This window comes from Paenibacillus sp. 453mf, from assembly GCF_900116105.1.
GTDB classification, from domain to species: domain Bacteria; phylum Bacillota; class Bacilli; order Paenibacillales; family Paenibacillaceae; genus Paenibacillus; species Paenibacillus provencensis.
Map to the genome: position 1 here is coordinate 1,962,895 of NZ_FPAC01000001.1, position 115,343 is coordinate 2,078,237.

Below are 115,343 nucleotides of genomic sequence, written 5' to 3' on the forward strand. Positions count from 1 at the left end.
GATTTCTCCTCGGCACCCTTTTGATATTTACGGAATTTTCGCAAGTGAACATCCACTCGCAAAGAGAGTTCAGTCAAGCTGAAGGGCTTCGTAATATAATCGTCTGCACCGAGGCCAAATGCCCGGACTTTGCTCTCATCTTCGCTCCTCGCACTCATAATCAGAAGAGGAACCTCGCTCTTGAGCCGAATATTTTTGCATAGGGTAAATCCGTCCATTTCAGGCAGCATCAGATCCACCAGGACCAGATCATATTCCCCGCTGCAAAAGTCCTCCCAGCATTCCAGACCTGTGGTTGCCCAGGATACTGCATAATTCTCCCGCCGCAAATGATCTCTCACAATCCTTCCAATCCCGGGATCATCCTCTACCAGCAGCAGATTGCCTTTAGTTTCAAGATATCCATCGTTGTTTGTCTTCTCCATGCTGTATCCTCCCCTTGACATTCATTCTAAGTTGTCTGCCTTCAGACTTTGAAAAGTTAATAAATTCTTTATAAATTGAATCAATTCGTGTAAAAAAGTAAAAGGAGAGATAGATGCTATCCCTCCTTTCTTTATTCATATATTTTGTTTACCTAATAGCATATCGGGTTTGCTTCAATTAAAAATGAATTCAACTCTTGTACCGTCCGGGTATTCTTCTAACTGGTTACCAACCCAACTGCCCGCTCCCCGATTGTCAGACGGATCTATGTATTCAATGCTGGCTCCATCCCCGCCTTCCACACACATGGCCATGGGCCACTCATCACGATCATAGCCACTCTTCGTCGGGATCCCTTTTAATGACTCTTGTCTGTTCTCATCTGCCCCGCTGCGATCGATTGTACATGTATTAGACAACCCTTCTTCTATTGCGGCTTGGATATGCTCTGCTGTCTCGGGATATTTGTTTACAGGAAAGACTAACTGAACAATATCTTCTTCATTGGAAGCTGAATGTGGTAATGAATCTTCTCCAAGGTACTGTAATGCGCCTGCTAAAATAACCAGCCCGATGATGACTGAAATCGCTGATTGAATAAACTTCTTCAAAGCTCTGCTTCCCCCTAAGTATAATCTGGATGCAATTGTCTTGTTGGATGAGGAGTGTCATAAGCAATTCACTCTTTTTCCATATCCATATGACTGTTTCATCATATATCAAAAAAGTAATTCTTTCCATCTCTCGATGCTAACTGTGTTATATGTCCCTTTAAAATGGCATGTATAAACAACCCTTCATTAAATTGATCACCACGGATGTAGCTGGTCATTAATTTTCCAAGGGCTTCCAAGTCTAATTTCATGATATGGTCTTGAATATCGTGTTCCACATTTCTATAGATCTCATGTTCACTAATCCACGTTCTTTGCTCGTTATTACGGCATCATAAGGCATTGATCATATTCAACTCGCTTTGTTGGGATGTAGTCCCACACATTACTTCAGTACAATGGTTTTACAATCCAAAACTATTACTTAACACTATTATTATAGCTCGATCAATTCATTTATTTTCGTTGAGAAGCTGCCCCAATCCCCAGAGTACCCTATATGCATACCCCATCCGACTGACCTAAGATTGTTTCTGAGTTCTACAAGTTCATTCATTTCACTGTTCGTTAATTCTGTATTCGGATATCCGGAATAAGTCGGAAACCGTGAAAAATAACGAGACAAGTTCCATAAATCTTCTTCTTGCTCTTTGGAGATCAAGGCCATTTCCTTTCCCGTGTCCATCAACGTATTAATTTCCTCATTTATATCCTCTATCTTTTCAATCACGGTGTCGGCTTCTGTCCAATCATTCTCTATTTGATAACCGATGGTACCCTCTAACTGAATCAATTCGTACTGAAGATTGAAAGACATGCCGGAATAGACATCCTCCAAATGATCAGCCCTTGAATAAACATAGGCAATTAAACCTAGATTTAGTAAAACAGAAATGACGATAACAAGGTTTTTGATTTTCATGTTTATCCTTTCTTTTTCCGTATTACTAAATTTCAAATGAGCTCTTTATGCAAATGTATCGTTATCAAATTCTCTTTTCCAGAATTCATCAATTTAATATCGAACGGTTCGAACCCTTGCTTGGTATAAAAGGCTAACCCTCTCGAGTTGGTGCTGTGATATGCTTTATCGTATCCTATTATATCCCTGATGAATAGCGATACCAGCCACCCTAAAGTTAAATTTGAAGTTGTTTTGTTCAAATGAGATCCTATGTAACCTCTTTTCTTTTATGTATATCTAACGATTTGTGACTAGACAATGGAAAGTGTATAATCATTTTTTAATCTGACTTAAAATCTCTCTCATCGTTTCTTCCGGTTCTCGATTTTCCGTATATACGATTTGCTTGGCTAGCTTGTAATTCGATTCATGGCATACAAAATGGCGGTTAAAATCCAAACCCGAACGTTCGTACAAAATTTGTGCAGACTTCTCTCGATCCTGCGAAGGAATTAACAATAATACATAAGGTTCTTTTAGCAATACTTTCTCGACTTTCTCAAATAACACGGGATCTTCATAAACGGAATGACCTGCCTCCTCTATTGACTAATACGAAATTCGTGCAGCTATACTGCAAAATTCATGACGACCAACCTTAGATATTTCTTATCTAAAGCTGGTGTCATGATCTTTATTTATTTTGACTTTAATATTTGATCATTAACAAAGGCCTTTAAGAAGAACAGCTCGTCACCCTGAGGGCTCCTATGATTATTTTGCTCAAAACACTCTATAGCTTTATCCAATGATGTGGATTTGACAGCTTTATTGCACAACATTAGTTCATTCCAAAAACTGTTCATCTCTTCAAGATCACAAATGGATTCATGACCAAGTAGAAAATGATTCGCGTCGTATTTTTGAATATCCTCCATCATGGGTAGCAAATGTGATGCTTTGTAATGAAATATGGAATCCGTAGTCGTCCCATATACACAATCACCGAGAAAAATTACTTTTTCATCTGGGATATAAACGATTGTGGAATCATCCGTGTGAGTACTCCTGATTCGTTCCAATACACAAACCTTATTTCCCAAATCAATATGGAGAGACTGTTCAAACACCAAATCTGGAGTGCCTAATTTAAATTGTTCTCTTTCCGGTATTTCTAATTGAATAATCTCCATACAATGCGATGTCATATTATTAGATTCTACATACTCTCGAAGAGAGCGATCATCGTATGAGTACCTTCGCCAAACCTCCATTTTTTGATGGGTTAAGCTATTCACAATAATCGACGCATTAAATTCATTCATGCCTAAGAAATGATCCCAGTGGGCATGAGTGATCACCAAGTATTTAATAGGTGGTACATTTAAACGTTCGATTTCCTTCAAAAATTCTCTAGCATGTAAAGCAGAATTCCCACCATCGATAACTAGGCTGTATTTTTCTCCACAAACTAACCTCAATGTTGGTCTTTCTTTATCATTTTGATTAGATAGGTAATAGATCGATTCGTTCAATTTATTTAGCATGTCAATTCTCCTCTTCGGATTGATTTCAGATTAAATAAGAGAAAATCTGCATGCTAAATACTCACATCTAGATTTTCTCATCTTATTTGTTTACCAATGGAAACACCTCACTTTTCATATTCAAATTCCGCTAATTTGTCGCTTGATTTTGTATTACAATCCCTTGGACTTCGCACCAATTCCGTAAGACCCATCAACCAAATATCTCTGGTGGCTACAAATATAGGTACGGCTCTGATCTCAGTACTCGACGGGGGCTTGATCTTTTGGTAGGAATGTATAAATAATGTCCAATTCTTGTTCTCGAAAGCATCCTTGTCTTTAAACATCACTTTATTCCAAAGATAAACCGAAACGTCATACGATCTGTATCCATATCCGCAGCAATCGAAGTCGAACTGTGTTAGCGTATTCTCATGAAAATGTACATTTCCTCCGTGGAGATCGCCATGACATATCCCCCATTCAATATCATTTGATATTTCTTCAATACGACTTCGAAGTTCTACTATTAACGCTTCCAAATAATTGAAGTCCTCAGGTCTATGCGATAGAAACGGACGAATATTCTGCAACGGTTCATTCAATAGATGATTCAGATCGATCTCAAATCTGGCATGTTCACTTCTAAAATGATCCATCACGAGATGCATTCGAGCAACCTCTTCACCGAATATTTCACTTTTATCCTCTTCTTCAGAATACTCACCGTCAGCGTATGTAAATAACACCATGTGACGTAAGCCTTCGGGCGCCTGCAGGTCATAAAGATAATCACTATCTTTTGTTGGTACCGGGGAAGAAACAGAAATCCCCTTAAATTTCAAATCATTCAGAAGCTCCAGCTCAAACAAAATATCTGCTTTGGTACGCCAATGCGCTTTATAAATCCGTAGAACATATTGTATTGAGGAAGTTTTCACGACATATGTATCATTTAATCCATTTACAAGAAAACGGCACTCCTTCACTTCTCCAATCGAATACAACTCACTCACCAGCTCTAAGTAACGAACTTGAGGATATAACTGAGTGGTTATAAGTTACTTTCATCATATCTCTTATGTTCCTCCGTCTCATCGATACATTATGTATTACTCTCTGATTCGAAAGAATCATATCATACATTTACTGGTAATGTTTGATTATAACCAAACTTTTGTTCCTAGCTAATCAATTTCATATCCCATAAAATCCAATTAATATTTTGATTTTCTTTTTATCCTTCCCCACAAACTTTATTCCTTCCTTTGAATCAATAACCAGAACGTTCTTCTATACCCAAATTCGAATATACACCGATTTTAGCTTGAATGGTCGTACAAAGCCTTTAATTTCACTTTCCGATGCATCCTCGTGTTCAAATTCTGTTCTAATGAATCATCGATTCCCGAACCCAATTTCCGTATATTTCTTCAAAGTAACAAGCCTCCAAATTCAAAAAATACGATTATCTCTTATAGTTTTATTACAGGTGCCTTATAGTACTTCTAAGAAGGGATATATTATATTAACTTTAGTATCTATACTAGTAAAAATTGTCTTTTATCAATTATTAATATATGATACGATCCTTTAGTTGTTAATGAAGGAGGATATTTATGAACGGGTCCGTGGAGATAAGGAGTTTAAACTGACATGAGTAAGAAAAAAAATTATACAATCATTATTGTTGTCCTCATAATTCTTGTTCTACTATCGATTATACTTTTGAACGGATATAATAAGGCTAAAAGTGAGGCTAACGCATACTATACTAGTTTTATATCAAGTCTCCAATCTCTAAATCAGTCCTTAGCTCTTATTGAGGATAGTAAAGAACTGGATGAAACTCCTGTACTGATGGTTGATGTTATTGCTTATATTAATTTGGTAAACGATCGATTAGATCTTTTTGTACAAAAAAACACGAATAACTCTCTTGAACTAGCTGAGCTAGATAATGAATTTCATATACTAAAACATGAATATATAGGTATGGTACGAAATCAAGTTTCAAAGCCAAACGAATCAAACGTCCAAACGAATATTGAGTTAAGAAAACAAGTCCGGTTATTGATGGATGAATTACCAGATGAGCTCAACAATACTAGAGATTTTGCTCAGGAATTTAATAGAGTGGCCAAAAAGTTCAGACCTTTCATTTATTAAGAGATAAATATGACTACCCTCCAATTGAAATTAGAATTCAAACGATTGGAGGGTATTTTATGAGAGTCCTTCTACTTAACCATTAATAATTACGAGATCATCGCTTCATTCCATGCCTCATAAAATTCCTTTAGAGAGCTATATCTGTCTTGTCTGTCCTTGCTAGTTGCTGTCCGCGCAACATTATACAGTGCTTCACTTGCATCCCATTTCTCCAGGGATCGATCGAGCTCTCCACCTAATAACACAAATGCCGTTGCTCCCATGGTATACACATTGGTTCGACTATCAATCTCTGCACCTAATTCAAATTCTTCAGGAGACATAAATCTAGATGATCCCCATAGCCTTCCCATCCGATTGTAGAATGGTTTTCTTTGATAATAATCAATATCACAAATTTTAATCTCATCGTTCGCGAAATTATATAGCAGACTTCCATCATAAAAATCAATGGCTGTATAGCCCTTTTCCTCTACAAGAACATGAAAGTCAAATATTCGATCTAAGGACAGCAGTCTTTTCTCGATGGATAAATGCTTAAACTTATAGAATGGAGAGCCAGGATCTATATATTTGGCTGGAGGAGGATATGACCAATGAGAGTGAAGACATTCACCATCAAACCAATTGAATATGGCAGCATAGCCTGAATCTACTTCAAAGTGATCAATAAGCTCCACCAGTACCGGATGGCTTAGCTCTTTATACAACGAAATGGCATCCGCCAATGCAGCGACTGCATCTTGAGGATCTCCATCATATTCCATTGTTCTGACTCCGGCAAACTTCACAAACTTCTTCTGTCCCGCCTGCTCGATGCCGAAGCTAATATTACCTGAATCCTGCTGATCAAACACCGCAAACACCGTTCCTAGCTGAGTCAACCAACTGAAATCAACTTGTTCCTTGAGGTAAAAGGAAACCTGATCTATTTGATAGGCAATAGGACTGTTCATTCTACTCCTCCTGCTCGTGATTACTATTTATCTTCAAGCTTGTTTCCAAATGGATCAATGACGCAGCATTTCTTCACTGTCCGAAGGAGTGCTTTCTAACCTTAACTAACAACTTCTTTCTATTAAGCTAAATTTGTCAAATCCCTAATTGGAGGATACATTTCTCTTCATCATACGCTTGATTTATCATTCTTATCAGCTTATTCAGGTCCGTGATCAAGTCCTCTTTTACAAACCTTAATCTGTCATATTCTCCATATTCATCATTGCTATCCAACGTATAGCTTCCTTTGAGCTCGATCATCTCAGGAGCAAATACAAACAAGTCAACCCAAGCCTGAATTATTCCTCTGAACGTTATTAGATCCTGTTTATCAATAATTGTTACTCCGATTCGTGCTTGGATTCCAGCAAGACACCCAATTCAGCGAATCATTCAGATATAAGATGAACTCATCATCAAAAGAAACATGATCATCATCAGACAACCCCTCCCTATGTAGGTTTCCTTAGGAATCCCAGCTAAAGTTTAAATAGAAAGGAATTAAAGCATCTATATTAATACTCTCTATAACGAACTCATGCTTTGGCACGTGTCTAATAGCACCTCTTCTCACACATACAATTCTTCTACTCTATTAATTTTAGGTGCGTATTAAGCACCGGAGATCTCTCTTCAAATCTTCAAATACAGGCCTTTGCACTGAGCTTATATCCTCTATCAAAATTTCATCTATGAACTTAAATTCAAGAGTTATCGATTCTTGGTGGACATCGTTATAAATAAGCGTATTATTGTCCTCGGCAATCCTGCCTTCCAAGTCCGCTTCCGCATTAAAAATAAACATCACAAAAACGACTTCATTTCCATCCGGATACCTATACTTCATGCGTGCGCCGCTATAAACGGAATAAAGCTCATGCTGTTTCACCAGAAGGCCAGTCTCTTCAAAAACCTCTCTGATCATCGTCTCTTCAATAGACTCACCAGCCTCCATTCCGCCGCCAGGGAGGCCCCAATTTCCATAATCCGATCTTTTCTGCATCAATATCCGGCCGAGCTTGTCTCTTATAATGGCTCCACCTGTTACGATAATTTCCATCTTCGCTAATCCCTCTCGCATTTCAATTTTGCCCTTATGCTAAACCATGATTTTATTATTCAGAATATAGTTATTATAATAATGTATCGGGCTTGAGACATCACCGGTTAGATTACTTGTAAACACGTGCAGCCAACTGCCTCTGCTGATTAACGAATATGTATTGCCCTCCCATGCCCATAGCATAGAATGTCCGATCCTCGTCATTTAAGGTATTCATGTCTTTTAATATCCACCAATGATAGCCATATGACGTTTCTTGTGCCTCCTGATTTCTTGTTGATTTATCAATCCATTCGGCAGGAATCAGCTGTTTCGATTTCCATTCCCCGTTATGTAAATATAGCAGCCCAAATTTCAGCATATCTTCCGTCTTCATTGTCATGCTGAATCCACCGATCGCAATCCCTTGCGCATCCTGATACCAATTAAAATCTTCAATACCTAAAGGTACAAACAAGTTCTTTTTCGCATAATCGACGGTATTCATTTGTGTGGCCTTCTGTAATATAGCGCTTAACAGATGTGAATTACCACAGCTATATTTCATGTGCTTTCCAGGCTCCGATTCGACAGGCTGTTCAAGTACAAATTCGACCCAATTCTTTGATGGGATCATCGCTTCATTACCTGGCCATTTCAAGCCAGAGGACATCGTTAGTAGGTGTTTAATGGTTATGTTCTTCTTAGAGTCATCTATGTCTTCAAAATAATGAGCAATTGAAACATCCTCGTTCTCAATATAGCCCTGCTCCATCGCAATACCACACAATGCGGACGTTATACTTTTGGTAACCGAATTTATCTTGAAGGGTTTCTCTTTTGCTTTCCGGTTTCTGTAATATTCAAATATAACAGACTCGCCTTCATATACAACACAGCTAACAATCTTATCTTTCTGAACTGCTCTTTCAAGTTCCACCAAATTTCTCAATAGAACAACTCCTTTTAGTTCAGTCTATCAACTTAGCAAATCACTAAATTATACCAATAAAACATAAATATTGTAAGTCAAGAACTGGGCAACATCATAAATCACACCTCTAGCAAGTAAAAAAGCACACCTAGGATAGACGTTGTAATCTATCTTTCGGCATGCTTTATGAATTTATCGTTTCTCAACCAACCACTCTTCTTTTTTATCCGATCTGCTCCATTCGAGCTGGAAGCTCCTGCCGTAATTGCAGCAGTTCTTCCCTTACCTTCACAACCTCTCCAATAACGATGAGAGCTGGATTCTCAATACGCTCTACCTTGGCAATCTCCTCAAGCTGCTCCAAGGTTGTTACCATTACGCGCTCCTGCGACGTGTTACCTCTCTCAATGATGGCAACCGGTGTATCTGTTTTTTTTCCACAAATAATCAGCTCCGAGCGAATAGCAGAGATATGACTCACTCCCATATATATAACAAGTGTGTCTACTTGCTTGGCTAGCTGACCTATTCTTTGCTGACCAAGATCCACTTCCTTCCGGCTTGCCGTTATGCAAGCGAACGAAGTCGCTAGCCCTCGGTGCGTCAGAGGAATCAATGCTGAGCTGCCGGCTCCGATCGCAGAAGTGACTCCAGGAATGACTTCATAAGCAATTCCACGTTTGGCCAGTGCGAGAGCTTCTTCCCCGCCACGTCCGAAGACAAAGGGGTCTCCACCTTTTAATCGAACAACATAGCTCCCTGCCGATGCATAATCAATAAGCTTCTGCTGTATCTTCTGCTGTGTCATCGCATGAACGCCCGGTGCCTTCCCGCAATAGATTCTTCTTGCCTCAGGCCTCGCATATCCAAGAATCTCTTCGTTAACTAGACGATCGTACATGATAATATCCGCCTTCTCAATGCACCGAAGCGCCTTTAACGTGAGCAGCTCGGGGTCACCAGGTCCTGCGCCAACAATGCTTACATGTCCGCTGCTCTTCTTCATAGCGTTACATAAACGGCGCCGCTCGCCGGATCGACCTCAAGTGCATAGGCATTGACCTTGCCCTCATCCGGTGCTTGAACCTCTCCACTGCAGAGATGTACCTTCCAGTCATGAAGCGGGCAGTGCACATTACTGCCGCATACCATACCTTCCGAGAGCTTCCCTCCCTTATGAGGGCATCGGTTTTCGAGCGCCTTGATGGTACCGTCACTCAGCTTGAATAGGGCAACCTCCGTATTCTCAATCATCACGACTCTTGTACCGAGGACATCAATATCGGATTCGTATGCTACCAAAAATTTCTGGCTCATGGCTAATGTCTCCCCCTATTACCCCTAATCGTGTGACAGCTGATAACGATTCAGCGGCTCAAAATTCTTCCGAAGCTCTTTGTTCTCTGCAATCTCTTTCCACGGATCGACCGTGTTGGCTAATGTTTCATTAATTCGGGATACGAGCTCGGCTCTAAACTGTGCATCAGCCAATGCTTCCTTGATTGAATCGAGGCCAACTTTTTCGACCCAATCCGAAGTCCTTACTCCCCAGCTTGCTTGTTCTCTATAATATTGAAGGAATGCGCCAGACCATTCCACGACCTCATCCTCTGTCTTCACTGTACATAACAGCTCCCCGGCTCTAACCTTAATCCCGCCGTTACCCCCGACGTAAATCTCCCATGCTCCATCCAACGCAACAACACCAACGTCTTTAATTACAGATTCAGCACAGTTACGGGGGCAACCCGATACCGCCATCTTCACTTTGTGTGGAGCATTTAATCGTTCAAATGTCTTTTCAAGCCGGATTCCCATTCCTATAGAGTCCTTGGTTCCAAATCGACAGAAGGTTGAACCCACGCAGGTCTTGACCGTCCGAAGTGTTTTACCATAAGCATGACCTGAGGGCATATCGAGATCCTCCCACATACTAGGCAGATCTTCCTTCTTCACACCAAGCAGATCCAGTCGCTGTCCGCCTGTGAATTTCACCATAGGCACATCATATTTCTCCGCAACCTCAGCAATTCGTTTCAGCTCTCCTGGAGAAGTAACACCGCCGTATATCCGTGGTACCACTGAGAACGTGCCATCCTTCTGAATATTCGCATGATAACGCTCGTTCGTGAAACGGGACTCCTTCTGATCTACATATTCGGATGGCCATAGCATGCCAAGATAATAGTTCAGTGCGGGTCTGCATTTCGTACAGCCTTCCGGTTCATTCCAGCCCATGACGTTCATGACTTCCTTCACATTTTTCAGGCCCATTTCCTTAATGCCTGCAATAATCTCCTCACGATCAAGTGTTGTACAGGAACAAATCCCTTCCTTCATTCCTGTCTTCGCTGCATCCCCGGCATAAGCGGTAATCAGTTGTTCGACTATCGGTTTACAGCCGCCGCAAGAAGCGGATGCTTTGGTACAGCCTTTGACTTCAGCAACACTATGACACCCCTGACTAACGGCATCTACAATTGTCTGCTTCGTTACGCCGTTACATCCGCAGACGATTTCGTCCATAGGCACATCGAGTATCCTGGCCCCTGAAGATGCGCTGTCCAGCTTCATACCCAGGAGCAGCTCTTTCTCACGTCCCGCAATCGACTCTCCGTTTCGGATCAGTGAGAACAAGGAAGCTCCTTCATTCGTATCCCCGAACAATACCGCTCCCACCAGCCGATCACCGCGCAGCACAATTTTTTTGTAGACACCATCAATATCGTCTTGATAACGCAAGGAGCGGGTGTCGTCTGCATCGAGATAATCACCTGCTGAGAATACATTTACACCGGATACCTTCAGCTTCGTTGAAGTCACTGAACCGTGATACCCTTGATGCTCCACATTTGCCAAATGCTTAGCCAGGACACTTCCTTGCTCATAGAGCGGCGCAACTAAACCGTACGTTATTCCATTGTGCTCCGCACATTCGCCCACAGCATAAACATTCGGGATACTCGTTTCCATACTATCGTTAACGATGATCCCGCGTTTTACAGCAAGTCCCGCACTTTTGGCAAGTGTCACATTAGGAAGAATGCCGACAGCCATGACAACCAGGTCAGCCGCAAGCTTCTCTCCATCCCGGAATTTAAGTCCACTTACGCGCCTCCGTCCGATTAGCTCTGCCGTTTGCTTATTCAGCAAGAACTTCATGCCTTGACCTTCTAGCTCCATGCGCAGCATCGTTGAAGCTGGAATATCGAGCTGTCGGTTCATTAGATACTCACTGTTATGAATCACCGTAACGTCCATACCCAGATTCAGGAGACCACGTGCAGCTTCAAGACCAAGCAGCCCTCCCCCAATGACTGCGGCCTTCTTATAATTAGCCGAAGCTTCAAACATCGTTTCGCAGTCCTTCACATCCCGGAAGCCGATAACTCCTTCCTTATCTGCCCCAGGCAGTGGAAGAATGAAGGCTTTAGATCCTGTAGCAAAAATAAGCTGATCATATGACGCCTCTGCTCCTGATGCGGAAGTTACTGTCTTTTTCATCGTATTCACTTCAATTACAGGATCGCCTGTATATAGGCGGATATGATGTTCCTCATACCAAGACCATTCATTAATAATAATGTCATCTACAGAGGTTCCACCTGCAAGTACTGAAGATAACATGATTCTATTGTAATTCGGATAAGGTTCCTCCCCGAAGACTGTAATCTCATATTTCTCCGGCGCAAGCTTGAGCAGATGCTCAATGGTTCGAATACCTGCCATCCCGTTTCCGATAAGTACTAATTTGCTGCGTTCAGACATATTGTACCTCTCCCTTCCGAAATCCCTCTCTTTATGAACAAAAAATGAATAAAAAAAGCCTGCCGCGCTGTATCAGTGAACACAGTTGTTCCCTGAATTTAAGCGAGGTCAGGCTTCGTTGCCATTCCTAGACGAATACGCCATTGTATTCGAAGACGTTTATAAATTTGATGTTATTACTATAATTTGTTTTTTATTTTATGTCAATATACTTTACGCAATGATCCATATTACATTAATATATACGAATATCAAACCGAATCGACGTAAGGTTATCTCACAATTTTCATGATACAGTGCGATTTTTCACAAAATAAGAATTGCTTTTTGGAAACAAACAAGAGAAAATAAACAAAATGATGAAACGGAACCAGTTCATGGTATTACGATTTTTCAACATATAAGGGGGTGCCTAGGCTTCCATGCGTTCTTTATTACTTGTAGAAACCCATGTCCAAGATGCCCGCCTGTCAGAAGAGCATACTCGTCCCGAATCCCTGCTGGAGTCAAGTGGCTATCTTGTTCTCGCTGCGGGTAATGAAGCCGACATCCATACTCATATATCCAGAGCAGAAGCAGCCGTATTGCACCTGCCTGTATACGAGATTGAGTCGTGGAGTGAGAAGCTCATTCAAATTAAACCACTGCCTCTCTTGTGGTGGTGTAGCTCCGATGCCGCTAGTGCTTCCATTACTTCCTGTGAAGTCGAGGCGCCGATCGATGGAATATTGACTCCTACCATGAAGGAGCATGAGCTCGATTGGACGCTGCATTTTAGCGAGAAGCGCTTTTTCGAAAGACAAGAATGGGCAAGTGAACGCAAACAACTGCTCGCTAGGATCGAAGATCGTAAATGGATTGACATGGCAAAAGGAATCCTCAGTGATATTAATCGGATAAGTGAATCTGAAGCTTATGACCTGCTCCGCAAAAAGGCGATGAATGAACGTAAACGGATCGTTGACGTCGCTATCTCCATCGTAAAAGCTCATCAAATGCTTAAAGCTTAAGCTTCGTAAGGAGGTAACCCTATGAATATGAACCATTTTCTTAAAGAAGTGGGTAGAGGTAAAAGAGGCTCTCGTGATCTAACTTATGAGGAAGCTGCGGAATGTGCAGAGTTAATCTTGTCACAAATAGCAACTCCGGTTCAGATCGGTGCATTTCTTGCATCTGCAAGACTCAAAATGGAAAGTACGGATGAAATAAAAGCATTCGTTGACATCTGTCGTAAATATGCAAACCGCTCCTACTCCCATGAAGGCATTGATTTTGCCGGACCTTATGATGGACGTAGCAATTCTTATTACGCTTCACTAGCCGCGGCGTTTGTCGTTGCAGCTGCCGGTGTAAAAGTAACGCTGCATGGCTCTGAGCCGCTTCCTCCCAAATGGGGAGTAACCTATCCGGTATTGTTCAGAGCTCTCGGTATCAACACGGAAGCTGCTGATGACGATAACTGCCACCTTGCAGCAGAAGCCAGCGGCGTACGCTTCATACAGGCAGAACGGTATAGCGGTAAGCTGAGTGGGCTCCGTCAGCTCCGTGAGGAGATGGGACTGCGCACGATATTCAATACCGCGGAGAAACTGATCGATTACAGCCACTCCCCTTATCTCGTGTTTGGCATCTTCCATAATACCGTCTTTGAGAAAACTGCCAAAGTGCTGACAGATCTGAACTACCGTCGTGCAATGATCATTCAGGGCTCGGAAGGCTCCGAAGACCTGCATATCCATAGACCCACAAGGACTTACCTGGTCGAAAATGGTCAGACCACATTGCAAGTACTGGATCCCGAAATGTACGATATTGATTCTTATGTTCCTGATATCCAATGGACGGCAGCCAAGCAGGCTGAAGTCACCCTTGAAGTTCTGCAGGGCAAAGGGATGATGCCGTTTATGAATCAAGTCATCTTCAATGCAGCTGTCCGGTTATATGTCGCAGAGCATGCACCTTCGATCGAGGAAGGTATATATATCAGTAAATCACTGCTCGAGAATGGGGCAGCCTGGAATACGTATCAATTGTTCCGTGAGCATATCATCCCGAACCCGGAGCCAGCGAGTGTCGTGACGGAGTTGAATTAACATCGGCGTGTTAACACTACTTATCTATGTTTAGAATAATCCTAACTCAATGATAGAGGATCAAGACGAACAAGGAACAAGCCCTCTCTCCAGACGCACTGGAGAAAGGGCTTGTTTTATTCCATGCAGGTTTCTATTTATCATCATAATGGACTCAGATTAATGCTTCTATAAAGTACATAACATTTAATGAGATCAATCGTTAAGAGCACTTACACTAAGCTTTGACCAAGGCAAGGCTTCTCCATGGCGATGAGCTATGGATACCACTTTGTGCTCACCAGGAAGCAGATCAAAGTAGTTGTCACTGAATTTGACATTCCCCAGAGGCAGATCTAGCTTTACGAATCGAGCCAAATGATCCACAGCAGTAATTGTTACCGTGCTAATAATCTCATCCACCTGAACGCGAAGCTGCGCCTCTTCCAAACGAAGATCCTTCGGATCTCTTAAATAGTAACGGTTAGCAGGAGCTTGTATCTCTCTGGATGACAGCTCTACCATTACCTCTTCCGGACCGAATCCCTGCAGGATTTCCGCTTCATCAAGCTCAGCATACATTGTCGACGAGATCGGATCGGCCTGCGCCTCATAAGTACCTGAGTATACAACCTCTCCATCAAAAGTATACACCTTCAGGTCGATAACACCATTCACCGAATGAGGTGTATCATTAACAAGCCATAAACGAAGCGGTTCACCGGGTTCATATTCTACAGACAATAGCAGAGGGTGAAAGAATCGTTTACCGTAGTAGTACGAGGCTTTCGGAAGCAGCTCATAATCAATCATCGCCCAGCTCGTACCCGGCCAGCTATCATTTAACTGCCAGACAAGCGCACCACTGTTGCGGTCGTTATTTCGTCTAAAGTGTTCGATCCCATATTTCAGCCCTTCGGCCTGTGTGAGCATAGAGAAATTCATATACTCTTCAATATTGGACGGAATGCCTGTATAGCCTTCCATCAGCAATATCCCCTTCTGATGATTGGTGTCCTTGTTCCGGTAAGCCATTTCCTGGCTCCCCCAATAGAACTGGCCTGCAGGTATATTTTTCTCAAGTGTATACCGATTGGCTGAGGCATGCATACCAAATTCACTGCTGAACAGCGCATCATCATGCTTATAATTTTTGAAGGTTACACCTTGAATGCTGTAATCCAGCACCGGCTCTTCCCCTTGCTTTCTTGGATAGACTGAGCCGTGCCATACCTGCCAGTTATGCCGATCTCCTGTGGCGGGATCATTCGCATCCTGCTCTTCCTCAGCACCATAAGGTGACGAAGGCCAATAGGGGCGTGCCGGGTCAAGCTCCTCAAGCACTTCAGGAATGAGCTCATGATAGATGCTCGCCCCGTAGAAAGGACTCCTGATATCACCACTTGACGTCTTCATGTCATACAGCCAATCAATCTCATTATTCCCACACCACAATGCTAGAGATGGATGATTACGCAGCCGCAGAACATTATCAACCACTTCACGTCTCACATTATCCATAATATCCCGGTTAAAATCAGGGAACAGTGCATTGGCAAAAGCGAAATCCTGCCATACCAGTATTCCCCTGCGGTCACACGCCTCATAGAAAACGTCCTTCTCGTAAATGCCGCCTGCCCATACACGCAGCATATTCATCTGCCCCTCTGCCGCGAGATCAATCAGATCACGGTACTTCTGATCCGGAATCGATCCGATCAGATGATCGGCTGGAATCCAGTTGCCCCCCTTGGCGTAGACTTTGACTCCATTTAATATAAATGCAAACGAATTTCTCCCCTTCGAGTCCTTCAGGGCAAGCTCAAGAGTTCGAATACCCAAGGATTCTTCGTAAGCATCAAGCAAGTCATCTCCCTCAAACAGCTTAACCTCAAGCCTGTACAAATACGGCTCTCCCAAATCATGAGTCCACCACAGCTTCGGTGAAGAAATATCGAGCTTGAAGTCTACACCCGCTTGTTCGACTGGCTGCTAAGCTGCAGCAGCAATTCTGCCATCATGCTCTACTATATTTATAGAAAGGCGATAATTCGCCGGTTTGACATATCTTTTAATTGCTGCTGTCACATGAACTACTGCCTTTGTTTCCGATAGAACTGCGGTCACAGACGCGATATGTTCAATTTTGGCGTGACGGTATTGCTTCACACGGACTTTACCCCATACACCGACAGTAACCATTCGGGGGCCCCAGTCCCAGCCAAAATTCATTGCTGCCTTCCGAATCCATGGACGTTCTTTGGTATAGGAAGACCAATCAAACAATTCCTTGTCCTTGTTATGCAGTGACAGCGGATCAAACTTAATAGCTATTGAATTCCAGCCTTTACGGGCAATTCGAGTAATGTCAAAATGATGCGACATCAGCATATTGTCCGTCTTGCCGATCTCATGTCCATTCACATAGATGGTCGCGAAAGTGTCTAACCCTTCAAAATGCAGCTCGGTCTTCTCTCCTGCCTCACTGACTTGATCCAATGTGAACGTTGTTCGGTACCACCATTCTTTTTGCTCAATCCACCGGCTCTTGATGTCATTATGACCGTAATACGGCGGATCGATGATTCCCCGTTCCACTAGAGCCGTATGAACATCTCCCGGTACGCTGGCTCCGATCCAGAATCGATCATCAAATCCCGGGGCAGCAAGCTCAAGCGGATTCTTCTCCCCTACGTCAAAATGCATCAGCTTCCATATACCTGACAGTTCCATCCCCAGTATGCCACTCCTTCTAACTCCTTGTATGTACGTGATCAGTCTGCTAAATCTGTTGTTTCATTCATCTCTATCTGTTAGTGTACAATGGCATCCTATATAATGGAAGCGTTATCAGTGAAAATGGTCGTGAACGACTACAACCATACACTCAAAAAAAAGCACCCCTTGATTCAAGTGCCCATGTCAATACCACACTAAAAATTATGAACATTATTAATTTTACTATTTATGAACTACGTTTTTGTCGAAACGATGGTTGGTTGTCCAAACACCGGCTTATACGATAGGATTGGATTCATGCTGCAGGCAGCGCCTTACAACCTGAATTTTGATTTCATAAGGAATCGGGCTTCTTTTGGACATAACAAACACTCCCATCATGGTAGAAGTAGAGTTTTGTTTTTTCTACTGTCTACTATGATGGGAGCATATCAGATCGAATACTGTTCTCTACTACAATATGCTCTAATTACATTATCCTCTTACTTCTTCGCCAAAAATGCATCAAGCTGCTTCTGCTTCTCAGCTATAATCTTATCAATACCCGCAGCCTTCAGCTTCTCCGCGTACTTTGGAATCATTTCATTCGGATCCACGGCACCGGAGGTTAAGGCAGGCTTAAACTGCTTGTTAACATTGTTGACAGCTGCAATCTCGTTCTTGACCGGCTGGCTGTTGAACGTGAATCCAAGCGCAGGAGATTTCACACCTCTGGCATTAAAATCTTTGAATTTATCCCATTTTTCTGGATCTTCATTATCCCATAAGTAGTTTAGAAACTGATTACCAAGCTGCCACTGGGCACCAGGATTATAGGTCCGGTTATTCGGATCGGTTCCGTCAGGAAGACTGATAATGTTATCACTGCCTTCTTTTTTCACATAATGTTTGCCTTCTATTCCGAAATTAAGCAGATTGTTTACAACCGGGTCCGAGTGGAGCAAATTAATGACCTGCATGGCTTTCTCCGGATTCTCAGAAGTGCGGGATATGGCAAGCATAGCTCCTGACGTGTCACCTGTCGTTATAGTCGGCTGTGTCATCTCAATCTGAGTCAGCGGAAATCCGACATAGCTTTCTTCTTCCTTGTCCTTGCCCGGCTTCATCCCGTCTGTCCACATAAACACTTTCCCTGCCTTGGCCTGATCCTTAGGGAAGACGGTTGAAGTCGCTGCATCACTATTAATGTAGCCGGCCTCATACCATTTGCGTGCAAGAGCTGCCGCTTCTTTGAATTCCGGTGTTTCTACTTCATTCAGCACCGATGTTTCGGAACCCATCTTGCGTACAACACCCGGTACGGAAGCATCGCCAAGATAGTCCCAATCCAGATTATCGAGCAGACCATTTCCTGTAGAGTTGGACATATAGAATGGGGTCACACCCGGCTCATTCTCTTTAATCGTCTTAAGCAGCGGCTCCAGATCTGCCCAGGTCTTCACATTACTTATGTCCAGTTTATATTTCTCCAGCAGGTCCTTTCTAACAAGAACACCACGGGTAGCTGCCAGCTCTTTGTTACTAGGAACACCGTAATTCTTCCCATCGACTTGAGAGCCTTCGAGAAAGGCAGGATCCAGATTTTTGACAATGTCCTGCCCATGAGATTCCAGAAGATCGTTCAGCGGCAGGAATGCACTCTTCGCCACGTTTACGGTGTAATTCTGCCATGCTGCCGTAAAGATAATATCCGATTTCTCACCTGACGAGATCATGAGGTTCAGCTTGTTATCCCACTGCCCCCAGTCGATTGCATTAATCTTCAATGTTGCGCCAATCTTCGGCTCCATATACTTATTGATCTCTGCTTCCACAAGTGCAACGTCCTTCTGAGGTGTTCCTGGGTAGAATAGAGAGACTTCATAAGGTTTCTCTGCTTTCCCTCCCGAATCTGTAGCTCCACTGGTTCCCGTGCTGCTGCTCGTAGGCTCGGCTTCTCCTCCTCCACAAGCACTGAGCACCATGACGAAGGTTAGGATTGCAGCAAGAAATAAAGGCTTTCTTCTAACGCGTGTCCCCCGAATCCTTCTCTGTTGATTCATTTGCATAGACCTCCCAAATAATGGAATATGAACATATGAAACTAGCCTTTCACAGCTCCTACGGTCAGCCCCTTGATGAAATAACGCTGGAAGAAGGGATAGGCGAGCACAATCGGCCCAATCCCCACGACCGCCATAGCCATCTGCAGCGTTTTGTTCGGCAGATCCAGCATCCCGCCTTGTGAAGAGATCTGCGAAGCGACGTTGGAGTTGCTCGTTAAATACTGAATATCGAGCAGGGTCCGGTACATCAAATATTGCAGACTGATCGTTTTGTTATCCGAAATAAAGATCATGCTCAAATACCAGTCATTCCAATAATTCAGTGTGCTGAACAGCGCTACCGTTGCAAGGACGGGTAATGATAATGGCAGTACAATTCTGATAAATGTCCTCAGCTCTCCGGCTCCATCTACTCTTGCTGATTCGAGAATGGAGACAGGGATGGAATTGGCGAAGAAGGTCCGCATAACAAGTACGAAGAAAGGTGACATCAGCATCGGCATGATCAGAACCCATAACGTATTTTTCAAATCAAGCAGATTGACATAGACGAGATACCAAGGGACAAGACCGCCATTAAACAGCATGGTGAAAAATATGAAGAAGGCGAAAAAACCTTTGTATGGCAAATCCCGTCTGGACAGCGGATACGCGTAAAATGCGGTCAGTGCCACACTGATTACGGTTCCAACAACGGTAACGAAGATGGATACGCCGTAAGAGCGAACAATTTGCTCCATATCCTTGAACAAGAAGTCATAGGCGCTGATACTAAACTGCTCGGGAATGAACTTATATCCGTTTGCGATGACCGTCGTTTCATCTGAGAGGGAAATGGACAGTACAAGCACAAGCGGCAGAATGCATATAGCGGCATAGAAGATAAAAAAAGCATGTATAACCATCTTTGATCTACCCGATATATGCAGCGCTTTACTGGAACTCATATCAGGAACTCTCCTCCTTGATTAAAATAGTGCGTTATCTTTATCGATCCTGCGGACGATGGAATTGGACACCAATACAAGCACAAATCCAACCACAGCCTGGTATAGCCCTGCAGCTGAGGACATGCCGATGTCTCCACCAATCAGGAACGTACGGTATACATACGTATCAAGCACGTTAGTTACCGGGAACAGCGCACCGGATTCAAGCGGGACCTGATAGAACAGCCCGAAATCTGCATAGAATATTCGTCCGATCTGAAGCAGTGTCATTACAATCATCAGCGGATAGAGGAAGGGGACAGTTATATACCACACTTGACTCCATTTACCCGCGCCATCCAGCACCGCAGCCTCATAATACTCTTCATCAATGCCAATTACCGCTGCCAGATAAATGACCACATAATAACCAATGTTCTTCCAGGTATTGACGAAGGGCAGAATGTACGGCCAGTATTCCGTCTCCGTATACCAATCAATCGGCTCCTTCCCGAATAGCGGCAGGAAGCTGGTGTTCATAAAGCCCGAATCTTTCCCCAAGAAGGCAAGCACTAGATAACTTACGACGATCATGGACAGGAAGTAGGGAAGCAGCATGACGGATTGATAAAATTTGGATGAGAATCTTCCCTTCACTTCACTGAGCAGTATTGCTAGACCTGCACCGAGCACCAGATTAAGAAGTATGAATACCACGTTGTAGGCCAGCGTATTACGTGTAATCTCCCATGCGTCCGAGGTTCCGAACAAATACTTGAAATTGTCCAGTCCCGCCCACGGACTCCCCAAAATTCCATCCGCGTAGTTGACGTTCTTGAATGCAATAATAACCCCAAACATCGGCAAGTAATTGTTGATGAGCAAAAATATGACACCCGGCAAAAACATAAGGTACAGCACCTTGTATTTCTTAAGGTTGTACAGTATGGTCCTTTTTTTCTTTACTGTGTTCGGCATAGCTTACGTTCGACTCCCCCTTCTCATATGCTTCACAGTCCCTCCTACTGCAGCGGTAGCTTTATTATAAGAAGGAGAGGGTTCTGCCGAATATCAGGTCTCGTAACCCTTGGTATGTGTTTTAATGACATCAGCGATTGATATAAAAAGACGACCGTTCGTAAACGACCGTCCTTCATCCTTATTGCAGTTCTGTACGCTAACTATTCTGTCTTCGATACTGCTGAGGAGTCACTCCTGTGTGCTTCTTGAACATTTTCGTAAAATGCTGATAATTGTAATACCCGACTTTACTTGCAATATCGGTTACTGTCGATACTGATGTACAGAGCAGCTCCTTCGCTTTTGCAATCCTCGCCTGAGCAATATAGTCTGAAATGGACATGCCCTTTTCTTTTTTAAACAATCGTGATAAATAAGCCGGATGCAGCTCCGCAAACTCAGCAAGCTCCTCTCTGCCCAGATCCTGCTCTAGCCTTCCATCAATATAGAGACAGACCTTCTCAATTGCAGAATAGGTATGCTCCCCTTCCGGGTGGAGAAGAGAAGCTGTGCGTGTAATTAACTGATGTGCCCAATCTCTGAGCGTTTGGATTGAGCGTGTTACTTCTCTCTCCAAGGGCTCATCTTCTGAGTATAAGCTGTGTAGAGCAATACCGTTCTTGTGCAGAAGCGGGATGATGGTGTGGAGAAGCGCGTGATAGAAAGACTCCAGCAGCTCAGCGGACAACGGACTTAGGTGCTGCATCCAATCCATGAGCTCATCTGCCTTCTGCAGTACTTCCTTGATTTTTCCTGTTGCCAGCAGCACCGCAATATCTTCAATCCAAGGCAGCGGCACCAGCTCCTTCAGGCCTGTTTGTCCAGTGCGATCTGAGTGGAGATAATAAACATCCTCACTCCCGGCGATATGGTGCCGATGTTCCTGCATCAGCATCTTGTAAGCCTCAGGCAGCTTCCATATGCTTGTATAATTGCCGATACAGCACGAGATCCGGGCTGAGAGATATGTACTGCATCTGGCTATATAGTCTTTGCAGTGATCCAGTATTCGATGGGCTGCGAGCGGCTCCTGGAGCAGGATAAGGACATATCCTCTCTGATCTAAAATTACATGTCCTGCTGCACCGCTCAGCACGATCTCCTCGGCCGCATTACAAAGCCCGAACTCAAGAATGTCCAGGTCTTTGGCCGGGAATGTCCTGAGCCATTCCTCGACCTTAAATAGAATCGGCAATATGCTCGCACTGCCATCGACATCTGCGTGATAGATCAGCTTCAGCTCATTAAACTGAGATTCCGTGAGGGGCGATCGGCCTGAGTACAAATCCCTCCAGAATTTAGTGATTCGCTTCGTACTCCAGAATCTGTCTTCATTTAAATAGTCCATATACTGTTCTTTTAATCGGGCAAACTCATCGTCAAGACTCTTTTTCTCTATGGCACGCTTTACGGTTTGAACAAGATCAGCAGATTGGATCGGCTTCAGCAGATAATCGAAGCTATGCATCTGGATGGCTTTTTGAGCGTAAGAAAACTCGGCATGTCCTGTTAGAAAGATGGTCTCCAGCTGCGGGACATGCTCCCTGACCCACCATTGCAAGGATAACCCATCCTCCTCCGGCATCTCGATGTCACAGATCATGATATCGATCTTCTCTTGTATGAGGACTTCTCTTGCTTCGTCAGCCGACATCGCTGTATAAAACCGGTCGAATCCGATATCACTCCAATTCACGGCATGCTTCATGGCTTCCAGCGCGTAATATTCATCATCCACGATGAGCAAGCTGTACATTCTTATTCACCTCCCTGAACCTGCTCTCCACATAGTTAATCGTCAAGTACACAAGGGCTCCGCCATCAGGGCTGTTCTCAAACTGTATCTGAGGCTCTATTCCCTTCACTTTCTCAAGCCGGTGCTTGACATTCCATATCCCGATACTGCGTCCCGTTGCTTCTTCGGGAGGCAGCTCCCCCTGCTGAAGTCTTATTAACACGTCCTCTGCGAAGCCTGTACCATTATCCTGGATTTGTATTCTAAGCTTCTGTTCATCGGGGACCAGATACAAGGTAATATTCAGTTGCAGTGTGCTCCTCCCTTTTCGGAAGCCGTGCACGATTGAATTCTCTACAAAAGGCTGTATCGTGAGCGGAGGGATCAGCATTTCTTCTATATCTGAATCCACCGTCAGCTCGTATTGCAGACGCTCAGGAAAACGCAGCTTTTGAATTTCGAGATAATTTTTAATATGCAGGAGTTCATCTTTAATCGTAATGAGGCTCCGATCCGCCTGCATGCTGAATCGAAAATAGCCTGCTAGATGCTCCGCCATCTTCTGAACGAGCTCATGCTTGTGAAGTGCTGCCAGACTATGAATAATATGAAGTGAATTGAGATAGAAATGCGGATTGATCTGCATTTGAAGCTGCTTGAGTTCTGCCTCCTGTACACGAAGCTGCTCCTCGTACATGCCTATCTTCAGCTGCTGGACTTCTGCAGTCATTTGGTTGAAGGTATTTGTAACAAAAGTAAATTCAGGAGAAGAGGAGGGACCAAGCTTTACATTCAAATCCCCCCTGCTGACCTTTCTCATTCCGGATATTAGAGTATTCATCGGTTTAAATAGAACCTGTCTCAAGAAGAAGAGAACCGAGACGAGCAGTATAACAGCTACGACCGGAATAAACCGGATAATCTGCTGAAATACAGGCAGGTTCCGAACAATGCTCGCTTCTGGCAGCATGACGACATAATGAATCGCTTCATCATGTGCGGGGATGTCAATTAGCAAATATCGTCCTTCGCGTGCTGAATCACCCACGATTTCGTAGAGTGAATCCCTTTCAGACTTCCCCAATTGATAGGCCGATGCAAGACTAACCACCTCCTCAGGCACTACAGTACCAGAGAGTGCCTCTCCTTCTCCTGACAAAATAACCGCTCCTCCGTTTTCGCCCCAATCTGCACTGTGTACACGTTCATTCAAGCTGTTGATCGGTACCCATGCCCCGGCAATGAATTGCTCGTTAATACGAACGGTTTTTACTAAATGATAGGTTCCCTTGGTCTGTACAATTTCCCATTTGTGTGTTGGGACATCTACGCTCAGCGAAGCAGCTGCGGGCATAATGGATGTGATCGCAGTAATTTTCTCGTCGTATCCCCGCTGTGTCGCAAGCAGCGTATCCTCATGAACGGTATCATACAAAAATAAGCCGTCCAAGAGATCATAGAATCCGAGATCAGTTCTGAATTTATTTACGATCCGCTGCTTGGCAATCGTGTAGTCACCACTGCCATATGGCAGAAAAAACAACGAGATAATATCCGGATCCTGTTCCCCTAAGCTATATAAATAGCGATTCGTTTCTTGAAGGATGCGCTCGTTCTCCTCGACATTTTTAAGGACATAATTACGATTCGTCAGTGATACCTGGTCGCGAACCACACTCATTGCATACACATTGTTAAAGTATAGAAACAGCACGAGCGGAGCCATGATCATACAGAAGCCGGTAATGAATTTAAAACGCAATGATGATCTTGAACGGAGTTTCATCTGCTGCATTCACCACTTCCTTAATTTCTTGAAAACGTTATCAGAAATGACATTTACTGTAATTCGCTGGAATCGTGGAGAATCCTTTTCCTTTCATTCCTGAATAGAGGATTATTTTTTAGTTCACTTCATTTGTCAATCATCCCAAGTAAATTGTCATGAAGGTTACATAACAAGTTATAGAATTGCAATTAAGGTGAAATGAATCACAATATATCCTCTTCTATTTTATTATGATAATGACATAAATTACGGATACGGCTAAGGAAAATGCAGATGCCGTTCATAGGCATGTATCAATAGACGCAGATGCATCCTGCAACAATTGATTTAGCGTGCGAAAAAAATGGCTCTGCGGATCTTCCACAGAGCCATTACTATTTTTACTTTTTCTGGGTAAGCGTCACCGCTCTGCTCCCCGTGCTCTCATTATGAAGCCGATCTGCAGCCGTAATTACATAGGTGTAAGTTCCCGGCGTTACGTCCTTATCCTCAAATATCTGCTTCTTCTGATCCGTGCGCTGTACCATTATTCGTATATTTCCTGCTTGTTCCAAGTCACCTTCTATACTTCCCTCGAAACGATAGATGACGTAATAGGCTTCATCACCGCCTCCCGAATTCCACTCCAGCTTTACTGCTTTATTGGTGGAATTGGCTTTTACTTTTACCGGAGCCATCGGTGCCTGATTATCAAGCCATGGCATCTCTGGGATCAGTGCCGGAGTACGATAGATGTCATTTTGGAGTCGGTCTGTAATTCCCAGTGCGTTATTCTCAAACCACTTTGCACTAAAGAAGGCTCCCCCCTTCACCTGCTCGTAGTTCCGGTTATATGCAATCTGATTCGGAATTTCCTCAGGATTCAGCCATCCATCTACGGTACCATTACGATATAGCGCCTGCCCGATATACAGGTGTACATTCTTATCTGTGACGATCCCTTGCCACCAATCAATCAGTTTGTCGTATGCTGCTGGACCGTAACCCATGTACCAGTAGATTTGCGGCATAATATAATCGATCCATTCTTCTTCGACCCATCGCTTGGAATCCGCATAGATCGCATCATAACTACTGAGTCCATTCGTATCTGAGCCAGAAGGATCTGTGGACTTATTTTTCCAAATACCAAAAGGACTAATGCCATACTTCAGTTTACCCTTCTCTTCCTTGATCGCTGCACCAACTTCCTGAACAAAACGGTTGACATTATCTCTGCGCCAATCTGCGATGTTCGTGAACTCGCCACCGTATTCCACATACGTATCACGATCCGGAAATTCCCCGCTTGCCGCTGGATATGGATAAAAGTAGTCGTCGAAATGGACACCATCAATATCGTAATTTCTTACAACCTCCATAATACTGTTGATGATGTAATCCTTCGCTTCGGGAACACCCGGATTGAAATACAGCTTGCCGCCGTAGGACTCCACCCATTCAGGATGCAGTCTGGCCGGATGATCCTCTGTCAGCTTCGTTACATCGTTGTGCATGCTCACTCGGTAAGGATTAAACCAGGCGTGAAATTCCATTCCCCGCTGATGTGCCTCCTCCAGCATAAATTCCAAAGGATCATATCCAGGGTCCTGACCTTGCACTCCTGTCAGCCATTCAGACCATGGTGCATATTCGGACGGATAGAATGCATCCGCTGTCGGCTTCACTTGGACAATCAATGTATTTATACCTGTGTCTTCAAGACGATTGAGAAGCTCACGGAACTGTTTCTGCTGCTCTACCGGATCGGTTGTCCCTTTGACCGGCCAATCAATATTCTCCACGGTTGCAATCCATGCCGCACGAACTTCCCGCTTTGGCGCCTCCTGCGGAAGATTTGCAACGATATAGGTTGAAGCACTCATTCCATTGTAAGTTACCATGATTCGAGAACCACCAACAGCATGAGCTGTTAATTCACCATCCTCGGACACCGAGACAATCTCCGGCCGGCTGCTGGTATAGCTAAGCCCTTCTGTAATTGGCACCGCCTCTGGAAGCATAGAATAAATCCCATTCACCTGGAATTCATCTGAATTACCGATGGTAAGAGCCGTGGGTCCGATAAGTTCCAAGCTTTGCAGCACAGGTACAGGTTCGGATACGGTAACGGCAAGCTCAGCACTTAATCCGCCATACTCGGCCCTAATCGTCGCAGTCCCAGCTGCATGGGCTTGTACCCTTCCTTGTTCGTCTACCGTGAGCACTTCCGGATGATCACTAATAAGGTCAGCCCCTTCTGCGATCAGATAGGGTGAAGCATAATTCGGATAGTCGGCATACAACCGAACGGCTTCGGAAGCGCCTATTTCCAGTTGAGAAGGTCCTGACATTTCAATAGATATAGGAAGAACTTCTCCTTCCGTTACTTCGACTTCAATCTCTTCTGACACGCCGCTATGTTCAGCCGTAATCAGTACTCTGCCTGGTGATATTGCGGTCATCGTTCCATAGGTATCACCAGTAACTTTAGCAATAGATGAGTCACTGCTTGTGTAAGTGACCCCCTCTTCGAGCAGAATCGGGTGAGTCCCTCCTTCGTAGGTAGCATACGAAGTCAGTTTAGCTGAATTTCCTGCTTTGATCGGCTGACCTCCGGTAATATCAAGCCCATAGATGTCGTCCTCTGTATAAAAAGCACTCAGTCGATCGAAATAAAGGGCGCCTCTGTTCTTATTGGTGTCTTTTGTTTCTGCCACATAAATATGATTAAGTTTGAGCGGGGGAGTAAGAGCAGCCGGGATCTGGAGGGTAATGTATTTCCAGCCTGTCCAGCTTAATCCTGAAGCTGAAGTGAAATCTGCAGCGGTCTTGATTCCGAGTGAGTCTTCTATTTGTGCTCTGAGCCAGTGATTTCCACCATCTCCATATACCCATACACCGAGTTTGGATGGCGTTCCTGGCAGAGGTCTTCCGATACCTCCCTGATCATTCTTAAACTGCAAATAAGCAGCAGAGGTTCCTGTTTTCCCTGTGAAATCATAGGTAAGATTAACGGCGTGATGTCCATAATATATCGTTTGAGGTCTGTCTACGAGGGATAAGGAGGCGGAATTGGCTCCAGCATAGAAGCTGGAAAGCAGGCTGAGTGACTCGAATTCTTCAATCGTTTGCATACGAGGCTCTGTATGAATTTCCTCAGCGTAAGCTGTCATCGTTGTTGCCCTTAGGCCGGAACTTCCCAGCATTAGAAATAAAGAGATAATGAGTATGCATGACAGCAGCTGCTTCAAGGAACCCTTGTTGTACATTGACACGATTACTGATCACTCCTTCGTAAAGGTTGATTATTGTACCTACGTCACGATCGGGGCTCTTGTAGAGGGTGAATCTTGTACGCTCCTCTCTTCAATACTATTCATATGTTCTTCAATCTATTAATATATTATATTCGATAAAGAGTATGTTCTCCCCTAGCCTAAGTACCATTTTTAATTTTAATAGCGAAGAACGGCATATGCTGCATCAGGATGTTGCATAATTCGGGCAAACTCCTCAGCACAAAAAAATCGGCCATACTCGGGCCGACTCGTCAACAATAATTAATATATATAATCCTAGTTCAGATGTCGCTCATACATAAACCAGGAACAGAATCGAATAGAGGGAACGAGTAAAAAGATTGCACCTACGTACCCATTTATACAAATAAATGAAACTAAGGAGAGCAAGATTGACACAGCAGTCAGCCAATTGGACGCTGTTCCGTTTATAGGTTCATCACTGATAACAAAGGATTGACATCCCTTAAGAGCACTGGCATAGCAAGCGTTATGATAGGCAAGTAATGACATGAATGATAAACTGACGACCAGATCATCTCTAGTCTCAATTTCGGCATGACAGTGTACGCAGTAGATGGTTTTGGACTTCATCTGTGCCATGGGGTTGTGCCTCCCTTATTGGGTACAATTCTAATTACTATACCACAATATGGTAAATGAAGACATTGCTGACTTACTTCACTCTTAGAACTTGCCCTACATAAATGGTGTAATTCGCATCGAGATCATTCCATGTCTTAATATCCGCTATAGTACTGCCATATCGACGGCTCAACGCATACACCGTATCTCCGCTCACGACAGTATGATAGATAACATTCGTTTTCTTGACCAAGCTAAAATTTTTGACAAGTCCATTGACGTGACCACGAGCAACCGCATCTAGGTGCGCACTTGATGCGAGCAGCGCTGCATCTGCAGCTGTATCTATGAAACCATTCTCCGTTAAGATCGCAGGCATATCAGATTCTCTCAAGACGTGGAAATTGGCTTGCTTCCGTCCTCGATCGATCATCGAGTTCATCTTCATAACCTCTGTATGAATGTTTGTCTGATAGGTTGTCGTCGGAGCTGCCGAGCCGGGATAGATGAAATCCTCGTAGCCTGTGCCCCCGCCAGCATTAATGTGAATAGACAAGAAGTAATCCGCTCCCCAAGCGTTCGCAGCATCTGTTCTTTGAGTCAATGTTACTGTCTCATCGCCTGTTCGGCTCATCAGCACAGAGACGTTCTGATATTCAGCCAGCAGAATAGAGCGGACCTTGGTTGCGATCGTAAGGGTCAGTGCTTTTTCTTGAAGTCCGTTTCCCACAGCTCCGCTATCTGTTCCTCCATGGCCTGGATCAATAAATATTTTGACCATATTGATCACCTCCACTCGCATTCTATGAATTTGTGCTCCGATATGCTTGGACATTTCGAATCGATTCATAGAGAAAAGTTACTTCTGTAATTGGACTGATTCGCATATGCTATTTATTGATTCATATGAAGCTATACAAGCTATATGCCTTGTCTGAGGTTAGGAGTGACTCATGTGAAAGAAGCCAAAAAGGAATCCTTCATCGCCAAGTATTTACAACAGCTGTTAAACGTCATGCTCTTACTGCTTGCTATCATCCTGTCTATGTTTCTTGTCCGTAAAACGATGGTCATCCTTGACAGCTTATTGATTCAAAGCGAGCCAACCTCCTACTACTATCTTACCGAAGGAATATTGGTTTATTTTCTATATTTCGAGTTTCTATCTCTTATTGTTAAATACTTTACGCATAATTATCACTTCCCGCTGCGTTACTTCATCTATATCGGAATCACCGCCATCATTCGGCTCATCATAATAAATCATGAAGATCCTATCGATACATTTACGTATTGTCTAGCCATTCTCGTTCTTGTGATTGCCCTCTTTATTACGAATACGAGGAATTTAGATGCGAATTAATAAATATGGAATCCATGCCGTAAGGGATCCTAATCTCTTGGCAGGAATTTATATAGTCAAAAAAGCTAGGATTCCATATTCTTCCTTAGAACTCCCAACCCGATACTTTACAGCAGTTTCGTCATGAAGACGCTATATGGATCTTCTATGTAATCCGCAAAAGGAGAACAATGCTCGAAGCCACATTTTTCATACAAGATCCTTGCCGGAATGAAATCGTCCGTCGATCCTGTTTCCAGGGACAGTCTGCGGTATCCACGGTTCCCAGCTTCTGTCATAATGTGATTCAGCATCAGCCTTGCCACACCTTTTCTCAGGTGACCACTCGCGGTACGCATCGACTTCACTTCACCATGCTCAGTATCCAGTTCCTTAAGAGCCCCGCACCCAAGCAGCTCCCCGTCTTCCCAGACACTCCAGAATGTGACCCCCGGCTGCTTCAACCCATTCACATCCAGTGCATGAACGCTTTCAGGAGGAGATTGATCCAGCATGCTTGCAATATGCTGTCTAATTAAATGTTGAATCTCCACACCGCTTAAATCATCAATTCTAATCTCCATCCGTAACCGTCACTCTCCCGTTTAGCTCGCATTTTTCTCATGATCTGTATACATCTTAACAGGATTTGACGGTGTAAAAAAGGTGAACTTTTGCTAGTACAAGATAGTTTTAGCTCTTATCCCGGATAGGATTCCAGCTGTCATTCCCCTTTAGAACCTCAGCCGGTGAATAGGTATGAAGCATCTCTGGCTCAATCTTCTTCGTCCACTGTACTCTCTCTCCCTCTGCACCTGGACCGTGGCTGCCATACTCAGCATATCCGACCGTCTGCTCTCGTTCCCGCTTCCCCCAATTATGCCAGCCCGCAGGGTGAATATGCTGCCCGAGATCACAATTGACAAATACGGTTTTGGCATATTCTCGCCAAGGTCTGCCCAAGTATACGCTCCCCGAATCCGCATTCCCCGTTAAGGAGCAGTCCCAGAATACATACCCGAAAGTCACCTCTTCGGCGGTAGATGCAGCAGTTATATACCCAGGGGAGGCTGTACGGTCTGTGCTTCCGTTTTCATTGACATGTCTGCGCTTGGAGAACAGCTCACAATCTACAAATACTGCCGTCGCCGAACCAAAAATAAAATCAACATCTCCCTCGATGTAACAGCATTCATAATATTGACGCACAGGTCGCCTAGGGAACATGTCACGCGGACCACCGAATCTCCCACGGTCGATCGGCGCCTCTGGAAGCGGCCCCGTGAACAAGGTATCCTGATGTCCGAGCAATCGACAATGGTAGAAGGATACCCGATCTCCGTCTACATAGGCCGCAATGGCTTGTCCGATCTCCTTTCCATAGCCTGCGCTGTTCTCTATCGTCAAATGACTGACCGATACGTCATCACTGGAAATAAGCACTGTATAGGTATTAAAAGTGTGATAAGGACTGCCGTCCGGAAATAACTTATGAGCATAGTCTCCATATGTAATGATCGTGTCTTCTGCGGTCTCGCCGATTAACCGGACACCCGGCTGGTTCAGATGAATTTTCTCTTGATATATGCCTGATTTGATGAAAATTGTGCAGGACTCAGAGCTTCCGGCTCTAAGACTCAGGATCTGATCAATCGCTTCTTGAATTGAATTAAAGTCAGCCGTCCCATCTTGAGCTACGGTAATTTCAATCACATTAATCCCCCTCCTATTAGCAAAAAGAACCCGATCAATCCTAAGACTGAAAGAGTTCTTCTAACAAACTGTTATTAACTGATTACGATTTGCGTTTACGCGAACGAACTAAATATAATACAATTCCTATCAATAGTGCTAACAGAGCTGATTGCCGATATGTATTATTCAGTAACAGCAGCCTTCACGTCATACATGGAAACTTTAGTCTCCAGCAGGTAATCAGGCTTCTCTTGATTCCGGCTGTTCCGATGTCCGGCAATATGAGCGGGGCTCTTCTCCCAAGCCTTCCAGGCATCTTCCGATTCCCAGCGGATCATGACGACAACCTCTTCTACTTCTTCATCCTTCTTGCGATTCTTCTTCACCATCACAGTACGATCAATAAATCCTGGAATTTCCGTCATAGGACCGCCAGGCTGACCGAAACGCTCAACAACAGCATCGCTGAAGCCTTCTTTAACTGTAATTACTCTCATTTGAATCAACATGTGAACATCCTCCATATCATAGACAAGTATAAAAATATACTAAACGATAATGATTATCAGTGTCAATAAAGGAGTGTTCTACACATTATTCAAGATATTCAAATCCAGTCGATCTCCTCGCCATTCCCATCTTCAGGGATGATTGAAGCGCTTATCTCGTCAGCAATATTTTGAATATCCTCCGAATAGATAAGTGTTATACCATATCCATCCTCTTGGTGCTTTTTAAGCGCTTTTTCTTTTATATAACGCGGACTTCCGGGGCCATTTTCTTCATCGTAGACTAGTAATATATGCTCTGTCTTGCGAAAGAGAAGCTCGTCTCTTGCCTGAAACTGCCACGGACCGGCATATGGCTGCTTGCTGACCACTCCGTAGTAATCCACATTCCGCATGATTTCTTCGAAATATTCCTTCTTATCGTCGGACCATTTCTCTTCCGGATTCATAAATGCAGAAATAATGGACAGCTTCAGCTCCGGATATTGCTGCTTCAATTCAATGACAACTTCACATGCCCACAGATCTACACCATATTGACCCGGGGTGATGACCCACTCTGCTCCCTCCTCTATGAGAGTCAACAGCTTGGATCGGATCGCTTGCTTAATATAAGGAATACCGGGGTGCTTCTGATTGAAGATGCCGAGCTCATTGGCCCGGTATCCAGTAACTAACAGGTTTTTCATCATCTATCTTTGTAATACCGCCCTTCTAGTTCATCTTTATATCGTAACATATATGAATCAATTTCATAATGCCTTTCGCGGCTTAAATCAAAGGTATATAATTTCGAATTCACCTTATTCATGATTTATGAAATTGATTCACATTTTTATATTTTGTTCACAATAAGCAGTTCTGTTCTTCGTGTCTCATAGGTATGAGATATACCTTCTTCTGACAGGATTCCGAGTTTAATCAAGCTGGCTATTTTCCCAGCATCCGCCTTAGACATGAGTTTCCACACCTCTGGATCTGGTAAAGCTTGATATAGCAGCTCATCATCATATTCTTTCCTGCTTTGAACTACAATTTTGGCTTCATATTCTCCATGCACCATGCTGTCCGCATTCTGTGCAATAAGATGCTCAATCATCTCTTGACGCAGACTTGACAGCTCGTCTTCTATTTCTTTCTTCAACTTCTTAAGCTCATAATAACGCTCCATTTGATCTATCATCTCATCCTCACGCTCCTCTCCATTTAAGTGTATGCAGTAAGGCCAGGTTCAAGGACAGATCAACAGCTCAGCTGGTAGAAAACAGTTATAGTCAACGCATGCCCATTGAATTATGTATAGAGCTATGCTAAGATAGCGTTAACTTTAGGAACGGAGGGATACCGCTATGATTAATTGGATTCGAGTTAGATTTTCTTTTGCCCTTAACTAAATAGGCAAAGACTCTGCTCTTATGTGTAAGGCAGAGAACTCGGATTCGATCTATCCATATGCTGGTATTTCACAGAAGATAGACGAAGAGGACAGGAGTGAGATCCCTGGCCTCTTTTCTTATACGCTTAAACGGGTGTGTCCTTAACCAGCCGCATTAATTATGTATTTAATCATGCCTATTGTGCAGTGTGAGTATAGGACCCTTACGGTATAAGATGCCTGTAGAATATGCAGCTGAGCACTGGTTATTTCAGTTGCACCCCTGCATGTTCACAGATCTAAGTCCCCTACCTGGCTGTACCCCGTAGTTACTCCGAGTTCTCTTGAACCTGTACACAGGCAGAAGGTTTAGCCTGTGTTTTTTTAATTTTCAGGTGTAAACAGAAGGAGGACGATGGTATGACACAACCATTTATAGATAAAGCAGTTATTGTAGGACTACAGCTGAACAACCAAGAGGATTTCGAACACTCTATGGAGGAGCTTGGCAATCTGGCCAATGCTTGCGACATCGAGGTTGCCGCAGTGCTGACGCAGAAGGCAGAACGTGTACATCCCGCGCACTATATAGGCACTGGTAAGATTGAGGAGCTCACCGATTTACTGAAGATGCTGGAGACCACCATTGTGATCTTCAATGATGAGCTCTCCCCTTCTCAGGTTCGTAATCTTGAGAAAAGACTGGATGCCGCTGTCCTGGACCGGACAACACTGATCCTGAATATATTTGCCGAGCGTGCGAGATCTAGAGAATCTCAGCTCCAAGTAGAGCTGGCAAGGCTTCAATATGTGCTCCCAAGATTGTCCGGGATCAGCTCTTCCTCGGGCAGACAGCGCGGCGGGGTCGGTACCAAGAACAGGGGCTCAGGAGAAACCAAGCTGGAATTAAGCCAAAGACGGATTGAAGAGAAAATTACAGAACTGAACCGAGAACTGGAGCTGCTCGTATCCCAGCGCCAAACGCAGCGCAGACGCCGCCAGAAGACAGAGATGCCGGTAGTGAGTCTCGTCGGCTATACGAATACAGGCAAATCCAGTCTCATGAATGCTATGCTTGATAAATACGATGCGGCAAGCGAGAAAGCTGTACTGGCCAAGGATATGCTCTTTGCCACCCTGCAGACCTCGGTAAGACAAATCTCACTCCCAGATCGTAAGAAATTTCTTCTAACCGACACTGTCGGATTTGTAAGCAAGCTTCCGCATCATCTAGTGAAGGCTTTTCGTTCTACGCTGGAAGAGGTGCTTGAATCCGATCTGCTTCTGCACGTTGTAGATGCAAGTAACCCTGATGCTGAGCAGCTCATTGAAGTGACGAATCAAACGTTAAAGGACCTGGGTGCCGATAAAATTCCAGTCATCTATGTTTATAACAAAATCGATCTGCGCAGTGCATTATTGAATGAGATGCAGGTTCGTAAACCGGCCATATTCGTATCAGCCAAGACGGGGCAAGGATTAGACTCGTTGGAAACTGCCATCAAGGCGCAGCTGTTCGGACATTATGAACGAGTTGCGCTTAACATTCCATATGATCAAGGACATCTTCTCTCCTATTTCCATGAGCATGCGAATGTTGAAACCATTCAATATGAAGAGGATGGAACCAAGCTGACTATTGAGGCCTCCCCGGTTGAAGTGAAGAAATGGAGCCATCTGCAAGCAGAATAGAGGATTAAATAATTAATAGAGGGTGTCCGCCCGTCATCGAAGATGATTGTGGACACCCTCTTTTGCTTGAGTCCGATTGTCTAAAAAAATCCGGGATACTTCACTACGGGCCACTTCTCTTTGCGCAGCGCACCCAGTAATTCAGGACCCACATTCAAGTTACTGTGAACAAGTTCTTTAGGCGTTAGTGCCATCCACTGATTTAGAGAAACATCTTCAAAGCGGTCACTTTTGAACATCTCTAAGAACCACAATGTGTCAGTACCCGTATTCTGAATATAATGTCCCGTCACGAAGGGGACATATCCAACATCGCCTGCTCTATAATCAAATGTACGAGCTGCACCGTCTCCAGTAAATACGGTCATTCTTCCCTGTCCGGTAAGGTAATACTGCCACTCATCGTTATTCGGATGCCAGTGAAGCTCTCTCATTGCACCCGGTTCAATCTCAACGAGTGCTGCTGCGATTGTTCTTGATATTGGAAAGTTAGAGGAATCTACAATTCGTACACTACCACCAGGGGTTTTAATGGGTTCTTGTTCCATCAGCCCGTGCTTGAAGGTTAAGGGAACTTCTCCGTAAGGGGACTGGACTTCTTGACTTGTGATAGAACCCGGTACTTCTCCCTGATAGATATACACCTGTTCAGCAGGTATCGAGTCGAAGGCACTCTCTGGCACTCCGAAATTAGCGGAGAGCACCTCTTTTGGAGTATGGGCAAACCAATCGGAGATCGACAAAGTGGATAGATCAGAGAAATTTCCGTCATCGAAGACGAGCAGAAATTCACAATGCTCCAACCCCTGAATCGAATGCGGGATACCTGGAGGAAAGTACCACAGATCACCTGGACCAACGTCAGCAATAAAATTCCTTCCTTGCTGATCAACAGCCGTTATACGTGCTCTTCCTAACAGCATATAAGACCACTCTGCTTGTTTATGCCAGTGAAGCTCACGTACTCCCCCAGCCGTTAAGCTCATATTTACTCCAGCAAGGGTGGTCGCGATCGGAAGCTCCCGCACAGTGATCTCGCGAGACCATCCCCCATGATTTAGCTTCATTGAAGTATCTGAGAAGGAGAATTTCAGATTAGGAACCAGTCCTGCATCTGTAATCGGTGGGACGAGCATATCGGGATTTTGAAGATCTCGCATTATATTTCGCGGTCCCTTGTCAATCGCTCCGGCCCCATCACTGCGGATGGGCTGTGGTATATTTTCTCCTTTATTAGTGCGTTTGTCCATCACTAAGCTCCTCTTATAAGGGATTTTAATAAGAAGATTATATGAATTACCAAATCGATTATATTCATCAGCTTATTTCAGACATCAAATGTCCATAATTAAAAATAGCCAACCCCTTGTTCATTAAGGGATTGGCTATTGATCTTTTTATCGATTAGGCATACGTATTCGTTATATTTTCAGCCCTATTTTAATGGGTAAGTCCAGAAATATTCAGTCTTCAGTCGATCTGCAAATTGCTTGTCCTTAAGAAGCGACTCGCCTGATAGAATGCGGAACTGTGAACTGTGCGCTGCAATGGACTGTACCTTGTTCAGCTTGTAATCCTGAATGTCGTAGAACACATCCGGTTCACCGATCGCTTTCTTATGACCATTGGAGAACGCAAGACATTGTACGACGGGTCTTCGATCCTGATCCATCGCTTCAACCACTCTGACAACCGCTTCGCCCGTTGCATCATGGTCTGGATGTACACTATAACCTGGATAAAATGTAAATACAATAGAAGGATTTAATTCTTCAATCAGTGCAGAGATCGCTCCGTCCAATAGATTACGGTCTTCGAACTCAATCGTTTTGTCATGAAAACCCAGCATACGTAAATCTTGAATCCCGATGACTCTACAGGACTGCTTCAGCTCTTCCTTACGGATCTCCGGCAGCGTGACCCGGTTAGCAATTGGAGGATTACCCATATTACGTGCCATTTCTCCCAGTGTGAGACAAGCATATGTAACATGTGCACCTTCATTTGCAAATTTGGCTAACGTTCCCGACAAACCAAATGATTCATCATCCGGATGCGGAAGTACAACTAATATATTTTGCGTCATAAGAACCCCACTTCCTTAAAACAACGTTCTGCTGAGTAACAAAGATACGATCAAGCGGCCTTCTTTGTCATGACCTGCCAGCAGTATGCGTCCTTCTTCATTTTCTTCCCAATGAGTCAAGCCTTCCGTATAAACCCAACCATCCTTCATCTTCAAGCCAACTCTATAGTAGGTATCGCCAACAATGGTTCCTTTGCTGTATCTTACCGGCACATTCTTGATAAAATTCGCGGCTGGATGCTTCGAGCTATCATTATGGGCTGCATAGGCACCCATCGTCATTTCCATATGAAGATACAAATCTTCATTCGCGTACCGGTCAAGCTGCTCCTGCACCATTGCTATATTTATTAGCTGCATAACAATTCCTCCGTTACTCCTGCCATCTATGAACATCTACAGATCACAAATATGACTTCTCCTAGCCTTCACGATACTTCAGGTTCGTAATTAGGCTCTTATAGCAGTATAGCTCAAAAAAAAGCGAAAATAAATTATTGATTATAAATTTATTCCATCTAAACGAAACTAGTCAGACTTATGCTGCGTATATGGAAGAGGAATGTATGAATTTATGAGGAGGCTGCTTATTCTATGTCGTTCTTTAATAAAATGCTGGCCAAAGTGGGAATTGGGGCTGCAGAAATTGATACGCTATTGGAAAAAACATCTTATGTGCCGGGTGAGACGGTCAAAGGTGTTGTTCGCATAAAAGGTGGCAGCGTAGAGCAGGAAATTGAGAAAATTTATATTCAGCTGATGACCCGCTACATTCGTGAGCAGGACGATCGCAAAGTGGATTATAACTATACACTCGCCAAATTCAACGTATCCAAGAATCTTCGAATTGATAGTAACGAGCAACTGGAAATTCCATTTTCCTTCCCGCTTCCACTCGAGACACCTGTTACTTACAATCGTCAGCCGGTATGGCTGAGCACTGGTCTTGATATTGAGATGGCCATTGATCCGAAAGACCACGATTCCATTCAAGTCGAGCCGCATCATTATATGTCTGCTATCTTCGAAGCAGTAGAATATCTCGGATTCCGTTACAAAACTTCCTCCTGTGAGCATGCTTCCAAACTCGGACGCGGTGTTCCTTTTGTACAAGAGTTTGAATACTATCCAAGCAGCTCCTTCTCCGGACGAGTGAAAGAGCTCGAGCTCATGATGAATCTCGATCAGGATGGTATATATGTACTAGTAGAGGTTGACCGCAGAGCACGTGGGCTTGGCGGATTTTTTGAACAGGCATTTGATATGGATGAGCGTCATGTGAGACTGTACTTTGACCGAGCAGACATTGCCCAAGGCACAGAGCATATTGCACGTCAGCTGGAACGCGTTATTCATGTTCAATCCAGATAATATAAACCAAGAACGCTGGTTTATTTTCACTTCGAGTGAGATAACCAGCGTTCTTTTCATCTCTATGATGATTGAAGTACTCTTGTTACAAGAATCACTTTATTTTGATAACGATGTTTCGGGAAATTATTCGATGGAGGATGATGAACAGAGCAGCAAGGACCACGGAGGTGAGCATCGCCGTTGTCGTCGTCAGCTCTACAGGATAGATTGGAAGCCAGTCAGACAGCAGCTCCTCAGCATCACCGCCGCCCCACACCATATCAAGCAGTATTAGACCACTGAGTCCTACGGGGATCGATAGCATCCCGCCGAAGAAGCCGAGGCGGTAAAAGCTCATGGAGACCATCCTTCCTACTGAATAGTAGACTAGTAACTGCATTGTAAACATAATAAACGGCATCAAGCTGAACATCTCATATCCAATAACAACAGATTCTTGATGTGGGATTCCAGCCCATCCCAATATCAAGTACTGAACACCTGAAAGTATCCACATGAGAATAGGGAGAACGATGGATAGAAGAATCACAGCCATTGTAGAGCCTACAAAATAATCCTTCCTTGTTACCCCTTGATGAATATAATGCTTCAAGAATACATAGGAAGAGATAATCCCGATTACCAGCATATAGGTCTTGGATGGGGTGAATCCAAAATTCATAAAATACATGGAAGCTGGGGATTCCGACTCAGATACGTTCAGCTTAATGAAATCTGGAAGCAGCAGCAGCATAAACTGGGCCAGAAACAAGAATGAAACAAACCACAGGGTCCAAACCAGCTGGACATAAAACATATCAAATGTGATCTTCTTGCTGTTCTCAAAAGGCTTCATTTTCATGATTGCTCCTCCTCCGTTAATTGAATGAATAGATCCTGAAGCGGCACATTACCAAGTTCAAGCCCCAATTGCTGAGCAGCCAACCGCTGCTCCCGAGACAACTCGCCATAGATGACTGCTGATTTCGTACCGCCTAATTGCTGTACATTCAGCACTTTCATCTCATTCGTAAATGCATCAACAGTGGAAGCTGCCCCTGTAACGGTAGCCCCTCTAGACAAAAGATCCTCTGAAGTCTCCTTGAGAACAAGCTGTCCTTTGTTGATGATAATAACTTCTTCAAACAAATAATCCATTTCAGATACAAGATGGGTAGACATAATAATGGTCCGGGGATGCTTCGCATGATCTTCCAACAGCTCTTTATAGAACAGCTCTCTAGTCGGTGCGTCCATTCCTAAATAGGCTTCATCAAACAGAGTAACTGGAGCTCTAGCCGCGAGTCCAATGGTTACGTTAACTGCGGACTGCATACCCTTGGACAGGCTGCTCATCGCCTTACCCAGTGGAAGCTTGAAACGTTCTGCCAAATACAAGGCATAGTCCATATCGAAGAATGGCCTATAGCGTTTAGCTGCTTCCAGCATTCCTTTTACCTTCTCCGTTTCAGAGGAGTAATCCATCTCATACACAAAAGCCACATGACGCATAATTTTGGCGTTCTCATAGGGGTTCTCTCCATGAATACGAAGAGTGCCTTGTGTCTGGCGTCTAAACGATGCGAGTATCGTTAATAAGGTTGTCTTACCCGCACCATTTCTTCCTAGCAGTCCATATATTTTGTCGCTGTCCAAACTCATGGTTAAGTTCTCAAGCGCCATATGCTTACGGTATTTCAAACCGAGCTGATTCATCTCAATATTCATGAGTTCATCCCCCTTCCTCTTCGCTGTTCAATTAGATTGATTAGTTCCTCATCCGACATCCCGAGCTTCTCTGCTTCCTGCAGCATCGGCAAAATGTATTGATCTGCAAAGGCACCCTTTCGTCCTTCAAGCAGCTTCGCTCTTGCTCCTTCCGCAACAAACATGCCTACACCTCTCTTTTTATAAATGATCCCATCGTCCACCATAAGATTGATCCCTTTTGATACCGTAAGATGGTTAATCTTATAGAACTGCACGAGTTGGTTGGTTGATGGAATTTGCTCGTGTTCTTTAATCTCGCCGTTAACGATCTGGTCCTCAATCTTTTCCTTGATTTGCTGAAAAATTGGTTTATTATCCGCTAAGCCTCTGCTCAATTTACTTTCACCACCTGTTAACCATCTCTCCTTCGATATATGGTTATATAGTCATGTATATAACCATATCACATTTTTATGTCAAGTCAAGCTGGAATGTACCATTCATCTGCCTGTATGTAAAAAAAGGCTGGAAAAGAGCCCATCACTCTTCATCCAGCCTACATATATTTTATTGTTTGTGAGGGGCTTCTCCGATCATCAGCTAATAAGAAAGCTTACCGCTACAATGGTTCCGATGATGCTGATCAGTAAGAACCATGCCATCGGTCTAGCATGATTGATCGTCCAGCCATACCCCATTCTTTTCTCCACGAAAATTGCAGGGTCCTTCGGGTCAAAATAAAACATACCCAGCTTCCAGCTCTCATCGTTTCCATAGGGCTCTACGGAGGAAGGCTCTGCTTGAAGTTTCACTCGGCTTCCGCCTTGGCCTGTTGTGAAGTAAAGAATCGCCACACCGAGAAGTACTAGGAATACGACCGCAATAACGACAGCCATCATGACGCCTGCATCTACAGGATATAACATTGTAAATTGCATGAAATTGAACAACAGCACGAGCAGCAACGAAGTAATTAAATTAAATACAGAGTTTCTCATCCGAAATATTCTATTCTTGCTTAACGAAATCTCTGGGTTATCTGTATCAACCTGCTGTTTGCTTCGATAGATCATAGAGTTTATAAAGATAAACAAGAGTGTCATCATCGCCTGCATAATGACAGGCATATAGACTGTTCCCAGGCTCTTATCCCGAATTGTCGTCGGATTGCCTTGCAGATCATATTGAAACGGAATTTGATCCGGGAAGCGATCGTAGCTTATGGCGGTGAATATCGCGGTACCGATAATAATAACGGCGTGAATCCAATACCATTTGTTTGATATAACCAGCTTCTGCTTGCGAAAGGATGTGTCGATGCTCATCTTGGACGGTTTGACTGTGGCAGGGAGCTGCTTAGCCTTGTATTTTTTCATTTTGTTGTGGAAATAGAACAAGGCTATAAAATGAACAATCACTACTGCAAAAATATAAATAATCATCCATGTTGCTTGCTTAGCCGAATCCTGTACGAGGCTCGTTCCCCACAGACATATAGCGAGAAGGCCTACCTGCACAATGATGATGATAGCTGCGAAATTTCTTCTCATTCTCTTCAGCGGTTCGCTGTAGAACACCTCTTCACTCACCGTTATTCCGAAGCTTTCTGTCCTCCGGGTAAAGTATGGCGTGAAAGCAATAAGTAGGGTAATGGGTAAAAACATAACTCCAAGCATTACGAAATGAATCCATTGCATGCTCTTCTCTCCTTCCATTCTTATAAATATTGACTATGACTTAATATCCTTATAGATATCGTTCACTATCGCTTCTAATTCATCCTTGGTCATCCCCCGAAGAATGGCCTCCGCAATGATGGGACGAAGCTGCTTTAATTGTCTTGCTGCAAATTCATCATCCATCTTCGGCATCCCCTCTGGATTGACGACAACGCCCTTCTGACGATGTACATGAATGTAATTATCCTGCTTCAACAAATTGTAGGCTTTATTGACCGTATGAAGATTGATCCCGATGTCCTGCGCCATACTGCGTACAGATGGCAACGCTTCACCCGGTTGCAGCTTACCGCTTGCAATACCCTCAATAATCTGATTCGTAAGCTGGGTGTATATGGGTACATCCGACTCCATATCAAGCTCAATGATCATGATTTCTGCACACCTCCGATATGTTTATTATAACTGTTATATTTGTAGTATAACAGTTATAATAAATAAATGTAAATAGGCACTTCATTTTGACGTTCTATCTTTGGCTGTCTCTCTCCAGTTACTACGCGAAAGTCATTCATCATCCAAAGATTCCACTAATAGAGGGAGAAAACGTTCAGTGTTCACCTTTGGACGAAATTTGTTTAAAAATCGCTTGAAATAAAAAATCAGCAGTATCTCGATATGATCGAGATACTGCTGATTTTTTAAGATTAATATGACATTTAGCAAATAGTAATTTCTCCTGATATTTATTATCTTCTGCTAAAGACCTTCATTAAAGCGTAAAGTCAGGTCCGGTAGGAGGCAAATATCTAACTTACTCCATTCCGGTCGTTAACTATAGCGAGCAGTCCGTTAAAGGGTGCTTCAGGCTTTGCAACTTTCATATCTGCAAATTTAAGAATTGCTCCCTCTACATGAAGATCCGCGTTAAGCATCCTTCTGCCAATTCGGCTGAAATCCATTTTGCATATGACGACAAAGTGCTGAGATGTATTGACCATGCGATTCCGTAGTGCGGGTTACAGTTTACATTGTGAAAGGTTTCATTTATCAAGCCGTGGACAGTTACATAAGAGGCGGCACCAGGATTCGTCCTGATGCCGCCTCTTTGTGTTATCTAGTTCATTCTAGGAGCGGGTGCTGTACATCTCTCCCATTCCGTCAGCGTGCTGAACGCTTCATCATTCGTTTCACCGCACATTGTCGGCTCAGCCTTTAGTCTGCTGCATACTTTGGGTCTCTCCGGAAGGCCAAACAGCTTGCATTTGTTTTCCTCCGTCAGCTGGACGCATCTCACTCCAGCGGGTTTACCTTCGGGCATCCCTGGAATTGGAGAAGAAATCGATGCTGCAATACAACACGCCCCACAACCGGTTCTGCATTCCATCTTCTACACCTCTCATTATAGCCAGTTCATTGAAAGCCAAGGCTTATTTGTACTAGCTTATGCGAAAGACATAGCGCTTTATAACTGTTTTTCTATAGAGATCAAAACCTCGATTCAGCCTATTTTTACACTGTAACGATGCAGCTGTCCAGGTGCTCCCTTGAACTGCAGCTTCTTGGTCTCAATCAGTGACCGTAATCTAAATTCCAAGAAATCCTTGCGCAAATAATAACGATGAAGCTTAAGGAGTACCTCAGCAACAACCTTGGATGCAGGAACGTAATGATCCTCGAATTGCAAACCCATCTCCGATACGACTTCATCAATGATATCATCCAGTGCGTTCTCATCACTGCATTTAAACTGGTTGTTCTCCCATAATCGGAGAGGTAAATTCTCCAAAGAGAGATTATGCCAATCCTTGGTAAGCTGCACTCTTTGTTCTCCACTTAATGAGGCCTTCTGTTCCAGCCTATTGAGCATCGGAATAAAATGCTCCTTCTTAAGCTGAGCGAGATTCACCGGTAACATAACGGGCGCCGAATTTCCTGATTCTTTTTCTATAACATCACGAAGAAAAAGGGCCTGATATTCCGCTGCCGCATTATTTAATACGATCTGCACGTCCTGATCTTGTAATAAATAGACGGCAAACCGAAGTCCAATCTGATCATGTGCATGATCGCCATGCCAGATGGTAATTCTGCTTCCTTCTGGAATCGCCTTGATCGCTTTGATGACTGTTCCAATCTGATGGTCAGGATTGTACATATACACTTTGTCAAAATTGGACAATCGCTGGGACATCCAGGATATCCGATTACTTTCTCCATCCTTGAGGTCAATGCCCGACAGTGGGCCATAAGCAAACCAGTCATTAAACGAGAGTACTTTGTGTGAATGACGAATTTCCGCTTTATGTAATGCAGCTTTCATGACTCCCTGCTCTGACATCCCGAACATTAAATGAACATGCTGCTCCGTCATGTATGCCACCTCTTTCTAAATTGGGATGTAATTCAGCCATTCCCGCTAAGATGAACGTTATACCTTAGCAGGCTTCACATAATACTGATAGGTTAAATTTGGAACCCCCAAAAAGTCAAGCTCCTTTGTCGCAATTAGCGATCGAAACCGGTAAGAGATCAGATTAACACTCATTAATTCAGGATAACGTTCGAGTATCGGAACAATCAATAGTCCTGCTGACACATATTCCTTATGAAGAATATACTTATCCTCTATCTTATGAATATTTATATAGTGTTTGTGAATGACTTCCATTATTAAATGATCATAGGCATCTTCCGCCAAAAAGTGCAGCTTCCCCTCGGTTAATACTCGCAGCATTTCACTATGGCTTGAGATATCCAGCCATTCGTCAGCATACTGGGCTCTCTCCTCTTCCGTGAGTGTATTACCACTTGATTGTACCAGGATTTGGGCTAGCTCTTCCGTTGTTAGCTGGTTCAAGGATACGATGTCAGTATTTCCTTCGTTAGTCCGTATTCTATCTGATGCAGGCAAACGTTCATACTCTTCTGCAGGATTTATGATCTGAACTTCCACTCTTACCCCGCGAAGCAAGTGCAGTACTAAACGTACAAATATATAGTCATGTGTATTGTTTCCTGCCCATATCGTTACGATCTTGTGATCCGGAATGCTCTCAAGAATCGGCTTCATTGATGATATCTGATGTAATCCGTTAACAAAATAATGATCGTATCCCATATGATTCGTCATCCACATATAACGCTCAATCTCATACTGCGACTGATCAATATGACGCAAGGGTCCAACCGCATAGAAATCTTCAAAGCTATATACAATCGCTTCTTGCCGGATACCTGCCTTTGACAAGGAGACTTTAAGAGTTCCCGCATTGGATAGACTTGATGTGATATGAATATTCTGGGGAGCGTCTTCTTGGGACATTTTGTGAATTCTTGACTCTTCCAAGCATTCACGCCAAGCTCCCTTAATCGTGCGACCTAGCTCTCCGCTCTCCAAACTTCGATCTTCAATCGTGGAATCGCTTTGTTGCAGCACCCAATCTACGAATTTTTTTAATCTATAGTGATCTATCTCGTTAATTTCATTATTGTAATTATTCCTAATTGTAAGTCCCCATTTCTATTGTCGTAAAATAGCCCAATGAGAATGTGCATGAATATGTAGTACATACAGTGTATATTCATTATTTTTGAGATAATTCACATTGTCGCCCTCAAAGCCCTTCATTGTATCTTCTGGATGCACAATGCTCTTTAATCCGTTTATAATTAGTTAGTTCCACCACCTCAATAGAGCTTTTCGAATCAGGTGAATGAATCATTTTGCCTTCCCCTATATATATACCTACGTGATGAATGCGTCCTTTTCCTTCTTCATATGCAAAAAAAAGCAGGTCACCCGGATGCAGCTGATTACTCGCTACTTCTGTTCCTGCCAGAGCCTGATCTGAAGCATCCCGTGGAATGATAATTCCTTGGGACGCATACATACTATATGCATAGCCTGAGCAATCGTAGCCATACGCGGATAACCCACCCCATAAATAGGCTAGGCCCTGAAACCTGCTCGCTTCTGCTGCAATACGCCTGCCTGTGTCTATTTCAGCTCCTGAATGATATTGATTACTTGCTAAGTCCGTATCTGGTGCTGCTTCGGATGCTGCCAACGCAGTGGATAGAGCGGATGGAGTCGATAGAGCCAATGATGTGGAATCAATCCGCGTACTGCCGGATAACACAATGACGTCTTCTTTATTAATCATGCCGATTCCATGAGGAGATCGAACATAGACTTTTGTGCCTATCACCTCTATTAATGGAAGCTTTGTTAAGTAACTGAGTTCCAAGTACGGTGCTTCTGTACCTTCTGACAACAGGAACATAGGGGTGAATTTAGCATTAACTTGCACCTCGTTGTTCCGCACATGAGCATTGACTTGTGCAAGTTCATTATCTTGAGCATGAGCATCATTCTGCACCTGCAACTGAGCATTTAATAACTCATCGCTGTCAAGTGCAATGTCACGCTTCCATTCCGAGAGCTGAGCATAAGGAATCCAGCCCGGATATCCAATCGGATCTTTCCTGGTTGCTTGACTAGGAATGCGGACGTCTGCCCACCCGTCTCTCACCTCAAGGACAACAACCTCCTCGGCGTATAGAACCTGCGTCTGCGTACGGTTAGACGTACACAAATCCAGCCGTTCATTTGCTGTCAGCTTGCTAGCCCAATTTCCAATTTCAGCGGGATTCTGCAGAATGTGCATATCTATATCTCGCGGGGATTCAGGTGTAGTCCATACCGTTGCAACCGGAACACCGATCACCATCCTTTTCAGCCCAGGGCTGAGTTCGGATTGCTTCATCCTGTTACCCCCATTCCCTCTCGAATGTGTACATCACGAATGCCGAGTCCAGCTGCATCCGTAAATCGCATGACTCTCCCGTCATAGATTACTCCGCCTAATACATTCTCCTGATTCATCATGAGAGGCGCATCAAAGTCAAAGCGGGTTATATTCTTTTTACTTGCTGCAAAATGAGCGGCAGCGGTTACCGCTACCTTTGATTCAATCATACTACCGACCATGCACTCTACACCATACTCTTCGGCGAGTTGGTTGATCATCTGGGCTTTGTAGATCCCCCCCGATTTCATCAGCTTAATGTTGATGAGATCGGCAGCACGCATCTGCAGCACCTCAAGCGCCTGACCCGGAGTAAATACGCTTTCGTCAGCCATAATGAGCGTATCCACGGAGTCCGTAACCGTCTTGAGCCCAGCCAGATCACTCGCTCTAACCGGCTGCTCTACCAGCTCAATGCTCAGGTCCAGCTCCTCCAGCTTGCGGATACAACGGATCGCTTCCTTCACCTGCCATCCTTGATTAGCATCCAGTCTGATTCCTACCTGATTACCGACCCGTGCACGGATTTCTTGAATTCTAGTGATGTCCTCTTCGATCGGATCTTTACCAACTTTAATCTTGAGAACATTAAAGCCTTCCGCTACACACCGCTCTGCATCATCCGCCATTTCTGCCACAGATCCCACACTCACTGTAAAGTCCGTCTCAATCCGGTCCCGATATCCCCCAAGAAACTGGTATAGAGGCATGCCGCTGTATTGTGCCAGCAAATCATAGATTGCCATATCCACCGCAGCTTTCGCACTGCTTGAACCCACCATAACGGTATGTATAGTCTGTAATAGCTGCTCGTAAGAGAGCAGACTTCTGCCTTTTAAAGCAGGACCCAGTGTGTGGAGTATGGCTGACTCAATACTATCCAGGCTGTCCCCGGTAATTACGACCGTAGCCGGTGCTTCACCCCAACCGATTCGGCCGTCGCTAGCTGTCATTCGAACGAGAATAGATTCACTGCGTGTTACTGTTCTTAAAGCGGTTTTAAACGGCTTGATTAGCGGTGTATATTTACGCATGACCTCGATATTCTGAATAATCACTTTGATGTACCTCCTTGTTATATAAGCGGGGATTCTAGTTCTCTGCACCGTTTATGCAAAATCGTGATATAAAAAAGCATCACCTACCAAATTGGAGAAGCTTGCGATTCGTATCCAGCAGTGCAGGAAGACCTAAAGGAATTGCAATATTCGGTGAACAGTGACCGATCCGAAAGCCGGACACGGCAGGTCTTCCCGCCTTCGTCATGTAATGCCGAATCACCTCATCCAGTGATAGCGATGAAGCACGCTTAACAGGATCACAATGATGAAAATCACCCACGATGATGCCTGCTGCCTCTGTCAGCTTGCCCGCTTGCAGGAGCTGGTTCAGCATGCGGTCTATCCGATATGGCTCTTCATCAATATCTTCAATCAAGAGCAGCTTGCCTGTCGTATCGATCTCATATGGAGTACCGAGCGTCGTCACCAGCAGTGAGAGGTTACCGCCCACAATTGGGCCTGCTCCCGTACCTGGTATGAGCACCTCAAGCGGAGAAATGGCTTCTGTATAGGATGGTACGTCCTTACCAAACAATAATTTAAATCCTTCGAGTGTAAGTGGATCAACGAGATCAGAGGCTAAACAAGTCAGCATCGGTCCATGGAAGGTGATCAATCCCGTACGCTGAAATATAGCATTGTGCAGGAATGTAATGTCACTGTAGCCCCAGAAAAACTTCGGATGACGTTGAATAAGCTCATAATCCAGAAGATCCGCCATTCTTGCAGTTCCATATCCTCCTCGGGCGCATACGATTGCTTTGATATCCGGATTGGCGAACATGGCATTCAGCTCATCAGCCCTGTCTTGATCCTCTCCAGCCAAATATCCATATTCGCTATAAACTGTCTCCCCGAATTGAACCTGTAACCCAAGACCGAGCAAATAATTGGCAGCCTTCGTTATACGAGCTGCATCCCCTGGGCTTGCTGGAGCAATAATACCCACAGTATCCCCTGCGCCTAATGGTTCTGGATAAATAGGTTTAAGATGAACCCTCTCGAACTCTATGCTCATCTCCTTCACTCAACTCCTCTCTTCACGTATAGAAAGGAACTCCCAGTGACCTGTCTGGATCACCGGGAGAACTCGCAGCAGAGCCATCAGCTGCCTGTTTATTTTAATTCAGCGAACTTGAAGTCAATATAGCCGTATGCATGTCGAAGCACCCCAGTTAAATTCTCCTTCTGCATAAACACCGAATTATAAAAATACATCGGCATAATCGGCATCTCTTCCATAAGTATGCTCTCTGCTTCATGCAAATACGTAAATCGTTTCTCCACATCCGGCTCGTTATAAGCATCTTCGATCAATTTGTCATACGCACTGTTGCTCCAGCCTGTACGGTTATTAGGACTGCCGGTCACGAATATGTCCAAGAAATTAATCGGATCTGCAAAATCAGGGAGCCAGGAGCTTCTTGACATTTGGAACTGCAGACTCTTCTGCTCGTCTGTCAGCACTTTGCTCTCCTTGCTTGCCAGCGTAATATCAATACCAAGATTGGATTTGATCATGGCCTGCATCGTTTCTGCAATCTTCTGATGGAGATCATTAGTGTTATAGGACAAGGTTACGGCCGGGAGGGTATCATACCCTTCTTCCTCCATCCCTTCTGTCAGGAGCTGTTTAGCTTCCTCAATATTGAAGCTTACAAGCTCTCCGCCTTTGTCACGGAAATCTGCTCCGTCTCCTTCAAGCAGTCCGTAGGATACAAGTCCCGTTGCCGGCTTATGCTTCTGCTTGATCACCAGATCTACAATCTGCTGTCTGTCTACAGCCATAGTGAATGCTTTACGAATCTTCGCATTGGTGAACGGCTCCATCGTTGTATTAAAACGATAGAAATACGTCCCGGCTGAATCTTCAATCGTTGCCTTACCTTCATCGATCAGAGATTGAATTACATCCGGCGGCAAGCTTCCAGTAATATGCAGTTCTCCACTCTCATACAGCTGATAGGCTGTCGTTGAATCGTCCACCATCTTCATCGTAATGCCGTCCAGCTTGACGTTTTCCGCATCCCAGTACTGGTCATTTTTCACCATTTGAATCTCGGCATCATGCTTCCATTCCGTCAATTTGAACGGTCCGTTGCTTAGAATGGAAGTAGCCTCCGCCGCCCACTGCGCATTTCCTTCAACGGTTGACTTATGTACTGGGAAAAATGCAGGGTTCGACATCATACCGAGAAACCAGGGAGCGGGCTTGTTCAGCGTGATTTGGAGTGTGTGCTCATCTACCGCTGTAACCTGTACGTCATCTGCGGTGCCTTCTCCCGAGTTATACGCTTCAGCTCCATCAATGACATAGGCAAGCGTTGCGGATGCAGCGCCAAGATTTGGATCCAGCATACGTTTGAATGCAAATTCAAAATCCGATGCTGTAACCGGATCACCGTTAGACCACTTGGCATCCTCCCGTAGAGTGAAGGTATATTGCTTCTCATCGTCTGCAATTGTCCACTCACTCGCTACGCCTGGACCTGGAGTATGATCCTCTTGCAGACGCGTCAGCCCTTCCATAAAATTGTTCAGCACATCATTCGATACCTGATCAAAACCAACGGGCGGATCAAGTGACGTCGGTTCCTTGCCGTTATTGACGAGCAGAATCTTACTGTTCGCATCAGCAGAGTCTCCTTCTGCTCCACTGCCCTCTCCTCCACAAGCCGCCAGCACAAGACACATGATCATAATACAGTTCAAGAACAACATGGACCGGTGTTTCTTCATTGATTACTCCCCCTTAAGTTTATAAATGTATATAGAATCAATTTCATAGCTAATTCGTATGAAATTGATTCGATTTCCGGCAATGTATGTGTCTATGGATCGCTCAACCAATAGAAGAACGTATCGCCGGCTCAAGCACTTTTGGTGTGGGTACTGATTTCTTCGGGAACACACCCTTGGAGCGTTCGTCGAGCAGCCAGCAGGCGGCTGAATGTTCAGGAGCTCCGTCCATGCCCACGTTTGGCGGATCATATGAAGTGCATACTTCCATTGCATAAGGACAACGTGGCGCATAAGCACAGCCTTTTGGCGGTGCGAACAAATCCGGCGGTGTTCCGGGGATGGATGTAAGCGGCTTGCTGCGATCACCGTCTACACGGGGCATGGATGCAAGCAGTCCTTGCGTGTATGGATGCTTTGGATCATAGTAAATCTGCCTTACCGTACCGGACTCCACAATCTTACCTGCATACATGACACAAACACGGTGAGCTAGATTGGCGACAACCCCCAAATCATGTGTAATCATAATGATGGATACACCCGTTTCTTCCTGCAGCAATCTGAACAAGTCCAATATTTGTGCTTGGATCGTTACATCGAGTGCTGTAGTCGGCTCATCCGCAATAAGAATGGAAGGATTACCTATGGCAGCGATCGCAATCATGACCCGCTGTCTCATCCCACCACTGAATTCATGCAAGTACTGCTTGAGCCGAGTGTCCGGATTCTTAATTCCGATAAGCTGCAAGATATCGATGGCACGCTTCTTTGCCTCAGTCCTGGAGAGCTTCTGATGATGCCTGATCCCTTCCATGAGCTGTTCGCCTATCGTCATCGTTGGATTAAGTGCCGTCATCGCATCCTGAAAGATCATCGTGAGCTCCCGGCCGCGAAGCCCCCTCATCTGCTTCTCCCCAAGGCTGACCAGCTCCATATTTTTATACTTGATGCTGCCTTCGTTAATCGCAGCGGTCTGCTTGGGCAGGAGGCGCATAATGCTTCTCGCGGTCACACTCTTACCGCTTCCAGACTCCCCGACGATCGCCAGCGTCTCTCCTGTATGGAGGGTAAAATTAACCCCCCGCACGGCCTGGACCCTGCCGCCATACGTTGCAAACGAAACATGCAGATTATTCACTTCGAGCAGCGGAGCTGCTCCCTCATTCCTCATTGTCATCATGTGTTACCTCCTCTGCTTCGGATCAAATATCTGATGAAGACCGTCACCCAGTAGATTAAATGCCAGCATCGTCAAAGAGATAAATAATGATGGGAAAAGCAGCCGCCACCAATAACCGGATAATATCGTAGACATTCCGTCATTTGCCATCGTGCCCCAGCTTGCAAGTGGAGCCTGAATGCCAAGGCCAAGAAAGCTTAAGAAAGCTTCCGAGAAAATAGCCGACGGAACCGAGAAAGTGACCTGCACGATGATGACGCCAAACGCATTAGGCAGCAAATGTCTTCGAATGATGTTCCACGAACCTGCCCCCAGTGCTCTGGCAGCGAGCGTATATTCAGAGGATTTCAGCTGTAGAACCTGTCCACGCACGATTCGCGCCATGCCGATCCATCCAGTCGCAGTTAGCGCCACGATGATTGTAAGGAGGCCGGGACCCATGGCAACCATGAGCAAGATAACAATAAGCAAATACGGAATACCGTACAAAATATCAACAATCCGCATCATGACATTGTCAACTCGGCCGCCGAAGTATCCGGCGATCCCGCCGTAAATGACCCCAATCGCAAAATCGATGACAGCAGCGATAAGTCCAACCCCAAGCGAAATCTGCGCTCCGTATATAATGCGGGCAAACACATCGCGTCCAAGATCATCCGTTCCAAACCAGTGGGCTGCGGACGGCTTCTGATTGGCATTCACCAGATCCTGATCCGCATAGCCGTGTTCAGCGATGAGAGGACCGAATACAGAGAATACACTGAGTAGAACGATGACGATGAGTCCTGCAAAGGCAAGCTTGTTCTTGTACAGCAGTATCCATGCCCTTTGCCAAGCGGGAATCTTTGGTCTTACAATCGCTTCCGCCTCTCCGGCTTGGCGTTTCATGGGTACAAATAGATGATCAGGTACATGGGGTGCTTGCATAACCTAAGCCCCTTTCTTATGAAGTTTAATTCGCGGATCAATCAGGCCGTACAAGATATCAACGATAAACATCATGATAATGAGCAGCGCGCTATAAAATACGGTCGTTCCCATAATGACGGAATAATCGCGGTTATTGATGCCATCGACAAAGTATTTTCCCATTCCCGGAATGGCAAAGATCTTCTCAATAACGAAGCTTCCCGTCAGGACGTTAGCCAGCAAAACGCCAAGCAGCGTAATCACCGGCAGGACCGCATTACGAAGAGCATGCTTCACGACAATAGTAAAAGGTGGAAGACCTTTGGATCTGGCGGTATCGATGTAGTCTTGAGTCAGCACCTCTATGAGATTTGCGCGAGTAAGTCTTGCGATCGTAGCGATCGGTCCAGCCGCTAGCGCCAGTGCAGGGAGTACCATGTGCCTCCACGTTCCCCACGTGGCTACCGGCAGCAGCTTGAGTTCAACCGCGATATATTTAATTAGCAGCGGTGCAAGCACGAAGCTTGGAACAGCAACCCCAATAACAGCCAGAATCATTGCCATATAGTCGATGATGCCGTTTTTTTGCAGGGCGGCGATCGTTCCCAGAAGAATACCGATGAGTATGGAAATACTTATGGCCACAATGCCCAGTTGAAATGAAACGGGAAATCCCCGTTCAATCATACTGTTAACACTGTCGGGGTAATGAGATATGGAAGGACCCAGATCCAAGGTTAGAAGAGATTTTAAATATTCGAAGTATTGAATGTAGAGAGGCTCGTCCAGATGATAGAAGGACATCATGTTCTGGATTACATTGGCGTTCGCTTCCTTTCCATCCCGGTCAAACGGCGACCCTGGAATCGAATGCATTAATAGAAAGGTAATCGTAATGATCAGCCATAACGTAACGACCATAGATATGAATTTACGAAGAATATATTGTGCCATGACATGACTCCTTTATCAGCAAAATGCAGTTCTCATTGCAAGCTCAGTCATTACAAGCATGGCTTGGTAGGCTTCAAGGATGTCGTCTGCCTGATAGGATACGACTGGGGAATAACGTTCCATCTTCGTTTTGGGCATAAGGTGAGCCCACTCTGCCTGACCGTAATTGGCAAACTCTAGCGTCAGAAGCGGATTCGCCGGTGGAAGCAGCGGCTTGACGCGTTCTTTGTTCGCTAATGCTTCAATCGTCTTCTCCCTCAGGAGCTCACCACTCTGGGCGGGGGTCAAGCACAGCGCTGACGTGCGTGAGATTTGTTTTTTTACAATAGCGGTTGTGACATAAGGAATCAGCTCCTCGGCTTCCGCTGCGGTCTCATCATCCCCTGCCACAAGCAGGACGGGAACTCCAAAATGTCCTGCAACATAGCTATTGAATCCAAGCTCCCCTACAGCCACTTCATTGATGTACATATTCCGAATGCCGAAGATCATCGAGTGACTTAGCACTCCCGGCCTTGCAGCTCTTGAATGGTAGCCGAGAAATGCAGCTCCCTCATAGGTGGAATCGAGACCCTGCATCATGGAGTAGGGTTTCACATCTCCTGATATTAACTGTGCCCTTGGGTACAGCTCCTCAATGATCAAATTATTCATTTTGGAATGACTGTCGTTAACGACAACTTCACCAATTCCTTCACCAAACGCCGCTTCGATCACATGATTGGCCTCAGCCGTCATAATCCGCTGACCCCGGTTATAGTTCCGCTTAGCAGAATCAACGAAAGTATCATCCACAAGACCAGTAACGCCTTCCATATCAATTGAAATATACAGTTTCATTCAGAACGGCCCCCTATAAAATCGTAATTTGAATGCAAAGCTCTACTAGAGAATAAAAAAAACAGCAAACCATAACTCGGGCAGCTGCTCCTTACATGAGAACATGTCTGACCCTAGTTATGATTTGCTGGATTTCATTTACGATATGTTGTACGCAAGGCCTGATATATGACATAGCCGGTACATGTGAATAAATAAAGCAGCACATCTTCTATATTCAATTATGGTTAATGATCGAGCGATACTTCTTCTGTGCATCCTTAAAGGCGACAATAATTGCCTTCTGTGAGGAGCCGTGATATCTCGAACGAACCTGCTCACTTATCGTGTCCAGATCATTCATCGTCTTCCCTATAAACAGAGTTCTGACAAAGGCGGAGGTCAGCGGAATGGTCGAAGAGCAGCCGGCATCCACAATCTTATCATTGGTTGTATCAATAACCAGACCGATAAAAAAAGCACTAAACTGCTGTGTAATCGGATTATTCACCGAGGTCTGTGCATCGCCTACGATATAAATCGTATCCGGATTATAGTCCAATGGCTTGTCCTCCTGGATCAGCTTCAGCTTAAGCGTCGATCAAGGATGCAAGCGACTCTTGTCCCGAGTTCCTGCGACTTGATTAGACATCTGAAGTTGAATTATGTAATTTATTCTAACAACAAACTAACTTATTTGTAAATATCATTTATGAAATTGTTTCAACTATGTAAAATGATGTTCATTACACCCCTTATCCTCTTCATCTGAGCTTGAATTATGTCAGTTATATGTTATATAAGGACAGGAATTCATCCATTCAAATCTACTTATTTTACATTTCTTTTGCATTGAGATGAATTGGAATTTACAAACTCCGCTTATGCTTGTTTACATGAGGATTTGTCAAAATCCGACTGATAAATAACAAGGAGTGTGTTCTTTTGAGCGAAAAAACGATTGATCGCAAAACATTTCTATCCTATCTTGGTACAGGCGCTGCTGCCCTCGCCGCTGCTTCTGCCGGACTTGGTACGCTTGACGGTAAAGCCTCTGCAGCATCCAGTGCGAACCACCTCTTTGGATTTAATACCAATAAAGTTACGGGATTTTTCGATCCAATTGATCCTTCTATGGAAGACGAGCTCGTCTTGCCAAAGAACTTTAAGTATGACGTTGTTGCTGCCTTCGACGATATTATTAATCCGGCAGGAGAAAAATTCGGACAAGGTGCCGACTACAACGCATTCTTCCCTATCGAAGGATCGAATACGAGAGGACTCCTTGTTACAAATCATGAATACACGAATATCTTCGCCCTCGGTCCAGTAGCGGACAGTGGTCCTACCAAGAAGCAAATCGAGCAAAGCCTCTATTACCAAGGCATGTCGGTCACAGAAGTATATCGAGATGAGCAAGGTGTGTGGAAGCTTGATCCGACTTCGAAATATGCACGCCGTATTACAGGCTTCACTTCTTTTGATATTACGGGTCCTGCTAAGGGCACAAAGGTATTGGGAAATGCAACCAAAGCACAAGGGACATTTGCTAACTGCTCCGGCGGAGTCACATTATGGAATACGGTATTGTCCTGTGAGGAGAATTTCGAAGATCTCGCCGGTCAAGCGAAGCTGCCTGAGACACATTATGGCTGGGTTGTAGAAGTGGATCCGTTTGAAGCCTCTTTCCGCAAAAAACATACCGCACTTGGGCGATTCAATCACGAGAATACGGCGATGGGCATCGCCAAAGACGGACGGGTAATTGTATATATGGGCGATGACAAGAAGGACGCCTGTGTGTACAAATTTATCAGTAAAGGGAAATACAACAAAGCGAGCGGACGTGCAAATTCTGCCTTGCTTGAAGAAGGCACACTGTATGTTGCCAATCTTAAAGTTGGCAAGTGGGCTCCTGTAACCATTGAAGCCGTAAAAGAGGTTCTCTCTTCCGACAACTTTAAGAATCCCTATGGTGTATCAGGTACGAAGGAAGAGCTGCAGAAAAAGTTCACTTCCCAAGCCGATGTCGTAACTTATTGCCACCAGGCTGCTCTGCTTGTCGGCGGTACTCCAACCGATCGCCCGGAGGATATCGAAATCTCGCCATTTGACAGCACGGTATTTATTTGCCACACAAACAACGATATTCATGGCAATATTCACGGTCATATTACCCGTATTTTTGAGAACAACGATGATCTCGGATCACTTGAATTCAATTTCGAAATCTTTGCTGCCGGCGGCAGACAATCCGGCTTCAGCTCCCCGGATAATCTGGCTTTTGATTCGAACGGCAACTTGTGGGTCGTGACCGACATTTCAACAAGCAGTCACAACAAGGGCGTATATAAATCGTTTATGAATAACGGTTTGTTCGTCATCCCTACAAGCGGCAACAACCAGGGTCAAGCACTGCAATTCGCTTCGGGTCCTAAGGATTCAGAGCTGACAGGTCCATACTTCACACCAGATGAGCAAACTCTGTTTATTTCTGTACAGCATCCCGGTGAAATGACGACAGACCTGAAGAATCCAACGAGCACATGGCCTCACCGTAAAGGAGATAAGAAGGCGCGTTGCGGAGTTGCAGCGATTAGCGGATTTAAGCTGGGACTATAAGTTAGCAGTTGGTTTCGTAATCTAAATTCTACAGGAGATGATATTATGCCTGGAATCGGCAATATCGGAATCGGCGGACTTGTTCTGATTCTTATTATCGCGCTCATCATATTTGGTCCATCCAAGCTGCCTGAGCTTGGACGTGCCTTTGGACGGACACTCAGTGAATTCAAGGGGGCCACTCGTGGACTGATGGGTGGAGATCAAGATGAGGAAGAGAAGAAAAAACAAACCGAAGCGGGCAACACTGCTTCTGTTAGCAGCTCCGGATCTAATTCACAATGAGTAACAATCCAAACGAATTAAACATGATAGGGCATCTGGATGAGCTGCGAAGCCGGCTCATTCAGACGCTCGTCACCTTCCTGCTCTGGATGGTCACCGCCTTTATCTTTGTAAAGGACATCTATGATATTCTTGTATCGGATATGGAGCGCAAGCTGATCATTCTCGGTCCATCAGATGTCATGTGGGTGTACTTCATGATCGCAGGTGTGGTTGCTATTACCTTGACGATCCCTGTGGCAGCATATCACATATGGAAGTTTGTTCAGCCTGCTGTGCCGACCGCTGCCCAGCGTTCTACATTAATTTTTATACCTGTTTTGACCCTCATGTTTATATTCGGTATCTCCTTTGGTTACTTTATTTTGTTTCCGATGGTGCTTCATTTTCTGAATGAGATGGCAGCAGGTTCGTTCGAGACAATGTATACTGCGCAGAAATACTTTACTTTTATGATCCACATGACGGTCCCTTTTGGCCTGTTATTTGAGATGCCTGTCGTCGTCATGTTCTTGACCAAGCTGGGCATATTAAATCCAGCCAAGCTCGCGAAGGCGCGCAAGGTTTCCTATTTTATTCTTGTCGTCGTTGCAGTCACGATCACACCGCCGGATATCATGTCCGACATTCTTGTCATTATCCCTTTATTTTTACTCTATGAAGCGAGTTTAACGATATCAAAAATGGTATACCGTAAGCAGCTTCAGTCTCAGTCAGAGTCGAGTCTGGCCGCGTAAACTAACTAAGTTCCAATCCCGTAATAGCCCTGTTTATGCTCCTTCATTCCCGACGGAGCATAAACAGGGCTGTTTTAGTTTATTATCCTGTTCTTGACAAACAGCTGGGCATACAGGCTTAATAGATTAGGACAGGAGGAGAAGACAACTTGAGGATTTGGCAAAAATGGAATGCGGAAATTAGAAGCTGGCCCCGCAATATCCAGCTTTTTTTTCTTGCAAATATCCTATATCAAATGGGCGGAGGCATGTTCTCCGTGCTCTACAATTTATATATTCAGGATCTAGGCTACGACGCAACGATGAATGGTACCATTATCAGCGTGCAGTCCATTGCAACGGCTATCATGTTCATTCCTATAGGACTTCTCGGCGACCGATTAAGCAAAAAGCCGATACTCATTATAGGCGCGCTCTTCAGCGGACTAACCTTTATTGGACGGGCTTTTGCTGTAGGGGAACCTAATCTTTTATGGCTGGCCGTATCTTCAGGACTATTTGCTTCTTTCTTTCAAGTACTTGCTATCCCTTTTCTAGCCGGCAATGTCGGCGAGCATAATCGGCTGCGGCTATTCAGTATCCATGCTTCCCTTGTGCTGGCAGCCCAGGTAATCGGCAGCTTTGGCGGCGGAGTGCTTGCTGATGTGCTTGGTTACTTTGGTATCCATAGCCTTTCTAGTTTACAGATCGTTCTGCTCCTGGGCGGTATAGCCACATTTCTTGGTACGCTTCCGTTATTTCTAATCAAAGATTCTCCCGTAATACATCAACCTGCAGCTGCAATTCGCTCGAACACCGTTTCTGAATCGAATATGAACAGAAGCGTACATACCAATACGGCAGCAGAGCAGTCGAAATCTGACTTTCAGATCATTAAGCACTTTGTGCTGACACAGCTCCTGATCGGAATAGGATCTGGTCTGGTTGTTCCTTACTTGAATTTGTATTTTACAGACCGGTTTGATATCAGTCTCAGCCTGATGAGTGCCCTAATCTCGTTAGGTCAAGTTATGACCATTATATCGATGATGATTGGACCTACCCTTGTTAACCGAGTAGGACCGATTCGTGCGATCTTTATTTTTCAAAGCATGTCTCTGCCTTTCCTGCTGCTGACCGGCTTCACCCATTCATTACTTATTGCCTCCGTCAGCTTCTTGTTCAGACAAGCTCTAATGAATGCGGCAAACCCGATTTTTTCATCGATACTAATTGACCATGTGTCAGATCGAAGACGAGGCATCGCGAATTCACTTATGCAGACCGCCTTCATGATCGGCTGGGCTACGATGGGCCCTGTCCAATCCTATCTCGTTACAACTTACGGCAGCTATCAAGGGTATGCCATTACGTTCACCATAACAGGAGTTCTGTATGTTCTGGCTTCTACCTGGTTCTATATGGTGTTTCGAAAGAAACATACCAATAAGCTGGAACAACCTGTGCCAGGCAAATCTTCCTCCATCTAAATTCAATTACGCTGCGCAAAATACGGAAGTAAAAAAAAGCGATCACTATAAACTCATGTCACTCATGTCAGTTCATAGCAGATCGCTTTTTATATTCATTATCATTATAAATCTCTTGCTTGATCCCTTATTTCTTTTTTCGTCCTTTATTAGCAGAGCTGCCAGCGCTCAATGAGTCCTTATCCCGGTTCACATACGTATACGTCTCGGCCAGCTTCTCCGCTATATGTCTGACCACCTTGCGGTTCTTCATATAACCATTATGACAGAAAGGATTCCAGAAGGTCAGCGGATTACCCACATTCAAATCAATGTCCTGCTTTACCGCCTTCTCATAGGCGGGGTCAATATTTCGCAGGGGGTATCCCAATATATCATCCTTGTCAAAAAAATTAACCCATTCTCCTTGCAGACCCGGGAAAAGCTCCTGACCTTCCTTGGACGGCACGACAATCGGCTTGCTAAAATCGCGATATCTCAGACTCCATAACGGAAGCGTTGTACCGAGTGAATAAAAATGCGTCAGGGTATCTCCTCTCTCTAAGGGTGAGGTGGTATCGATAACTCCTGGAAAGTGCCTTGATGTATACTGCAAATCGTAGAAAAAGTTACTTGCTATTACGCTGCCCAAGCTATGTGACACAACACATAAGGGAGCATTATTCCCTACTCTTTGCGATAAGCTGTGCAGTGTATTACTGATCGTCTGGTGCACGGCATCATAATTATGTCCATTCGTGTCGACCGGTTGGTATGCGACAGCATCCGCCAAATAGTAGATAAGGTATCGGCGGAGATGCTTGTAGCGAAGCTTCTTACTTAATACCAGCTCCTGATAGATCCTCTCCTCCTCCTTACCGAATACATCGGCCCAGTAAACAGGCTCTACTTCGATGTATGGCCTAGCGGAAGGTACCTGCATGACACTTGAGAAGGCTTTATCCAGCTTCTTCATGAACCTTTCAGCGTATTCCTTCTTCTGAAGCCCCAGTCCATGCACCACAATGACCGCAATCTTCTGCACCTTCACCCTCTCCCCTCTATCATGTATAAGATAACAGAGCTTAACATTCACAAGTTTCATAAAACCGAATTAAACGAAATTCTGAAGTGAATACTCATCCATGGAGATATGGGTATGTATGTTCCCCTATTGTATACGATGCAGGTCCTTTCGAACATTGGTCATAAGTCCTTATTTTCCGCATAGGAAGTCGGATGTTCAATGAGATTAAATTTGCAGGACTGCAATCGTTCCCGTTACTGTCAGCGTACTCAATAGTGTCGAAAAAAAGACCGTTTGAGAAGAAAATTCCGGTTCATTATCGAACTGTACGGCGAGAATCATACTGCTGAGTGATGTCGGTACCGCAGATGAGACGATTAAGGCCTTGGCAACCAGCCCGTCGATCCCCATCATCCATACGGTAAGTGCGGCCAGCAGCGGACCTGCAATGAGTCTTAGAAACACAGAAATGGCTACATTCGTGCTGCCCTTTTTCGCGAAAGTCCATTTCATCGCTCCTAACTGCACACCAAGCGTCAAGAGTGCCATGCCAATAAATGCAGTATATAAATAATTGAGCGGTGTCTGAATGCTATTCGGAAGAGGCACTTCAAGGAACCTCAGCAGGAGAGCTGCGGGAATGGCATAGATCACAGGCTGTCCCGCGATCGTTCTCCAAATATCCTTCAGCTTGGCACGGTGAGCATTGACACTGTAAATTCCATATGTATTCGGTATGAAGGATTGAAGCATAAGGATAATGACTTGTACGCCAAGCGTCAGCGGATTACCTGAGAAGGCAAGCTGGTTAATCGGAAGTCCATAATTTGCGCTATTGGCGAACAGTACGCTGTTACGCAGTGCAGCAGGCATTCCGCCCTCCAGCTTACGGATTTTGATAAAGACAGAACATACGACATATTGCAGCAGCATGAAAATAAAGAAGAAGCCTATGACCTGCCCAAACAAAGACATGGTGATGTCTGTCGTATATAAGAGATTAAAGACAACGGCCGGAGACAGGATATAGAAGTTAATGTTTGATAACGTTTTGACATCAAGTCCTCTCGTTCGTCTGACGATAAAACCTACAGCCATGACTAGAAATAAGGGGATGACGTTGTTCAGCAAAATGTTTAAAAATAGGGTCATGATGTAAGATCCTTTCTATAGAAAAAGCTTCTTTACTCAGAGAAATGACGTTGTTTAAGAACATGTAAATGATTCATGAATTCATCGGTACTTGAATATGGCTCCTTCAGCTCAAGCAGCCGTTCGATAACCTTCTGTAACTCGGGCGAGATTGACAACTCCTCCTGCCAGCTCCGTTCAGAATCTGTGCCATCCGCGGACTCGTAGCTCGAATACAGCATGAACAGCATAAAATGTCCAATATCTGCAAGGTCGGATTGCTCCTCTGCCAGCTTGAACTGCGCTGCATAGGAATGGCTATTGCTGGCTGCCTTGGGCCGATTGGCCGTTTTTAACTCCTGTGTACACCTTGTCTTCCGTGTCTTCTTTAGCTTCATTCGGTTCTTTTGATTCTTCTGAATCCCTTGCGGCGGTGCTTCGCCGATTTGTCGTGCCAGGCCAAAATCAATTAAGCTAAGTCTCTCATCCTGAAATAGCACATTCGGAATTCGCAGATCCAGATGAACATACCCTTTCTTATGAATATACTGGACTACATCCAGCAGCATGAGTGTCATTTCAATACAAGAAGCTTCATCATATTTGCGGCCCTGCTCAAAGATTAGATCCTCGAGTGTATCTCCCTCTACATAGGTCATGACAAGATAGGTGTGCTTGCCTTCATTAAAAAAATCAAGCTGTTCAGGAATCTGCGGATGACGGAGCGCCTGAAGTATGTTCCTCTCTCTTGCCAGCAAATGCTGTGCATATTCCCCCTTGCTGGGTCTAGACTGCTTAAGTGCAACGATTGCTCCACTCTTCTGATCTAGACATTTATATGTCATGCCATAGCTTCCTTCACCAAGCAGCTGCAAATTGACATATCGATCCCCAAGCACCGTATTTATTTCTGCTGGATAATCTCGCCATGCGGACAGGAATGAGCCCAGGAATGAAAAAAAACGCATAAATCAACGATTCTCCTTTGATGAATAGACTGTGAACGCTTTATTCACATCGCCCATTTATTATAGCATCAATCTGCGAATGAGGATTTCACGAATTAACGCCATTTGAGTTCAGTCCGGTAGTTTATACCAATTTAGAATAAAGATTACTTATTTTTCACAAATTAATCGGCTTATAGTCGTGATAAACTAGCTATAAAAAGTTAATTAACCGCAAGTTAATTTCATTTTGACAAAAAGATGCTATAATGACGATATATTCAGTCAACAAGAGGTGAAGACTCATCATGACTTCAGGCGTGAAAAACACAATTAAACGATGCTTTCAATTATTTTGGCTTTTCTTTAAAATAGGACCTTCAACCTTTGGCGGTGGATATGCAATGATTCCCGTGCTTGAACGAGAGATTGTGGAGAAACGGGGCTGGATCAGCAGACAGGAAATGAATGATCTAATGTCCTTGGCTGGATCCGCTCCGGGTGGTGTTGGGGTTAATGCTTCCGCTTTTATCGGGTATCAAATAGGTAAAGTGCCAGGAGCTATAGCTGCCACTGTCGGGATCACGCTTCCGACCTTTATCATTGTTTTTATTCTAAGCAGCATCTATTCTGCCTTTCAGCATGAACCGAAGGTGCAGGCCGCTATGAAGGGAATTCACGGCGCGATTATCGGTCTGATTGCCGTCGCTGCATACAAAATGGGCAAGAACGCTCTGTTTGACCGCACCACGATCACCATTGCCGTCGCATCTCTGATTGTATTAATGGCTACGAGCATCAATCCGACTTTGATGATCCTGATTGGACTTGTACTCGGGATGGTCATCATCTCTGTTAAGAGAAGACTTGGAATGATGGTACAAACCGAGAAGAAATCGGCTTCAGAACATTCAGCAACGATCGAATATTACATTTAGGAGACTTACTATGCTGTATTGGGAATTGTTTATTACTTTTTTGAAGATTGGACTTCTATCCTTCGGAGGAGGCTACGCTGTTATTCCAATGGTTCAATATGAGGTTGAAAAATATAGCTGGCTCCCCGCAGAACAGTTTCAACGAATTGTCTCTCTCGCCGGAATGTCGCCTGGCCCGATTGCTACCAACAGCGCTTCGCTAATAGGCTATCATACCGCGGGAATGACGGGAGCGGTTACGGCAACAATAGGAATCATCCTCCCTTCTTTGCTCATTGTCATACTGATCGCTGCCTTCTTCTTCAAGATCAACAAGAATCCTCTAGTACAATCCTCGTTTTACGGACTTCGCCCTATCATAACCGGACTGATTGTTTACGCAGCCATCCATTTCGGCTTCAGTGGACATGGTGACAGCATTTTTCAATGGAGTACGTTTGCCACCCTGCTCACGGCGGCAGCAGCTTTCTTCGCTATTATAAAATATAAGCTTCATCCACTATTGGTCATCCTGCTCTCTGCATGTGTCGGAATCATCTTATTTTGACAAATCAGCGAATTAATCAATATGAAGTTGAGTATTTAATGGCTGGAAAGTACTATTAAGGGAAGAGCTATTGCATTCATTTCCGGTTTATATAGTCAGAACATGTAGAATAGGCTCAGCTAGGAGTGACTTTATTTTAATGTACACAACACTGGAATCATGTTTAATTGACTTGGAGCGACACGGACATCTTATTCGGATACGGGAAGAAGTAGATCCCGAGCTCGAAATGTCCGCCATTCATCTGAGAGTATTTGAAGCAGGGGGACCCGCTCTCTTATTTGAAAATGTAAAAGGTTCGCCGTATCGGGCGGTTTCCAACCTGTTTGGAACCATTGAGCGCAGCAAGTTTATGTTTCGCCAGACCTGGGATTCAACGCAGAATGTTATCGCACTCCGCAATGATCCCATGAAAGCACTAAAAAATCCGTTTCGTCATGTCGGCGCGGCGACTTCGGCAATAAAAGCCCTGCCCCTCAAACGGGGAAGCAGCATGTCAGGCTTCAAGGAAATTAAAATAACCGATCTTCCATTAATCAAGCATTGGCCCATGGATGGAGGAGCCTTCGTGACACTGCCTCAGGTGTACACAGAAGATCCAGACAAGGCCGGCATTATGAAAGCCAATCTGGGGATGTACCGTGTGCAGCTTACAGGAAATGACTACACCGCAAATGAAGAAATTGGCCTGCATTATCAAATTCACCGCGGAATCGGAATTCATCAGCATAAAGCAAATCGTAAAGGTGAGCCGCTTAAGGTCAGCATCTTCATCGGTGGACCACCAGCACATACTCTCTCTGCGGTTATGCCGCTGCCTGAAGGATTAAGTGAGCTGTTGTTCGCAGGTCTATTATCTGGAAGAAGATTTAGATATGGATATGATGCGGACGGATTCTGTATCAGTCATGATGCGGATTTTGTCATTACTGGAGAGATTCATCCCGATGATACGAAGCCGGAGGGTCCGTTCGGAGACCATTTAGGCTACTATAGCTTGATTCATCCGTTTCCACTGATGCGTGTTCGGAAGGTCTACGCCAAGCATAATGCAATTTGGCCATTCACTGTCGTTGGCCGTCCTCCGCAGGAAGACACTGCATTCGGAGAGCTCATTCACCAGTTAACCGGAGGTGCAGTTAAGCAGGAGGTCCCCGGAGTTAAAGAGGTTCACGCTGTCGATGCGGCAGGAGTCCATCCTCTTCTGCTGGCGATCGGTTCAGAACGGTACACTCCTTACACCAAGATTAAGCAGCCGGCAGAGCTGCTTACGATCGCGAACCGGATTCTTGGCACGGGACAGCTCAGTCTTGCTAAGTACTTATTCATTGCCGCAGAGGAAGAACAGCCGATCAGTACACATCATGTATCCGAATTTTTCTCATACATACTTGAGCGAATTGATCTCAAGCGAGATATTCATTTTCAGACCAATACAACGATTGATACGCTGGACTACTCAGGCAGCGGCCTGAATCAAGGAAGCAAAGTGGTCTTCGCCGCATGTGGTGACAAGAAGCGCTCGCTCTGTATGGAAGCTCCGGAACAGCTTCAAGCGCTCCGGAATTTCGATAATCCTAGACTAGTGTTGCCAGGTGTTGTGGCACTGGAAGGACCTGCTTTTAGCAGCTATGCAGATGCAGCACAGCAGCTCGATGAATTGACAAACGCGGTCCATATGCGCGGAGACATGCCGGGCTGTCCGCTCATTATTTTGTGTGATGACAGCAATTTCCTAAGTGAATCCATTGATAATTTCTTATGGGCCACCTTTACCAGAAGCAATCCTTCTCATGATATTTACGGAGTGAATTCGGGATATTCCTATAAGCATTGGGGTTGTGACAATGTCATCATTGATGCTAGAACCAAGCCGCATCATGCCCCTCCGCTCATTCTGGATCAGGCTGTTGAACAGCGAATCGACCGTTTGTTTGCTAATAGCGGCAGCTTATCTGGTGTTCTGTAGCCTTTTAAGATAATTAGATATAACAAACAGCCACTGTACAAATAAGTGTACCAGCGGCTGTTTGTGCTTCTCAGATCTATACAAAACACGACGTATCTTTCTTCGAAATGTTAATTTGAGCCAATAGGTCTAATTAGTAACTGCCAGATTGAATCTTGTAAAAAACCATTATACTGATTTAGCACCACCATGCCGGCTCTCACCATGCTAACATGAATGAATACTCTTACATAGATTGGAGATCAATCAAATGAACACCACGCTGCAGGATCGAATTCAACGATGGATGGAACAACATCATTTTTCAGGAAGCATCTACGTCAAATCAAACGACACGGATGTACTTAAGCTCAGACACGGTTACGCAAATCGTTCAGACCTTATATTAAATCAATGGAATACCCGTTACGGTATCGCCTCTGGCTCCAAATTGTTTACGGCCATCGCGATCTGCCAACTGGTGGATATAGAGAAAATTCAATTTAATACAACGATTAACGAGTGCCTCGGCTCTTACTCCTTTCCTCATTTTGATTCGGGCATCACCGTGCATCAGTTACTGACGCATACCTCTGGTATCCCCGATTATTTTGATGAAGACCTCATGGAAGACTTTGAAGAGCTATGGATCAAGCGACCCATGTATCATATTCGTCACCTTGAGGATTTTCTGCCCATGTTCCAAAATGAGCAAATGAAGCATTCTGCAGACAGTAAATTTCATTACAATAACGCAGGTTACATCATGCTTGGATTAATCGTAGAAAAGGTAAGCCAAATGGCTTTTCAGGAATACGTAGCAGAGCATATTTTTGCGAAAGCTGGAATGAATGATTCAGGTTATTTTGAAATGGATGCACTGCCTGATCGAACTGCACTTGGTTACATAGATACTGATCAGGGCTATCGGACCAATATCTACTCACTTCCCGCGAGAGGAGGTTCAGACGGCGGTGCTTATGTAACTGTTGATGATATGATGAAGCTGTGCGAAAGGTTATTGGGAGGGAGCCTGCTGTCTACCAAGCTTACCGAACTAATCTTAACTCCACATGTAGAAGTGAGTGAGAGCACGGCGTATGGATATGGTCTCTGGATGACGAAGAATCAAGATATGGGGGAGATCGAGAAGTATGTGCTTATGGGGTATGATCCTGGCGTAAACTTTCGTGCACTCATCTATCCGGATCAATCCTTGTATGCGGTTGTATGTTCTAATCAATCAGATGGTGCTTATGAGATCATTAGTGAAATAGAAAAAGAACTTACATCCAAGTAAAACGGATTAAATTATAAAGACGAACAAACAGCCTCCTATCCATAAGCACACAAGGGGCTGTTTGTCGTTTTTTATCGTAAAATTTCAATTATGCCGAGTATCGTCTGCCTCGTTTCTTCCCGTTGTCTTATCAGCTTATCATGGGGCCAGATGCTATCAGAGTCCTGCAAATCTCCTTCGATCAAGTGCAGCATCCATAATGAAAAAGCCGCAGCGAAGAGCGTATACTCTCTCTTAAAAGCTGTTTTATCATAGATTGTTCCATTGGATCTGGTCAATTCTAAATATGTATCAAGGACCTTTTCTCGAGTTTGGGGATCCGTCTTCCTTGGAAAGAGTGGATGCGGCATGTCAAGCAAATGATATAAATCCCACATCGGCGTACTTCGGTGGTTATGCTCCCAATCCATCACAACAATTCTGCCGGAAGAAGTTCTTCCAAAGTTACCGGGATGCAGATCTCCATGTGAATATACTACCGCTTGTGAGAAACCGTGACTCTCCAGTAGATGAAAAAAGTAGTCTATACTTTTCTCAACACTCCCTAACGCTCGCAGCAAATCCATACTTATACTTCTCTTCGACATCAGGTTGGACAGTATTGAAGCTAATCCCGGCTTCTGACCATAACTTGTTAGCTCAGGATAGGATGCTAGTGGTACAGCGTGCCATATTGCCATCCATTCCGTAACCTGTAGAAGCATTGCTTCATCGGCATTATGTTCCAGGGTTCCTACATCTTCGAAGAGGAGCCAAGGGATATCCTCCTGATGATCTCCTTCGGAATGAGCGATCAGCCTTGGATACATAGAAGGGAGATAAGGCAGCACACGAGCATATGCCCAGCTCTCTCCAGTAAATACTGTATCGGTAGGAAGCTGCTTCAAGATATAGCTTGTGGAGGAATCTGTGATCAGACGCTCTACCCTCCTGCCTTCTAGACCCATATGGAGCATTTCACGAGCGTGGACGTTTATATCAAGAGCAGCCAGCCCTGCGGGAAGTGGCCAGTGCTCATATTTCTCTGACTCTATCAAACTCTTACTTCCTCCTACTCGGTCAAAATGATCATCGTATCAAGTATAATCTAAATCCGATATTTGCGGCTATTTTTAGTATATTCTCCATACAGCAGTATACGCCTCATTGCACCGTTCTCCTGCCCTCTCTTAGAGACAAGGTCTGAGATACACCGGCAAATGAGGCGTTAACCTAACAGCATTTGATGTATTCATATGCATTACATATTACTAATAGAATGGCTACAAGCAAGATCAATTAAAATGATTCGCTGCGCTTCAGAACTTCTTTCAAATAAACCGCCAGGTCATCCTTCAATTCATCATTCTGCATGGCATAATGAATCGTGGTTTGAATGAAGCCCAGCTTCTCGCCCACATCATGACGAGTTCCGTCAAAATGATAAGCGATTAGATCCTCTTCGAGGCCTAGTTTAGCGAGCGCATCGGTCAGCTGAATCTCGCCGCCAACCCCGGCAGGAATATCACCCAGGATATCAAAAATACGCGGCGTCAATATATAACGACCGAGAATGGCCAGATTGGACGGGGCGTCCTCTCGCTTCGGTTTCTCCACCAAACGATTGGCCTTGTATACTCGTTCTGACAGCTCTTCACCATCCACGAGACCATAACGCGAGACCTGCTCCCAAGGCACCGGCTGTACGCCGACAATTGAAGATTCATGCTTCTCATATACATCCATCATCTGCTTGAGACAAGGCACCTTGGATTCAACGATGTCATCTCCTAGCATGACGGCAAAGGGTTCATTGCCAACAAATTTACGGGCACACCATATCGCATGACCAAGCCCAAGCGGTTCGCCTTGACGAATGTAGTGAATGTCTGCCATCTCAGACGATTTGCGCACTTCATCCAGCAGCTTCCATTTATGCTGTTCGGCCAGATTATGCTCGAGTTCAAATGAATTGTCAAAATGGTCTTCAATGGCCCGTTTGCTCTTCCCAGTCACAATGATAATATCTTCAATACCGGAAGCAACAGCTTCCTCTACAATATATTGAATGGTCGGTTTATCTACAATCGGGAGCATTTCCTTGGGCATCGCTTTGGTTGCCGGAAGGAAGCGAGTCCCCAAACCTGCTGCCGGAATAATGGCTTTACGAATTTTCATGTTGTTCTCCTCCTCATTGCTGCTGTTGTGGATGCAACTGAGCTGTATCGCTTAGTTCCTCAAGCTTTTTAAGCAGTGTTCTGAATTCTTTATTTGTTTTCAGTTGATATTTAGCATTTGTGTTGCCGGAACCGATCTTTATAGAGAACGCTTCTTCCGGAAGCGCATTAAACATGTCTTCATCTGTATAATCGTCACCCGCACCCATAATAAAATCAAAGGCTTCGGCCCGGGTTAGCAAATGAACCCCGTGTCCCTTATTGATCCGGCTGTCCTTCACCTCTAATACTTTGTTTCCTTCAAGCACACCAATACTCATGGACTGCGTGATCGATAGCAGCGCTTCTCTAAGCTCATCCCGCTTAAGCGCGATGACATCTGGCTCGCACTGTCTATAGTGCCAAGCTAGCGAGAATTCCTTCTCTTCAATCAGCGAGCCTGGCATCCGGTCTGTATACATTTCGAGAATGTGGCGAATTCTGTCCTTCCATTCATTATCAACATTAATGGTCTTGATCCATTCTTCACCAGCTTGCTTAAACCACAAACCATGGGAGGCAATCAAATGAAGGTTCAGATCACCGAGCCATTTCTCGATGACGCCGCGATCTCTGCCCGTAATGATGACCACCGTATTCTTCGGATCCTGCGACAGGTTCGCCAGCAGCTGTCTGAGTTCCTCATCCGGTTTTGCTTGCTCCGGAGTCGGCTTGAAGCCGACAAGCGTCCCATCATAATCGAGCAGGATCAGGCGACGCTCTGCATCCGTATATGCTGTTTTTATCGCAGAAGAATCAGAGACATCGAGCATCGGCTTGGTTTGCAGGGCCTCTGTCTCGCTATTCTGCAGAGCGGTAATAAATTCGTCCGCCCAGAAATTGATGTTATATCTGGAGAGACGATGATGCATCATCTTGTTGCGTTCAATCTTCTCATGATCTGGCATATCAAGCGCGGTCTTAAGTCCTTCAGCAATCGCACCGTGATCATTCGCGTTAACGATGACAGCCTCACCCAGCTCGCTTGCCGCTCCTGCCGTTTCACTCATCACCAGCATCCCTTTATAATCATTGCGTGAAGCAATATACTCCTTCGCCACCAGGTTCATACCGTCTCGAAGCGGTGTGACCAGCAGTACATCACTATGGCGATAGAAGGCAATTAGATCATCCTGACTAAATGTGCGGAAGAAGAACCATATGGGCATCCAATTCACCGTACCGAACTGGCCATTCACTTCACTGACGAGCACTTCGATATGTTTTTTTAACGTGTCATAGGTTTCCACTTCCACTCGGGAAGGTGCAACAATAAGATTCAGGCGAACCTTCTCGTGATATTCCGGGTATTTCGTCAAGAACCGCTTGAAGGCTTTGATTCGGTCAGGAATACCCTTGGTATAATCCAGCCGGTCAATAGACAGAATGTTCTGGATGCTGCGCGTGCTTTCTACAAAATTCACCAGTTCACTCGACAGCTCAGCTGTACTCGATTTGGAGAAATAATCATAATCAATTCCCATTGGGAATGCTTCGACCTGTACGGTATGTGTCTCATAGCTGAGTTTGTTCAAGCTGTGTTCCACGCCGAGTATTCTACGTACTGTACTGAGGAAATGCCGAACATAATCATAAGTATGGAAGCCGAGCAGGTTGGCACCTAGCAATCCCTGAAGTATCTCTTCACGCCAGATTAATAATCTGAATATTTCGAAGGAAGGGAAAGGAATGTGGAGGAAAAATCCGATTTTGGCATTCGGGTATTTCTCTCTAATCATTTGCGGCAGCAGCATCAGCTGATAATCATGCACCCATATCGTATCATTAGGCTCAATGACCTCATCCAGTGCATCAAAGAATTTCTGATTAACTCTCTTGTAGGCCTCCCAAGTATCGATGCTGTATTCCGTATGGCTCGTGAAGTAATGAAATAAAGGCCAGATCGTTTCGTTACAGAAACCATGATAATATTGATCAATCTCTGGCTCAGACAGAAAAACCGGAAGGCAGTTATATTGTTCTGTCAGTTCCGTGTTAATGGACCCTTTCTCCTCTTCAGACAGCTCATTGCTAGAGATGCCCGGCCAGCCGGCCCAAACGCTGTTTCCTTGTTCATGGTAGCTCTTGAGTCCTGTTGCCAACCCACCAATACTCTTACTGTAGGTGAGTTCCGACTCGTTCTTCTTGACAGTGACAGGCAGACGATTGGATACAAAAATAAGTTTACTCAATGGTGATCCCCTTTCCAGTAAAAGTTTCGCTGTTCTCTAATTTATATAGTTCTATAATGCTTGAAATTCCGCTCTTCCAAGCAAGTTACCTGTAACTTTCATACCCGCTTTCATCGAAAATGACTCAATTTCATGGGATAAACCTGATAATCGCGGTCTTTATCCGAACAATAGACAAGGCCTCAACAAGGATCTGAACATAGCAAAAAAACCTGGAAAATGTATCTCCAGGCTTTAACCTTTTACGATATGAATCTCATGTTATGCTTCCATTCCTGGAACCCTGCTGAAGCATTCGATCAACGTTTCAAGTGCCTCGAGCTCATCCTTCCCTCTCGTGGACAAGCGAATCTTCGTTCCCGCATGAATGGGCTGCAGGATCATCCCAAGGAGGCTCTTCACATCAATCACATGCTCATTGTCGTTGTGGTCTGTGTACGTGATGATAATTTGTGAGACAAAGCTTGAAGCCAAATTCGAGATTTGAATGAGTTCCTGCTGAACGTATTCAGATTGCACGATGAATTCATGTACCCTCACATCCATCACCCCTGTCTATTGATAATAGCTGTATGCAGATTCAAATCAGTTGGTGATACAGGCTTTCAGCCATCTCCAATTGTACAATTATTTTAAAGGAAACGAGCTTAATGGTAAACGGTTACAAAAAAACCGAAGTACGTGCTCATGTTATGAGCATCGCATTATTGATGACCGGCTACTCCTTCAATCCTTGCTTAAATGCAGATAGAAATTAAGATCAGCCTCAAGGTGAACTTTCATCAGCCTCTCGGCCTCTTCCCCATTATGGGCCATAATGGCATCCAGAATTTGCTGGTGTTCCTCGATCAAAAACGGGCGCTTATAATGGACGACCGCTCTGCGGAACAAATAGATGATGGATTGCATGCGCTCAATAATGTTAATAAGCTCGGGGTTGCGGCTTGCCTTGACAATGAGATCATGAAACAGCTTGTTCGCTTCCATCGTCTCGACCACATTACCGTGCTGTGCCTTATCAATACACTGCTGAAGTTGTTTCTGTGAGGCTTCATCCATGTAGATCGCTGCACATCGAGCCGAATACCCCTCTAGAAGTATCCGTACTTCAAAAATATGCCGCAGGTCCTCATCCGTCGGACTAACTACACGCTTGCGTTTAATTAACCCCTCTTGTTCCAGCTTCCGAATGGATTCTCTAACGGGCGTTCGGCTAACCCCCATCTCTTCAGCGAGTCTTTCCTCCACCAGCTTCGTCCCGCCAGGCAGATCCCCGTTTAATATTTTGTCTCTAATTTGCTCATAGCAATGGATGTACGCCGCTTGTAAACCTTGCTTTGCCATATCTAGTACTCATCCTTTTCATCCTCTTAAAACCCTCTATAAATGGGAATCTGACCTTCATTATAGGGGAAAATCAGTTCTAATAAAAGCAAAATCGCCAAAATCAAGCAAGTACGACTTAGATTTTGTATTCATTTTAGTATTTTTTGTATACAATTTTTATAATTATTGTGTACATTATTGAACTTTTTGTGTACAATACATTTGAAATTGTGAAATCTTAAGACCAACCTATTACAAAATAATGGTCAAATGATCATACAAGGAGGAATTCATCATGAGAATTGGCTTCATAGGACTAGGGATCATGGGTAAGCCGATGGCAGCGAATCTATTAAAGAAGGGGTACAACATCATCGTCAATGACCTAAATCATTCGGCTGTGGATGAGCTGAAGGGACTTGGGGCAGACACTGGGCTCACTCCTAAACAGGTCGCAGTTGAAAGCGATATCATCATAACGATGCTTCCGAACAATGCGATTGTAAAAAGTGTCATTCTAGGTGAAGACGGCATCATTCACGGAGCAAAGGAAGGCTCGATCGTCGTCGATATGAGCTCCATTTCGCCTGTCACTGCGACAGAAATTGCTGACGCTTTGAAGAAGCAAGGGATCGAAATGCTGGATGCACCGGTCAGCGGAGGAGAACCTAAAGCGATTGATGGAACCTTGTCTGTTATGGCGGGTGGAAATGAAAACGCATTTAATCAAGTTAGACCCATTCTCGCCTGCATGGGTAAGGATATTACCTGGGTTGGTCCGAGCGGCAGCGGCGCCACAGCCAAGCTGGCGAATCAAATTATGGTAAATGTAAACATTGCCGCCATGTCGGAGGCTCTCGTACTGGCAGCCAAGGCCGGCATTGACATTGAGAAAATGTATCAGGCTATTCGCGGCGGACTTGCTGGAAGCGCTGTACTAGATGCGAAGCTTCCAATGATTATCGAACGCAACTTCCAAGCTGGAGGTCGTGTAGACATTAATTTGAAGGATTTGACCAATGTGATGGAGACAGCTGATGCCTTCGAAATGTCACTTCCTCTTACTGAACACGTGAAGCATATATTCGAGTCCCTTAAGAAGGATGGCAAACAAGCTGATGATCATGGGGGAATTGTGCAATATTATGAGAAGCTGGCTGGTGTAGAAGTACGCAAGGCGTAGAAATTATCCTAATCTTCTAGTAAAGGTGGAAACAACATGTTAACAGGACCTATGCTGATCGTCGTCTTTCTGATCGCATTAGCATTTCTGTTTCTTCTTATTATCAAGTGGAAGGTTGAGCCGTTCCTGGCTCTCGCTTTCACTGCATTTGCAACCGCGATTGCCATTGGGATTCCGATGAAGGAGGTTCCCGGTGTCGTTACCTCCGGCTTCGGAAGCACACTGACAGGAGTCGGTATATTAATCGGTCTTGGTGTTATCTTCGGTCAATTTCTGGGGGCATCTGGTGCCGTCGAGAAAATTGCAAGCTCCATGCTGAAATTATTCGGTATTAAAAAATCACCTGCAGGACTGGCTTTATCCGGTACCGTAGTTTCAATTCCCGTCTATTTTGATGCTGCATTTGTCATTTTGAGCGGACTGCTTAAGAGTCTTGCCTCACGAACAGGAATCTCGATCGTTACCTTTGTAACCGCTCTCGGAGTCGGGTTAATTACCGCGCATAATATGATCGCGCCAACGCCGGGGCCGATGGTTGTGGCAGAGAATACAGGCTCGGATTTAGGTCTGTTTATTCTATACGGTATTATCGTAGCCATTCCAGCTACACTCGTTGGGGGCTATATCTATGGAATGTTTATTGGTAAAAGGATCAAGACGGAAGAAGAGATCACTATTGAGGAAGAAGTTAAGCAACTGCCACGGAAGGAAATCAGCACAGCGATGTCCTTCGGTATGCTGGCACTTCCCATCGTACTGATCCTTGCCAACACCATTTCTCAAATGCTGTTTCCTGGGACATTCATTGAAACGTTGTTCGGATTTCTTGGAGACAAGAACGTTGCCCTGCTGATCAGTGTATTAGCTGCAATTGTCCTGCTTCGGCCTTATATTGCAGAGGATTCAGGCAAATTGTACACGGAAGCCATCGCAACAGGCGGTATGATCATCCTGATTACCGGTGCTGGGGGCGCATTCGGTGCGGTCATTAATCACAGCGGAATTGGTGACTATCTGATTACGACCATGCAGAGCTGGAGCATTCCTGTACTGCTGCTGGCATTCATATTCACACAGATTCTGCGGGCATCACTCGGATCTTCAACTGTAGCTCTGGTAACTACATCAAGTATTATGGGACCTCTCGTTACTGACCTTGGTGTATCTCCTATCCTTCTTGGACTTGCGATCTGTGCCGGTGGTATCGGCCTATCACTCCCGAATGATTCCGGATTCTGGGTTGTCAACCGGTTTGGTAAATTGACCGTTACCCAAACGCTGAAGGTATGGACACTTGGTGGATTTATAGCAGGATTGACAGCGCTTGCGACAGTGTATGTATTAAGCTTGTTCAGCGGAATTCTGCCAGGCATTTAACTTAATAAAGACCCATTTTGCAAAAACACGACAATATATAGATAAGGTGTGGATACGATGAGTGGAACAACAGAGAAACGGAAGGCTGCCGAAATATTTGATCATCTTCCTTCACTAGATGACGAGATGGTACAACAGCTTCTATCGAAGGAACTTGCAGAGCTAGACCGTAAAATAATCGTTCTGGACGATGATCCGACAGGTGTGCAGACCGTCCACGGCATATCGGTATACACGGACTGGTCTTTGTCCACCATGCGGAGTGGATTTCGAGAGGAGCAGTCCATGTTCTTCATCCTGACGAACTCGCGTGCCATGGTGGCAACGGAGACGGAAGAGGTTCACAAGGAAATTGCCCGCAATGCGGTCGCGGCTTCTAAAGAGCTTAACAAGCCTTTTCTCCTGATCAGCCGGGGTGATTCTACATTACGAGGCCATTATCCACTGGAGACTGATACACTAAAGGATATGATTCAGGCGGAGTCTGGAGCAATACTTGATGGAGAAGTCATTCTTCCTTATTTCAAGGCAGGCGGACGTTATACGATCGACAACATTCATTATGTACAGTATGGTGAGGAGTTAGTTCCTGCTGGCGAAACTGAATTTGCCAAGGATCGAACCTTTGGTTATGCGAGCTCTCATCTAGGTGAATGGGTTGAGGAGAAATCAGAAGGCGCTTACCTGTCCAAGGACACCACTTACATTGCTCTGGATCGACTGCGTGCAGTAGACATTGATACGATTGTAGAGCAGCTAATGCAGGTCCAACAATTTAACAAAGTCGTGGTGAATGCCGTTGACGATGTAGACGTGAAGGTCTTTACCATTGCTCTGATTCGTGCGATTCGAAACGGAAAGAATTTCATGTTCCGCACAGCGGCTTCCTTCACCAAAGTCATTGGAGGAATCGGCGACAAGCCGCTGCTGAGCCGGGAAGAGCTAATTCCCTCTCCTTCTAATGAAGGCGGTCTCATTCTTGTCGGATCACATGTCCAAAAAACAACCGAGCAGCTTGAACAATTAAAAACACTGACGGATATCGCTTTTATCGAATTTGACGTACATCTCGTTACCGATGACAAGGCGTTCGCAGCGGAAACAGAGCGTGTCATCTCCGCTGCCGAGCAAGCCATTGCATCCGGCAAGACGAGTACCGTATATACTCGCCGTGAACGACTGGATCTCGGAGAAGGTATGAAGTATGAAGAATTGAAGCAGTCGGTAAAAATATCCGATGCGGTAACAAGTATCGTCCAGCAGCTGAAGGTTCGCCCCCGCTACATCGTAGCCAAAGGCGGCATTACGTCAAGCGATATTGGAACCAAGGGACTTGAAGTACAGCGTGCTACCGTTGCAGGTCAGATCAAACCCGGCGTTCCAGTGTGGATTACAGGTGAGGAGAGCAGGTTCCCACATATCCCTTACATCATCTTCCCTGGTAATGTCGGGGATAAGGATACGCTTAAAGAAACGGTTGAGCTGTTGGAGCACTAATAGATCTGATGTATAATCACGTGTATAAACCAAACAAGGGCTGGCGGAAAACCGTCAGTCCTTGTTTATTTTATCGAAACATCGATCTAAAATTCTCGTTCATCACGAAGGGATGTCCGGGTGACATGTTGTCTCTACTAATTCAGACAGGAACTGAATACATTGTGCACATGAATGTTGTCCACCGTTTTGGCCAGCTGCGCTGTCATCAGCACAAATGCATACCCTTGCTTCGGATAGACCCAGACCATGCAGCCGCCAATTCCGTTGTGACCAAAAATATCTCGTTCAATGTACCCTTTGTGACGAGCAGGCATTTTCCATACATATCCGTAATCTGACTCCACCTCGGCAATATGAAGTGTCTGCGGTGTAATCATCTGTCTGAAGGTCAGCGGCTGTAGAAGACGCTTGTCCTCCGCATATCTCGTTTCATTCAGCATCGCTTTCGCAAAGATCATCAGATCATCCGCCGTGCTGATTAAGCCGCCAAAAGGCAGCTTAGCACTCATCAGCTGGTCCATTCGCCCGGCTATAGCTTCAAAGCTTCCAATCGGTGCCATTCTGGACTGATTCTCTCCAGGTACACCAAAGCCGGTATCCTTCATGCCCAGCGGATCAAAAATATGTGTGTTCAAGTAATTCTCATAGGTCATTCCGCTGACTCTCTCAATGATCTCCGCCAGAACCGTAAATGCAATATTGTTATAGTTAACTGCCGTGCCTGGAGCCGCCGTCAACGTACTGGATACGAGTGATGTAAAGATCTTAGCATGATTCATCCCGTCTGCTTCCAGTTTCCCTTGAGCCCATCTTGCCATATAGGATTCATCGAGTCCTGACGTGTGGGTCAGCAAGTGCCACAAGGCAAGCTTGTCTTTACCCTGTTCACCGAACTCAGGGAGAAGCTCAGTTATAAGCTGTGCTGGATGCAGCAAGCCCTGCTCCCATAATTGCATAATGGCTAGTCCAAACATGGGTTTGGTAATGGAGAATACCGGATAAGTGCTGGTACTGTCTATTTTTGTTCCATTCTCATGATTACCATAAGACCGAAGATCAATGGTATGCTCTTTGTCTGTGATGCCAAGTACACCAGATGGCCATGCCCCAGCCTGTACTTTCTGTTCGATATACCGATACATGGGTTCAAATTGACTTAATTGCTGGCTCACTCCTGTTACCTCCATCTGTCTATGTATATTCGGGCTGCTTCAATCTTGCATTCGTTTAGCCCATATCATATCGTAACACGGAAATTTACAGGTATCAAAAAAAACCGTCCGCTCCTTAGAAGTTAAGAAGCAGACGGAAGATCATATGAAATTTCAGGAGTAAAACATTTAATCAGCCAGATCTTGAATCCGGTTCAGCATAACGCTGACCTCAGCACGATTTGCCATGTCATTTGGTGCAAATTTAGACTCAGATTTACCTTGAATTAATTTGTTGTTGTATAAATAAGAGATGGAGGATTTGGCCCAGTGACTCTGAATATCTGTAAATGGAGCGGATTGGACACTAGAGTTACTGTCTCCTTCAGTTAGGTATCTTGTTAAAATAGCCGCAATCTCAGCTCTTGTGATCGGTGAGCTCGGCTTAAACAGGATTGCTCCGCTCTTATTGGCTGACCCTTGAATCAGTCCGTAGCTTGCCGCCGTTTCTACATAATCATAATACCAATCGGTCGAGTTGATATCGGAGAAGGAAGGCACCATCTTCTGAGTCATATCCAGCTCGAGCGCAGTAACAGCCGCTTTCGCAAACTCCGCTCTTGTCATATGCCGGAGCGGTTCAAAGTTACCCTCGTTCGTACCGACAAGCACTTCACTCGCTGCCAGACTGATGATGGCATTCTCTGCCCATTTGACTTTAGTTAATGTTGACTGATCTTTAAACCCCGAGATAATCTCTTTACTCGTCGGCAGACTGACCTTTTTCTCAGCCTTATCACCTACAGTCTCAACCACTTCATTCACTTTACCTGTTCCTGCACCGTTTGCTGAGATCGTAATTGTAGGATGATTCACCTGATGGACAATGTTGATTCCTGGATTATCGGGCTGAATAATAATGGACTTGGATTGACTCAGCTTAGCTGATCCCGCCTTCACAGCACGGAATTTAACCGTCCCTACCTTCCCATATCCCGTAAACAGCTTGGCACTCTTCGATGTAATCGCCTCGGCAATTTGCACGGTACCTGACGAATTCACTTTATTTAGCAGGCTCATCGGATTGCTCGTTTTCTTAAATACACTTGGAGTAAGCTTGGTCTCCCCTTCTACAGGCACAAGGAGTGCTTTATCAAAATTTAAGTGAACTTCATAGCCCTGTACTTTGCTGTAATCCCCAGTAAAGCCTTGCAGCCAGATCGCAACTTCAACGATATCTCCTGACTTGACATGGTAAGAGGACGGAACAAGTCGAACCATTGGAAGCTCAAAGCCACTGCTCGCGGCTTTGGTGACTGCTGTGGATTCTGCAGCGAAGATCGCTGCAGCATTTAAAGTAAATACTAGACTGCTTGCCAGTAGAATCGTGGCTAATTTCTTCGATATCGGAGATTTGATCATCAAGAGTACAGCTCCTGTCTTCTTAATATGTAAGGAGAGAGGACTTGTGGTCCTCCCTCCAGCTTACTGCGGTATATATAGATCAAAATGATTTGATTTGTCTATATATAGTTTCAAATTCACCTTTTTATTGAGTTATGAAATTGATTATTACTAAGATTAACAATTACAGCTCGTAGTTACCGATGATATAAGAGATATCCAGTAGGTCTACTGCACTGTCGCGATTGATATCCGCAGCAGATGCCTTGGCATTTGCCCATGCAGTGCCTCTTGTCTTACCGAACTCTTTGGCTGTAAGCTGCAGATCCACGAGATTCACAGCACCGTCATTATTGATGTCACCGGCTGTCAGCGGACCAAAGTTCAATGTTTCGTTGCCATCTACGGTTACGCCTGCTGTTTCCGTAATGTGACCAGGAACAACAACGCGAACCGTGTAAGTTCCTTCAGGAACCTCAATGGTGTACGTGCCGTCAGCTCGAACTGTTCCCACTCCAGCTACAGTACCGTTGCCATCTACAGCTTCCACAACGACCTTGTGCACGCCATCCGCACCTTGGTACCAAGTCTCACTGTAATCGACACTGTCAGCAAAGGCTTCGGCATCTATGCTGCCTGTAATGGAGTATTGACCTGGTGAAGGATCACTTGTTACCGTTACAGACGCTCCGGTTACATCACCGACGGCAATATCTGCAGATGTACTGTTCAGTGCACGAACATTCGATAACTCGAAGTCGTACTCACCTTCACTTGCGCCAGCGAAGTTAAATGATGCGAGTGCTCCTTCACCGGTATATCCAGACTCCAGTCCGACCAGAGTAATGACATAGTCTGTTTTCGCTAGCCCATTACCGAGTGCCGTTGTTTCTTCATAGACGTAAGGTGTTACGCCCGGATTCTGCTCTTCCTGGTATGTTGATAGAACAACGCTTGGTGCCGTTGTACCTTTTATCAAATCCTCGTCATACGTCAAGCTGAACTGAGCAGAATAGAGATCCTCCACTTCAGAGAAATCAATGTCCAGATTGAAGGCTTCATTGACATCCACTTCATCTGCGGAAGGATCAACCGTTAAGGAGATTTCGCCCGGAGTTGGTTCGCCAGGTTCTTCCCCGTCACTTTCGTAGCTGACAAGATGGGACGGTTCAATAAACCCATTTCCTGTATAATCATATACGTAGACTTCAAATTCATTTTGACCTTCTACAATTGGCACTTCAATAGTAAACTCACCATTATCCGAGATCGAGCCAACTGTATATTCCCAGTCTCCATCTAGAAGATAACCTGCTTCTACTACAATACCTGAATAATTTCCCAAGGCATCTACCATAAGGTCAGATTCAATTCGCCCACGAATCGTTCCGATATTACCTTCAACAGTAATTTCTGGATCATTTAAAGATGACACAGGTGCTTCAGTATCTAAAACAAAGGGATACGCTTGATCTAATAATTCGATCCATTCACCATTAGAGAATGCGAATGGTGCAACAGCGTAGATACCATCTTGAAGTTTGAAATCTTCCGGACCATAATCATTTACCGTTCCATCCCATTGCGGGATCCAATAATCTCCCGGTTCAAGTCCGCCCTCCGTTTCATCAATGACCGCGACCCACTCACCAGTAGTTAGATCATAAACATCCAATGATACATAGCTATTTTCGGAATTAACAGAGAAATAGATATCTGTATAATCAGAAAGCATGTCTTCATTTGGAGAGAAGAATTGCGGGTCAACTGCAACATCAGATACGACAGGAATTTCAACAGGCTCACCAACGTATACATAGACCGGAATTTGGAGCTGGTGACCTCCTGCTTCTGTCAAGATAATCTCACCTTCGTAATTTCCATCTGCTATCCCATTATTCATTGCAATCGTTACATCAATCGAAGCTTGTCCGTTCACTGGAACAGTAATGCTGGATTCACTAACACTCAGCGTACCAGGAGCCGTACCGTACCACTCTGTGGATACAGTGTAGGAAGATGCTTCACCCACGATATCGCTAACTTCAATCGTTTTGGTTGATGTCGATCCTCCATCCAGTATTCCGTAGCTTAATAGTCCGGTTTCATAAGGAGTTTCATCTCCCGACTCTACTGCCGTTGTCTCCTCCTGAACCAAGGCTACTGACTTCGCTTCCAGGGTGCTCTCTAGATCAAGCCGGCCGGCCCCCTGAATGTTATGCTCATACCGGTTACCATTTAGATCACTCAGTTTAAGCGCATTATTGGTCATTAAACCTTTAATTTCAGATAGAGTTAAGCTGGCATCCTTATCCAACAGCAGGGCAGCTGCTCCCGCAACATGTGGTGTAGCCATACTTGTACCCTGGAAGTCCGCATAAGCTTCTGAATAATCCCCTCCGTAGGCTGGAATGGAAGATCGGATTGCAACACCAGGTGCTGAAATATCCGGTTTGATACCGTACTTAGGAAGAGCTGGACCTCTTGAGCTGAAATCTGCCATTAAGTCCTGCTGCAAGTCAATCCCGAATGTAATTTCATAACCAGGTGTAGCTTCGATCTTACTCTTTAAGGCTGTACCATCCTCAAGAGATATACTTAGAGTCGGGATATAATCCCCTGGTGCACCCAAGGTTCCACCAAAGTTCCCTGATTCATTATTATAAATAATGGCAGCTACAGCACCCGCAGCCTGTGCATTTACAGATTTCTCAGCAAAGGAAATACTGCCTCTTTGGATAAGAGCGACCTTTCCTAACAAATCGACCGCTTCTGTTTCATCTACTGTTCCAAGACCTGCATAAACGACCTCTATTGATTCTCCATCCAGTGAGGATAAATCCGGAGAGAACGTCATCAGGCTGCCATAAGAGGTGATAAGTCCTTCGCCGTCAACCGTTGGTACATTGAGAGGTGGAGTTGAAGCACCTACCGAGATTGGTATTTCGGCAGCTCCCGGCGAACCAAGCGTATAATCATCCGGTCCCGAATTACCATTGGCAACTACAGTTACGACTCCAGCCAAAGCTGCATTGTTAAGCGCAACGGAAGCGGGATCGAATTCGTTGTTCATTTCACTTCCCAGAGACAGATTTATGATATCCATATCATCTTCAACCGATTGCTCAATCGCCGCAATAACGCCTGAAGTCGGACCGCTTCCACCTGGGCCGAGCACACGGTATGCATACAAATCAGCTCCATAAGCTACACCCCTTACCCAGCCGGTTCCACTTTCTGGATCTAGCGGATTACCGCGGCCGGCAATCGTCCCGGACACATGTGTTCCATGATCTGTTGCAGCTTCAGGATCATTCGGATTGGGCGGAGTTTCATAAGGATCATCGTCATTGTCGATGAAATCATAACCGCCTTTGTATGCATCAGCTAAGCTTGGATGCTCATAATCGATCCCTGTATCCAGCACGCCTACCTTGATGCCTGTACCGTCATAACCGATATCCCAAAACGTATCTGAACCAATAAAGGGGGCACTTTCATCCATATTCGGAGTAATACTGTTTATTGGGGTAGCTTTCACTTCGTTATCCGGGTAAACGGCTTTGACACCGGGAATCGCTAGTAAGCTTTCGACCCGATCAGCCCGGATATCTACTGCATATCCGTTGAAAACCACGGAGTATGGTGTCTTCAGAGTGGCATTAAGCCTTTTGGCAGCAGAGGCAAAAGTCTGTTGCTGCTTCTGAATGAGGCTGCGCTGATTGTTATTTGCCGAACTTAAACTTTGAGAAGACTTAGATTCATAGAGAGCAATCGGCTCTTCTGATAACTCTACGATTACACTAATCGTGCTTGTACCGTCTGATTCTGGAACATAATTTTGAGGTACAATCACTGAGGAAGCTCGTTTGGAATTTTCACTCTGTGAATAGGATTGAATCTTTGAACCGTTACTAGCATTCTGACCAGCACTTTCTAATGCTTCTTGTTTTTTGCCACTATTCCATGTGACACCATCGAGAAGAGAATTCAGCTTGTTCTGATCTACATTAAACACGGAAGGGTCAAACTTTCTGGTGCTAGCCTCTGCTCCGGTGACTACTGCGGGAAATACAGTGGATAGGAATAACGTGGAGACAACCGATAGTGACATCAATCTGCGTCGAATGGGCTTAGACTGCATACTACTCCTCCTTATACTATTCAATGTAAGCTAAGTTTCTACAATGCTCTATCAATCTTCTTCTCTTCTGCTCATCGCATGTCTCCTTTTTCGATAAACTTCTTCTATGTAGCTTGAAGTTGTTCGAAAACTATTCTAATTCAACACTCTTAAAAACATTGTAGAATTTCCTGTTGTCCCTCATATGATGGTAGATTTGTTGTCAAACCCCTTGATTTTACACAAATCTCGAGCTATTTTCGCATCAAATCGAACATATCAAACCACTAAGGTGAAGTAATTTGACATCACATTCTATTCTACCAATGGATGAATGCTGTATAATCCATAGACCTTTTGTCATTTTGACTCGTAATCTCGAACCCTAATATTAAAAAACAGGAATTTAGTGCTACATATTGTATCAATCATGATATAGGAATAGTCGAAATGTACTAGAATAGGAAACACAGCATATTCATTTAAAGTAAAAAAAAGCCTATATCCCCCCTAGTTCAGGACAAATACAGGCTTCTTTCACTATTTTGTTGTATTTAAAATGTAGAAATCAAGTTCATGTTCGACAGTATAACCCACCCTCAAATATATCCCGAGTGCTGTACTATTCGAGCTCGACACACATAATCTGATCTCTTCAATAGGTCTGTCAAACAAGTCCGTTACCGCATATCGTATTAATTCAGTGCCAATCCCCTTATTCCGAGCAGCAGCAGATACCGCGATATATTCCACACTTCCTTCAGCATGTTCTTCATTTACTTCCGTGTAGATATAACCAAGGAGTTCTTCTTCTTGTAGATATAGAAACAACCGATTCTCGTCACTTAGACGTTCAAGGATTGCCGAAGAATTATAGTAGGTACTTGGAAAACACTGATCATGTAAGTTCGAAAAGGCTTCTTTCCATCGCTTATCCCAAGCTGCAATGGAGTTATTCAACTTACTATCTATGCGGGATCTCCCTTGCTCCAATTTTGCGCTGCTTCTTCTAATTACAAGAACAGATTCCTTCTGCTTATAAACAAAGCCTAACTGGTTCATGAACTCTCTAGCACGATCATTCGCGGTATTATAGAATCCTTTAAACGTATGTACACGGTTCCCTAGCTTCGCTACTCCTGTATTCCATAGATCTGTGGCAATTCTCTGCCATAAAGGTCCAGACTCCGTATCGATAAAAGGCCCCCAAATTTCAGCCGCTCCTTCTTCCAGGTCGACATCAAACCCGAGGAAGCCAACGATTTCTCCCTGCTCCATATAGACAATAATCGACTCATCAAGAGATAGATCAGAAAATTTATCAGTCAGACAAGCCTCGATTTCGTGTCTATTGCCCCCTGCATATCCAACGTTGCTGCTCTTACTCTTATTTATATTCGCGATAAACTTCGCGATCTCTCCGACTGGGGGCGTGCGAACAAATTCAGTCACGCTTCTAGTCCTCCTTTTTATCCACCATTATTAGATCAATAATTTTTGTTATCCAAAAATCACCTTACATTCTCTTCTTCTCTCCCACAAGGGTAAAGATTAATTATAGTTAATTAATTTCTTGCAGCATGTATATCTCGATAAAAACGCGAATAATCAAACAAAAAGGTATCGTCTGCATGCAGTTTTGCAGGGTGCGAATACCAATTCGATCATTCCCTGATGTGACTGTCCTGGTGAGCTGGAAATATGAAATCTGCTTAGAAAGTGTTTATAATCAACATAAAATATCGCCACCCTTACATAATCCTCTCGATGGGGATGAGCAGATTATATTACAACTTCACAGCATTGTTAAATAAATTTCTCTTTTGCCAATTCCACATCCGTCTAGATCATTTCCATTTTTCTGTCATACCCTATCTTATCTTCGATCAAAGGAGGTTTTTAGATGAGTGGAGTAGTAGAAAGTTGTGGCGTTGGTGGCTACGGCGGTGGAAATAAAATTGGTGCGATCTTGGTACTCTTTATTCTCCTCGTCATTATTGCCGCTTCATTCGGTTGGGGCGGTCTTGGCGGATTTGGTGGTTACTGAATTTGAGTCATTAAGACAGGGCCCTGATCATGAAATTAAGGGTAAAATAGTCCAGACCAATAGTCTCGATGCAACATAAAATATTCTATCTTGATAGTAAAGGAGGAATTTCTGTGAGCGGAGTAGTTGGAGGTTACGGCCAAGGCGGCGGATACGGAATCGGTGCAATCCTGGTTCTCTTTATCCTCTTGGTTATCATTGCTGCATCTTTCGGATGGGGCGGATTTGGCGGCGGATTTGGCGGTTACTAATTTGATTTAATGAAGAGGAGGCGTTCGACAAGAACGCCTCTTTTGTTGTTTCATTACACAGATCTGTAGTTTTATTCTTAAGTTCGCTTAAACCAAACCATCTTTAGACAAGCGATGGCGATGCCCTACCTGATTGACAATCTCATTTAGATTACTGCTTCTTATTCATCTTATTCACGGCGCTAAACAAAGCTTTTACAGAGGATTTGGCAATATCGGCGTCAACGCCGCAGCCCCAGAATACTGTTCCATTGCTGGAAGTAATTCCGATGTAAGAAACGGCTTGGGACTTAGAACCTGTCTCTAATGCATGCTCACGGTATACCAGATCTGTATACTCTAATCCACAATGATTTTGCAGCGCATTATTAATGGCATCCAGTCTACCGTTCCCATTTCCCGTAATTTGTTTAACTTCTCCTCCGGATTGGATCGTTACAATCGTATGGAAGTCCTCATCATCAGGAAACTGATATTTCACAAATTCGACAGGCGCAGCAATGTTTACATATTCTTCAATAAAGATATCGTAGATCTCATTTGGCATCAGCTCTTTTTGCGTTCGATCTGATACATTCTTGACGACATATCCAAAGTCTTCGCGCATCTTCGGTGGAAGATCAAGACCGTATTTCTGCTGAAGAATAAATCCGATGCCCCCTTTACCGGATTGACTGTTGATCCGAATGATATCTCCTTCATATTCACGACCAATATCAATCGGATCAATTAACAGATAAGGAACAGACCATTGAGCACGCTGCTCCTCCTCACGCCATTTCATCCCCTTGGCAATGGCATCCTGGTGTGAGCCTGAGAATGCGGTGAATACCAGTTCGCCGCCATAAGGATGTCTCTCATCCACATTCATTTTCGTCAGGCGTTCGTATACGGAGATGATCTCAGGAATATTGGTAAAATCCAGATGTGGATCAACTCCGTGAGAATACATATTCAGTGCTAAAGTAACGATATCTACATTTCCTGTGCGTTCTCCATTACCAAATAATGTTCCTTCCACTCGCTGTGCCCCCGCCAGCATCGCGAGCTCTGCATCAGCAACGCCGGTGCCTCGATCATTGTGTGGATGTACTGACAAGATCACATGTTTACGATGGTTTAAGTGTTCGCTCATATATTCGATCTGGCTCGCATAAATGTGCGGCATGGACATCGATACGGTAGCAGGCAGATTTATAATCACCTGATTGTCAGCTGTGGGCTGCCATACATCGAGTACACTGTTGCAGATATCCAGGGCAAATTCAATTTCCGTACCGGTAAAGCTCTCAGGCGAATACTGGAACTTAAAGTTCCCTTCTGTATCCTCTGCACACTGCTTCAACAGCTTTGCTCCAGATACCGCAATATCTATAATTTCTTTCTTGGACTTACGGAACACCTGCTCACGCTGTGCAAGGCTGGTTGAGTTGTACAGATGGACGACCGCTTTCTTAGCTCCTCTAAGGGATTCAAAGGTCTTGCGAATAATATGTTCTCTCGATTGGGTAAGTACTTGAATCGTTACGTCATCTGGAATAAGGTTCTGCTCAATCAAGGTTCTGAGAAAAGCAAATTCAGTCTCGGATGCCGCTGGAAATCCAACCTCAATCTCTTTGAAGCCAATGTGTACTAGGAGATTAAAATACTCCAGCTTCTCTTCAAGGTTCATGGGTACAACAAGTGCCTGGTTTCCATCTCGAAGATCGACACTGCACCAAGTCGGTGCTTCGGAAATATATTCTTTCTTTACCCAGTTCATGCTTGTCTTCGGGGGCATAAAATAACCTCTGGCATACTTCTCCACATTTTTCATCATAACGACCACCCTTTTCCCAATAGTATGTACATCTGATTTATGGATGCAAAAAAAGCCTTCCATCTCTTAACTAAGAGACGAAAGACTTTACATCTTACGTGGTACCACTCTAATTCATACCATACGGTATGCACTCAGGCAGATACAGGTCCTAATTGCGAATGAACTCATATCCCCTAATTGATAACGGTTAGGACTCCGGCTCCACCTACTACAGTTCAGCGAGCTACTTCAAGGTGAGTTCCAACATTCCCTTGCGGCTGTTTTGCACCGGCCAACAGCTCTCTGAGCGCTTGGAATGATGTACTATTCCTCTTCATCGTATTTAAATATTGATGTCATTTTATACTACAAAATTGAAGTTAGCAAGTGAATTAACGAAAAAACTTACAAGGTCCGTAAATTAAATCACGATATTGAGATCTCTGTTTATAATTATATTCGTGCTATTTCCGTTGTATCTACGATTTCACGATTACGCCACTTTGGTTTGAAAACTATGCACCAGGATAGGGGTTATCAAATTGTCAGTTGCAAAATATAACACCCCGAACACAAAGCTTGGGATGGCGATATTGATGTACATGATCGGTTTCTTGAAATATGAAAAATGAAAGGCTAAAAATAGTAAAGATGTTATTGTAATGGCCAGCCATTCCATATCAAAAAACATGTACAGCAAATTCTGAATGATTCCTCTGAACAGCAATTCTTCAAAAATTCCTGCAAGTCCCATAAATACAGTAATGTAGGGCAAAGAGTAATCCTGATAGCTCTTGTTGGCCTCATCGATGTGCTGCTCTACCTCTTTCGTATGTATTAAAGCCTAGCTGTATGCTGCAAAATATATGATTACCACCATGCAGCCTTTCTATAGGATAAATGGAAATATTCTCCGGCACAAGTCATCTATAATCCTAATTAATGAAGACTAGGTTACGACTTTCCTAACTAGTTAATCCCAACGCTGATCCAGCTTATCCGCATAGAAGGCAATAGCCTTTCTGTAACTCTGAACTCCGGAATTACTAGAATTCTCAGCGATTTCCTCAAGCAGCAGTCGCATTGCAACTGCATATTCTTTTAGATTATACTGGACCATCGCAAGAAAGACTCTAAACTCTTTATTCTCCGGAAATTCATCTATACCTTGCCTTAATACGTTCTCGGCAGCTTCATATTGACCTAAGGTTCGATACGTACTGCCCAGTCCCAACAAAGCCCCTGATCTATCTTCTCCCTGTATCCCCATCGATATGGCGTCCAAATAATAGGGAACAGCTTCTTTCTCAAGTCCTAAAGAATCATAAGTCCAGGCAATCTGATAATTTAATTGAGCCGCTTGCTCTGCTTCAATTGTATTTAATAATTGCAGCAATCGTTCAAGCGCTTCTTCCTTGTTGCCTTCATTTCTTAATTTAATGGCTTCCCCTATCAAATTCATGACCGATACTCTTTCTAGTAACTTGCTTGCAGTTTATATCTTAACAAGCACATAATCCACATTGAAGTCATTGATTAGTTATACTTGTTTTTTCCCTATTCATAATTCCATCTACCCATTCATAACACTCTGCAAGCTCTGCATCTGTAATACGGTCAGATCGGTGCTCAAACAAAATAAGAATGTCCGAATTCAGCTTCTGAATGGTCCTAAGATAGTCCTCAATCGGAGCCCAGCCATCATCAGGAGATAACTTCGGCAGTACCGGATGATGCCTTAGAACATGATGATCTGTGTAGCGGGCATTGGATAGATGAATTAGCTTAGCATAGGATGCGTACTTGCGAATAACTTTTATCGCATCAAATTCCGGATCAGTCAATGTTTGAAGGAACAACCGTGCCGTATCCAGACATATTCGAATACAAGGATACTTCTCCAGCAAACGAATCAGCAGGTCCGTATCCACGATGACACTCGGCACGGCATCAAATTCAAGAACCGGAGTAAAGCCGTACTGTTCGCCATAGCTGGATAACCTCTGGAATATCTCTTCACTGCTCCGTTCAAAAGATATCTGAGAGTGTTCATTCTCCCATTCATATTCCGCCTCATTGTCGAAATACCATAGATCCCACTCCTTCTGCGGATCCAGTCTTACCGGCTTCGGATAATGAAACAGCACATATTCTGGCTTTAAATGCTTATCACACAAATACTCCAGCTCTTGTTCAATGAAACGAAACGCTTCTTCTCTAGTGTTCTCATCTGAGGACATAAACAGCGCATCCCGAAATTCATGTTGCCCAGCACGAGGAGCGAAATGAAATCCATACTTGAATCCATCCTTATTGGACAAGGACAAGAGCCTGTCAAAATCCTCCTCAGACTCATATAAACAATTCTCAATCCCAAAAAAATGACTTCTGAAATCCCTTTCATATTTACCCAGATCAAAACCACCATATTGTCCGATTAGAAATTGGGCCGGCATCTAACGTCTCTCCTCTTATGTATAAGTGACATCCTCTAGTAATATATCATATTAAACTCTTGTAAATGGTGAATTTATTCCATACATTAATCAGGAAAATTCAACTCCTATGTTCATATTACGCCGCACAATGACCTCTTGTAAGAGATCATTGTGCGTACGTATGCTAGTTACAGAATTCTCGTCCACAATATTAATTTAAATCTCCCACGCGTTCTCTTCTCCACCGATGCCGCAAGAAAAGAACAACAATCAGTATAAATGCGCCATATAGAAGGGGCTGCAAAATCATCGGATCATATAGGCTCGCGGTTCTTAACAGCATCATATCGAAGAATGGACTAAGCAGCCAAATGACGCAGGGAACGAGGGCTGCAATAATCGTAACGTAATTGCGAGCCAGGCTTGAGATGAGCGCAGTCACTGTGGTGAACAACAGAAGCAATACGTACAAGAGCCCCATCGTAATCAGGATGAATTCCATGAAGTTTAGATCATACCAATACGGACCCACCCAGCTGTTAAAATAGGAGTTAATCGAAATGAAGTAGAACACACTCTTGATCTCATCCGAATAGAGCATGAAGAATGCGGAGAGCTGAACGGCATACAGTATCGTCACCGCCAAAATTGCCGCTGCCCATTTGATCAGGAAGTGTTTTCGACCTGCTTTGGATGAGTATTGTAAATAGATAACTCCATTGTTGCGATCCTTGATGTACAAGGGGATGATAAGGAACATGCTGCTCACCAAGACCAGGATTTGCAGGAACCCAAGCTGAATTCTGTAATTCTCCATTAACTCACCTGAGAAAATAGAAGTAAAAGTGCCGTCTTGTTCATACTGTTCAACCTTCTTCAGCTGTTCATCATTTAAATCACTGATTGCGGCAGTATTCTTACTCTCATATTGCTCAATAAGACTCTCTCTAGCCGCTATTTCCCATATCAAGTCGCCGCGCTCTTTGTGATTATAGATATAACTATTGACTTCAAATGGCAGGATTCCTTCGCCTGATTTTTGCTTGAATTCCTCAAAAGAACTGACCCTGTATTCCTTGAAGTAAGGATCTGATTTGATAAGCTGGTCTGCCGTCTGCTCCAGCTCCGTTAACTGCTGCTTAAAATCCTCAAATTCTTCTTTATCCATACGCTCTCCGTACTGCCCGAGCATCTGTATCGTCACATGGTGCATGTCTCCATCCGGTCTGCCATTAGGAAAATGTTTAAATGAAAATTCCAAGTACATGAAATAAAAAATCACATGGAACAAAGCAAGAAAAACAAGCACCTTACGATTAAAAATCTTCCGCAGCTCATACCCTATTAACTTCACGCATCACTCCTCCTTTCACAGCCCCTGCTTTCGAAATTTGAGCATAGATAAGAGAACCCCAAATGCCAGCAGGGTAGTCCAGCTCATGAGCGTAATAAGTTCATACCATTTGTACGTGCGAAAGATCGATTGACCCATGAACATATATTGGGCTTCCAATATCATATGGAACGGGTTAAATACAGTGGCCAGGATCAAAAAGTGATCTGACGGAATAAATGACCGCCATCCAACAATGATTCCTAAACATAGAGCAAAGACCGCAAATACAAAGTAACTGTTCCTTACAAAAATCGAAATAATGAACGCCAGGCTGCTAAACATCAGCTGAGCAATCACAAAAATAAGGATGACCAGCAGTAAATATTGTAAGAAGCTTAAATCCCACCACGGGATATAAGGGAAGTTCTTGTCGGATACAAATATGCTGCTCATGGACACATTCCACAGCCCTGAATAATCTGCCATTATAAAATAGACTCCCAAACTCGCTGTAATCAGGAGCACACCTGAGATGAACGAGCCGGTTAATGAGGCGGCGAGCTTATCTCGCATCAGCTTGCGGCCTCTGCGAGTCGAATAGACGACATGCTCGCTGCGATGCTCTGTTTCGTATTTACAGATCATGCCTGAGATCAGCACCGCAAGCACCATCATCTCAATGGCGATCCCACCAAAGAGAGTTTCGAACAACTTGGAATGCATGCGGTACATGTCCCCATCAAAAAACAACTGCTTATGCTCTTCATTGTCTATTAATTCCACCAGCCGCTCTCCAAGAGCAGCAAACTGTGTCCGTATATATTCAGCGGGACTGCCTGAAACACCATACAGCTCCATTGCGCCCTCCGCATAGGCCTGTACATCCAGCTGATTGTAGACGGTATCTGCGGTTTGTGACTTCGTATAATAATGCTCAATCAGCCTCGCTTGATGGAACATCTGCAGCTCTTCATCATCGTATAAACCAGGCTGATTGTATACATATTTCGTCAGATTATCCTGCTCGAAAAAGCTCGCTGCCGTTTCATAACTTTGCTCCGTTCTTGATTCAGTTACTGTATTCATTTCACCCAGCAATTCATGTGCCTTCTGACCCAGACCCGCAAGAGCGGCTTCATCCATTTCCACTCCGTATGCTGCCGCAAGCTCATTAACGAGCTTTAAATCCTCCTTAATATACGTCACCGGCCAGATCAGAAACACATTCCACAGAATGAAAATAACGAGCAGGATAGGAAAAACAGGCGCTTTCAGCACTTTTCTCAGTTCATAACCTTTAATGCCCCACATAGACTTCATCTCCTGCAAGGTTCACCTCATCCTGATAAGTGTATATGAATACATCTTCAAGGCTTGGTACCACTTTACTCGAGACTATATCCGGCTCACCTGCTTCATATAAGAAGCGAACCTTCAGCCTGCCGAGCTCCTGTTTCTCGGACAAGATCAAATATCTGTCTTTCAGTGCTTCAGCCTCTTCATAGCTCAGCTCCGTCTCGTAAACCTTGCCTTCAAGACGTCCGCACAAGGACTCAACGCTCTCCTTATACAGCAAACGCCGATCCTTGATCATCAATATTTCGTTTGCGATGAGCTCTACATCAGACACAATATGTGTAGATAAAATAATAATTCGATCACGCGCCAGCCGGGTAAGCAAATTCCGGAATCTCACCCGCTCCTTCGGGTCAAGCCCTGCCGTTGGTTCGTCCAGAATCAGAATTTCAGGATCATTCAGCATCGCTTGCGCAATACCGACTCTCTGTATCATCCCACCCGAAAATTTCTTCATCTTCTTATTTTTCACACTCTCTAGTGCTACAAGCGACAGTAATTCATTAATCTTGACGGCTGCTTGTGCCCTTTCCATCCCTTTTAGAGCAGCGATGTAGTGCAGATATTGCACAGGTGTGTCATTCTTATAGTATCCGAACTGCTGCGGCAAATAGCCGAGTATATCGCGGTATCTCTCGCCCATCTGCACGATATCCTCTCCTCCATACAGGATCTCGCCTTTCGTTGGAAAAAGAAGCGTAGTCAGCATTTTGATCAATGTCGTTTTGCCCGCTCCGTTTGGAGCCAGCAGACCGTATACCCCATTGGCAAGCTCACAGCTGATCTCCTCCAGCGCAGTAAAAGCGCCGAATTTCTTAGTAACTTGATTAATGGTTAGCATGAATTATCTATAGCCTCCTGCCTGCTGTAATTGAAATAATTGCTTCAGATGCCGAACATACAACAAGAAGCCCATAATCGCGATAAACCCGTAAACAAGGAGTGGAATTTGGTTCAGCACCTGCTCGAAGACTGGACCTAGCCCCAATGAGAGCAGCACATTAGCGCTGATCCAGCTCATCCCAGCGACAAGCCAAGACCATCTTGACTTCACATGCAGCTGGAAGGACATGAACAAGGCTGAAAATATAAACAGTGAGCTGGCTGACATGAGGATGCTTCTTGCTACATCAAATCCTTCAATCTGTACAGCAATCATCATAATCGAGAGCAGGTTAGCGGCAAGGCTGATCAGGCTGAATATGAGCATCCGAAATGCAGCCAGCTGATGGACACTGTATTTGCACACCATCTCTGTTTCGTAGGTGCTCTTCGTACGAAGCTGAACGAAAAACATTACCGCAATCGTAAAATACAGCATAGGCGACATCGTAAAAATGAGAACAGATATGGACCATGCTGAGGCTGAATTTGGCTGGTCCCCGGCGGCATAGCCGAACAACACCATGATGAGAAGTCCAAGAAGGGTGATCAGCGCAATCTCTGCTCGATCCTTGAACAGCACCCGCGCTCCCAGCTGACGCGCCATATCCATCAGCCCCCTCGCCAGGGATGGTTTGGGCATCAATCCTCTGGTTACGATGTAATCAACCTCGATAGGGATGGCTTCCTCTTCCGGAAAATCAATATAGAACGGCTTCTCATTATTAGACATCGCTATTCACCTCCAGCTGCTTTTTTATTTTGCGAATCATCGTGTAATATTTGGATTTCACCGTGGATTCCGGGAGCAGCAGCATGTCCGCAATTTCTAGAAACGTATATTCACCAAAGATCTTCAGCCTGAAGATTGACTGGCTGCCCGGCTCCAATTCACTGACAACTTGCATAATGTTCATGACTTCCTCTCTGTTCTCCACACGGATCGTAAAATCCTCAGGTTCAGGAATGACATATCGTTCCTCCTCTATCGGTTCTGTTGATCGACGATAGCGGTAGGCCCTGGACCGGTAATAATCAATCACTCGATTAGTGGCAATCCGATACAGCCAGGTACGAAAAGAAGCTCTCTTCCCGTCAAAATAATGAATGGACTGCAGCATGGAAATGAATATTTCCTGTGTCAGGTCCATCGACTGCTCCTTGTCCATCGTCTGTTTATAAACGTAGCTGTAGATTTCCTTGTAATAAGATGATACAAGCTTACCCGCCGCGGCTTTATTCGATTGTTTCTTGATCTGCATGATCCACTGTTTCTCAGATTCCATAAACAAAGCGCTCCATTCCTATCAAACCGGTTCGTTTTATATATGCGTAGTTCGTGTCCAGATAGTTTGACACAAGTTTATATATATTCTTGATTAAAGCAACAAAAGGTATTATAAAATGGATTCTCATGCACAAAAAAAGCTGTTCTCAAATATTCAAGACTACTTGAAAACAGCTGTATGAGTAACATTAGGTTGAGCGAGAACCTCACTTGCTTCTTATAGTAAGAATGTATATTCGATAGTTTCACCATCGAAATTAGACAAGCCTTACATTGAAGGGTTAATTTAATTCTCGGAGCCATTCGGCTAGCGTTTTGCCAACTTCATCAGGTGCGTCTTCTTGAGGATAGTGTCGGCCTGAGACGGTTACTTCTGTCTGTGATGGCCATGTGCGGCAATAATCGATGTGGGATTGTGGCAATAAGCCGGGGTCGCATTGGATGAATAGTTTGGGAACAGGGCTGTGCGCCATCCATTCTCCATTGTCAGTTACGATTTCGGGAACATCGGTTGGATCTCCAATAAACGGAAGCTGTCTGGCCCAGCTGAGCATGGGACGGCGGCTTTCGCCAGCTTCCAGAAACGGCCTCCGGTACTGAGCTGTTTCTTCATCCGTCAGCTTGCGCAATATGTTGACCGGCAGGTTAAACTCGATGAACGAATTTTGCTCGAGAACCATCTGCTCCCCTTCCGGCGTTCGGAGTTTTTGAAAAATTTGACGTCCAGTTTCCGGCATTTCACTCCAGCTGCGCGGTTTAATAATGCCCTCCATATGAGCGATACCTTTGACTGCGTCGGGATGCCGTCTACTCCAATCGAAGCCCAGCACCGATCCCCAATCGTGCACCACAAATGTTACACAATCGCTAACGCCCAGCTGTACGAGCAGCTCATCCAGGTAGCGGCGATGCTCGGCATAGGTATAAGCGTCAGGTCCGCTGTCTGGAAGCTTCGCGGAATCGCCCATACCGATAAGATCAGGCGCGATGCAGCGGCCGAACTTTCGGGCATAAGGAATAATGTTGCGCCAGAGATACGAGGATGCCGGATTGCCGTGCAGGAATACGATCGGGTCACCGCTTCCTTCGTCCACATAGGCCATCTCTAATCCCAATACTTGAATACGCTTTTTCTCATAAGGAAACACCTCATTAATCATGTTACATCTCACCCTTCCTTTTCATTTGATCATATTTTAATCGTGAGATTTCAATGGCGTTAGCCATGTCTTGCTCGGTATTTAAATAGACGGATACCCAGCCTGAAGCGGGATACATATGATGTGGACTTGCCTTGCCCTCTTCAATCCACCGATCACGTTCGGGTCTCGATAGCAGCAAGTCGTACAAGCGATTGCCGTGAAGATGTCCGATTTCCGTTCCGTCCAGCTGAAATTCCACACCACCGAATCGATGGGGATGCTCTGTCACACCAGGCCATGACAGCAGCACTTCCTTCAAGTCTGTTCCCTCATACCTGCTCATTTTATAGCTCCTCCTGCTCTGTCAGATTACGAAGCACGATTTTCAGCAAACTAACTAACAAGTCATATTCCTCGTCGGTAATGCCTTTTCGAGTTTTGTTCTTAACACGGCCTAGCGCCTCCTGAACCTTCGGCACCACTTCACGCCCTGCATCTGTTAAGTAAAGCAGATGATAGCGGTTGTCGGCGGGATCGACCTCCCTCCGAACGTAACCTTCTGCTTCAAGCTTCGCAATCGCTTTAGCGGTTGTGGTTTTGTCAATGAGCAGCTTCTCGCTTAGCTTCTTCTGCGTAATGGGCTCCTGAAAAGCAATCGCCATCAAAAAAATATACTGCCCGCTTCCAATTCGATATGGCGCGAGCTCGGCTGAAATCAACACCTGCATGTGCCGATAGATGGCGGAGATGTATTGCCCATGGGATTCCGTCGAGTTTTCATTTTGTTTCCAGTGCTCACTCACATGATCTCCCCCTTTAATAGGATGGTATTGCAACTAATTACATCATATGCGTAATATAATGGTATTGCAACTAATTTTTTTCTCATTTTTATATAATTTGGTTTGTCCGTTTACTGTACTATGTATTATTTCGAGGTCTGAAATCAGGGAGCCTTGTAGGTCGTTCCATTTAGTACTGTTTCTCTCAATAATCACTCGGAGTGTAATAACCTATTATAAAAAGAGACACAGCGATTGTGTCTCTTAAGTCTTTAGGTTGCCGCATTCGCAGCATTATTCTGCCTGATCTGAATAGAGTGAACACCCATCACGACTGCGATCCATTCATAAGAATCCACTTCATTTGATCGGTTATCCAGGCGATACGAGCCAGGACCGAAGAAGCCGGAGGTTATTGTAAATGTTGCAGCTACGCTCCCCGATTCATCCTCAATCGTATATTCTTTGGAGAAGGCTGGAGAAGTGATGGAATAGATTCCTCTTGAACCGGCATGATATTCGAATTTTTTAGTAAAGAAACTCATCTTGGCCCTAACGATTCCAATAATCTCTTCTCCCGGATCCATCACATTCCACTTACTCGAGAAGGCACGAAATTTGCCCGAATATATTAAATCCCTGGATGGTCCATAAATATCCAGAGAACTGCCAAAAGCACTCTTCAAATCAATGCTTCCGGCTTCCTGGCCTGTATCGTCCACAATTTCTGTCATACCCGAGCTGAAAAAGTTATTCCTGAAATAAAGCTCCATTCCGCTTCCCCCTCAGAACTCAGATTACTTAGATCCAGTCATACTTCTCACTCATCCGCTGATGAAAGGCATGGTCCGGATTCTGCTCGATCACCTTCTGAATGGCCTGCTTCCACGATTTTTGAATATCTGTGGGCTTATCCTTTGTAATGGACTGCTTGCTCATAACATTCTTGAGATAGACCAGATCCTCTTGCAGGCGATCCAAATCCTTCAAAAGAAGCTGATGTGATTTATGACTCAGGTGATTTGCCGATTCCAACGGCTGCAAGATGTCACTCTCAACATATTGATGATAGTCCTGCAAGAGATTTGCCATCACCCGGGTGGATGCACTGTCTTGCTGCCTGAAAAAGGGCTCCATCTGGGATAACGACCTGCCACCCTGTTCAAGATTACGTGCTGCCTGATCAAGCCGATTCACAACCTGATCTGTCTCCACGAAGTCACCTGTCTTAAGCTTCTCTGTCAAATAAGCAATATCCTCTAACGGCAAAGAGAACCCTTTGCTAACCGCTTCATTCCATAACCTTTCGTTCGTTTCCGTTTGCGCCTCCTTGTAGTCCATAAGGCTAATATTCAGCGCTGCGCTCGCAACGAGCAGGATCGATAGCAATCCTATGATCAGTTTACTCGTCTGTTTTTTCCAAAAATACTTCATATGACTTCCCCCTCACTTAAGACATTCCTGGATGTTTGTAGTACTCAATCATCTTAATGAACTGTATTGAATAAGCATTCTCCACCTCGTTAAGAGAATACAATTTCCCTTCCAACTCCTTAAGTGCAAACACATAATCATGTCTGACATCATCCATTGCCGGTTTGCCTATGTATTGGCCCTCGTAATCTTTAAATTGGTCCTTAAATGCGGTGTCAAACATCAATCGATGCTTAAATGATGCGTGCACAAAAGCGTTAACCAGCACCAAAGTATTGTCAGTCTTGTCGATGACAAGGTAAATATTGCCGCGATTATCCTCAATAAGATCTTTATTGATTTGAATATCCATCTTGTCCGCTCCCTTTCTTTCATCTATATTTACTCTTAATAAAGCAGCTAAAGTTATTTTAAAATCATTTGATTTAGTTAATATTAATCATCATACCAGTTATTCTCATTTAATTAAATACTTGAATTAATATGATTCTCATCAAAAAGCTGCTAAATTTTGATTCTTCCATGTCGAAAAATATAGATTTGTGCGATTGCCCGAGAAATAATTCATGAAGCCGCCTTTTTTAACCACCTCTACTCCCGTATTGCTGCAAAAATAGAATAAAAGATTTAGCTATTGGAGTCTTAATTGTGAATTGTCATCTATTTTGAATTTTTCAGATGTTGTATTTACCGAATAAATTCTCTGAAATTTATTACTCTAACACAATAAAACTACACCAATAACAAACCCAGCTTATTTATAAGACTGGGTTTGACTCTTCATGATAAATTTAGCGATGGATGCCCATTTCGGACAGTCGTGTCGCCTTAACGAGATAGGAAGCCAGGCTCGGAAACAATTTCGCTGCACCGGGATATAGACGATTGGTCTTGGCAAAAGCCAGCTTATGAATACGTTTAGCCCGTTTCAGCAGCTTGCCAAAATGATGATTAGCCTCCAAAGTATACTCGCTCTGCCACTCTTCATAAGCAATCTCAGATCTTAGGTATCGATCCGTTACAGCCGAGCAGATCATAGAAGATCTTAAGGCGATAGACATGCCGTCACCACATAAAGGAGGGATCACCATTAGCGCATCTCCAATATGGGGGAAGATCGACCACGGCTCGGGAACAGAAGATAATTTGACGGGAGCAATGGATACTTGCGTTCCTTCGACTGGGGAGCCTGCGCTCAGCCTGGCTGACAGCTTCTCATTATCCTGAGATGCTGCCTGCAATATATCGGATACGGACTTGCCTATACGCTGAACGGTTGTCAGCGGGAACAGCCCAGCGACATTCGCCTTCTCTCCTCCTTCAATTGGAGAAATTCCAACATAGCCGCCTTCACAGAAATACAGCTCGACCCGAGGTTCTGTCTTGATTCCTGTATAGTGGGATTTGACGCCGACATAAACTTCCGAATTATGGGGGGAATCCATTTCCACACCTTGAACAAACTTGGGTCTAGGAATTCCATAAGCGCCAATAACGGACTTGGCATGATAATGAACAACATCCTTTCCCTGTCTTACGGAAACACGATAGCTGTTATCATCAAGCTGTACAATATCCAGCACCACAGCTTTTGTTACAATGCTTGTACCGGCCTCGACTGCTTTTTGATGCAGCATCATGTCCAGCTCATATCGGCTGATTCCCCAAGCCTTGCCTGGAAGGGGTGAATCGATCTCGCCTCCATTTGCCATGATGATCTTTGCACTGTCCATCACGCTGGGCTCCACTTGAAATGCGAACGGATCAACACCCACATAAGCCAGCATCTCTAACGTTTCTGGTGACATGAACTCCCCGCATGTTTTATGTCTCGGAAATGCTTTGCGGTCTAACAAAACCGTGTCATGTCCCCTGCCTGCAAGCTGAACAGCACATGCACTTCCCGCAATCCCTGCTCCTATAACAATGACATCCACCTGTTTATCCACATGCCTCACCTTCCCCTTTTCTGTTTCGGCTCCCTTACTGTCTCGGGATAATTACGGCATATCGGAACAAAGGCTTCCAGTTATAGGACATGGAGTGATGGTTAAGCTGTTTCTGCAGCTCCTTCCAGTCCGAGCCTTTGAATCCTTTCGCAACGGATAGCGGTCCATCATGCCGTATATAACGATTTCTCGAGATGATCCGTGTTGTAATCCATACCGCAGTATAGGAAACGGTATGCCTGTGAATATCATTGATAACAACCCCGTATATGGACGCACGAAGCATATGGGATACGATCTCAACGAGCTTCTCTCCGTCAAAATGATGTACGAACTGGGAGCCTGTTACGATATCAGCTGATGCGTCCGGCAGTTCACATACATCGGCCTGCAGAACTGTTACTCTGTTCTCTTCCTTGAATAGGGCCCTCGCTTCATCACATGCCTCTGTTGTCATATCTACGAGTGTAATACTCAGCTGGACACCTCGTTCATCCGCCCAGCGAAGAAGCTTACGGTTCACGTCTCCAGACCCTGCTCCAACATCCAGAATCGACAAGGTGTCCGGCCTGCCCATCTCCTTCCACAGCTTCTCAACTCCATATTTCGTTGGACCTGGAGCCGCGAATATTTTATTTAATCTCCTTAAATGCTTAAGCGCTTCGGTCAGCTCCGCTCCGCCTAACGAGAAATCATCCATCAATTCTTCTTCCTTCGCTCTTCGATCCAGCCTCCTAAAGATAGACATGATCTGCCTCTACGGATGAAGAAGTGTACGATGGAACATAGGTGAACCTCATAAGCTCAGCGGTTAACCCGGGGCCAAACGCCATCGCCACGCCTTCTGCTGTCTCACGCTTCAGAGATCTCAGTTCGCTGCGCATCGCATCCAGCACAAACATAATGGTTACAGAAGACAGGTTACCGTAATCTTTCAAGATGTCCCTGCTGAATTTCGTCTGATCGTCACGAAGTCTGAGCACTTCCTGAACAGAATCCACAATCCCTCTGCCACCAGGATGAATTGCATATAATTCGGGCTGCTGTGCACCTTCCAGCAGATAATCCATTTCCTTGGCTAGATGGGTTCCGAGCAGTTTGGGGATTCGCGGTGAAAGATACAGATCAAAGCCAGTGTTCCCAACATCCCATGTCATATCCTCCGCACAATCCGGCAAAAGAACCGAGTACCCCTTACCTAGCTGATAGTAATGCTGATGCTGTTCTTCTGCCATCCCCACTACGCATGAAGAAGCTCCATCTCCGAAGAACGAAGCTGCAAACAGCGCTTCCCGTTCCATTACTGGCTGAAAATGAAGTGTACATAGCTCCACACATACAACGAGCACTTTGGCATTTGGGGTACCCTGCACTACATCCCTTCCAGCTTGAATTGCCCTCAGTCCTGCCGCACAGCCTTGAAAGATCAGAGGGATACGTGTCGTCCGGGGGGATAAGCCCAAATGCTTCATCAGCAGCACATCAAGCCCAGGTAAGAATTGTCCGGTACAACTGACGGTAATTAGATGCGTAATTGCCTCAGGTGTTGTATTAGAATCTTTAAGTGCTTTTTCCGCGGCCTGGATGCCAAGCGGTACCGCTTCTTTTTTATATGTATTCATGCGTTCTCCCGTAGTTGGAGCCTCACGATCCTGATTAGAAGGCAGATACTCACAATCTTCCGGGTTCCCTGTAAAGCCCGGTTCACATGTATATCTCATCTCAACACCGCAGGATCTAAATATTCTTCTCGCAAAACGAACCAGCTCTGGCTTCTCGCCTAGTGAAGATTCCATCAGCTTGGCTGCATCTGTCTGTGACAGAGAATGAGCAGGGAGTGCAGTCCCCAGTCCTATTATGGAAATTCGTGAGTTCAACACATCGTTCATACCATTTTTCCTCCTGATTTTTCATATATGCTTGAGAATTGAGTCGTTTTTTTCAAACCCAGGGTTTAGTACACGCCATCCATTAATCTATATTTTGTTGGCAACGTACTTTTTAACCAAATTTAATTACATTAAATGTTAATAAAGCGGTCATTTTTGTGGTATTTTTTATATTTTTATCCCCTGTTTTGAAACTATTTACCCTTACCAATTGATTTGGAATCTTTAAAATGAAGAAGTAGGAGGCGGAATTTGATCGCCAAACCGCACATTTTGAGGAGGGAATGGTTATGATGGAAAATGGATTGGTTATGAGGAAGAACTTCCACGTTCGTTTGCTGCTTGGAATCTTGTTCGCGTTTATCACTTGCCTAATTGCTGCAGAAGTTGCTTCAGCTCACGGTTACATAAGCGCTCCGCAAAGCCGGGCCTATCTCTGCAAGCTTGGACAGAATACAAACTGCGGCAACGTACAGTATGAGCCACAATCCTTAGAAGCAAAAGGTAACTTCCCAGCAGGGGGGCCTGCCGACGGACAGATCTCAGGAGCCGGAATCTTCCCACAAATGAATGAGCAGTCTCCTACTCGCTGGACGAAGGTCAACATGAACACAGGACCAAACACATTTACTTGGACGCTTACAGCCGCTCATGCGACTGCGGAATGGAAATACTACATTACTAAACCAGGCTGGGATCAGAGCAAAGCACTTGCACGTTCCGATATTGAGTTGTTCTGTTCCATTGATGACGGTGGTAAAAGACCAGACTATACTGTGACACATTCTTGTAATATTCCTTCGGACCGCAGCGGCTACCATCTTATTCTTGCCGTTTGGGAAATCGCAGATACAGGAAACGCATTTTATAATACGATTGATGTGAACTTGAATGGCGGCGGAGGAAACCCTGGCGATACGACAGCTCCATCAGCACCAAGCGGTCTTCATTCCATGGGTGTCACATCAACTTCGGTTTCCTTGATGTGGTCAGCTTCAACTGACAATGTAGGAGTTACTGGATATGAAATTTACAGAGGCACGACTTTGGTAGGCACCGTATCCGGCTCTACATTGACTTACAATGCGACCGGTCTTACGGCAAACAGCAGCTACACCTTTACTGTAAAAGCGAAGGATGCAGCGGGTAATCAATCAGCAGCAAGCAACGTATTAAGTGTAACCACTTCTGGTGCTGGCACTCCTGATACTAATGCGCCTACCGCACCAAGCGGATTGCATTCTATGGGCGTTACAGCAAGCTCGGTCTCCCTAATGTGGTCAGCTTCTACTGATAACACAGCAGTTACCGGATATGAAATCTACAGAGGTTCAACAAAAGTAGCTACAGTATCTGGTACAACATTGGAATACAACGTAACAGGACTCTCCGCTGGCACCAGCTATTCCTTTACAGTCAAAGCCATCGATGCTGCCGGCAATGTATCTGCTGCAAGCAATACACTAACCATCTCCACCTCTTCACCTTCGACGACAGCACCAGAATGGACGCCTGGCACAGCCTATAAAGTGAATGATCTTGTCACCTACAACGGGGTTGTATACAAATGCCGTCAAGCGCATACAGCTCTGACAGGATGGGAGCCAGCAACAACATTAGCTCTTTGGATCGCAAACTAACAAGGATTCTGTGAAATACTTGCTATAACATAACAAAGCTCCTGAGAGACAGGAGCTTTGTTGACTTTTTCCCTATAGTCCTTGTTCCTTCGCATACCTGCCCCAATGAGGACGACTACCATCCCGATCTATAAAGTCATACTCTTCTGACAATCCCCATGAGCTAAGTGCAAGACCAGTCTTCTCATGCACCTTGGGATCTGCCGCGAGACACGCCGCTGCCTTGCCTACATAATCAGGTGTTTCTGAAGCAATAAAATGAGGCTCTGTGCGTACAGCATCCCTCCAATTCTCTTCAGTTACGCCGAAGTAATCCAGCATGGCTTCTGAACGCAAAAAACCCGGGGTAAGCGCGAGTGCTGTTACGTTATGCGGCTTCAATTCCTCAGCCATGGCCTTTGCCAGATGAATAACTGATACTTTGGCTAAGCTGTAATATAGATTACCCCGATATCTATCATCGACACCGTCCGTTATTTCAATAATCAAACCCTGCTTCCTTGCCACCATAAGCGGTGCTCCAAATTTGCTTGTGATCATATGCGAATGGACTGCCCGCTTCTGCATCATTAATCCGTCCTCCAAGGAGTGCTCCCAGAAGGCTTTGGACCAATCTGTCAGCGGATCACCTCCCCATACGTCATTCACGAGTATATCGAGCCTGCCTTCTCTTTCACGGGCGACCCTCTCAAACAACCGCTCCACCTGCTCGGGATCTGTATGATCGACCTGGACCGCAATACCAATCCCGCCTGCCTGTGTCACCAGCTCCGCAGTTTCTTCAATTGTTTCCGATCGGTTCATGTCCGATTTATCCTGGCGAGTAGTTCTTCCCGTACAATACACTACGGCACCGCTCGCTCCTAGCTGAACGGCAATGGCCCTTCCTGCCCCGCGTGTGGCACCCGCTACAACCGCTACCTTGCCATTTAATGCTGTCACTTATCCATTCACTCCTCTGGTGTTCTTATCTCATCCTCAGGACTTATTCTGTCCTTCCTTCTTATTGTAAATGTGAAATATGACAATACCTGTCGTAGTTGCAAAAGAAATTGATTCAGTTATAACAGACCAAAAAACCGCTGTAAAGGATATATCATTCCCTTACAGCGGATTATAGATATCACACCTTACACGCGGCTTCTACTATATATCTGGTATTACTCTACTTCCAATTTTCTAGCCGCAGATAGATCAGTGACAGCCGGTGCAGGAGATACCCCCTCTTCCAAGATTAATCCTGACTTCATCACCTGTACAGCTTGTTTTTTATCCAGAAGTCCTTCCCATCTTGCAACGACAAACGTCGCAACGGCATAACCGATCAAGTTAATTGTCGTGCGAAAGTTCCCCATAATCCGATCTGGTGCCAGCATCAACGCAACAGCCGCGATCGGAATGAAGCCCGTACTTGCAGCGGTTGCAGATAAGGCAACAAATGCGGAACCTGGAATACCCGCCATGCCCTTGGATGTAAGCAGCAGCACACCAAGGAGTACCAGCTGCTCGTACAAGCCGAGATCCGTTCCTGTGGCTTGGGCCAAAAACACAAGCGCCAGTGACAAATAAATAGAGGCCCCGTCAAGGTTAAAGGAATAACCTGTTGGCACAACCAAGCCTACGACTGATCGCTCACAGCCCGCCTTTTCCAGCTTCGTCATCAATTGCGGCATAACGGCTTCGGTGGATCCGGTAGCAAATGAGAATATGATTTCCTCACGAATCAGTTTAATGACTCCCCACAACCCAATCCCTACAAAAAGTCGCATAATGACTTCAAGAACAAGCAGAAAAATGATACATGCCACCGCCATGGCCAAGAACAGCTTGCCGAAGGAGAGCAGAGTTTGCATCCCATATTGACTTACTGCATAAGCCATCGCTCCAAAGGTCGCAATAACGGTTAGCTTCATAATGAAGCCCATGATTTGAAAAATAACTTTGCTGACATGATCCAATAGATCAATCAGAAATTCCGATGTCATTCCTCCGATTCGAACGACTGCGAAACCGAATAAACAAGAGACGAGCAGTACCTGCAGCATGGCATTGTAAGCAAAAGCCGAAACCACACTCTCCGGAATAATGTTCATGAAGAATTCGGTCCCTGTTGGCAGCTCTGAATTCTTCGTTGCTTGGCCAACCTGGTCTACGGACAAGCTTGCTGGGTCAACATTCATCCCTTGACCTGGCTTCATGACATTTGCAGCTACTAAACCGATAATTAGAGCAATGGTCGTAACCACCTCGAAATAGATCAATGCCTTACCGCCAATTCTGCCAACCGTTTTAATGTTCCCTACCTTTGCTATGCCCAGCACTACAACGACGAACACAAGCGGTGATATGATCATTTTAATCAATTTGATAAAACCGTCACCGAGTGGCTTAAGTGCTATTCCAAAGGAAGGCCAGAAATAACCAACAGCAATTCCAAGTACTATGGCCATCATAATTTGAAAAAAGAGTCCTTTATAAAAAGGCTTCCGCTCCATCGTTTGTGTAATCACCACAACAACGCCCCCATATCCATCCAGTTATTTTTTTATAACTATAAGTTGAGCGAGATGTTGCGTCAATTTATCTAACACAATTTTGGAGGAATGCTGATTTAATGAAAATAAACTAGGCACGCCACACAAAAATGCAAGTATATTATATGTTTTATGGTAATTAATGGTACGTAATTGTCATTCGCGTTACATTCACTACCATCGTCAATTGCCACCAAAAAACCGGATCGCATATGCAATCCGGCTTTATCCATCAGATCTATATTTTCACTATTATTTTGAAGGGTGATGCTTCCTATTCACAATAGACTCCAGCTTCTGGGAGATCATGACTCGTTCATGTTTCAACTCCCATATTCGTTCCGTTACTTTAGCCTTCTCCGCTTCGTCCTTCTCCCAACTTAACTGCTTGAATAGTGACAACAGCTCGTCGTTAAGCGCATCAAATTGAATCCATAATTCATTTCGCAGCACCGGAGTATCCTTGTTCGTCTCCTGCTCTGTATAAGTCTTCATCAGATTTATGATTTCTTGCTGCCAGTCTTTGTCATCAATTCGGATCGCATAATTCAGGAGATCCAAATAATCATCTATTTGTAATGAATTTGACATGCGTTGTATTGTCATGATTGATCCAGCGTCTCCTTTACACTCTTTTACCGAGTATTATACTAGGTTTTATGAGATTTTCAAGAGGTCAATTGATCTTCTTGTAAAATTACGAATGAATCTACTCTGTGTGTCTGTTGTTCATTCTAATCTGATTTGATTCACTCCTATGTAATATACCTCACATATATGCCTGACGCCGGAATTCATTAGGGGTAACCCCGTATTCCTTTTTGAAGACGCGGTAAAAAGAACGAAGACTGCTAAATCCTGAATCAAAAGCGATATCCGTTACGGCATCTGTCGTTGATCGCAGCAGCATATGAGCAAAAGCCGCTCGCAGGCCATTGATATAATTACGGAAGGAAACATGGAACTGCTCTGAGAAGATTCGAGAAATAAGATACTTACTAATGACGAGTTCTTTTTCAAGAATATCTAATGTAAGGGGTTCCAAAAAATGACGATCTATATAAGCTAGAATTTTCTGAATTTCATCGACTTCTTTCAAATAATCCACCTTCCTTAACGACAGTAACGGCATAGCATGTCCCAGAATGACTGAGGTATACGCCTTCAGCAGGCGCTGCTCACCCTGTTCTTCATAAAGATGGTATAACGTCCACATGACTTGAGTCAGCAATTCATTCTTTCTAATCAAGGGACGACTCGGAGCATAATGAAGCAAATCTCCTGTATAGTCCCCCGGAAAAGCAGCATCGAAAAACATGAGCATCATTTCGCTATGCTCGGTGGTCTGGTAGCTGTGAGGCTGATTAGGAAAAATAACGATCAAGTCTCCTGCTGTGAGCAAATACGTGTCACGATTGACGTTAGCTTGAATACTTCCCGACAGAAGCATGGCAATCTCGACATTCTTGTGCAAATGAAGCGGATAAGTGTTATTCCTGGATATAAATGAATGGAATTGCTGGTCACGATGCTGATATTTAATCTTCATACACGATCCCTCCAAGCCAGTATAGAAGACGCAGCTGCACATTCTGCATTTCACGCTAAAAAGAACATAATATGTGTTTGCTCCTTTAGACAAGAGAAAAGATCAATTTTTGGCAAGAAAGTGCAAAATTGTGGCAGGTAAATATTTTCCAAAAGTCTTAAAGTATATAGTTGTAAGGATGATCCGTAAGGAGGAGTAAATTCGCATAGGTAAGCTGCTGACTATTAAAATGAATTGAAGGGAGAAAACAGGCAGATGAAATGGAATCATAAGCGATTCAAAGGAATGATGTCTATTGGTTTGAGTTTTTCGGTAGCGCTTTCAATTATGGGTGTCCAGCCCCCTTCTGCGGCCATGGCACTTGAGACGGGTAAGAAGCCCGTTCCTGATGCCTCTGTCCTCGCGTTTCCAGGTGCAGAAGGCGGCGGTGCCTATGCTACTGGAGGTCGGGGCGGAGATGTTTACATTGTAACCAATCTAGATGATTATAAGGAAAATGAAGAGCCGATCGCCGGTTCACTAAGATACGGTATTTTATCCACACCACAGGAAGGACGCACAATTGTCTTCCATGTATCCGGCACAATTGAGCTTGAGAGCTCCTTAAGATTAAATAATATTAAAAATTTGACGATAGCTGGTCAAACTGCACCTGGAAACGGCATTACCATTGCAGGCTGGGATACGAACATCAGCAATTCAGAGAACATCATCATCCGTTACCTATCCTTCCGACCGGGTGCTGCAAATGTATTTAATGGCAGTGATTCAATGGACGCCCTATGGGGCAGAGACAATAACCAATTTATTATCGATCATTGCTCCTTTAGCTGGAACACTGATGAGACCTTGTCGTTATATCGGGGTGAGAATGGTACTGTTCAATGGTCCATCATCTCCGAAAGTCTGACTCTATCCGGGCATTCCAAAGGAAGACATGGCTATGGAGGAATAGCCGGCGGTGACAAAACAACATTCCATCACAATCTGTACACAAGTCATACGTCCAGAAACCCAAGACTTGGCGGTGGCTATGCAGGTATAGCGGATAAAGAACACGTGGCCGTTGTTCAATTTGCTAATAATGTAATCTACAATTGGGGCTTTAATGGCACTTACGGTGGAGGCTTCAATTTCACAAACTTCATGAACAATATTGAAATCGCAGGCCCTGGAACCAGGGATAATGTAACGGATAGAGTCATTGATGCAGGCGAATCCGGCAAGCTGGGCGGTTTCTATATTTCAGGTAATCAGATCAACGGCAAGCTCACAGGCTGGCTGGACGGTTCATCGACTTATGTAAAAAGCTCGGGTGATCCAAGCGGAGATCAGTTAACGACATTTGTAACCGAGCCTTATTTATCCGCGGACAGCACCGGTGTTAATCATGGCGTTACAAACAATGGCTTTGACAACCATGTCCTCCATGGAGTCGTCGATGCCAATGGACAATTGCTGAACACCATTCTACGTCAGGCTGGAGCAACGTATCCCCGCCGTGATGCAATTGATGCTCGTATTGTAGCCGAAGTGGAACAAGGACTCGGAAGATATATCAATACGGAGCACGAGGTTGGCGGATATGTAACCGACTTTGGTGTCGTTGAAGAGCAGCATCCTGATCAGTATGACTCCAATCTTAACGGAATGGAGGACAAATGGGAGAAGAAAAACAAGATCTGGGGTATGAAGGATGCATATAAGACCGTTACTCGCTCAGGTTATACTTGGCTCGAGCTGTATATAAACAGCCTGGGCGATATGAAGCATGTTGCGGAAAACCCTGAAGCCAAGCTTCAAGCACCTTCAAATAATGAACAATTTAAACTGGGCGAACCCATTCAAGTTAGAATCAAGGCTTCCTCCAAATTCAAGAACAAAATCAAGAAAGTCGCCATATATAACGGATCTGAGTATCTTGGAGACGCAGTGAAGAGAGGAAATATGTATCAGTACACGATCAAGGGACTGGGCGATGCTTCTTACTTTATTTCTGCCCGAGTGACGGATTCAGAAGGTAATGAGACACAAACGACGGCTGCCAACATTCATGTGAATACGAGCGCTCACACGCTTGAGGAGGCGGGTTGGTCTTCGAAGGACATTGGTTCACCATACCTCAGAGGCTCGGGAAGCCTATCGGGTGGTACCCTAACGGTAAAAGGGAATGGGAAGCTGGGCGTAAGCGAAGGCAGCAGTGAACGGTCACCTGAGCGGGATGCTGCGAAGGATGATTTTCAATTTGTATACAAGAAGATGACCGGGGATATGGAGCTCACCGCAAAATTGGAAGACATCGGTTCAATCGATAACCATGCTTTTACCGGGCTCATGATTCGAGATGATCTCACTATAGACAGTTCGGCGGCAGCGCTTGGTCTGTCTTGGGTGAAGCTATCAAAAGACACCAGCTGGTCAGCTTATCTGGCTGGAAGAAACCAATCAGGAGCCGATTTTGATGAGCTGACAGAGACGCTGGATAGTCCGGCTGCAGCTGAAAATGCCGGTATTCAACTGCTCGCCGATATCCCTTTCAAGATAAATGGTGACTTACAAGGATACTGGCTCAAGCTAGGGCGTAAAGGAGATGCATTCTACGCATATGGCTCCACAAATGGAACCGATTGGACCAAGATCGGTGAGAAGACGGTCGTCATGCAAGACTCGATCTATGTTGGCTTTGCGGTAGACAGTAATGATGTTGCAAATGATATAGAACAGTTGAATTATGCAAAGTTCTCTAATCTTACTTTGACAGAGGGTTTTAATCCTCTAACTGACTAGTCGTTTACGTTAACCTATCCTCTGAAAATTGTCCTATTCATTAGCGCCGGGTGTGAGCTACAAGCCCGGCGCTTTTCTTGGTAGAGCAAATAGCCGCAGTTAAGCGGCTATCATGGACATATATTTTTGTAGCAGGATGATTAGCTATCCAGCGTATACAGCGGCAAATCTGCAGGAAGTGAAGCCGGACGTTTACAAGTGCTCTTCATCGTGTAGTGCTGACCGTCGTCCGAGGCGTCATGGAAGGCCCACATAGCTTCAAGAACATGATAGGCCAGTTCACCGCTGGCCCGGTGCTCACGTCCACTTCGAATGGCATACGCCATATCTGCCGGACCAATTCCCCGTGTGTTCTGATCGTATCCTGGCAAGAGCTCGACCTCTTCCCAATCCTTCTCTCCAATGCGCTTCAGCAATACAGGGCCGCCAAACGTATTCGGATCCGGCACACGAAGCGTTCCTTCCGTCCCGTAAATCTCGATATTAGGGAGCTGGCTTCCTCCAAAAATATCAAAGCTGGTTACAATGGTGCCGATGGCTCCTTGCTCAAACCGAAGTAGACCTGCTACATGGGTAGGAATCTCCACCTTGATCTTCTGACCGAATTTCTTCTCGCTGCTTATGGTGCGTTCGTCAAGTGCCTTGCCCGTCATCCCCGTAATACTCGAGATCGGACCCAGCAACTGAATAAGTGCAGTCAGATAATAAGGGCCCATATCAAACATCGGGCCTCCCCCTTTGGCATAATAAAACTCAGGGTCCGGATGCCAGAATTCATGACCGCGGCTCATCATAAAGGCTGTCGCAGCTACAGGCGTGCCGATCAGACCCTCTTCAATTAATTTTAGTGACGTTTGGATGCCCGTGCCAAAGAAGGTTTCGGGTGCAGAACCAACGAGAAGTCCCTTCTCCCTCGCCGCCTGCAGCACTGCGGCTCCCTCTTCCCGGGTAACCGCTAGAGGCTTCTCGACATAAACATGTTTGCCCGCTTCTATTGCTTGCAGACAAACATCCGCATGAACAGCAGGGATCGTCAGATTGATGACAAGCTCAATCTCGGGATCATTCAGCAGTTCCTGAACACTAACCGCTCTGGGTATACCGTATGCCTTGGCCTGCTCTTCTGCTCTTGACAGGTCAAGGTCGGCACAGGCTACCAATTCAAGACATTCGAATTTATTACAGTTTTCCATATAGATACTGCTGATTTTACCGCAGCCGATAATACCTACCTTCACTTTATCCATCGAATGTTGTTCTCCCTTCAACCTGTAAGTCTCGTATTAGATCTGACTATCACCCATACCTGTATATTGTATTGCCTTGCCCTGCTTAGCCGCGGCTGCTTGCTTACCCTCTGCAGCCCACATAAATCCGCGAACCATGATTTCTTTGACCGGTGCCATTTCCACAATATCCGCATGATGTCCAAGCGAATTGTAGAACACTCTGCCTTGCCCCCAGCGCTTCGTCCATACGACAGGCATGTCGACTGCGCCATTCGTAGAATGCGGTCCCTCCACAATTGGGAATCTTGTTGTAGCCAGCACTTCGACAGCCGGGTCAATGTGCAGATAATACTGCTCACTTTTCACTTGGAAATCTTCTATTCCGGCAAGCAGTGTGCTGGAGCTGTTCTTGATATTTACCGTATATTCCACTCCGTCATTGCCCGGGTGTGCTACCCACTGGCCTCCCGTCATAAACTGCCAGTCAACATTCGTGCGGAATGCATCACACATTCCTCCATGCAGTCCTGCAAGGCCAACTCCTGACATGACAGCAGCTGAAACGTTGCTTGCCAGCTCCTTCTCAATCTCGCCCATAGTCCAGCAGGGAATGATGAGATCAAGTGTCTTCAGCTTCTCCGCATCACGATACGCTTCAAGTGTATTCGCGACTTCCACCTCGAAATTTTGCTCGGTCAGCCATGCTTTAAACAATGCCGATACCTGCTCTGGCTCGTGGCCGTCCCAGCCGCCCCATACGATTAGCGCTTTTTTCATCCTGCAACACACTCCTTCATTATTATGGAATCTTACAGTTAACTAAGACATCTCAGACAGTGACACCCAGCGGCGTTCCTCCACCGACCGTTCTACCGCTTCAAGAACCGCCTGGCAGGCAACTCCATCATGGAAGTTCGGTACGGGCTGCCTATTCTCTTCGATCGCATTCATGAATTCAACGACTTCATGAGTAAAGGTGTGATCAAATCCAATCGGATGTCCTGTCGGCCACCAAGCCTCCGCATACTTGTGAACCCCATCTGTCGCCATGACTCGGCGGAAGCCCTGTACATCCTCTGCATCATTCACAAAGTAAACTTCAAGCTCATTCATCCGTTCAAAATCAAACTTTACGCTGCCCAGGCTGCCATTGATTTCAAAGGAATTGGTGCTGCGATGACCAGCCGCAAAACGAGTTGCCTCAAAACTGCCGATGGCACCGCTTTCAAACCGGGCTAAAAACAGTGTTGCATCATCTACGGTTACAGGTCCTTTTTCCGTATTACTATTGCCCTTCGCTGTAAGTCCTGTCATCTCTGATGCAATCGGACGCTCCTTAATGAAGGTCTCGCTCATACCGATAACTTCTTTAAATTCTCCAACCAAATAACGAGCCATATCAATCAAATGCGCTCCAAGATCGCCATGCGAACCGGAGCCTGCAATTTCCTTCTGAAGTCTCCAGACGAGCGGGAATTCGGGATCCAGGATCCAGTCCTGCAGGAAGTTTGCTCGAAAATGATAGATCTTCCCCAGTCTTCCGCTGTCCACAAGATCCTTGGCGAGCTGAACGGCTGGTGAGAAACGATAGTTAAAGCCAATCATATGCTTGATGCCCGCACTTTCCGCGGTCTCCAGCATTTCACGGGAATCCTTAAGGTTTAAGGCAAGGGGCTTCTCACAGAAGATATGTTTGCCCGCCTGTGCTGCAGCGATGGCAATCTCCTTATGAGCGTCACTTGGCGCATTGATATCGATAAGGTCGATATCCTCTCTAGTGACCAGCTCTCTCCAGTCGGTCACACTCTCCTGCCAGCCGAACTGCTCCTGTGCTTCCTTCACTCCCTTGGGATCACGGCCGCAGATGACAGCCATCTCGGGTTTAACGGTTTTTGGAAAAAACATAGGAACACTGCGATATGCATTGCTGTGTGCCTTACCCATAAATTTATAACCAATCATACCTACGCGAACAGAACTCATGAAATCATCCTCCTGTACGATTTTTGGATGAGGCTCGAACGATTAGTTCGGCTTGTAACAGATATCTGGGATGTTCCTTGAACATCTGGGACCAATTGGACGGATCTTCACATGCCGTCAGCATCAATCGTGCAGCCAGCTCCCCCATTTCATAGAATGGCACTCTTACACTGCTGAGCGGAGGTACACAGATTTCTGCGGAATCCGAATCATCGTAACCGACAATCGCGGGAAAATGCTGCTGATCCGGTAGTAACTCTCGCAGCCTCTGAAGCAGACCGACAGCCATCCGATCATTTGCCACAAAGACAGCATCTACCTGTTCAACCCTCTTCGCAATTTCGTCTCCTATCGCATAACCGCTCCGTCTGCCAAAATTCCCTTCAAATAGAAGCGATTCATCGAGCTCAAGACCTCGCTGCTGAAGCGCTTTCTGAAAGCCCTTGAAGCGATCCAGACTGTTCGAGTACGTGAGCGGCCCGTTCAGAAATGCAATTCTGTGAAGTCCCTGATCGATCAAATGCTGTACAGCCATTCGGCTTCCTTCTTCATGATCCACATCCACTTCCGGGAAATTCTCCCGATCAAAATGCTGGTTGACGACAATAAAAGGATGCCTTGCCTCCCGGAGCTTTCGAAGGGCTTCCCGCTCTCCCGGCTCATCCTTTGCACCGAGCACGATTAGAGCATCTACCTTCTGCATCCGGAAGAATGACACATATTCGGGTGTATCCTCTTCACTGCGAAACAGAACAAGAAGATCATAGCCTTGCTCCCGCACCGTATTTCCCATTCCGCTGAGAATCTCAGAGAAGTAATAACTGGAGAACAGTCGCGCCTTCGGAATATAAGGCAGAACTACGCCCATATTCCCGCTCTTGCGACGGGCAAAGCTGCGCGCGAGATTACTTGGCACATAACCAAGCTGGCTAGCAGCATCCAGTACTTTGATCCGCGTCTCTTCTTTGATAGGACCCACGCCGTTCAGTACTCGGGAGACCGTAGCTTCGGATACACCAGCTAAATCAGCAACTTCTCTTCGTGTTGCAATAATAGATCCACTCATTTCCATATCTAATGTACGCGCGTACATTTTCTCATGGCGAGCATAGAATGTCAATTGGTCTGATGCATTTTTTACA

103 protein-coding genes, 1 pseudogene and 1 other annotated feature (1 of these 105 running past the window's edge) are annotated in these 115,343 nt (G+C 44.7%); of the genes and pseudogenes, 21 read left to right on the plus strand and 83 right to left on the minus strand.

What is annotated here, in order from left to right:
* The 5 genes from BM415_RS09395 to BM415_RS09425 all read right to left on the minus strand — a co-directional run.
* A protein-coding gene (locus BM415_RS09395; protein ID WP_091157157.1) for a response regulator transcription factor crosses the window boundary here: on the minus strand, window positions 1-425 show its 5' portion. The gene continues 313 nt to the left of window position 1, outside the view; only the first 425 of its 738 coding nucleotides appear in the window; the start codon lies at window positions 423-425; its stop codon lies off the left edge, out of view.
* A 174-nt stretch (window positions 426-599) separates the two neighbouring features.
* Entirely contained in the window at window positions 600-1,001 is a 402-nt protein-coding gene (locus tag BM415_RS09400) for a NucA/NucB deoxyribonuclease domain-containing protein (protein WP_280142869.1), read from the minus strand.
* 475 nt (window positions 1,002-1,476) lie between these two features.
* The gene (locus tag BM415_RS09410) at window positions 1,477-1,962 is read right to left on the minus strand and encodes a hypothetical protein (RefSeq protein ID WP_091157160.1); all 486 of its coding nucleotides are present in this window, start codon (window positions 1,960-1,962) and stop codon (window positions 1,477-1,479) included.
* Window positions 1,963-2,642: 680 nt separating this feature from the next.
* Entirely contained in the window at window positions 2,643-3,491 is an 849-nt protein-coding gene (locus BM415_RS09420; RefSeq protein ID WP_091157163.1) for an MBL fold metallo-hydrolase, read from the minus strand.
* 107 nt (window positions 3,492-3,598) lie between these two features.
* Window positions 3,599-4,480 (minus strand): phosphotransferase, encoded by an 882-nt coding sequence (locus BM415_RS09425; RefSeq protein WP_170862416.1) that lies wholly within the window; start codon window positions 4,478-4,480, stop codon window positions 3,599-3,601.
* Window positions 4,481-5,129: 649 nt separating this feature from the next.
* Between BM415_RS09425 and BM415_RS09435 the strand changes: the two genes are divergently transcribed.
* Window positions 5,130-5,642, plus strand: coding sequence for a hypothetical protein (locus tag BM415_RS09435; RefSeq protein WP_091157166.1), 513 nt, complete (start codon window positions 5,130-5,132; stop codon window positions 5,640-5,642).
* A gap of 89 nt (window positions 5,643-5,731) precedes the next feature.
* On the opposite strand, the gene BM415_RS09440 is transcribed toward BM415_RS09435, so the two are convergent.
* The 6 genes from BM415_RS09440 to nirB form a co-directional block, all read right to left on the minus strand.
* Window positions 5,732-6,601 carry a serine/threonine-protein kinase gene (locus BM415_RS09440; RefSeq protein ID WP_091157167.1) on the minus strand — a complete coding sequence of 290 codons (870 nt, stop codon included), beginning with the start codon at window positions 6,599-6,601 and terminating at the stop codon, window positions 5,732-5,734.
* 644 nt (window positions 6,602-7,245) lie between these two features.
* Window positions 7,246-7,704 (minus strand): NUDIX domain-containing protein, encoded by a 459-nt coding sequence (locus BM415_RS09450; protein WP_091157171.1) that lies wholly within the window; start codon window positions 7,702-7,704, stop codon window positions 7,246-7,248.
* Between the two features lie 112 nt (window positions 7,705-7,816).
* Window positions 7,817-8,638, minus strand: coding sequence for a serine hydrolase domain-containing protein (locus tag BM415_RS09455; RefSeq protein ID WP_244533197.1), 822 nt, complete (start codon window positions 8,636-8,638; stop codon window positions 7,817-7,819).
* Window positions 8,639-8,843: 205 nt separating this feature from the next.
* On the minus strand, window positions 8,844-9,626 hold the full coding sequence (gene cobA, locus BM415_RS09460; RefSeq protein ID WP_091157173.1) for a uroporphyrinogen-III C-methyltransferase: 783 nt from the start codon (window positions 9,624-9,626) through the stop codon (window positions 8,844-8,846).
* The gene (locus tag BM415_RS09465; protein ID WP_091157175.1) at window positions 9,623-9,937 is read right to left on the minus strand and encodes a Rieske 2Fe-2S domain-containing protein; all 315 of its coding nucleotides are present in this window, start codon (window positions 9,935-9,937) and stop codon (window positions 9,623-9,625) included. Before BM415_RS09465 ends, cobA begins: the two co-directional genes overlap by 4 nt.
* A gap of 24 nt (window positions 9,938-9,961) precedes the next feature.
* Window positions 9,962-12,388, minus strand: a complete 2,427-nt coding sequence (gene nirB / locus BM415_RS09470) for a nitrite reductase large subunit NirB (RefSeq protein ID WP_091157178.1) — start codon at window positions 12,386-12,388, stop codon at window positions 9,962-9,964.
* Between the two features lie 422 nt (window positions 12,389-12,810).
* On the opposite strand from nirB, the gene BM415_RS09475 reads away from it, so the two are divergent.
* Both BM415_RS09475 and BM415_RS09480 read left to right on the plus strand, forming a co-directional pair.
* Window positions 12,811-13,398 carry an ANTAR domain-containing response regulator gene (locus tag BM415_RS09475; protein ID WP_091157179.1) on the plus strand — a complete coding sequence of 196 codons (588 nt, stop codon included), beginning with the start codon at window positions 12,811-12,813 and terminating at the stop codon, window positions 13,396-13,398.
* A gap of 21 nt (window positions 13,399-13,419) precedes the next feature.
* Window positions 13,420-14,481, plus strand: coding sequence for an anthranilate phosphoribosyltransferase (locus BM415_RS09480; RefSeq protein ID WP_091157182.1), 1,062 nt, complete (start codon window positions 13,420-13,422; stop codon window positions 14,479-14,481).
* 195 nt (window positions 14,482-14,676) lie between these two features.
* On the opposite strand, the pseudogene BM415_RS09485 reads toward BM415_RS09480, so the two are convergent.
* The 9 genes and pseudogenes from BM415_RS09485 to BM415_RS09525 form a co-directional block, all read right to left on the minus strand.
* Window positions 14,677-17,193 (minus strand): annotated as a pseudogene (locus tag BM415_RS09485) (glycoside hydrolase family 2 protein).
* A gap of 488 nt (window positions 17,194-17,681) precedes the next feature.
* Complete coding sequence (locus BM415_RS09490) at window positions 17,682-19,241, minus strand: ABC transporter substrate-binding protein (protein WP_091157184.1); 1,560 nt, start codon at window positions 19,239-19,241, stop codon at window positions 17,682-17,684.
* Between the two features lie 41 nt (window positions 19,242-19,282).
* Window positions 19,283-20,191: a carbohydrate ABC transporter permease gene (locus tag BM415_RS09495; RefSeq protein WP_091157187.1), complete on the minus strand. Its 909-nt coding sequence runs from the start codon at window positions 20,189-20,191 to the stop codon at window positions 19,283-19,285.
* A 21-nt stretch (window positions 20,192-20,212) separates the two neighbouring features.
* Complete coding sequence (locus BM415_RS09500; RefSeq protein ID WP_091157189.1) at window positions 20,213-21,151, minus strand: ABC transporter permease; 939 nt, start codon at window positions 21,149-21,151, stop codon at window positions 20,213-20,215.
* 199 nt (window positions 21,152-21,350) lie between these two features.
* The gene (locus tag BM415_RS09505; protein WP_091157192.1) at window positions 21,351-22,949 is read right to left on the minus strand and encodes a response regulator transcription factor; all 1,599 of its coding nucleotides are present in this window, start codon (window positions 22,947-22,949) and stop codon (window positions 21,351-21,353) included.
* Window positions 22,924-24,723, minus strand: a complete 1,800-nt coding sequence (locus BM415_RS09510) for a sensor histidine kinase (RefSeq protein WP_091157194.1) — start codon at window positions 24,721-24,723, stop codon at window positions 22,924-22,926. Before BM415_RS09510 ends, BM415_RS09505 begins: the two co-directional genes overlap by 26 nt.
* 374 nt (window positions 24,724-25,097) lie before the next feature.
* Window positions 25,098-27,968: a family 10 glycosylhydrolase gene (locus BM415_RS09515; protein ID WP_091159163.1), complete on the minus strand. Its 2,871-nt coding sequence runs from the start codon at window positions 27,966-27,968 to the stop codon at window positions 25,098-25,100.
* 306 nt (window positions 27,969-28,274) lie between these two features.
* A complete protein-coding gene (locus tag BM415_RS09520) occupies window positions 28,275-28,601 on the minus strand; it encodes a hypothetical protein (protein WP_091157196.1) in 327 nt (108 codons plus the stop codon).
* A 73-nt stretch (window positions 28,602-28,674) separates the two neighbouring features.
* Window positions 28,675-29,364 carry an N-acetylmuramoyl-L-alanine amidase gene (locus tag BM415_RS09525; RefSeq protein WP_091159165.1) on the minus strand — a complete coding sequence of 230 codons (690 nt, stop codon included), beginning with the start codon at window positions 29,362-29,364 and terminating at the stop codon, window positions 28,675-28,677.
* 174 nt (window positions 29,365-29,538) lie between these two features.
* Between BM415_RS09525 and psiE the strand changes: the two genes are divergently transcribed.
* Window positions 29,539-29,946, plus strand: a complete 408-nt coding sequence (gene psiE, locus BM415_RS09530; RefSeq protein WP_280142854.1) for a phosphate-starvation-inducible protein PsiE — start codon at window positions 29,539-29,541, stop codon at window positions 29,944-29,946.
* Between the two features lie 107 nt (window positions 29,947-30,053).
* On the opposite strand, the gene BM415_RS09535 is transcribed toward psiE, so the two are convergent.
* The 5 genes from BM415_RS09535 to BM415_RS09555 all read right to left on the minus strand — a co-directional run bounded on the left by BM415_RS09535 (window position 30,054) and on the right by BM415_RS09555 (window position 33,312).
* On the minus strand, window positions 30,054-30,509 hold the full coding sequence (locus BM415_RS09535; RefSeq protein ID WP_091157202.1) for a GNAT family N-acetyltransferase: 456 nt from the start codon (window positions 30,507-30,509) through the stop codon (window positions 30,054-30,056).
* Between the two features lie 109 nt (window positions 30,510-30,618).
* Window positions 30,619-31,638 carry a pectinesterase family protein gene (locus BM415_RS09540; RefSeq protein WP_244533198.1) on the minus strand — a complete coding sequence of 340 codons (1,020 nt, stop codon included), beginning with the start codon at window positions 31,636-31,638 and terminating at the stop codon, window positions 30,619-30,621.
* 164 nt (window positions 31,639-31,802) lie between these two features.
* Window positions 31,803-32,129 (minus strand): antibiotic biosynthesis monooxygenase family protein, encoded by a 327-nt coding sequence (locus BM415_RS09545; protein WP_091157205.1) that lies wholly within the window; start codon window positions 32,127-32,129, stop codon window positions 31,803-31,805.
* A gap of 98 nt (window positions 32,130-32,227) precedes the next feature.
* The gene (locus tag BM415_RS09550; RefSeq protein ID WP_091159168.1) at window positions 32,228-32,818 is read right to left on the minus strand and encodes an SLOG family protein; all 591 of its coding nucleotides are present in this window, start codon (window positions 32,816-32,818) and stop codon (window positions 32,228-32,230) included.
* Between the two features lie 146 nt (window positions 32,819-32,964).
* Complete coding sequence (locus tag BM415_RS09555; protein ID WP_091157207.1) at window positions 32,965-33,312, minus strand: hypothetical protein; 348 nt, start codon at window positions 33,310-33,312, stop codon at window positions 32,965-32,967.
* 612 nt (window positions 33,313-33,924) lie between these two features.
* On the opposite strand from BM415_RS09555, the gene hflX reads away from it, so the two are divergent.
* Window positions 33,925-35,196, plus strand: a complete 1,272-nt coding sequence (gene hflX / locus BM415_RS09560) for a GTPase HflX (protein ID WP_091157210.1) — start codon at window positions 33,925-33,927, stop codon at window positions 35,194-35,196.
* 80 nt (window positions 35,197-35,276) lie between these two features.
* Here hflX and BM415_RS09565 read toward each other — a convergent pair whose 3' ends face one another.
* The 3 genes from BM415_RS09565 to BM415_RS09575 form a co-directional block, all read right to left on the minus strand.
* Window positions 35,277-36,446 (minus strand): oxalate decarboxylase family bicupin, encoded by a 1,170-nt coding sequence (locus tag BM415_RS09565; RefSeq protein ID WP_091157212.1) that lies wholly within the window; start codon window positions 36,444-36,446, stop codon window positions 35,277-35,279.
* Window positions 36,447-36,631: 185 nt separating this feature from the next.
* Window positions 36,632-37,282, minus strand: a complete 651-nt coding sequence (gene bshB2 / locus BM415_RS09570) for a bacillithiol biosynthesis deacetylase BshB2 (RefSeq protein WP_091157214.1) — start codon at window positions 37,280-37,282, stop codon at window positions 36,632-36,634.
* Between the two features lie 15 nt (window positions 37,283-37,297).
* Window positions 37,298-37,642, minus strand: a complete 345-nt coding sequence (locus BM415_RS09575; RefSeq protein ID WP_091157216.1) for a YojF family protein — start codon at window positions 37,640-37,642, stop codon at window positions 37,298-37,300.
* A 234-nt stretch (window positions 37,643-37,876) separates the two neighbouring features.
* Here BM415_RS09575 and BM415_RS09580 point away from each other — a divergent pair, with 234 nt between their 5' ends.
* On the plus strand, window positions 37,877-38,653 hold the full coding sequence (locus tag BM415_RS09580; protein WP_091157218.1) for a sporulation protein: 777 nt from the start codon (window positions 37,877-37,879) through the stop codon (window positions 38,651-38,653).
* A 94-nt stretch (window positions 38,654-38,747) separates the two neighbouring features.
* On the opposite strand, the gene BM415_RS09585 is transcribed toward BM415_RS09580, so the two are convergent.
* The 17 genes from BM415_RS09585 to BM415_RS09665 all read right to left on the minus strand — a co-directional run bounded on the left by BM415_RS09585 (window position 38,748) and on the right by BM415_RS09665 (window position 55,065).
* Window positions 38,748-39,497: a hypothetical protein gene (locus tag BM415_RS09585; protein WP_091157221.1), complete on the minus strand. Its 750-nt coding sequence runs from the start codon at window positions 39,495-39,497 to the stop codon at window positions 38,748-38,750.
* Window positions 39,494-40,363: an ATP-binding cassette domain-containing protein gene (locus BM415_RS09590; protein ID WP_091157224.1), complete on the minus strand. Its 870-nt coding sequence runs from the start codon at window positions 40,361-40,363 to the stop codon at window positions 39,494-39,496. Before BM415_RS09590 ends, BM415_RS09585 begins: the two co-directional genes overlap by 4 nt.
* Window positions 40,360-40,740 carry a GntR family transcriptional regulator gene (locus BM415_RS09595; RefSeq protein WP_091157226.1) on the minus strand — a complete coding sequence of 127 codons (381 nt, stop codon included), beginning with the start codon at window positions 40,738-40,740 and terminating at the stop codon, window positions 40,360-40,362. Before BM415_RS09595 ends, BM415_RS09590 begins: the two co-directional genes overlap by 4 nt.
* A 201-nt stretch (window positions 40,741-40,941) precedes the next feature.
* The gene (locus tag BM415_RS09600; protein ID WP_170862417.1) at window positions 40,942-42,042 is read right to left on the minus strand and encodes a DUF1648 domain-containing protein; all 1,101 of its coding nucleotides are present in this window, start codon (window positions 42,040-42,042) and stop codon (window positions 40,942-40,944) included.
* A 33-nt stretch (window positions 42,043-42,075) separates the two neighbouring features.
* Window positions 42,076-42,456 carry a GntR family transcriptional regulator gene (locus BM415_RS09605; protein ID WP_091157231.1) on the minus strand — a complete coding sequence of 127 codons (381 nt, stop codon included), beginning with the start codon at window positions 42,454-42,456 and terminating at the stop codon, window positions 42,076-42,078.
* A gap of 685 nt (window positions 42,457-43,141) precedes the next feature.
* Complete coding sequence (locus BM415_RS09610) at window positions 43,142-43,411, minus strand: YkgJ family cysteine cluster protein (RefSeq protein ID WP_091157233.1); 270 nt, start codon at window positions 43,409-43,411, stop codon at window positions 43,142-43,144.
* Between the two features lie 114 nt (window positions 43,412-43,525).
* On the minus strand, window positions 43,526-44,398 hold the full coding sequence (locus BM415_RS09615; RefSeq protein WP_091157235.1) for a DUF1835 domain-containing protein: 873 nt from the start codon (window positions 44,396-44,398) through the stop codon (window positions 43,526-43,528).
* 57 nt (window positions 44,399-44,455) lie between these two features.
* Window positions 44,456-45,373 (minus strand): DUF1835 domain-containing protein, encoded by a 918-nt coding sequence (locus BM415_RS09620; RefSeq protein WP_139236977.1) that lies wholly within the window; start codon window positions 45,371-45,373, stop codon window positions 44,456-44,458.
* A 268-nt stretch (window positions 45,374-45,641) separates the two neighbouring features.
* Window positions 45,642-46,793, minus strand: a complete 1,152-nt coding sequence (locus tag BM415_RS25510) for a C40 family peptidase (RefSeq protein ID WP_244533199.1) — start codon at window positions 46,791-46,793, stop codon at window positions 45,642-45,644.
* On the minus strand, window positions 46,790-47,893 hold the full coding sequence (locus tag BM415_RS09630) for a dipeptide epimerase (RefSeq protein WP_091157240.1): 1,104 nt from the start codon (window positions 47,891-47,893) through the stop codon (window positions 46,790-46,792). The genes BM415_RS25510 and BM415_RS09630 overlap by 4 nt, the downstream gene beginning before the upstream one ends.
* A 79-nt stretch (window positions 47,894-47,972) precedes the next feature.
* On the minus strand, window positions 47,973-48,914 hold the full coding sequence (locus BM415_RS09635) for a S66 peptidase family protein (protein WP_091157242.1): 942 nt from the start codon (window positions 48,912-48,914) through the stop codon (window positions 47,973-47,975).
* A gap of 98 nt (window positions 48,915-49,012) precedes the next feature.
* The gene (locus tag BM415_RS09640; protein WP_091157244.1) at window positions 49,013-50,635 is read right to left on the minus strand and encodes a peptide ABC transporter substrate-binding protein; all 1,623 of its coding nucleotides are present in this window, start codon (window positions 50,633-50,635) and stop codon (window positions 49,013-49,015) included.
* Window positions 50,636-50,738: 103 nt separating this feature from the next.
* Complete coding sequence (locus BM415_RS09645) at window positions 50,739-51,818, minus strand: ABC transporter ATP-binding protein (RefSeq protein ID WP_280142855.1); 1,080 nt, start codon at window positions 51,816-51,818, stop codon at window positions 50,739-50,741.
* A 3-nt stretch (window positions 51,819-51,821) separates the two neighbouring features.
* Window positions 51,822-52,748: an ABC transporter permease gene (locus BM415_RS09650; RefSeq protein ID WP_091157248.1), complete on the minus strand. Its 927-nt coding sequence runs from the start codon at window positions 52,746-52,748 to the stop codon at window positions 51,822-51,824.
* Between the two features lie 3 nt (window positions 52,749-52,751).
* Entirely contained in the window at window positions 52,752-53,684 is a 933-nt protein-coding gene (locus BM415_RS09655) for an ABC transporter permease (RefSeq protein WP_091157251.1), read from the minus strand.
* 15 nt (window positions 53,685-53,699) lie between these two features.
* Window positions 53,700-54,524 carry a M55 family metallopeptidase gene (locus BM415_RS09660; protein ID WP_091157254.1) on the minus strand — a complete coding sequence of 275 codons (825 nt, stop codon included), beginning with the start codon at window positions 54,522-54,524 and terminating at the stop codon, window positions 53,700-53,702.
* 217 nt (window positions 54,525-54,741) lie between these two features.
* Window positions 54,742-55,065, minus strand: a complete 324-nt coding sequence (locus BM415_RS09665; RefSeq protein WP_091157257.1) for a DUF3870 domain-containing protein — start codon at window positions 55,063-55,065, stop codon at window positions 54,742-54,744.
* Window positions 55,066-55,448: 383 nt separating this feature from the next.
* Between BM415_RS09665 and BM415_RS09670 the strand changes: the two genes are divergently transcribed.
* From BM415_RS09670 to BM415_RS09685, 4 genes are all read left to right on the plus strand, one after another.
* Entirely contained in the window at window positions 55,449-57,125 is a 1,677-nt protein-coding gene (locus BM415_RS09670) for a PhoX family protein (RefSeq protein ID WP_244533200.1), read from the plus strand.
* A 45-nt stretch (window positions 57,126-57,170) separates the two neighbouring features.
* Window positions 57,171-57,410 carry a twin-arginine translocase TatA/TatE family subunit gene (tatA, locus tag BM415_RS09675; protein ID WP_091157259.1) on the plus strand — a complete coding sequence of 80 codons (240 nt, stop codon included), beginning with the start codon at window positions 57,171-57,173 and terminating at the stop codon, window positions 57,408-57,410.
* Window positions 57,407-58,147, plus strand: a complete 741-nt coding sequence (gene tatC, locus BM415_RS09680) for a twin-arginine translocase subunit TatC (RefSeq protein WP_091157262.1) — start codon at window positions 57,407-57,409, stop codon at window positions 58,145-58,147. The genes tatA and tatC overlap by 4 nt, the downstream gene beginning before the upstream one ends.
* Window positions 58,148-58,296: 149 nt before the next feature.
* Window positions 58,297-59,616 (plus strand): MFS transporter, encoded by a 1,320-nt coding sequence (locus tag BM415_RS09685; RefSeq protein ID WP_091157264.1) that lies wholly within the window; start codon window positions 58,297-58,299, stop codon window positions 59,614-59,616.
* A 127-nt stretch (window positions 59,617-59,743) separates the two neighbouring features.
* Here the strand turns inward: BM415_RS09685 and BM415_RS09690 are convergent, their stop codons facing one another.
* From BM415_RS09690 to BM415_RS09700, 3 genes are all read right to left on the minus strand, one after another.
* Window positions 59,744-60,640 carry a chemotaxis protein gene (locus BM415_RS09690; protein WP_091157266.1) on the minus strand — a complete coding sequence of 299 codons (897 nt, stop codon included), beginning with the start codon at window positions 60,638-60,640 and terminating at the stop codon, window positions 59,744-59,746.
* 207 nt (window positions 60,641-60,847) lie between these two features.
* Window positions 60,848-61,774: an AEC family transporter gene (locus BM415_RS09695; RefSeq protein WP_091157268.1), complete on the minus strand. Its 927-nt coding sequence runs from the start codon at window positions 61,772-61,774 to the stop codon at window positions 60,848-60,850.
* Window positions 61,775-61,806: 32 nt separating this feature from the next.
* The gene (locus BM415_RS09700; RefSeq protein WP_091157270.1) at window positions 61,807-62,721 is read right to left on the minus strand and encodes a serine/threonine protein kinase; all 915 of its coding nucleotides are present in this window, start codon (window positions 62,719-62,721) and stop codon (window positions 61,807-61,809) included.
* Between the two features lie 287 nt (window positions 62,722-63,008).
* Between BM415_RS09700 and BM415_RS09705 the strand changes: the two genes are divergently transcribed.
* The 4 genes from BM415_RS09705 (at window position 63,009) to BM415_RS09720 (ending at window position 67,433) form a co-directional block, all read left to right on the plus strand.
* Window positions 63,009-63,638 carry a chromate transporter gene (locus BM415_RS09705; protein ID WP_091157273.1) on the plus strand — a complete coding sequence of 210 codons (630 nt, stop codon included), beginning with the start codon at window positions 63,009-63,011 and terminating at the stop codon, window positions 63,636-63,638.
* 10 nt (window positions 63,639-63,648) lie between these two features.
* On the plus strand, window positions 63,649-64,185 hold the full coding sequence (locus BM415_RS09710) for a chromate transporter (protein ID WP_091157276.1): 537 nt from the start codon (window positions 63,649-63,651) through the stop codon (window positions 64,183-64,185).
* A gap of 139 nt (window positions 64,186-64,324) precedes the next feature.
* A complete protein-coding gene (locus BM415_RS09715; protein ID WP_091157279.1) occupies window positions 64,325-66,154 on the plus strand; it encodes a UbiD family decarboxylase in 1,830 nt (609 codons plus the stop codon).
* A gap of 250 nt (window positions 66,155-66,404) precedes the next feature.
* Complete coding sequence (locus tag BM415_RS09720; protein WP_091157281.1) at window positions 66,405-67,433, plus strand: serine hydrolase domain-containing protein; 1,029 nt, start codon at window positions 66,405-66,407, stop codon at window positions 67,431-67,433.
* Between the two features lie 71 nt (window positions 67,434-67,504).
* Here the strand turns inward: BM415_RS09720 and BM415_RS09725 are convergent, their stop codons facing one another.
* The 5 genes from BM415_RS09725 to BM415_RS09745 form a co-directional block, all read right to left on the minus strand.
* Window positions 67,505-68,470: a phosphotransferase gene (locus tag BM415_RS09725; RefSeq protein ID WP_091157284.1), complete on the minus strand. Its 966-nt coding sequence runs from the start codon at window positions 68,468-68,470 to the stop codon at window positions 67,505-67,507.
* A 241-nt stretch (window positions 68,471-68,711) separates the two neighbouring features.
* The gene (gene galU, locus BM415_RS09730) at window positions 68,712-69,590 is read right to left on the minus strand and encodes a UTP--glucose-1-phosphate uridylyltransferase GalU (RefSeq protein ID WP_091157287.1); all 879 of its coding nucleotides are present in this window, start codon (window positions 69,588-69,590) and stop codon (window positions 68,712-68,714) included.
* Window positions 69,591-69,603: 13 nt separating this feature from the next.
* Window positions 69,604-71,820: a bifunctional alpha,alpha-trehalose-phosphate synthase (UDP-forming)/trehalose-phosphatase gene (locus BM415_RS09735; protein ID WP_091157291.1), complete on the minus strand. Its 2,217-nt coding sequence runs from the start codon at window positions 71,818-71,820 to the stop codon at window positions 69,604-69,606.
* 261 nt (window positions 71,821-72,081) lie between these two features.
* Window positions 72,082-72,360, minus strand: a complete 279-nt coding sequence (locus BM415_RS09740) for an HPr family phosphocarrier protein (protein ID WP_091157294.1) — start codon at window positions 72,358-72,360, stop codon at window positions 72,082-72,084.
* 186 nt (window positions 72,361-72,546) lie between these two features.
* The gene (locus BM415_RS09745; RefSeq protein WP_091157296.1) at window positions 72,547-73,164 is read right to left on the minus strand and encodes a GntR family transcriptional regulator; all 618 of its coding nucleotides are present in this window, start codon (window positions 73,162-73,164) and stop codon (window positions 72,547-72,549) included.
* A 277-nt stretch (window positions 73,165-73,441) separates the two neighbouring features.
* On the opposite strand from BM415_RS09745, the gene garR reads away from it, so the two are divergent.
* Genes garR through BM415_RS09760 form a run of 3 tightly spaced genes read left to right on the plus strand, consistent with a single transcriptional unit; the run spans window position 73,442 to window position 77,203 of the window.
* On the plus strand, window positions 73,442-74,329 hold the full coding sequence (gene garR / locus BM415_RS09750; protein ID WP_091157299.1) for a 2-hydroxy-3-oxopropionate reductase: 888 nt from the start codon (window positions 73,442-73,444) through the stop codon (window positions 74,327-74,329).
* 36 nt (window positions 74,330-74,365) lie between these two features.
* Entirely contained in the window at window positions 74,366-75,706 is a 1,341-nt protein-coding gene (locus tag BM415_RS09755; RefSeq protein ID WP_091157312.1) for a GntP family permease, read from the plus strand.
* A 57-nt stretch (window positions 75,707-75,763) separates the two neighbouring features.
* Window positions 75,764-77,203 (plus strand): four-carbon acid sugar kinase family protein, encoded by a 1,440-nt coding sequence (locus BM415_RS09760; RefSeq protein WP_091157314.1) that lies wholly within the window; start codon window positions 75,764-75,766, stop codon window positions 77,201-77,203.
* A 137-nt stretch (window positions 77,204-77,340) separates the two neighbouring features.
* Here the strand turns inward: BM415_RS09760 and BM415_RS09765 are convergent, their stop codons facing one another.
* The 4 genes from BM415_RS09765 to BM415_RS09780 all read right to left on the minus strand — a co-directional run bounded on the left by BM415_RS09765 (window position 77,341) and on the right by BM415_RS09780 (window position 85,336).
* Window positions 77,341-78,378, minus strand: a complete 1,038-nt coding sequence (locus tag BM415_RS09765; RefSeq protein WP_170862418.1) for a serine hydrolase domain-containing protein — start codon at window positions 78,376-78,378, stop codon at window positions 77,341-77,343.
* 168 nt (window positions 78,379-78,546) lie between these two features.
* Entirely contained in the window at window positions 78,547-79,779 is a 1,233-nt protein-coding gene (locus BM415_RS09770) for an S-layer homology domain-containing protein (RefSeq protein ID WP_091157319.1), read from the minus strand.
* A 166-nt stretch (window positions 79,780-79,945) separates the two neighbouring features.
* Window positions 79,946-83,905, minus strand: coding sequence for a S8 family serine peptidase (locus BM415_RS25795; protein WP_091157322.1), 3,960 nt, complete (start codon window positions 83,903-83,905; stop codon window positions 79,946-79,948).
* 519 nt (window positions 83,906-84,424) lie between these two features.
* Window positions 84,425-85,336: a GNAT family N-acetyltransferase gene (locus BM415_RS09780; protein WP_091157324.1), complete on the minus strand. Its 912-nt coding sequence runs from the start codon at window positions 85,334-85,336 to the stop codon at window positions 84,425-84,427.
* Window positions 85,337-85,787: 451 nt separating this feature from the next.
* Here BM415_RS09780 and BM415_RS25050 point away from each other — a divergent pair, with 451 nt between their 5' ends.
* Complete coding sequence (locus BM415_RS25050; RefSeq protein WP_170862419.1) at window positions 85,788-85,931, plus strand: hypothetical protein; 144 nt, start codon at window positions 85,788-85,790, stop codon at window positions 85,929-85,931.
* Window positions 85,932-86,044: 113 nt separating this feature from the next.
* On the plus strand, window positions 86,045-86,182 hold the full coding sequence (locus tag BM415_RS09785; protein ID WP_280142856.1) for a sporulation protein YjcZ: 138 nt from the start codon (window positions 86,045-86,047) through the stop codon (window positions 86,180-86,182).
* A 151-nt stretch (window positions 86,183-86,333) separates the two neighbouring features.
* Here BM415_RS09785 and leuA read toward each other — a convergent pair whose 3' ends face one another.
* The 18 genes from leuA to BM415_RS09875 all read right to left on the minus strand — a co-directional run bounded on the left by leuA (window position 86,334) and on the right by BM415_RS09875 (window position 102,479).
* Complete coding sequence (leuA, locus tag BM415_RS09790) at window positions 86,334-87,998, minus strand: 2-isopropylmalate synthase (RefSeq protein ID WP_091157328.1); 1,665 nt, start codon at window positions 87,996-87,998, stop codon at window positions 86,334-86,336.
* Window positions 87,999-88,071: 73 nt separating this feature from the next.
* Window positions 88,072-88,330 (minus strand) — a binding site (T-box leader).
* A gap of 146 nt (window positions 88,331-88,476) precedes the next feature.
* Entirely contained in the window at window positions 88,477-88,758 is a 282-nt protein-coding gene (locus BM415_RS09795; RefSeq protein ID WP_280142857.1) for a CPBP family intramembrane glutamic endopeptidase, read from the minus strand.
* A 198-nt stretch (window positions 88,759-88,956) separates the two neighbouring features.
* Entirely contained in the window at window positions 88,957-89,445 is a 489-nt protein-coding gene (locus BM415_RS09800) for a tetratricopeptide repeat protein (protein ID WP_091157331.1), read from the minus strand.
* A 67-nt stretch (window positions 89,446-89,512) separates the two neighbouring features.
* A complete protein-coding gene (locus BM415_RS09805) occupies window positions 89,513-90,439 on the minus strand; it encodes a sugar phosphate isomerase/epimerase family protein (RefSeq protein WP_091157332.1) in 927 nt (308 codons plus the stop codon).
* Between the two features lie 193 nt (window positions 90,440-90,632).
* A complete protein-coding gene (locus tag BM415_RS09810) occupies window positions 90,633-91,775 on the minus strand; it encodes a hypothetical protein (RefSeq protein ID WP_091157335.1) in 1,143 nt (380 codons plus the stop codon).
* A 15-nt stretch (window positions 91,776-91,790) separates the two neighbouring features.
* On the minus strand, window positions 91,791-93,068 hold the full coding sequence (locus BM415_RS09815) for a hypothetical protein (RefSeq protein WP_091157337.1): 1,278 nt from the start codon (window positions 93,066-93,068) through the stop codon (window positions 91,791-91,793).
* Window positions 93,055-93,954 carry an ABC transporter ATP-binding protein gene (locus BM415_RS09820; protein ID WP_091157340.1) on the minus strand — a complete coding sequence of 300 codons (900 nt, stop codon included), beginning with the start codon at window positions 93,952-93,954 and terminating at the stop codon, window positions 93,055-93,057. Before BM415_RS09820 ends, BM415_RS09815 begins: the two co-directional genes overlap by 14 nt.
* 3 nt (window positions 93,955-93,957) lie before the next feature.
* Window positions 93,958-94,728, minus strand: a complete 771-nt coding sequence (locus BM415_RS09825) for a hypothetical protein (RefSeq protein ID WP_091157344.1) — start codon at window positions 94,726-94,728, stop codon at window positions 93,958-93,960.
* Window positions 94,721-95,281, minus strand: a complete 561-nt coding sequence (locus BM415_RS09830; protein ID WP_091157347.1) for an RNA polymerase sigma factor — start codon at window positions 95,279-95,281, stop codon at window positions 94,721-94,723. Before BM415_RS09830 ends, BM415_RS09825 begins: the two co-directional genes overlap by 8 nt.
* A 283-nt stretch (window positions 95,282-95,564) precedes the next feature.
* A complete protein-coding gene (locus tag BM415_RS09835) occupies window positions 95,565-96,443 on the minus strand; it encodes a haloalkane dehalogenase (protein WP_091157349.1) in 879 nt (292 codons plus the stop codon).
* Between the two features lies 1 nt (window position 96,444).
* Window positions 96,445-96,768 carry a luciferase domain-containing protein gene (locus BM415_RS09840; protein ID WP_091157351.1) on the minus strand — a complete coding sequence of 108 codons (324 nt, stop codon included), beginning with the start codon at window positions 96,766-96,768 and terminating at the stop codon, window positions 96,445-96,447.
* 1 nt (window position 96,769) lies between these two features.
* Entirely contained in the window at window positions 96,770-97,228 is a 459-nt protein-coding gene (locus BM415_RS09845) for a MarR family winged helix-turn-helix transcriptional regulator (RefSeq protein WP_091157354.1), read from the minus strand.
* Between the two features lie 251 nt (window positions 97,229-97,479).
* Window positions 97,480-97,980 (minus strand): LURP-one-related family protein, encoded by a 501-nt coding sequence (locus BM415_RS09850; protein WP_091157357.1) that lies wholly within the window; start codon window positions 97,978-97,980, stop codon window positions 97,480-97,482.
* 28 nt (window positions 97,981-98,008) lie between these two features.
* Window positions 98,009-98,641 (minus strand): hypothetical protein, encoded by a 633-nt coding sequence (locus BM415_RS09855; RefSeq protein WP_091157358.1) that lies wholly within the window; start codon window positions 98,639-98,641, stop codon window positions 98,009-98,011.
* Between the two features lie 16 nt (window positions 98,642-98,657).
* On the minus strand, window positions 98,658-98,993 hold the full coding sequence (locus tag BM415_RS09860) for a hypothetical protein (protein WP_091157361.1): 336 nt from the start codon (window positions 98,991-98,993) through the stop codon (window positions 98,658-98,660).
* A 439-nt stretch (window positions 98,994-99,432) separates the two neighbouring features.
* Entirely contained in the window at window positions 99,433-100,590 is a 1,158-nt protein-coding gene (locus BM415_RS09865; protein ID WP_091157364.1) for an NAD(P)/FAD-dependent oxidoreductase, read from the minus strand.
* A 34-nt stretch (window positions 100,591-100,624) separates the two neighbouring features.
* Window positions 100,625-101,338, minus strand: coding sequence for a methyltransferase domain-containing protein (locus BM415_RS09870; protein ID WP_091157365.1), 714 nt, complete (start codon window positions 101,336-101,338; stop codon window positions 100,625-100,627).
* Window positions 101,325-102,479 (minus strand): type III polyketide synthase, encoded by a 1,155-nt coding sequence (locus BM415_RS09875; RefSeq protein ID WP_170862420.1) that lies wholly within the window; start codon window positions 102,477-102,479, stop codon window positions 101,325-101,327. Before BM415_RS09875 ends, BM415_RS09870 begins: the two co-directional genes overlap by 14 nt.
* 290 nt (window positions 102,480-102,769) lie before the next feature.
* Here BM415_RS09875 and BM415_RS09880 point away from each other — a divergent pair, with 290 nt between their 5' ends.
* Complete coding sequence (locus BM415_RS09880; protein ID WP_091157370.1) at window positions 102,770-104,119, plus strand: lytic polysaccharide monooxygenase; 1,350 nt, start codon at window positions 102,770-102,772, stop codon at window positions 104,117-104,119.
* Between the two features lie 72 nt (window positions 104,120-104,191).
* Here the strand turns inward: BM415_RS09880 and BM415_RS09885 are convergent, their stop codons facing one another.
* From BM415_RS09885 to BM415_RS09900, 4 genes are all read right to left on the minus strand, one after another.
* Complete coding sequence (locus BM415_RS09885; RefSeq protein WP_091157372.1) at window positions 104,192-105,061, minus strand: SDR family oxidoreductase; 870 nt, start codon at window positions 105,059-105,061, stop codon at window positions 104,192-104,194.
* Window positions 105,062-105,279: 218 nt separating this feature from the next.
* Window positions 105,280-106,632 carry a cation:dicarboxylate symporter family transporter gene (locus tag BM415_RS09890; RefSeq protein ID WP_244533201.1) on the minus strand — a complete coding sequence of 451 codons (1,353 nt, stop codon included), beginning with the start codon at window positions 106,630-106,632 and terminating at the stop codon, window positions 105,280-105,282.
* A 273-nt stretch (window positions 106,633-106,905) separates the two neighbouring features.
* A complete protein-coding gene (locus tag BM415_RS09895; RefSeq protein WP_091157375.1) occupies window positions 106,906-107,259 on the minus strand; it encodes a hypothetical protein in 354 nt (117 codons plus the stop codon).
* A 163-nt stretch (window positions 107,260-107,422) separates the two neighbouring features.
* Window positions 107,423-108,202 carry an AraC family transcriptional regulator gene (locus BM415_RS09900; protein WP_170862421.1) on the minus strand — a complete coding sequence of 260 codons (780 nt, stop codon included), beginning with the start codon at window positions 108,200-108,202 and terminating at the stop codon, window positions 107,423-107,425.
* Between the two features lie 255 nt (window positions 108,203-108,457).
* Here BM415_RS09900 and BM415_RS09905 point away from each other — a divergent pair, with 255 nt between their 5' ends.
* Complete coding sequence (locus BM415_RS09905; RefSeq protein WP_091157380.1) at window positions 108,458-110,989, plus strand: pectate lyase family protein; 2,532 nt, start codon at window positions 108,458-108,460, stop codon at window positions 110,987-110,989.
* A 140-nt stretch (window positions 110,990-111,129) separates the two neighbouring features.
* Here the strand turns inward: BM415_RS09905 and BM415_RS09910 are convergent, their stop codons facing one another.
* From BM415_RS09910 to BM415_RS09925, 4 genes are read right to left on the minus strand one after another with little or no spacing between them, the layout of a single operon-like run.
* The gene (locus BM415_RS09910; RefSeq protein WP_091157382.1) at window positions 111,130-112,236 is read right to left on the minus strand and encodes a Gfo/Idh/MocA family protein; all 1,107 of its coding nucleotides are present in this window, start codon (window positions 112,234-112,236) and stop codon (window positions 111,130-111,132) included.
* Between the two features lie 36 nt (window positions 112,237-112,272).
* Complete coding sequence (locus BM415_RS09915; RefSeq protein WP_091157383.1) at window positions 112,273-112,995, minus strand: ThuA domain-containing protein; 723 nt, start codon at window positions 112,993-112,995, stop codon at window positions 112,273-112,275.
* Window positions 112,996-113,037: 42 nt separating this feature from the next.
* Entirely contained in the window at window positions 113,038-114,201 is a 1,164-nt protein-coding gene (locus tag BM415_RS09920) for a Gfo/Idh/MocA family protein (RefSeq protein ID WP_091157386.1), read from the minus strand.
* Between the two features lie 4 nt (window positions 114,202-114,205).
* Window positions 114,206-115,267 (minus strand): LacI family DNA-binding transcriptional regulator, encoded by a 1,062-nt coding sequence (locus tag BM415_RS09925; RefSeq protein WP_091159177.1) that lies wholly within the window; start codon window positions 115,265-115,267, stop codon window positions 114,206-114,208.
* Window positions 115,268-115,343 lie beyond the last annotated feature (76 nt).

What these genes read in the sequence shown, in the direction of transcription:
- BM415_RS09895 (WP_091157375.1), bottom strand. Translation starts at nt 107,259, where the DNA reads ATGACAATACAACGCATGTCAAATTCATTACAAATAGATGATTATTTG.
- BM415_RS09905 (WP_091157380.1), top strand. Translation starts at nt 108,458, where the DNA reads ATGAAATGGAATCATAAGCGATTCAAAGGAATGATGTCTATTGGTTTG.
- BM415_RS09420 (WP_091157163.1), bottom strand. Translation starts at nt 3,491, where the DNA reads ATGCTAAATAAATTGAACGAATCGATCTATTACCTATCTAATCAAAAT.
- BM415_RS09825 (WP_091157344.1), bottom strand. Translation starts at nt 94,728, where the DNA reads ATGTCTAATAATGAGAAGCCGTTCTATATTGATTTTCCGGAAGAGGAA.
- BM415_RS09635 (WP_091157242.1), bottom strand. Translation starts at nt 48,914, where the DNA reads ATGAGCATAGAGTTCGAGAGGGTTCATCTTAAACCTATTTATCCAGAA.
- BM415_RS09835 (WP_091157349.1), bottom strand. Translation starts at nt 96,443, where the DNA reads ATGATTAATGAGGTGTTTCCTTATGAGAAAAAGCGTATTCAAGTATTG.
- BM415_RS09745 (WP_091157296.1), bottom strand. Translation starts at nt 73,164, where the DNA reads ATGGCAAAGCAAGGTTTACAAGCGGCGTACATCCATTGCTATGAGCAA.
- BM415_RS09495 (WP_091157187.1), bottom strand. Translation starts at nt 20,191, where the DNA reads ATGAGTTCCAGTAAAGCGCTGCATATATCGGGTAGATCAAAGATGGTT.
- BM415_RS09815 (WP_091157337.1), bottom strand. Translation starts at nt 93,068, where the DNA reads ATGTGGGGCATTAAAGGTTATGAACTGAGAAAAGTGCTGAAAGCGCCT.
- BM415_RS09875 (WP_170862420.1), bottom strand. Translation starts at nt 102,479, where the DNA reads ATGAACGATGTGTTGAACTCACGAATTTCCATAATAGGACTGGGGACT.
- BM415_RS09800 (WP_091157331.1), bottom strand. Translation starts at nt 89,445, where the DNA reads ATGAATTTGATAGGGGAAGCCATTAAATTAAGAAATGAAGGCAACAAG.
- BM415_RS09705 (WP_091157273.1), top strand. Translation starts at nt 63,009, where the DNA reads ATGACTTCAGGCGTGAAAAACACAATTAAACGATGCTTTCAATTATTT.
- BM415_RS09555 (WP_091157207.1), bottom strand. Translation starts at nt 33,312, where the DNA reads ATGATAGATCAAATGGAGCGTTATTATGAGCTTAAGAAGTTGAAGAAA.
- BM415_RS09660 (WP_091157254.1), bottom strand. Translation starts at nt 54,524, where the DNA reads ATGAAACTGTATATTTCAATTGATATGGAAGGCGTTACTGGTCTTGTG.
- BM415_RS09505 (WP_091157192.1), bottom strand. Translation starts at nt 22,949, where the DNA reads ATGTACAGCTTGCTCATCGTGGATGATGAATATTACGCGCTGGAAGCC.
- BM415_RS09615 (WP_091157235.1), bottom strand. Translation starts at nt 44,398, where the DNA reads ATGACGGAGCAGCATGTTCATTTAATGTTCGGGATGTCAGAGCAGGGA.
- galU (WP_091157287.1), bottom strand. Translation starts at nt 69,590, where the DNA reads ATGAAAATTCGTAAAGCCATTATTCCGGCAGCAGGTTTGGGGACTCGC.
- garR (WP_091157299.1), top strand. Translation starts at nt 73,442, where the DNA reads ATGAGAATTGGCTTCATAGGACTAGGGATCATGGGTAAGCCGATGGCA.
- BM415_RS09545 (WP_091157205.1), bottom strand. Translation starts at nt 32,129, where the DNA reads ATGTTGATTCAAATGAGAGTAATTACAGTTAAAGAAGGCTTCAGCGAT.
- BM415_RS09820 (WP_091157340.1), bottom strand. Translation starts at nt 93,954, where the DNA reads ATGCTAACCATTAATCAAGTTACTAAGAAATTCGGCGCTTTTACTGCG.
- BM415_RS09520 (WP_091157196.1), bottom strand. Translation starts at nt 28,601, where the DNA reads ATGGCACAGATGAAGTCCAAAACCATCTACTGCGTACACTGTCATGCC.
- BM415_RS09510 (WP_091157194.1), bottom strand. Translation starts at nt 24,723, where the DNA reads ATGCAGCAGATGAAACTCCGTTCAAGATCATCATTGCGTTTTAAATTC.
- BM415_RS09830 (WP_091157347.1), bottom strand. Translation starts at nt 95,281, where the DNA reads ATGGAATCTGAGAAACAGTGGATCATGCAGATCAAGAAACAATCGAAT.
- BM415_RS09770 (WP_091157319.1), bottom strand. Translation starts at nt 79,779, where the DNA reads ATGATCAAATCTCCGATATCGAAGAAATTAGCCACGATTCTACTGGCA.
- BM415_RS09755 (WP_091157312.1), top strand. Translation starts at nt 74,366, where the DNA reads ATGTTAACAGGACCTATGCTGATCGTCGTCTTTCTGATCGCATTAGCA.
- BM415_RS09450 (WP_091157171.1), bottom strand. Translation starts at nt 7,704, where the DNA reads ATGGAAATTATCGTAACAGGTGGAGCCATTATAAGAGACAAGCTCGGC.
- BM415_RS09760 (WP_091157314.1), top strand. Translation starts at nt 75,764, where the DNA reads ATGAGTGGAACAACAGAGAAACGGAAGGCTGCCGAAATATTTGATCAT.
- BM415_RS09475 (WP_091157179.1), top strand. Translation starts at nt 12,811, where the DNA reads ATGCGTTCTTTATTACTTGTAGAAACCCATGTCCAAGATGCCCGCCTG.
- tatA (WP_091157259.1), top strand. Translation starts at nt 57,171, where the DNA reads ATGCCTGGAATCGGCAATATCGGAATCGGCGGACTTGTTCTGATTCTT.
- BM415_RS09655 (WP_091157251.1), bottom strand. Translation starts at nt 53,684, where the DNA reads ATGGCACAATATATTCTTCGTAAATTCATATCTATGGTCGTTACGTTA.
- BM415_RS09535 (WP_091157202.1), bottom strand. Translation starts at nt 30,509, where the DNA reads ATGGAGATTAGAATTGATGATTTAAGCGGTGTGGAGATTCAACATTTA.
- BM415_RS25510 (WP_244533199.1), bottom strand. Translation starts at nt 46,793, where the DNA reads ATGAAGCAATCCGAACTCAGCCCTGGGCTGAAAAGGATGGTGATCGGT.
- BM415_RS25050 (WP_170862419.1), top strand. Translation starts at nt 85,788, where the DNA reads ATGAGTGGAGTAGTAGAAAGTTGTGGCGTTGGTGGCTACGGCGGTGGA.
- nirB (WP_091157178.1), bottom strand. Translation starts at nt 12,388, where the DNA reads ATGTCTGAACGCAGCAAATTAGTACTTATCGGAAACGGGATGGCAGGT.
- BM415_RS09565 (WP_091157212.1), bottom strand. Translation starts at nt 36,446, where the DNA reads ATGGACAAACGCACTAATAAAGGAGAAAATATACCACAGCCCATCCGC.
- BM415_RS09600 (WP_170862417.1), bottom strand. Translation starts at nt 42,042, where the DNA reads ATGCAATGGATTCATTTCGTAATGCTTGGAGTTATGTTTTTACCCATT.
- BM415_RS09915 (WP_091157383.1), bottom strand. Translation starts at nt 112,995, where the DNA reads ATGAAAAAAGCGCTAATCGTATGGGGCGGCTGGGACGGCCACGAGCCA.
- BM415_RS09840 (WP_091157351.1), bottom strand. Translation starts at nt 96,768, where the DNA reads ATGAGCAGGTATGAGGGAACAGACTTGAAGGAAGTGCTGCTGTCATGG.
- BM415_RS09610 (WP_091157233.1), bottom strand. Translation starts at nt 43,411, where the DNA reads ATGGAATGCAGAACCGGTTGTGGGGCGTGTTGTATTGCAGCATCGATT.
- bshB2 (WP_091157214.1), bottom strand. Translation starts at nt 37,282, where the DNA reads ATGACGCAAAATATATTAGTTGTACTTCCGCATCCGGATGATGAATCA.
- BM415_RS09910 (WP_091157382.1), bottom strand. Translation starts at nt 112,236, where the DNA reads ATGGATAAAGTGAAGGTAGGTATTATCGGCTGCGGTAAAATCAGCAGT.
- BM415_RS09700 (WP_091157270.1), bottom strand. Translation starts at nt 62,721, where the DNA reads ATGCGTTTTTTTTCATTCCTGGGCTCATTCCTGTCCGCATGGCGAGAT.
- BM415_RS09715 (WP_091157279.1), top strand. Translation starts at nt 64,325, where the DNA reads ATGTACACAACACTGGAATCATGTTTAATTGACTTGGAGCGACACGGA.
- BM415_RS09855 (WP_091157358.1), bottom strand. Translation starts at nt 98,641, where the DNA reads ATGAAGTATTTTTGGAAAAAACAGACGAGTAAACTGATCATAGGATTG.
- BM415_RS09720 (WP_091157281.1), top strand. Translation starts at nt 66,405, where the DNA reads ATGAACACCACGCTGCAGGATCGAATTCAACGATGGATGGAACAACAT.
- BM415_RS09410 (WP_091157160.1), bottom strand. Translation starts at nt 1,962, where the DNA reads ATGAAAATCAAAAACCTTGTTATCGTCATTTCTGTTTTACTAAATCTA.
- BM415_RS09645 (WP_280142855.1), bottom strand. Translation starts at nt 51,818, where the DNA reads ATGATGACAATGAGGAATGAGGGAGCAGCTCCGCTGCTCGAAGTGAAT.
- BM415_RS09605 (WP_091157231.1), bottom strand. Translation starts at nt 42,456, where the DNA reads ATGATCATTGAGCTTGATATGGAGTCGGATGTACCCATATACACCCAG.
- BM415_RS09525 (WP_091159165.1), bottom strand. Translation starts at nt 29,364, where the DNA reads ATGGTCAAAATATTTATTGATCCAGGCCATGGAGGAACAGATAGCGGA.
- BM415_RS09585 (WP_091157221.1), bottom strand. Translation starts at nt 39,497, where the DNA reads ATGAAAATGAAGCCTTTTGAGAACAGCAAGAAGATCACATTTGATATG.
- BM415_RS09925 (WP_091159177.1), bottom strand. Translation starts at nt 115,267, where the DNA reads ATGAGTGGATCTATTATTGCAACACGAAGAGAAGTTGCTGATTTAGCT.
- leuA (WP_091157328.1), bottom strand. Translation starts at nt 87,998, where the DNA reads ATGAAAAATGTGGAGAAGTATGCCAGAGGTTATTTTATGCCCCCGAAG.
- BM415_RS09465 (WP_091157175.1), bottom strand. Translation starts at nt 9,937, where the DNA reads ATGAGCCAGAAATTTTTGGTAGCATACGAATCCGATATTGATGTCCTC.
- BM415_RS09695 (WP_091157268.1), bottom strand. Translation starts at nt 61,774, where the DNA reads ATGACCCTATTTTTAAACATTTTGCTGAACAACGTCATCCCCTTATTT.
- BM415_RS09640 (WP_091157244.1), bottom strand. Translation starts at nt 50,635, where the DNA reads ATGAAGAAACACCGGTCCATGTTGTTCTTGAACTGTATTATGATCATG.
- BM415_RS25795 (WP_091157322.1), bottom strand. Translation starts at nt 83,905, where the DNA reads ATGCAGTCTAAGCCCATTCGACGCAGATTGATGTCACTATCGGTTGTC.
- BM415_RS09870 (WP_091157365.1), bottom strand. Translation starts at nt 101,338, where the DNA reads ATGTCTATCTTTAGGAGGCTGGATCGAAGAGCGAAGGAAGAAGAATTG.
- BM415_RS09900 (WP_170862421.1), bottom strand. Translation starts at nt 108,202, where the DNA reads ATGAAGATTAAATATCAGCATCGTGACCAGCAATTCCATTCATTTATA.
- hflX (WP_091157210.1), top strand. Translation starts at nt 33,925, where the DNA reads ATGACACAACCATTTATAGATAAAGCAGTTATTGTAGGACTACAGCTG.
- BM415_RS09580 (WP_091157218.1), top strand. Translation starts at nt 37,877, where the DNA reads ATGTCGTTCTTTAATAAAATGCTGGCCAAAGTGGGAATTGGGGCTGCA.
- BM415_RS09435 (WP_091157166.1), top strand. Translation starts at nt 5,130, where the DNA reads ATGAGTAAGAAAAAAAATTATACAATCATTATTGTTGTCCTCATAATT.
- BM415_RS09480 (WP_091157182.1), top strand. Translation starts at nt 13,420, where the DNA reads ATGAATATGAACCATTTTCTTAAAGAAGTGGGTAGAGGTAAAAGAGGC.
- BM415_RS09920 (WP_091157386.1), bottom strand. Translation starts at nt 114,201, where the DNA reads ATGAGTTCTGTTCGCGTAGGTATGATTGGTTATAAATTTATGGGTAAG.
- BM415_RS09650 (WP_091157248.1), bottom strand. Translation starts at nt 52,748, where the DNA reads ATGCAAGCACCCCATGTACCTGATCATCTATTTGTACCCATGAAACGC.
- BM415_RS09440 (WP_091157167.1), bottom strand. Translation starts at nt 6,601, where the DNA reads ATGAACAGTCCTATTGCCTATCAAATAGATCAGGTTTCCTTTTACCTC.
- BM415_RS09710 (WP_091157276.1), top strand. Translation starts at nt 63,649, where the DNA reads ATGCTGTATTGGGAATTGTTTATTACTTTTTTGAAGATTGGACTTCTA.
- BM415_RS09860 (WP_091157361.1), bottom strand. Translation starts at nt 98,993, where the DNA reads ATGGATATTCAAATCAATAAAGATCTTATTGAGGATAATCGCGGCAAT.
- BM415_RS09880 (WP_091157370.1), top strand. Translation starts at nt 102,770, where the DNA reads ATGATGGAAAATGGATTGGTTATGAGGAAGAACTTCCACGTTCGTTTG.
- BM415_RS09515 (WP_091159163.1), bottom strand. Translation starts at nt 27,968, where the DNA reads ATGTACAACAAGGGTTCCTTGAAGCAGCTGCTGTCATGCATACTCATT.
- BM415_RS09590 (WP_091157224.1), bottom strand. Translation starts at nt 40,363, where the DNA reads ATGAATATTGAGATGAATCAGCTCGGTTTGAAATACCGTAAGCATATG.
- BM415_RS09550 (WP_091159168.1), bottom strand. Translation starts at nt 32,818, where the DNA reads ATGAAAAACCTGTTAGTTACTGGATACCGGGCCAATGAGCTCGGCATC.
- BM415_RS09500 (WP_091157189.1), bottom strand. Translation starts at nt 21,151, where the DNA reads ATGCCGAACACAGTAAAGAAAAAAAGGACCATACTGTACAACCTTAAG.
- BM415_RS09575 (WP_091157216.1), bottom strand. Translation starts at nt 37,642, where the DNA reads ATGCAGCTAATAAATATAGCAATGGTGCAGGAGCAGCTTGACCGGTAC.
- cobA (WP_091157173.1), bottom strand. Translation starts at nt 9,626, where the DNA reads ATGAAGAAGAGCAGCGGACATGTAAGCATTGTTGGCGCAGGACCTGGT.
- BM415_RS09490 (WP_091157184.1), bottom strand. Translation starts at nt 19,241, where the DNA reads ATGAATCAACAGAGAAGGATTCGGGGGACACGCGTTAGAAGAAAGCCT.
- BM415_RS09805 (WP_091157332.1), bottom strand. Translation starts at nt 90,439, where the DNA reads ATGCCGGCCCAATTTCTAATCGGACAATATGGTGGTTTTGATCTGGGT.
- BM415_RS09850 (WP_091157357.1), bottom strand. Translation starts at nt 97,980, where the DNA reads ATGGAGCTTTATTTCAGGAATAACTTTTTCAGCTCGGGTATGACAGAA.
- tatC (WP_091157262.1), top strand. Translation starts at nt 57,407, where the DNA reads ATGAGTAACAATCCAAACGAATTAAACATGATAGGGCATCTGGATGAG.